Raw genomic sequence first — 115,343 nt, forward strand, 5'->3', positions numbered from 1 at the left:
CCGTATCCATCGAGGGGCATACTGATAGCACTCAATACGCCAATAAAGGAGGCTACGGTAATTGGGAACTTTCGACGGACCGCGCAAATATGGCCCGTAAAATTATGGAGGCCAATGGTTTGCACGCAAATCAGGTGGTTCAGGTCAGAGGCTTCGCCGACAACGATCTGCGGGATTCCGCGCACCCGACCGCTCCGGAAAACCGCAGGGTCACCATCCTGATCCAGTACAATCTCACGAACCAGGACCACCGACCAGGAACCCTCTTCAACGGCAAGATCGCCTCGATCGAGGCACCTGGGGTTTCTCCAACGGAAGCTCCCGAGGCCGCGGCGAAGGGCTCGCAAAAGCCCGTTGAGAAGCCGGGGTCAACGCCAGTGAAGGTCAGCACGGAACCCGCCAAGGTCGCGTCAAAGAACTAGGACATAGCGGCGTCCGGCGCAATGAAGGCTCGTACGGTGTAGCGGCACGTCAGTCTTCGTCATGGATTTGTCGCGAACGAGAGTCTGAGTGGACCGATGTTTCGCGGTTCGCGAGAAGGCCTCACGACGTGGCTGATCCAGAATCGAGAGTCCGGTGGCCAGCGACTTGCTATTCTAGAGCATTCCGGGGGCGAACTATGCGAAGCACGCCCGTCCGACGACAGCCTTGCGAGTGATCGGTTGGTGCGAGCGGGAAGGGCGAATGCCGAAGGTCAATCGATCCAGGAAAGGCCGCCCACTTCGCTGACGATGCCGCGGAGTGTCTGAATTTCCTCCTGAGTCTGCGCCCGGAAGCAGAAACCCACGTCCTCCGGCTCCAGGTTCGCCACGACGGCTTCTACCCGGTGTACCCGCCCAAAGACATGCAATTCGAGCCAGCCCTCCGCCCCGACCGCGACCTCGGCGTCCAAACGCGCGCGTAGGCCATCTGGGCTAAGATCGGTGCATTCTCCTGTGTACCTCAGACCGCACGAAAAAAAGTCGGCGCGGAAACGCGTGCGAAGGCGTGGCGAGCGATATTGGAAGGAGCGAACCATTGTCTAGTCTCTTCGATGACGGTGCGGGTGTCCCGATATGGACAAACACTCCACCAATTAGGTATCGACACATCATGCCAATTTGTTCAGTTTGGAATAGAGATGTGGGAACAGACTTCCTGTGCGACGCGAGAGAACCGACGCTGGTCCGATCCGGGACGATCGACGCGGCACCCACTGATATGGGCCCGAGGCTAGAGTAATGATGATGAGTTCGGAAGAAGAGGGAATGGCAGTCGTATTGGGAGAGCAGCAGATGCGATTGCTAATTATTGATGACGATCAAGCACTATCGCGCTTTCTGCGGCGCGAGCTGAAGATGCAACAGTACACGGCCGATAACGCCTATGATGGCGAGTCTGCCCTCGAGCTTCTTCGCCGGTCAAGCTACGACCTGATGATTCTCGATCTCAACCTTCCCGGCATGGATGGCCTGGATCTGCTGCAACAGACCCGATTGATCGATCCCGGCCTCCCTGTGCTGGTTTTGACTGCGCGCAATCGCAAGGAGGACCTGGTGCAGGCCCTCGAGCGGGGCGCCGACGACTGCTTGGTGAAGCCATTTTCCTTTCAGGAATTGCAGGCCCGCTTGCGCAGCCTCCTTCGCCGCAGGGGCACAGCGTCCGTCCCCGCAGCTATGGCCCGGCTTTCCGAATTGGTCATCCACACTGACGAGCGTCGCGTGATGCGCGGAGATCGCAAGATCGACCTGACGCCCCGCGAGTTCTCGCTGCTGGAGCACCTGATGAAGAATGCCGGGAAGCCCGTGTCACGCATGACGTTGATGCGTGAGGTCTGGAATGCTCCCTTTGATCCCTCGACCAATGTCGTCGATGTCTACATGAAATATCTGCGCGACAAGATCGATCGCAATGAAGAGCGGAAACTTATTCGCACCGTGCGGGGAGTAGGTTATGTCTTCGGTGAAGAATGAGACTCTAGGGGTTTCAGCCGCCGGAATTGCGCTGAACCCGCTGTTCCGCAGCCTGATGAGCGGTCTGCACGCCGCGGCGCAGCCGCTGACCGTGCTCCGGGTGAGGCTCGACGAGGATTACATCCAATCGTTGGAGATTGAGGATCTTCGCCGCATCGCCATTGAGGCGATTGGCCCGGTTGACCGGCTTTGCTCCCTGGTGAGCTCTATGCAGCAACTGGTGACCGCGGAGTATCTCCAGCCCCAGCCAAGCGAGATCAATGTGCTTGCCCTACTTCGGGGCACGGTGGAAGGGCTGGAACTCCTGTTCGCCGAAAAAGGCATCGATCTTGTTTCGGAGGTGCCGGCCGAGAATGTGATGATGGTCGTCGACGGCAAGCGTCTCGAAGAGGCCATCGCAACATCTCTCTTGCTGGTGCAGGGCATCTCGCATCCTGGCGATCGGATCGTAGTGTCTGGCTCGTGCCAGCAGGGTGCATTCCGGTGCGCAATTCGCAACGGTCTTCGGACCGTGGACAAGCTAAGCTCCGATCATCAGCTTATGATGGCCATTGCGGAGGCCGATGTTCGCACGCAGGCTGGAACGTTGGAACTGTCTCTTGCCCCACTCGTGGTTGAGCTTTCTCTCGGTGACTAACGAAAGGCTACATACTTTCGTTCCATTTCCGAACGTCGATGAATCAGCCCCAGCACTATGTGCTTTGCGGCTGGCTCTGTCAGAGTGAAAGTCAAACCAATGAGTGCCTTACCAATTTCCGAGCCTGCTAGCGTGCCACCCGGCGCGATCGCCACACTCCTGGTCAGTCCCAACGGACGGCTTCGACGCGAGCTTCGCGAGAAGATCCTCGCTCCCCGGTGGCAGCTCATCGAAGCTCAGAGCGGTGCAGAAGCCTTCGAATACCTCCACGACAGCGCCGTAGATATCCTTTTGCTGGATCCCATGCTCCCGGATCTCGAGTCCAACGAGTTCAGCGCCATGGTTTCGGAGCGTTTTCCTGGAACTCAGGTACTCACGCTCAACACGCATACCGGTCAACTGGTGCTGGGTTCAACCTCGCCCACACCGCTTGCCACGGAACTGACGGAGCTGCTGCATCCGCAGGCGGCTGCTGTGCCGAGCTGGCCTACGCCGGTCCCAATGTTGCAGGCTGTGGCGCGTTCGCGCGGTGCGGATCCTGGGTTGCCGAACGTCATTGGTGGTTCCGATGCCATGCGCCGTGTCAGCGAGCTCACGCGCATGGTGGCGCAGCGCGATACTACTGTGCTGATCACAGGTGAGAGTGGTACCGGCAAGGACCTCATCGCGCAGGCTGTACATCTGCTAAGCCCTCGCCAACGTCAGCCGCTAGTGGTGATCAATTGCGCGGCCATTCCCGAGGCGCTGCTGGAAGCCGAACTCTTCGGGTACACGAAGGGATCGTTCACTGGCGCGGTGCAGTCGCGCATTGGGCGCATCCATGCCGCACACGGCGGCACATTGTTTCTCGATGAAATCGGCGACATGCCCCTTTCGTTGCAGAGTAAGATCCTGCGGTTCCTCGAGCAGGGCGAGGTGCAGCGGATCGGCGGCAACGACAACCTTAAGGTGGATGTGCGCGTCGTGGCAGCAACGAATGCGAAGCTCCTGCAGATGGTTCAGCAGAAGCTCTTCCGCGAAGATCTTTACTTCCGCCTGGCCATCTTTCCGATCAGCTTGCCTCCGCTCCGTGAACGGTTTGGGGACATCCCTCGCCTGGCGGCAACGTTTCTGGCGAGGTTTGCTCCTCATGCAACTCTCACCGAGGAAGCGATGGCGATGTTGAGGTCTCATCCGTGGCCAGGCAATGTCCGGGAGCTGCGCAATGTGATCGAGCGCGCCAGCATACTGCTAGGCAATGAAAGGGAGTTGCGGGGCGAGCACGTGGTGCTTTAGGCCAGCGATTCTTGTTTTGCAGTGTTGTCCCACGTAGAAACAGCCTTCTTTTTCCTCTCTTTTCAGTTCTGATTGGATTTGGCACGATTCGTGCATGAGGAATAGGCAGATGCTGCCTACTTCTCATCTTCGGCCAACGGATCCTCCGCCAGCAGGTGTTGTGCTCGCCTCGGCCGGTGTCACCGATGCGACGCATTCGTCAGCAAATCTGCTCGCGGATGCCTTCAGCGAATTCATCGCTACCAGTTCACGCCTTGAGCTCTCTTACCGGACGCTCCAGACGGAGGTGGTGACCCTAAGTCACGAGCTCGTCGAGCGCAACGCCCAACTCGAGGCGAGTCTTGATGAGAACCGCCGCATGCGTCAGGCGCTGGAGCAGATGATGCAGGCGATGCCTTGCGGTGTGCTGGTGATCGATGCTTCTGGCAAGCCAACTTTTATCAATGCCGAATGCCGGGTCCTTTTGGGCCTCACCGACTCGCGCGATTTTGCTGTGCAGGGAGCGCGTATCGCAGAGCTGATCCCCGCAAGTATCTTCTGCTACTCGACGGCCAGTGTTACCGAGTTCGAATGCGAGATAAGCCTCATAATCGATGGCCGTGAACGTTGGATGCAAGTCCGCCGCCGCATCCTCAACACCAGCGACTCGCGCGTCTCCGCCCAGTTCATCCTCCTTCTGCGCGACATCAGCGCGAACAAGCTGGCCGAGCGCAGCCGCGATGCCGGACGCCAGGCTCTGGCGCAGGCTGAGATCAGCAGTGTGCTCGCTCATGAAATTAGGAATCCATTAGCCAGCCTTGAGCTCTTCGCCGAACTTATTGAGCAGGATGAAGACGGTCGCATCAGCTGGATCTCCAATCTCCGCGCCGGTATACGCTCCCTCTCAGGCACAGTGAACAACGTGCTCGCCTTCTACGGCCGAGCTGGCTGGCGAGAGATTCCCGTCTCGCTGCCGCGGCTCCTGCAGGAGGCTGCCGACTTCATGCGGCCTCAGGCTGAGCAGTCGCAGGTGACCATCTACGTCAGCAACGAAATCGTGGACGCGATAGTGCAGGGCAACGCGGACGCTCTCCGACAGGTGCTCCTTAACCTCCTCGCCAACGCCATCCGCCACACACCCGAAGGCGGAAGCGTGACCCTGTCCTTACGCACCATCGCAGGCAAGCCGAGCGTCAAGATCCCCTATGCTCATCGTGTCGCTGTGCTGGAGTGCTTGGACACGGGCCGTGGCATCGCTTCCGAGCACCTTACTCAGGTCTTCGAGCCCGGCTTCAGTGCCGGCGGCTTTTCTTCGGGCCTTGGCCTCGCGGTCTGCCGCCAGATTGCCGAACGCCACAGCGGATCGATCGCTGCAAAGAATGTCGCCGGCGCTGGAGCATGCTTCATGCTTGAGCTTCCCTTGATCTCCATGAAGGAGGCTGCATGAGCGAAACCTCTCCCACCGTGCTTATCGTCGACGACGATCCCGGTATCCGCATGGCGCTCAACGCCAACTTCCTCCGCCAGGGCTGGAGCTCCGAGACAGCTTCTGGAGTTCGCGAGGCTATCGGCTTGGTGGATCGCAAGACCTATGACCTTGTGATCACCGACGTTCGCATGCCAGACGGCGATGGCCTCGAAGTGTTGGAGATGGTTCGCGCGACCTCTCCGAAGAGTGCCGTCATCATTCTCACCGCGCACGGCACAGTCTCACAGGCGGTCGAGTCGATGCGCCACGGCGCGTTCGACTATTTGACCAAACCGGTCTCCTTCGATCAGCTCCGCTCCATGGCGGATCGCGTTCTCAAAGGCGCAAAGCAGCAGGACGCTCCGGCAGCTCCTGCTCAGGTGGTGGCTCCACTTCCTGTCAGCAACGGACATATCGTGGGCAACTCGCCCGCGTTGCTGGCTGCATTGGAGCGCGCTCGCGCTGCTGCTTCCACCGGTGCGGACGTGCTGGTAGAGGCCGAGAGTGGCGCTGGCAAAGAGCTGCTCGCGCGCTACATCCACGACATGAGCGACCGGGCTAACAAGCCCTTCGTCGCGGTGAACTGCGCTGCGGTTCCCGATCACCTCATCGAGAGCGAACTTTTCGGCCACACCAAGGGTGCATTCACGGGCGCGACCGGCCTACGCACCGGCAAGTTCGAGCTTGCTCACGGTGGCACACTTCTGCTGGATGAGATTGGTGAGATGCCGTTGCACCTGCAACCTAAATTGCTGCGCGTACTGCAGGAGCGCGAGTTCGAGCGCCTCGGCGACACCCGCACGCTGCACGTCGACATCCGCGTCATCGCGACGACTAATGCCGGTCTTGAGGCCATGGTCGAGCGCGGGACCTTCCGCCACGACCTCTTCTATCGCCTCAACGTGATCCCGCTATCGCTCCCGCCGTTGCGCGAACGCATGCAGGACCTTCCGCTGCTCGCCCAGCACTTTGCCCAGCGTTTTGCCACCGAGAACCGTTGCGCTGTGCCGCAGCTGGATGCGACTTTCCTCAACGCGATTGCGCGCCACACCTGGCCGGGCAATGTTCGCGAATTCGGCAACTTCATGCGCCGCGTGCTTTCACTGCATCAGGGCGTAGTCATCGACTCGGCCTGCTTCGATCGCGAGTTTCGTCCCACATTGAAGCAAGAAATTGCAGTTCCACAGGGCCCTTTGCCTGTGGCTGGCACAAAGATTGCTGATCTACAGCGTATGCACCTCGAGCGCACGCTGGCTCTCACCGGCGGCAATCGCACCCACGCAGCTGAGATGCTCGGTGTCAGCCTGCGCACGGTACGCAACAGAATCAAGGAATACGGACTCCCTCCCAGGAGGTATGCATGAACAGCACACCCTTACTCTCCCAGCTCGAGACCTACCTTCGTCTCTCCGACCAACGTCAGCAGACCATCGCTTCCAACATGGCCAATGTCGACACGCCGGGTTACCACACCCAGGACATTGACTTCCAGGGTGAGTTGAAGCGCGTGATGAAGGACGACTCGCTCGGCTTCCACACCGCTTCCACGCACGGCCCGGTGTTGCACAACGTGAGTGGATTGATGGAGCGTCCGGATGGCAACAACGTGAGTCTCGATCGTGAGAGCCTCGCGCTCTCCGAGACGCAGCTCCAGTACCAGGCCAGCATTCAACTCATCAAGCTCCAGTTCCACGAGTTGCTCGGCGCCATCAATGGCGGAGGTAACAGCTAATGAAGATGTTCGATGCCATCGCGATCAGTGGCTCCGCCCTCGCGGCCGAGCGTCAGCGTTCGGAGGTCATCGCCACCAACATGGCGAACTCCGAGACCACGCGCACCGCAGCCGGCGGCCCGTTCCATCGCCGTCAGGTAGTCTTTGCCGCGAACACGCCGCGCACCTTCGGCATGACCCTCGCGGGTATGAACAACAACGCGCCGCCGGCCGGCATGGTTCGCGTCTCCGAGGTTGTCGACGATCCGACGCCTGCGGTGATGCGCTATGAGCCCGGCCACCCGGATGCAGACAAAGATGGCTATGTCGCTTATCCCGCCATAAACCCCGCCCTGGAAATGGTGGACCTGATGGGTTCGGTCCGCGCTTACCAACTCAACGCCTCTGCGATCTCTGCTGAAAAGCAGATGATCCAGCAGAGCATCGACATTCTGAAGGCTTAGGAGTTCTTCTATGGCTAGTTTCATTCCTTCTCTCGGTTCGCTTGGTTCTCTCGGTTCGCTCGATTCGCTCTCGCAGGCGTCGGGAATAGGTTCTGGTCCCGCTGCGGGCGGAGACGGCGAGGGCTTTGGTTCGGTGCTCAAGACCGCGCTAGCGCAGGTCAACCAGCTCAGTGGCGGCGCAGAACAGCAGGTCGGTTCCATGCTTACCGGAGGTTCCGCCGACGTTAGCCAGGTGATGGTTGCCGTCGAAAAGGCCGACGTCGCCTTCCAGCTCATGATGCAGGTACGCAACAAGATTGTGAATGCGTATCAGGACATCGAGAAGATGCAGTTCTAGCCACCCTTCACCCTGAAGAGAGACCAGAATCAAGATGGCAGCCGCCGCAACACAAATCGCGAAACAGACTCCCGCCGCCAAGCAGTCGGAGCTCGCTCAGCGCCTCATGGCGTTCTGGAACGGGCGCACGACGCAGCAGCGGATCTTCCTGGGGATCGGGCTGGCCGTTACCCTCGCCGCCGCCGCGATCTTCACGCACATGGTCACGACCCCCGACATGAAGCCTCTGATGTCAGGACTCGATCCAGCCGACGCCAAGACCATCACTACGGCGCTCGACGCTAAGAAAATCCCCTACACGCTGGGCCCCGACGGCACCTCGATCAATGTCGCCTCCGAGCAACTCGCCGAGGCAAGGCTTGAGATCGCGTCGCAGGACAAGACGCACAGCGGACACGTCGGCTACGAGTTGTTCGACAAGACGAATTGGGGCGAGACCGAGTTCGACGAGAAGGTGAACTTTCAGCGCGCGTTGGAAGGCGAACTGGAGCGCACCATCAGCACGATCCGCAACGTCAAGGCATCGAACGTGCACCTGGTCATGGCCACGGAGTCGGTCTTCATGGACCGGCAGCGTAGCGCGAAGGCCTCGGTTACGCTTCGGCTCAAGGACGATGGCATTAACCGCGAAGAGGTCAAAGCGATCCAGCGGCTCGTGGCAGGAGCTGTCGATCAACTGAAGCCGCAGGATGTGGTTGTGATCGATGCCGACACCGAGCGCACGCTCTCCTCCACCGGCCCCGACGGATTAGGCGGAGACGATGAACTGGAGCAGAGCCTCACCAAACGCCTGGTTGCGACGTTGACCCCGGTGGTCGGCGCACAGAACCTGCATGCCTCGGTCAATGTCGAGTACGAGACCAACAGCAGCGAAGAGAATGACGACAAGTACGATCCCCAGAGCAGCGTAGCTCTGAATATGCAGAAGACCGAGGAGCTGAGCACCAACGGCGCCGGCGCTGGCGGGGTCCCGGGCACCTCGAGCAATGTCCCCAGCGCGAAGGCCGCGCAGACCAATGGGAGCACGCCCAGCACCGATCCCACGCAGTCCTCTAAGTCGGAGAGCGCAACCTATGGCGTGAACCGCGTGACACGCCACATCCTGGCGCCTGCCGGTGGCATCCGCCGCCTCACCGCTGCCATCGTCGTCGACGACGTAGTGCATCGCAAGCAGGACAACAAGGGCAAGTGGGTGGAGACCCGCGTCAAGCGCACGCCGGATGAACTCAAACTGATCGCCGATCTCGCGCAGGCCGCCATCGGCTACAGCCAGCCTCGCGGCGATGTTGTGAGCGTCCAGAACCTTGCGTTCGATCGTCCCGAGATTGTGGAACCCGCTCCGCTGACCTTCGCTCAGAAGGCCCAGAAGCAGGTCGATGGCAACGCTTCACTGATTCGCTACGGTGTGCTCTTCGCTATGTTTGGCCTGGTGTACATGCTCATGATCCGGCCGATCCAGAAGCGCGCCCTGAGCGGTATGACTAAGGAACTTCCTTCCCCGGATGCCGCAGCACTTCAGGCTCTCGTTACGACGGTCCCGGAGGCCCTACCTGGTCTCAGCAATACCCATATCGTCGAGCGCACCCAGGCGCTAAGGAAAGAGCTCACGGACTTCTTGGAGAAGGATCCTGACTCCGGTGCGACCGCGATCCGCGCCTGGCTCAAGGAGGGAACGGCATGAGCGCTCTCGTGGACATCAGCGGTCTGCGTGGAATAAGAAAGGCAGCGATTCTGCTCTCCATCATCGGTGAAGAGCCGGCCGCGGCCATCCTCGGCAGCCTCAACGAAGAGGAAATTCAGCAGGTGGCCGATGAGGTCGCCAACCTGGGCAGGATTCCCAGCGAGGTCTCCCTGAAGGTCTTCGAAGAATACCAGCGCATGACCCAGGCGCAGGACTTCATGCAGCAGGGAGGCCGCGAGCTCGCCAGGCGTCTGCTCATCAAGGCCATCGGCGAGGACGAGGCGGAGACTATTCTCAGCAAGCTCGACCGTGCTCGCGAGGTAACGCCGCTGGAAGCGCTGCAGAGGGCCGATCCTCAGAAGCTCGCGAAGTTCCTGGAGGGCGAGCATCCGCAGGCCGTTGCGCTCATCCTCGGCCAGATTGGCGATCGCCAGGCTTCGGCTCTGCTGATGAGTCTCTCGCCTCAGGTTCGTTCTGAAGCAATTCGGAGGCTCGCAGCGCTCAAGCGTTTCTCTCCGGAGATGGCAGCGCGTGTCTCAACCGTGCTGAGTCACCGCCTCAAGACCGTCACCGAGCAGGGACGTCGTTCTTACTCAGGCTTCCAGAGTGTCGCAGACATTATGAACTGTATCGATTCGGGTGTTGCCCAGGAAATCCTCGAGAACATCGAGGCAGAGGAGCCACAGCTTGCAATCAGCATCCGCGATCTCATGTTCACCTTCAATGACCTCCTGCAGGTCGAAGAGGGCCAGATACGTGAGCTCATGGGTGCCGTCGACAAAAAGATGCTTGCCGCCGCACTGAAGGGCTGCAGCGAGGACCTGAAGAATCACTTCTTCCGGACGATGTCCTCACGCGCGGTGGAGATGCTGAAAGAAGATATCGATTCACTAGGTCCAATGCGCAGCAAGGAAGTCGTGAAGGCGCAGTCGGATATCGTAGCGATCGCGCGGCAGCTTGAGGCTGAGGGCAAGATGGTGCTAAAGGGCGAGGGTAGCGATGAATATGTTGTCTAACGGACGTGCCGTGTGCCGCTCCATTGCCGTCAACACGCTCAGCTATCGCGATGTCTCGGATCCGGATGCGCATGCCGAGCCCATGGCGAAGAAACCGGCCGCAGCTCCCCAAATTCCGGCTCCGCCCACAGTATCCGGTCCTACGCACGAAGAAATTCAAGCGATGGTTGAAGCTGCGCGGCGCGAAGCCGTTACTCAGACCGAGGCCCGTCTCCACGCGCAGCATCAGCATGAACTTGCAGCCCAGCGAGCGAGCATCGCCGAGGCTATTACGCGCTTTGACATCGAGCGGCACGAATACTTTGCCAAGGCCGAACGCGATGTGGTGGAGCTTGCAATCTCAATCGCAGCCAAGATCCTCCACCGCGAGTCGCAGATCGATCCCATGCTGCTCTCCGCGCTGGCTCGTGTAGCCATCGAGCGCGTAAACAGCGGCTCGGGGGTCACTGTGCGGGTGCCGACCGATGATGCTCCCTCGTGGAGAGAGCGCTTCACCACCCCGATCAACGGAACTGCCGTGGAGGTCGTCGGGGACGACTCGTTGAATCCAGGCGATTGCATGATCGAAACCAGCCTCGGCTCCGCCAATGTCAGCATCGATAACCAGCTCAAGGAAGTCGAACAGGGCTTCTTCGACCTCCTCAGCCGCCGTCCGGACATGGCCGCATGAATAGCGCCAACGCCCGCCCACTTGCCGCGTATTTCGATCGCCTGGAACGCCAATCCACGTTGCAATGGCGCGGGCGCGTGCTCGAGGTCGTCGGCAATCTCATCGAGTCCGAGGGCCCGTTCTGTTCCATCGGAGAGTCCTGCGAGATCTCGAACACGCAAGGTGTACGTTACTCGGGCGAGGTCGTTGGCTTCCGCGGCTCGCACACACTGTGCATGGCGCTCGAGCCCCCACAAGGCATCCGCTACGGCGATGTCATCGTCGCCAAGGGATCGCATCCTTCTCTCCGCGTAGGCAAAGATCTCCTGGGCCGCGTCATCGACGCGACTGGAACCCCCATCGACAGCAAGGGACCGTATCGGGGCGACAAGTCGGTACCGATCGACGGCTCTGCACCGCTGCCTCTCGAACGTGTGCCAATCCGTGAGCCGCTTGGTTGCGGCATTCGCGCCCTCGATGCCTTCGTTACCTGCGGACGCGGGCAGAGGCTTGGCATCTTCGGCGGGTCGGGCGTCGGCAAGAGCACACTGCTGGGCATGATGTTGCGTGGCACCGCGGCCGACATCACCGTGCTCGCTCTCGTCGGAGAGCGTGGTCGCGAGGTTGGAGAGTTCCTCGAGGTCATCGGCGAAGAGGGATTGAAGCGCTGCGTTGTGGTGGTCTCCACCTCCGACCAGTCGCCATTGCTGCGTATCCGTGCGGCGCTATCCGCGACAGCCATCGCAGAGTACTTCGCCGAGGCCGGCAAGAACGTGCTGCTGGTCGTCGATTCGCTCACGCGGTTCGCCATGGCCCAACGGGAAATTGGTCTCTCCGCCGGCGAGCCGCCGACGGCCAAAGGCTACACGCCCTCCGTGCTCAACATGCTCGCCAAACTCGTCGAGCGTGCCGGCTGCTTCCAGAAGGGCAGCATCACGGCGTTCTATACCGTGCTGATGGAGGGCGACGATCAACAGGACCCCGTGGTGGACACCGTAAGGTCCCTGCTCGATGGACACATCATCCTCGATCGCGCGCTGGCGACGCGCAACCACTATCCGCCCATCGCTGTGCTCGATAGCCTCAGCCGATTGATGCCGAGCATCGCCACGCCGGCCCATCGTCAGAAGGCCGATGCGCTGCGCAAGCTGCTGGCTTCGTATCATCGCAGCGAAGATCTCATCCGAATCGGCGCTTACCAAAAGGGAAGCGACCCTACCCTGGATCGCGCCGTGGAAAGTCTGCCGTCGTTGCAAGCCTTCCTGCAGCAGCGTCCGGACGAGGTATACCCGTTCTCGAACATCGTAAAATCCCTGACTGAGGTCCCGAGCTGACATGGCATTCAAGTTTCCCCTGGCAACCGTCCTGCGTGTGCGCCTGATGCGCGAAGAGCGCGAGGAGCGCCTCCTTCAGCAAATCCTCTTCCAGATCCAGCAGGTCATGGCGAAGATCGCTGCCATTGACGCAGAGTCGGAGCGGGCCAACGGTCATCGCTCCGAGCACATGTTCAAGGCCGTGTCCGCCCATCATCTCCATGGCGCCTATGGTGAGATTGCCTACCTGCGCCAGAGCCGCACGGAGCAGGAGGCGCACCTCGCCAAGCTCGAGGATCTCAAGGACAAGCAGCTCGCCATCTATCAGGAGGCCCGCCGCGACCGCAAGATGCTGACGGAGATGCATGACCGTCAGCGCACCACCTTTCTCTTCGAGGTCGCCAAGCAGGAGCAGCGCGCCGTCGATGAATATTTCTCGTCGCTGCACAGCCGCAAGGCGATGTAAGAGCTATAAGCTTCACGGATTCGTCTCCGTCTTTATGCGCGCCCTCCGATGAGGGCGCGTTTCTTTTTGTTCGTGAAACGCCGGCTCCGACATGGCGGAATGATCGACTGGGCAAACTCTGCCCGGCAAGGGCTGCCATCGCTGCAGCGTTGCCCAGTAGAGCAATTTAGGTCCGCCGCGAAAAACCCAGAATTCACTGGAGATTTGGCGATTATCAGAGGCGTGCGGGTCTGGCATCGAGCGTGCAATCTACATGGTCGTGATGAATGTGGTGCACATGACGGATTCGGCGGCGGCGACGACTGCAACGGCAACGGCCACCAGGCCGGCAGCCAATGCGGATAGCCAGGACGCCCCGAGCTTCGCTCAGCAGCTGGCACAGGCTGGACAGCAGACCCAGGTTCCCGCGGCGACTCCCAAGGAGACGATCCAGAACAGCGGCCACACGTCCGATGCGGGCACGAAGAAGCAGAGCGGCGCGAAGAAGGACAACTCGACCGAGGCTTCGAGCAACTCATCGAGCGACTCCTCGAGCGCAACTGCCGACAGCCTGTCTGCCGCGCAACTTGTTCTTCCGATGCTGGTCGCCGCTCCAGTGACGATCCCCACACCGCTGCCGACCTGCGCCGCCGATGGAACCTCGCAGGTCGCCAGCCTCGGCACAAGCGATCCGGCAACGAACGTAGCTTCGGACGCGGCCAACACGTTAGCTCTTCCGGTGGTCTCGCCAATAGATGCCGGATCGGTGAGCCAGGTGTCTTCCACAAGCGGCGCGCAAGCCCAGTCCTCACTGCCCAACAATGTGCCTTCCTCCGCCGCGCTTGGGGCCATCAGCGCGCAAGCCCTGGCTGCAATGCTCAACAGCGCGGCATCTGCCGCAGGCTCAGTTGCGAGCGGTGCCGCCACCGCGGATCAGCACCTCGTTGCACAGATCAAAACCCAGCTCGACAAGGCTCTGCAGCAGGGAGGCGCGAAGCTCGGTGGTGTCCCCGCGCAGACCGCCGCCGTACCCCAGGGCCTTTCAACGGCTGTTGCCGCCCCCGATCAGAAGCAAGCCACGATGGTCGCTTCGTCAGTGGCCCTTCCCGTTCAGGCCGTACCGGTCTCGCAGCCGGTGCATGCGGGTTCGATTCAGGGTGTTGGAAAGACCTCAGCTGCGCAATCGCAGACCTCGACTTCAGCTTCGCAGGGAGGCGTGCAGGGACAGGCAGCGACCTCCAGCAGCACCGACGCCTCCAGCCAGGATGCGCAGGGTGATGGCTCCTCGAAACATGATCGCAAGGACACGACGACAGACGCGAGCACTTCGGGCGCTGTGATCAACACCGCAGTGGTCACCGGCAACGATGCCGCGGGCTTCCGGGCCGCGGTTGTAACGAACGACGTGGGACATATCGCTCCTCTTGCGGCCACTACATCCGCAACGACTCCGAGCAGTAGCCCCGAGGTGGCTCTCCAGAATGCCGCCGCCTCCGTTCACGGCCCGCAACATGACGACGGCGTGGCAGCCGCGAGCGGCAGCACGGCAGCTTCCTCGCTCCCATCCATTCAGTCGGCGAGGCTGGTACAGACGGCCTCGCAGTCGGAGATGCGGGTTGGCCTGCAGTCGCAGGAGTTCGGAAACATCACCATCCACACCGCAGCTGCAGGGCAGGCGGTCTCCGCGCAGATCTCGGTCGAGCATCCAGAGCTGGCCCGTGAGCTGGCAGCGCGGCTGCCCGAGATGCAGGCAAAGTCTGAAAGCAACCAGACCATCGAAGTCCGCATGAGTTCCGGCCAGCAGTTCTCGGCAGGAACGGGATCGGGTGGAAGTTCTGCCGGTCAGGAGCAGCAGGGCTATCGTCAGGCCTCGGCCAGCAGCGCAGCGTTTGGCTCCAACTCCGCGGACGGGCTCTTCCATGCCGCCTCCGCCAACAGGATCGCTACCCAACCCTCGGCCGCTACAGGTGGCCGACTCGACATTCGCGCCTAAGCAACTAGGCCGCAGGAGGAAGTATGGCTGTCAGCATGAACACCAACTCGATCGCAGGTTCTCCGGTTCCGGCAGCGGCAAGCACTCCCGGAAGCTCGAGCTCGTCGTCCAGTTCGGCGACGACGGACATCGGATCTACGTTCCTCAACCTCCTGGTGCAGGAGCTGCAGAACCAGGACCCCACTGCTCCGATGGATTCGACCGCGATGGTCGGCCAGATGATCTCGCTGAACCAGCTCGATCAGCTCACCAGCATCAACCAGGAGCTAGGCGGATCAACCGGCTCAACGACCAGTGGGCTGCAGCAGGGAACTCAGGCTGCTGTGCAGTCGGCGCAAGCGTCGACCGGCTCGACCTCTCCTTCCGCTGGGGGCGCGCAGGCAGCGTCGCAGGCTCTCCCATTTGACCCGACGACGATGTTGCCCGTCGGCTACGCAAATTCCAACGCGGTGACGAATGCGCTCAACACGCCTCTCATCTCGACGACCCCCACTGCGGCCCAGACAGCTGCCTCCACGTACGGCATCTACTAAGGAGATTTGAAATGGCATCGTTCTCTATTCCCCTGTCGGGCCTCGTGGCGGCCCAGAGTCAGCTCACTGCGGTCTCCAACAACCTCGCCAACCTGAACACCGACGGCTACAAGGACCAGACGGTCAGCTTCTCGGACATCTTCGCGCAGGCCAACCAGTCGAACGGCGCCGGCGATCCCATCCAGACTGGATCCGGCGTCCAGGTAGCGGCCAATAATTATGACTTCTCCGATGGCCCCACCAGCTCTACCGGCGTCTCCTCGAACATGGCACTCTCGGGTGAGGGTTTCTTCGTGACCAAGAGCACCTCCGGCCAGCTCGACTATACCCGCGCGGGCGACTTCACAACCAATAACGCAGGCTTCTTGACGTCACCCACCGGTGATCTCGTTCTGGGCTATCCGTCGGTGAATGGCGTGGTCAACACCTCTGCGGCTCTGCAGCCTCTGCAGGTCCAGGACGTCACCAGCCCTCCCATCGCCACGACCGACTTCTCGATCACAGCGAATCTGCAGGCTGGTACAGCATCGGGCACCAGTGTCACCCCAAGCACGATTACGACCTACGACTCACTCGGCCAGCAGCATGAGCTCACCGTCTCTTACACCGCCGGGGCCAATAACACGTGGAACTATAGCGTGACGCTCCCCACCTCCGATTTGAGCGGCGGCGGTACCGGCACCACGCAAGTGGCGAGTGGCACACTCAGCTTCGACAGCTCCGGCAACCTCGTCCTTCCGGGCGGCTCCAACTCCATCGCCATCAGCGTTCCGGGAACAGGCGCAACCTTTGCCGATGGTGCGGCTGGGATGAGCGTGAAGTGGAACCTGACGAACTCGAACGGCACCGGCACGATCACCCAGACGGATCTAGCGAGTTCTACCACCGCCACACCTCAGAATGGTTTCCCCGCCGGCACACTCAGCTCCTATACGGTGCAAGGGGATGGCACGATCGAGGGCACCTTCTCGAGTGGCAGCACGATCGCCTTGGGACAAGTCGCGGTTGCCTCCTTCGCCAACGACCAGGGCTTGAGCAACATCGGCAATAACTCCTTCCAGACCACTGCAGCTTCCGGATCTGCTGTCATCGGCACGGCCGAGTCCGGCGGTCGAGGAACGATCACAGGTGGGGAGGTCGAGGGGTCTAACGTAGACATCTCCACCGAGTTCGCCAAGCTGATCGTCGCGCAGCAGGCCTATAGCGCGAATGCCAAGTCGGTAACCACCTTCAACCAGGTCTCGCAGGCCACCATCGCGATGCTGCAATAGTTGTAGACCGGTACGCAACCGGAGCACGATGGAATAGAGCGCAGCTGCCGAGGTCTTCTCATGAAGACCTCGGCGACTACCTCTCCCACCTTAGAACGGCTCTCATCTTCGGCTCATCAGTCATGCCTGGCGCTTCTCATAGAGCGCGCGGCTTCTTGTACGCTGTTCACCGCTGTGCGCAAACACCGCATCCTGCGCGGGTTTGCGGGCAGTGCGCGGAGAGTTGTCCTCGTATCGAACATTTGGCAACGCGATTGCTGTTAGTGATGTCGCAGACCGAAACCAAGGAGACACACCTAAACTCCTGGCGACTGTCTGTGGTGACCGCTTCACGGAGCGCCTCACCATTTCTGGCAACGGAAGGCACACGACAGCATGAGCGCACCTGCCCAAGTGGAAGTCCCGACGCCCGAGCCGCAACCCAGGCTCACCGGCCTGCAGCTTGTTGACAAGAGCGCTGAGCGGTCAAGCTTCGATCTCATCCCCTGGTTGCCCTGCACCCTGGCACTCGATATCCCTGTGGTGCACTTCACGGTCCGCAACCTGCTGGAACTCGGCAAGGGCTCCATCGTCGAGACCCATTACCACCAGAGCAGCGATCTTCCTCTACGCGCCAACAGCCAGCTCGTCGGCTGGACCGAGTTCGAAGTTGTCGGTGATCGTCTTGCTGTTCGCCTTACGGACCTGTCATGACCCGGACGATGGCCAAAGCGTCGGGCACACGCCGCCGCACCGTTCCGTTCGACACTCCAGCGACGCTGGAGGCAGGTGATCGCGTGCCGGAGCAGCTGGCTAAGGTCACCGGTCCCGGTTTTGGAGGCCTCCTGAGCGGACTCATCAACTGGATCCGCGCGCGCCGCACCAATGCGCAGAGTTCCAGTCGGCTTCGCCTTGCCGAGACCATCTCCCTCGGCGAGAAGCGGACCGTCTCGGTGATCCACGTCGAAGGCCAGCGCTTTCTCATCGGCGGAAGCGCCTCGAGTGTCAACCTCCTCACCCCGCTTGGCACGGAGCCTGCTGCTTTCGGAGACGCTCTGCGTCGCGCCGGCGCAGCACGGAAGCCTGCAGCGGCGGTCAAGGCCAGGCGTGCAATCACCCCCACGCAACTGCCCGAAGAGATTCAGGACACGATCACACTGAGCGAGCCCGCGATGAAGGCTCAGCCAGAGGAAGCTACCTCCTCTTCAGAGTCCAGAGAGCTCATCCACCGGGTCGAGTTCATTTACAGATCGGGTCTTGAGAAACACAAGGCCCGGCAGTTCGAAGCGGCGCGCATCGACTTCGACTCCGCTGTCGAGCAGATGCTCTCGAGCGGCATGGATTTGAAGAATGATCGTCTGCTGGCCGAAGAGTTTGTCTCCCTGGTGTCGCGCATTCATGCACTCAAGGCGGCCGCTGCGAATCAGGCCTATGCCGTACCATCCAGAACCCCGAAAGCATCGCCTGTGCAGGTGACGGACGACGTTCCCGATGTCTCCATCCGGAAGCCGGTCGCACGCGTCTCCCACCACATGAAGCCGAAGATGGCCGCAAGGATTGCTACCCGAGCCAGCGTGATCATCGCGGCACTGCTCCTCACAGCCGCGGCGACCATGCACGCCGCTCCCTCCCAGTCCTCGGACATGGTGACGCTGCCCCAGAGCCAGGAGACGTCTTTACCCCCAATGCGGCCCATGCCGCCGCTGGCGCCTGGCATTCGTCGGCTCACGCCTCCGGCCGCTTCTGCGGATCCGAATCAGATCACAATCAGCGGCCTGGGTTCCAACTCTCCGCAGTGGACGATCGTCGTCCTGATGACGTTCCTCACGCTCATCCCGTCGATCCTTATCTGCATGACGCCGTTTGCGCGTCTTCTTGTCGTCTTTCACTTCCTGCGTCAGGCTCTCGGCCTGCAGACCACGCCCTCCAATCAGACTCTCGTCGGGCTCTCGCTCATCATGACCTTCTTCCTGATGCAGCCAGTAGGGAAGATCATCTACGACCAGTCGATCGTCCCGATGCAGAGCGGCCAGATCACCGCCGAAGTGGCGCTGGACCGCGGCATCGTGCCGATGCGCCAGTTCATGGCGCACTATGTGCGTGAGAAGGACGTCGCGCTCTTCCTCGACATCGCCAAGGAGCCGCACCCCGCCACCATCAATGATGTGTCGCTGCGCGTCCTGCTGCCCGCCTACGTGCTCTCAGAACTCAAGAGCGGCTTCCAGATCGGCGCCGTGCTCTTCCTTCCGTTCCTCGTGGTGGACATGATCGTCGCATCCATCACCACCTCGGTCGGCATGATGCAGCTTCCTCCCGTAGTCATCTCCACCCCGTTGAAGCTGCTGCTCTTCCTTATGGTCGATGGCTGGCACCTGCTGATTGGCTCGCTGATGAGGAGCTTCTACTAATGGGAGTCGATCCAGTAGTCGCGATGGGCCGCACGATGCTGTTGCAGGTGGTAATGCTGACTGCGCCGCTGCTGCTGGCTGCCGTGGCGATCAGTCTTGTCATCAACGTCATCCAGGTGCTCACTTCGCTCCAGGACCAGACGCTTTCCACGGTGCCGCGTCTGCTGGCCATTGGCAGCGCACTCTTCTTCCTCATGCCGTGGATGCTGCGACATCTCGCGCACTACACCGTGACCATCCTTTCGGACTTTCACGGGGTGCTGCAGTGATCCACCTGACGCTCACTGAGATCTTCGTTGCCTTCCTCACCATCACTGTCCGGCTCTCCGGCCTGATGCTCTTCGCTCCATTCTTCGGCAGCTCGGCAGTGCCGGTCCGGATCAAGACCGGCATGACGATCCTCTTTACCTTCCTGCTGTATCCGCTGGTGTCACCGCACCTTAAGGGCGTCGAGCTTAGCCAGTGGCCGCTTCTGGTCTTCAGCGAGCTGATGATCGGCGCAGGCGTGGGCATCGTCTCCAACCTTGTCTTCGATGCTGTCCAGATGGCCGGCCAGATCCTCAGTGTGCAGATCGGCTACTCGCTGGTGAACATCCTCGATCCAAACACCCAGGTGGAGTCGACAGTCGTTGCGACCTTCCACCAGACCATCGCGATGCTGGTCTTCCTTCGCCTCGGCATTCCGCTGTATCTGCTGCGCGTCATCGCTCGCAGCTTCGACTACCTTCCGCCGCAGAGCGCACACATCAGTGGCGCCTTCGTGCAGACGCTGGTGCACATGGGAGCTTCCGTCTTCCTGCTAGGCGTACAGCTTGCAGCTCCTGTTCTTTCCGCCACCCTGTTGCTGGATATCGCGCTGGGCCTGATGGGCAAAGCTGCCACGCAGCTTCCGCTTATGCTGCTCGGCCCGGCGATCAAGAGCGTCGTCGGCCTCAGTGTGCTGGCGATTTCGCTCAAGTTCTGGCCCGATCTCTTCGCTCGGCTTTTCCTTCACTCGGTGACAACCGCCGAAAACCTGCTCCATCTCGCTGTTTAGACCACAACCATGGCCGATCCGCAAAAAACAGAACAGGCAACGGAGCACCGCCGCAATAAAGCCCGCGAAAAGGGTACGGTCGCCCGTTCGCGGGAGCTGCCGAACGTGCTGGCGACGGGTGCGGTGGCAGCGACGCTCTCGTTCATGCTGCCTTCGGCGGTGCCGCACTGGACGCACCTCTACCGCGAGCTGCTCAATGTCGCTGCTACCGAGGAACTGCGGCCTACGAGCCCGATCTTCTTCTGGAGCGCCCTCGAGGTGATGCGTTGGATCGCTCCATTGCTCCTCGTGGCGCTCGCCGTCTCTGTCGGCGCGGGTTATGCGCAGGGAGGCTTTGTCTTCGCCCCTGAGGCGTTGCAACTCAAGTTCGAGCGCTTCGATCCCTCCAAGAAGCTCGGCCAGATGTTCTCGCCCCTGGGGCTCAGCGGAATCGCCAAGTCATTGCTGCCATTCGGCGTCATCGCCTGGATGACGGCCTCCGCCTTTGAGAAGGCATGGCCGCAGCTCATCACGGCTACAGATATGAGCCTGCGGGGATTCACCTCGTTCGTCGGTTCGATCGTGATGGGACTTGTCTGGAGAGCCGGCGCTGTGCTGCTGGCATGGTCGGCCGTGGACTACGTGCTTACCTGGCGCAAGACCGAGAACGACATGAAGATGAGCAAGCAGGAGATCAAGGAAGAGTCGAAGGACGTCGACGGCAATCCTCTGATCAAGCGCAGGCTCCGCCAGATGGCGCGCATGATGCGACGCAAGTGGTCGATGAAGGCCGCCGCCACCGCCACCGTCGTCATCACCAACCCAACCCACTACGCCGTGGCCCTCAAGTACGAGCAGAACATGGACGCCCCGATCATCGTGGCCAAGGGCCTCGATCTTGTGGCCCAGAAGATCAAGGAAGTCGCGCGCGACGCCGGCGTGATGCTCATTGAGAATCGCCCGCTCGCACAGGCACTCTACAAGACTGTTGAGGTCGGTGACACCATCCCCGCCAAGCTCTACCAAGGCGTCGCCGAGATCCTTGTGATGGTCTACAAGGCTCAGGCGGAGGTCCAGCGCGCCGAGGCCGCACGCCGCTCCCGCGATGCGTCGGGCCGTCCCAACACCTCGCAGCCCACAAAAAATCAGACCAACTCGCAGCAAAGACAAGGAAGCACTCGATGATCGCTCGCTTCAACTCCATCATGGGCAAAAGCGGCGACTGGATCGCGCCCATCTCCGCCGTCCTGATCGTCTTCGTCATGTTGGTGCCGCTGCCCAGCTTCATGCTGGACCTGCTGCTGACGCTCAGCATCACGGCCTCTGTCCTGGTGCTGCTTACCGCCATCAACGTGCTTCGGCCCACGCAATTCTCGGTTTTCCCGAGCCTCATCCTGCTCCTCACGCTGCTGCGCCTGGCGCTCGATCTTGCCGCGACCCGCCGCATCCTGCTGCATGGCAACGAAGGTACGAGCGCTGCCGGCAAGGTCGTCGAGAGCTTCGGACAATTCGTCGTCGGGGGCAACTTCGTCGTAGGCTTCGTGATCTTCATCGCGCTCGTTGCGATCCAGTTCCTGGTCATCAGCCACGGCGCGGTCCGCACCGCTGAGGTCACCGCTCGCTTCACCCTGGACGCCATGCCCGGCAAACAGATGGCGATCGACGCCGACCTCAACGCGGGACTCATCAATGAGGCCCAGGCCAAGGCCCGTCGCGAGCGTGTCGGCCAGGAGGCTGAGTTCTGCGGCTCCATGGACGGCGCCGCGCGCTTCAGCCAGCGCGACTCGATGGCCACCATCCTCATCCTCGCGATCAACATCATTGCCGGCATCTGCATCGGCGTCTTCCAGCAGGGCGTTCCCATCGGAGAGGCGCTGAAGACCTACACCATCCTTACTGTTGGTGATGGCCTGGTCTCGATCCTTCCGTCGCTGTTGGTCTCCGTCGCCGGCGGCATTGTGGTCACCCGTGCGGCGAGCAAGGAATCGCTGGGCGTCAACGTTGGCAAGCAGTTGTTCAACAACCCCAAGCTGCTCTGGATCGCCGCCGGCGTGCTGATCGCGCTGGGCCTGGTCCCAGGACTTCCCAAGGTTTCGTTCTTCTCCCTGGCCGGAGTTCTCATCTACGGCGCCCGCAAGATGAAGCCGAAGGTTGAGGTGGATGAGGACGCGCTGCTTGCGACCCCTAAGGCGGGCACAGCCGCACCCGGTACACCCGGCGGCCCTGCGATCGATCCCATCGACAGCATTCTCAAACTGGACGAACTCATGCTGGAGGTCGGTACCGGCCTTGTGCCGATGGTCGATGCGGCCAAGGGCGGCCAGCTATTGGCCCGCGTGAAGTCCATGCGCAAGAATCTCGCCCAGCAGCTGGGCTTCCTGGTGCCATCGATCCACATCACGGACAACCTCTCGCTAAAGGAGCGTGAGTACGTTATCTATCTCCGCGGCGTCGAGATTGCCCGCTGGGAGCTTCGCAAGGACTCGCTGCTGGCCATCAGCTCGAACCCCAACGCACCGCAGCTCCCGGGTCAGGCAACGCGTGAGCCAGCGTTCAACGTTGCCGCGGTCTGGATCACTCCGCAGACCCAGGGACAGGCCATCGCTGCGGGATACACCGTCGTGGATCCCACCTCGGTATTGTCCGCGCATCTGGCCGAGGTGATTAAGCAGAACGCTCACGAGCTTTTGTCCCGCCACGAGACAAAACGTCTCATCGACCGCTTAGCCGATTCTCATCCAAAGCTCTCAGAAGAGCTGATTCCTAAGTTGATGAGCCTCGGTGAGGTGCAAAAGGTGCTCCAGCAGCTCCTCAGGGAGCAGGTTTCTGTCCGCGACCTGGGCACCATTCTCGAGACTCTGGTCGAAACAGCGGCCTTCAACAAAAATCCCATCGCCCTGGTAGAGGCCGTCCGACACTCCCTTGGACGCGCCCTTGTGCATCCCCTGCTGGGCAAAGATGGAGAATTGAAAGTAGTTACGCTCGATTCCGCGCTCGAAGAAGAATGCAATCGTGGGTCGAATCAAACCAGCGCCGCACTCGCTGTCCCACAACACGTCGCTTTGGCACGCAGAGTGCTAGATGGATTGACAAAGAGCTTTGGTCAGGACGTCAGCGCTGCTCCACCAGTTCTGCTGTGTTCCTCTCCCGGGCGGTTTTATCTTCGTCGGCTTCTCGAGCCCTTCATCCCTCGGATCGTCGTGCTTTCGCCAGGCGAAATACCTCCGATGACGCAGGTGCTGTCCGTCGCGAACCTGCGGTAAGCACCACGCAGCACCCAGAGTTTTGAGAACTACGAGAACGCCCGATTGAGTCACGCAATAAAGGAGCACCACACCATGACCGCAGCCGAGATTGCCTACCGCTCTACCGCCGCCGGGGATGAATTTGATGAGCGCAATGAGCTCGTCATGAAGGAATTGCCGCAGGTGTATTACATCGCGGCCCGCATCCGTGAGCGCCTCCCACAGCACGTGGAAATGGAAGACCTGGTGAACGCCGGTGTGCTCGGTCTCATCGAGGCCACGCGCAACTTTGACTCGGCCAAGAATGCCGGCTTCAGCACTTTCGCGAAGTTTCGTATCCGCGGAGCGATTCTGGATAGCCTGCGCAAGCTCGACTGGGGCTCGCGCACGCTGCGCCGCAAGGGCCGCGCCATCTCCTCCTCGATCGCTACCCTGGCTTCGAAGCTCAGCCGCCAGCCAACGCATGAGGAGATCGCAGCCGACCTGCAGATGGAACTCTCCGAGCTGCAGAACACGATGACGGAGCTCGATGGACTCTACCTCGTCGGACAGCAGTCGGAGAGCGACAACGACTCGTCGCAGAGCTACGACCTCATCGAGTCCGCCCCAAGCCGCGGTGGCGACAATCCCTTCGAGCTCTGCTTAGAAGGCGAGATGAAGGAGCAGCTGGCAAAAGCCGTCTCGCAGCTCTCTGAACGCGAACAGCTCATCCTCTCGCTCTATTACGAGGGTGAGGCCACGATGAAGGAGATCGCCGAGATCGTCGGCGTGGTCGTCTCCCGTGTGTCCCAGATTCACTCCGGCGCCCTCATGAAGCTCCGTGCTGTGATGCAGCACCTGAACGAGCGCTCGGTTCCGAAGAAAGAAACCGAGCGTCCTGCCCCAATCCGCGCTTCCGAGAAGACCATGGCGCAGCGTTCGCTGAAGGCCAAGACCTCCATCCCCCCTACCTGGCCTCGCACCACTAGCACCGCCGCCCCCCGGAGGCTCGCGTGAGTACAACTCCCGCCACGATGCCTGGAACCCCGCGTCGCCCAACGATCCATCCCTGCAACTTTCGCTATGCTGGCCGCCTGTCCAACGACAACGCCCGTGCGCTGACGACGCTGCACGAGAAGTTCGCCATGCAGGCTGCGAACTCACTCGAGGTCTATCTGGGCAGCTCCCTGCAGATCCGGTTCGTCTCCCTCGAACAGACCATTAGCGGCGACTATGCCTCGCGCGCTCCGGTCGAAAACTACATCCTGCCCTGCGCTCTGGGAGTGCTCGAGAGCAGCTTTCTCATCGATATGGATGCGATCATCGTCTTCCCGGTCATCGATGTTCTCCTCGGCGGCAGCGGCACCTCCACCGAGGAGCCCCGCGAACTCACCGAGATCGATGAGGACATCATGGTGCCCGTCGGTGAGTTGATGGTGAAGGAGCTCGAGCGTGCCTGGAAGGCCCTGAGCCTGTCCCTGCGCACGGCCCGTTGCATCAAGCCCGTGGGCGTGACGCAGGTTCTCCCGCCCACAGAGAAGGTCGTGACGCTGCTCTTCGAACTGACTGTCGCCGGCGCTACCGGCAACCTCAAGATTGTGCTGCCGACCTCCTTCGTGGGCTATCTTCTACGCCACCTCAAGGCTGCGCAGTCGAAGAAGATTTCGGCTCTGCGTCATCTTCCCAATCCCACCCTGCGTGAGCGGCTGCTGGATGGCCGCTTTCTGGTCGCGACGGATCAGCGGCAAATTCGTGTGCTGGTGCGTGACCTCGTAGGACTCCGCCCTGGTTCCATCCTCCACATGCAGGCGCCGGTGAAGAATACCGGGCGGCTGACGGTGGAGAACATCGACATCTTCGAGGCCACAGTGGTCCGCAGCGGTCGCCGCAAGGCCGCCCAACTCATGATGCGCTCACTAGAGCCCATGCCTGACCGGGAGTAATGACACATGGAACAGATTTTTGCCACACTAGCCGATGCGCCGTTTCTGACCTCCCTGATGCAGCAGCTCGCCACGCGGCTGGAGTTCCTGGGGGGACGCCCGTGGATCGTCGAAGAAACCGCGTTGCCGGCGGAAGACGCCGCGGAGCCTACCAGTTTTCTCCTCCGCTTTGAAGGCGCTGTGCAGGGGACTGTAGCCCTGAGAGCCGATGAGGCTGCGCTCGAAGCGATTCGAGCAGCCGCCGCCCTCGGCGAAGATCCGGGGTTGGCGTCCACGCTGATTGAGCAGTGGATTCAGCCATCGCTGAGCGCGCTCCGCGAAACGGGCGCCACCGGCGAGTGGCAGGTTGCCGTCGAGGTGGGCAGCAGCCCCGTTGATGCCCTGCAGATCTTCAGCCTCGCAATGCAAGCCGATGACGGCATGACCCTGCGCCTCACACTTGCCATCGATGCGCAGGCCGCCGATGCAATCAAGACCCTTGCAGTCCATCCGTCCGTCGTGGCGTATCCGGATCCTGACGACCCCAAGGCGATGAACCTGGATCTGGTACTTGATGTTGAGCTCAACGTCGTCCTTCGCTTCGGCCAGCGCCAGCTCACTCTGCGCGAGGTACTGGACCTGACCTCCGGCTCGGTGATCGAGCTGGATCGCCAGGTGGAGGAGCCCGTGGAGCTTCTCCTCGAGGGCAAAGTCATCGCTCGCGGCGAGGCTGTCGTCATCGACGGCAACTACGGTCTGCGCGTCACCGAATTGCCCCAGCCCATCTCAGCCCAGATGTTGGCCTAACCCGCGGATTCTTCCGCGTGAGGAGAAAGGAGTCTCTCTGATGAGTCTTGTGGCATCACTTTCGAAATCATCCTGGATTGCCGGCTTCAAGACGGTGCCGTGCAGTCACGACAAGTGCCGGCGCTGGCTGACTAAGCGTGCGCTCGATACTCGCCGGGTAGGAATCACGGTCGAAGACAAGTGGTACTGCAGCTATCGCTGCGTAGCCTCCTCCGTCGATGAGCAGATCACCCGCCTGCTGAGTACCCCCAGCCGCCGCAGCGGGAACACGCCCCGCATGCCGCTGGGCCTGATGCTGGTCAGCCGCGGTCACATCTCCGAGATGGACCTCAAGCGCGCCAGCGAGCAACTGCGTCGCAACGGTGGAGAACTCGGCGAGATCCTTGTGAATATGGGCCTCATCTCAGAGCGACAGGTGGTAGCCACGCGCGCCTCGCAATGGGGCTGCCCGCTCTTTACCCCCACCACCGAATCGCAGCATGTCTCCGTGAAGCTCCCCCCGACGCTTCTTCGCCGCTGCAACATGGTCCCGCTGCACTACTCGGCTACCGGCAAGAAACTTCTGATGGGTTTTGTCGACTCGATCGAGTACGGCGTGCTCTATGCCATAGAGCAGGTGCTAGGCTGCAAAACCCACCCGTGCTTCATCACGCGGGCCGAATTGGACGCTCTCATGGCTATCCAGGAAGAGAGCTGCTCTACCCAGGAGATCTGCTTCGACGATGTCGCAACGACGAGTGAGATGACACGTCTGCTCTGCAACCAGGGCATTGCGATCAGCGCTGACCAGCTGTCCATCACTCGCTCGCGTGGCTATGTGTGGGGACACTTCACCGCACCCGATCGATCGCTCGATGTTCTCATTCGCGTGGGCGAATCGGCTCCGGCTCTCCTGGCGATTGCATAAGGCAGGAGTTGCCTCTCATTCGGCTCTAACCGCCACATCGGATGCGTGAGAACGAACCGCGAAAACATTGGGAATTTCAAAACTGACGCAGCGTGCAACGCGATTCAACAGAATTGGCATAGTGATTGCATATCTCCACAGCGAGGAACAAAGATGAGCAGCGGAATCTATGCAGCGGCCACAGCACTGGTCTCCCGGACGGAGGCTCTGGACGCGATTGCAAACAATCTTGCCAACCAGAGCACGCCTGGCTTTCGTGCGCGGCACAATACCTTCCGTTCCATGCTCGCGGAGCACGGCAACCCGATGCTCTCATCACTGAATCAGGACACGAACGACTATGGCGTGCTCGCAGGCACACGCCTCGATACGACCCAAGGCTCGTTGACCAAGACAGGAAATGAGCTCGATCTTTCAATCGAGGGACAAGGCTACTTCCAGGTGCAGACTAGCCAGGGAACGGTCTATACGCGGGCAGGGAACTTCTCAGTTTCGGCGCAGCGGCAGTTGGTGACGGCAAACGGCGATCCGGTCCTGGGTCAGGATGGGAACCCTGTCTCGATCCTCGGTCAGCCAGTCTCGATCAGCGCCGACGGCACCATCTCTGTGAACGGCGCAACCACCGGCAAGCTAGGCGTGGTGGACTTTCCGGCGAATGTGGATCTCCAGAGCGTGGGCGGCACCTACCTGAAGGCTCCCGCCAACACGACTCCCAGCCCCACCACCGCGACGATTCGCCAAGGCATGCTTGAAGACTCGAATGTGAATCCCGTCTCTGGCGTCGTCGAACTTATTGACGCGCAGCGCTCCGTGGAGGAGATGCGGCGCATGCTTACACTCTTCAGCAACGAGATGGATAAGACAGCCACACAGGACCTGCCACACGTTGGCTAGTCCGTCGGTTTGCAGTCGCAACAGATTCTAAGGAGACCCAATGTTTCGCGCACTCTACACAGCAGCCAGCGGCATGACGGCCCAGCAACTCAATCTCGATAACATCGCCAACAATCTCTCCAACGCATCGACGGCGGGGTTCCAGGCACGGCGCGTACAGTTCTCCGATCTGCTGTACCAGAACGAAGTGATGCCGGGCTCGGCGTCCACGCAGCAGACCACCCAGGCGTCGGGCTTGCAGATCGGCCTTGGCACCCGTCCCGGCGCGACGGAGGTTGTGCAGACGCAGGGTACGCCGACACAGACTGGCAATCAGTTTGACATCGCCATTCAGGGTGCGGGCTTCTTCCAGATCCTGCTACCTAATGGGCAGACCGGTTACACGCGCGCGGGCTCGTTCCAGCCGGACTCCACCGGAAACCTAGTCACGGCGCAGGGCTATCAACTGCAACCGACGATCACGATCCCCGCTGGCGCCACCAACGTGACCATTGGCAGCGATGGCACAGTGAGCGTGACGCAATCGGGCCAGAACCAGGCTGCGCAGGTGGGAACGATCCAGCTGGCGCTCTTTGTAAATCCGGGCGGCCTGAACTCCACAGGCAACAACATCTACCTTCCCACTACGGCATCCGGTGATCCGGTGGTGGGCACACCCAGTGGCACGGAAGGCCTCGGTTCGCTGATGCAGGGCATGGTCGAGCAGTCCAACGTGAGCACGGTCGACGAGTTCGTGAACATGATTCTTGCGCAGCGCGGCTACGAGTCGAACTCGCGTGTGATCAAGGCTGGCGACGAAATGCTGCAACAGCTTAACCAGCTGGCGCAGTAAGTCCGGAGGGAGGAGGATGACCATGAAGACCACAATGCTTGCGGTGCTGGGGGTGCTGACCATGTCAGCGTCTGCGGGGGCGCAGACGCACCGCACGCATGCATTCCCTCTCTCGGCCGACCAACTCCAGCACGTCATCGAGGCACGCCTTGCAGAGCAGGGCATTGCCATCACTGACACGCGGATCGAGTTACTCAGCCGCGTGGTCTCATCCTCCGAACAACCTGATCTTCATGTGACTTCGATTCTTCCGCTTGACCACGCACAGCCGACGCGCAAGGACCTCGCAGCAGGTACGGTTCCTCGCTTCGCTGCCCGCGTAGCCTGCACCTCGACACGCGAGTGTCTTCCTTTCTATGCAGTCGTCTCCATGCCGAGGGTGGCGTGGGTGACGCCATCTTCGCAGCCTCTGCATAGTGCGTCGACACCGCATGCCGCAGCCCAGATAGCTGCGCCAGCCGTTGTGATTAAGGCCGGCAGCCGCGCCACGATGCTCATGAACAGTGGCGATGCTCATATCCAGATGACGGTGACCTGCCTTGAGGATGGCTCTGAAGGACAGACCATTCGCGTCAGCAATCCGATGAACCACAATACGTTCCAGGCTCAGGTCGTCCGCGACGGCCTGGTGAAGGGATCATTCTGATGCGCCGCACCGTTGCTACAACACTGATGCTGTGCTGCGTGAGCCTGCTCGCGCTCAATGCCCACGCCGGCAAGGATGCCAAGAAGAAGAAGCCGACGGCCGACGATCTCCGCGCGCAATACGTCGCGCGCCTCTCCGGCAAGAACATTGCCGTGCCCGACGAGCACACGCTGGGCAGCCTATGGACTTCAGACGGCGCGCTCAACGACATCTCCACCGACTACAAGGCCAAGCGTCTCAACGACACCATCACTATCGTCGTGTCGGTGCAGACCACTGCTGCGCAGTCCGGCTCGGTGAACACTTCGCGCGCCTTCGCGCATAATTCAGCCATCACCGGCATCATGGGCCAAACCCCCTCGGTGCTCAACCCGTTACTCGCCGCCAACTCGACGACCACGCTCAAGGGCTCCGGCCAGACGGCCTCGAGTACAGCCTTTCAGACCAGCCTCACCGGCCAGGTCATCGCAGTGCTGCCCAACGGCAACCTCATCGTCGAGGCGCACCGCGAGATCTTCATGAACAACCAGCACGAGGACGTCACGGTTCGCGGCCTGTTGCGCCCCGGCGACATCGGCCCGCAGAACGCTGTCCCCTCGTCAGCTCTGGCAAATCTCGAAATCGAGATGAAGGGCAAAGGCATCATCTCCGACGGCACACGGCCGCCCAACCCGATCACGAAGGCAATCCTATGGCTCTTTGGCTTCTAACCCGGGTCGTCCACGCGACGAAGATACGCTCCACCTGTAAGCGCTTCTTGCCCTCACTGGCAATGGCTCTTGCCGGGCTCCTGATGGTCGCGGCCACAGCGCATGCGCAGCAGGAGCACCTCCTCACCGTTCGCGACATCACCAGCATCGAGGGCGTCCGCGAGAACCAATTGGTCGGCTATGGCCTCGTCAGTGGCCTGCACGGCACAGGCGATTCGCAACAAACATACTTCACCGTGCAGACGTTGGCGAACACTCTACAGCGCATGGGAGTGCAGATCGCACCAGCCGTAGTGACCGTCAAGAACGTAGCCGCGGTCTTCGTCACCGCGTCGCTACCGCCCTTCGCGCGGCCAGGCATGGACCTCGATGTCACCGTCTCTTCAGTCGGCGACGCGAAGAGCCTCAGCGGCGGTGTCCTGATGCTCACCGCTCTCCGCGCAGCTGACGGAAAGGTCTACGCCGTCGCGCAGGGATCTCTGATTCTCGGGGGCTATACCGAAGGAACACAGAAGAACGGCAAGTCGGTTAACCATCCGACCACCGGACGTATCGCCAACGGCGCATCGGTGGAGCGCGACGCTTCGATCGATCTGACCAAAATGCCGAAGCTCTCCTTCCTTTTGCTCAATCCTGACTTCACCACCGCGCACAACGTCGAGACCTCCATCAATAAGGAATTCGGCAAGCCGGTGGCTCGCGCCATCGACAGCCGCCGCGTCGATGTCAACGTCGTCGATACTGGCGATGGTTCGGTGCCCGATCTCATCTCGCGCGTCCAGTCGCTCAAGATCAATGTCGAACAGCCTGCCCAGGTCGTCGTCAACGAACGAACCGGAACGATCGTGATGGGCGGAGACGTGCGGCTGCAGCCGGTCTCGGTCATCCACGGCTCGCTCACCATCGACGTGGAGACGATTCCGATCATCTCCCAGCCTGCGCCCTTCTCCAACGGCACCACGACTTCTACCACGCAGACCAAGATCGACGTGAAGGACGCTCCGGCACAGTCCATCCAGCTCAAGGCTGGCGCCAGTGTCGAGGAGCTGATCCGCGGGCTGCATGCCATCGGAGCGACGTCGCACGACATCATTGCGATCCTGCAGGCCATCAAGGCGGCCGGAGGGCTCGACGCCAACCTGGAGGTCATCTAGTGCCGGTATCCAGCACAGGCCTTGCCGCCACGGCTTCCTCATCGCCGATGAACGGCGCTGCCGATAGTCTCGTGAAGCAGGCCAACCAGCTCACCTCCGGGAAGGGCGGTGACGATAACAAAAAAATCCACAAGGCGGGCCAGGATTTCGAGTCGCTGTTACTGGGCCAGTGGCTCCAGCAAGCTGAGGACAGCTTTGGCAAGCTCCCCGGCAGCGACGAGGATGAAGACGGCGATGCCGGTAGCTCATCCATGCAAGCTATTGCCATGCAATCACTTGGGCAGGCCATGGCGGCTTCCGGCGGCATCGGAATTTCGCGCATGATCACCCACCAGCTGGAACAGAAGGCCACGACGGAGGCTGTTGTGTCGCAAAAATCGTCATAAGTTGCTGCAAGATGGCCCCTTCGTAACGGATTCGCCTAGTTACTAAGAAGTGCCGGAAGAGTACTGAACGGCTCCCCTTCTCTGCCGATAGAACGTACCGTCAGGATAGGAGGACGAAACCAATGAAAGTTGATCTCTCCAACGGCATTTCGAACCAGAGTCCCGTTGAACTCAACAACCGGCCCGCAACAACGTCACAGTCCGCTGCAGCGCCGGTCGAGACTCAGGATCGCACCACACTCAGCACCTCGAGCTCCGCAGTTTCTTCTCTGGTGAGCCAGGCCATGGCCTCTCCCCAGGTGCGGCAGGACAAGGTGGACGCTCTGAAGCAGCAGGTCGCTTCGGGTAACTACAACATCGATCCCTCCAAGATTGCCAAGGGCATCCTGAGCGAGGGCATGTAGTCCTCCACCGACGCAGCGACCGGCCGGTGGAGAGGGAGACACTGACCCATGACCGGCCAAGCAACCGAGTCGCTCTCATGCGCCTCCAATTCCACCCCAAGGGGTGTTGATCCATCAGCTGCTCACTTTCTTGCCTGCGTCGAGGCGCTCACCGCCGAGATCCGCATCACGCTCGATGCGATTACCACGAGCGACCTCCTGACTCTTACCGACAGCATCTGCCGCCAGGAAGATATTTGCTCCCAACTGGCGGGCATGCCGCAACCGGCCGAAGTCTCTCCGACTCGCGGAAACGCAGCGAAGGCTTGGGCTCAGGTGTGGGGCGACTTCGAGTCCCGTATCGAAATGGCAGTCGATAGTCTCCGTCACGTCAGTACGGAATACGCTCTTGTTCTTCAGACTTCCAGCCGATCTATCAGCCTGTTGACCTCTCTTTGCCGCGGCTACGCGGGCGAGGTACGGTCGACTATCTCAGATCGTCCATCCAGACACCCGGGCAACCTTGTCCGGAGCACGTGGTCCTGCGAGGTATAACGTATGTCGCTCACAAGCTCACTGAACATGGCCAGCAGCGCGCTCAATGCGGCTGACGGCGCGATGCAGATCGTCAACAACAACATCTCCAATGCCAACACCCCGGGTTATACCCGCGAGACGGCAGTGCTGGAGACAGCCGGGACCAGTGTCGCTGATGGTCAGACCCTCGGCGGCGGCGTCAACTTCGATGGCTATCAGAGCGTGCGCGACGAGCTTCTGCAGGGACAGGTAGAGCAGCAGACCCAGGCTCAATCGAGCGCAGATGCGCAGTCGACCAGTCTGACCCAGATCGAGCAGGTCTTCACCACCTCAAGCAGCGACATCGGCACCCAGATGTCCACGATGTTCTCGAGCCTCTCGACCCTTTCTACCGATCCGACGAATTCCTCGGACCGGCAGGCGGTGCTGTCAGCCGCGACGAACCTGGCAACCTCGTTCAACTCCGCGTCGCAACAGCTCACCTCGATACAGACGGGGCTCACCTCCCAGGTGACACAGGATGTTGGCCAGATCAACCAGCTCACGCAGCAGATCGCCGCGCTGAATTCACAGATCGCCGCTGCCAACAATCAGGGCAAGGATGCGGGCACGCTTCAAGATCAGCAGGATCAGCTCGTGCTGCAGCTCTCCAAGGTCGCCAACGTGAGTGCGACCAAGACCTCAGACGGAACCACCCTCACGATTGGGAACGCTGTGGTCGTCGCCGGTTCGAAGAGCTATTCGCTCTCTTCCACGACCGGAGCGGACGGCAACGCCGTGGTGAGCGACTCGAACGGGACGAATGTCACCTCGACGATCACAGGTGGCGACCTCGGTGGCACGCTCATCATGCAACAGAAGACCATTCCAGCCGTTCTCAGTCAGCTGGATACACTCGCCAACGAGGTGGGACAGGCCTTCAACTCGGCACAGGCGCAGGGTACAGATCAGAATGGGGCGACCGGCACGGCGATGTTCAATCTGCCGTCGACGGTTTCGGGTTCGGCTGCGGGCATCAGCCTGGCGCTGACCAGCACCACACAGATCGCCGCCAGTTCGACTGGCGCAAGTGGAAGCAATGGCAACCTGGCCAACTTCGCCGCTATCCAGACCAAGACGCTCGCGTCCGGCTCAACGCCCGGTGACACGTACTCGAACCTGGTGTATCAGGTCGGTCAGCTTGCAGCCAACGCCACCGCGTCCTCGAACGCTGCACAGTCCAGTCTGCTTTCGCTCAACACCCAGCTTAGCTCGGTGAGCGGTGTCTCTATCGACCAGGAGACTACGTCCCTAATGCAGTTTCAGCAGCAATACGAAGCTGCAGCGAGAGTGGTATCGACGATTCAGTCCTTGTTTCAGGTCACCCTTTCGATGGGCACGTCGGCAGCAGCCTAAGCGCAGACGCCACGATTCTTGGGAGCTTTGGCTAGATCGAATCAACACAGAGCAACACGACGCAACACAGCAAGACGAAGGAGAAGAGAATGCGTGTGACGAGCATGATGCCGCAAGTGCAGTACGACATCCAGCAAAGTGAGAGCTCTCTCGCCACGGCGGAACAGCAGGTCTCCACCGGCCTCCGCGTGCAGCAACTGTCGGATGATCCGTCCGCGTCGGCGAACATGGTTCGCTCCCTGGCGGCGTCTGCGACCATCGACCAGTACACGAAGAACGTCTCCGCGCTGCAGAGTAGTATGCAAACGGCCAGCTCAGCGATGAGTCAGGTTGTCACAGCGATGACGAGCGCTATCAGCTCCGGTACCGCGGGCTCCAGCACGTCGCTGACTGCCGGCAACCTGCAGTCGATCGCAGGTAGTGTCGAAGGTCTTCTGCAGACGGTCGTCTCGCAGGCCAACTCCGCCTACGAGGGGTCCTATGTCTTCGGAGGCTCGGCGACAACCACGCCCCCGTTTGTGCAGGCTTCCACCTCCTACTCGTCCGCGAATGGCAGCGTCGGGACACCTCTCACTACGGGCACAACGCTCACGGCAGGCTCCGAGACGACCATCAGCGATGCTTCCACCGGCGAAAGCTTCACCTATACCGCGCAGAGCGGCGACACCGTGGCGACACTGCAGCAGGCGGTGGCCAGTGCTGTGTCAGCCGGCACACTTTCAGCTGGGACAACCGCTTCGATCGACAGTAATGGCCAACTCAATATCAGCCAGCCCAGTAGCGGCTCAGGAATCGTAGTCTCCAGCAACGATGCCGTACTCGGATCCATGAGCGCGGATACGGGCACGCAGGTCTCGGACTCCTATGCCTACGTCGGCAACTCGGACGTCAACAGCGTTAGTGTGGGCGACTCTCTTTCCATCGCCGCGAATGTCCCCGGAAGCACTCTGTTCGGGAACGGCAGCAACGTGATCGCCTCATTGACCAACCTGGTCAAGGCCCTCAAGGGCGGCGACGCGACCACCATCTCGACGGCCACGCATTCTGTCTCGGCCGCGCTGAACAGTTTCGATACACTCCGCGTTCCCCTGGATGAAGGTGTCAGCGAGTTGAACTCGCAGGATACCTACTTGAGCAAGGAAACGATCACTCTCACCACGCAGCAGACAGCCCTGACCGGGATTAGTACAGCCGACGCTGCGACCAACTTGGCGCAGGCCGAGCTGGACAACAATGCTGTCCTCGCCGCCGCTGCCAAGGCGCTTCCACAGACCCTTCTTCAATACCTGCAGTAGTCATATCCCTCCCATCGAGGACCTAACCGGGCGGCGGCACATTGCGGATTTCGCAATCGCCGCCGCTACCCCATTTGGGGGATGTGCGGTCCTCAGAAAAGAGATGGGTTATCGATGTATCGCGGTAAACAGTCCGATGCAGCAGCCGATAAGATCCCTGTCCAAGACGGCCTTCTCCCTCAAACTGGGGCGCGCTAAGCGGCCTCCAAACAGAAGAGTGAGGCACCGGTTGGAAATACAAGGAGACGATTCTCAATGGCACTCACAGTCCTGAACAACATCGCCTCGATGACCGCGGAGAACGCGCTCTCGAACACACAGACCAACCTCCAGAAGACCCTCACCCAGCTGTCGACCGGCCTCAAGATCAACTCAGGCGCGGACGATCCGGCTGGCCTTTCGCTCGCCAACGGCCTCAACGCCAATATTGCGGCTCTCACCCAGTCGCAGCAGAACGCCGCCAACGGTGTGGGTATGCTGCAGACTGCAGACGGCGCCCTTTCCCAGGTCACCTCGCTTCTGAACCGCGCCGTCACCCTGGCGACCGAGGCTTCCACCAGCAACGTCAACGCCAGCCAGGTCACCGCGCTCGGCACCGAGTTCACATCGATCATGAACGAGATCAACCAGATCGGTAACTCGACAAACTTCAACGGCGCGAACGTGTTCTCATCCAACACGCCCACGTCTTTTGTTTCCACCCAGGGTTCGCTGGCGACAAATACGCAGCTGACCAGTGGCAAGACGACCACGATCACCGATTCGTCGACCGGCGGTACCTTCGTCTTCACCGCGGGCGCTTCCAGCACGATCGCCGACCTGCAGGCTGCGATTACCTCCGCTGTCTCGGCCGGCACTCTCTCGGCTGGCACTGCGGCAACCTTCAACGGAAGCAACGATCTGGTCATCGGACCGAACACCGGCACGACGGGTATCACCGTAACCAGCAACGATGCGATTCTTGGACCGATGGAAGCTGCCGCCGGCACCAACAACACCAACACCGTGTATATGAGCGATGGTGTGACCACCGGTGCTTCGAACACCACGGTCACCACCACGATCAACACGCTCTCCGCTACGCAGCTGGGTCTGGGTTCCGACAGTCTGGCCACCAACGCGCTCGCCCAGACGGCGCTCACCGACCTGACGGCGGCAGTTGCCACCGTCGCCCAGCAGCGCGGTAACATCGGCGCTTCCATCAACCGTCTCACCGCCGCGACCCAGGTCATGGACGCTCAGGTGACCAACCTGCAGAGCGCTGCCAACAGCGTGCAGAACGCGGACATCGGTAAGACCGTTGCCAACATGACGCAGTACAACATTCTGCAGTCCACCGGTATGGCCGCTCTCCAGCAGTCCAACCAGGCTCAGCAGGCTGTCCTGAAGCTGGTCCAGTAACCTAACCCGAGCTCCAGGGAGGTGACGAGGTAACTCCGTCACCTCCCCGGCTCACTTAACGCTCTCCTCTTCGTGGCTCGCGCAAGCTACGTTGGGAAAGGCTTGAAGGCATGAGCTCTTCTTCGGTCAGTTCCGCTGCAAGCAACAATTCGACCTACGACTACACCTCTATCCTGCAGGCCGCCACCGGCTCCTCCTCGGCTGGCATCGATGTTACCGCCGCCGTCGCGTCGGCGGTTGCAGCTGCCCGCGCCCCGGAGACAGCCTGGAAGGCCCAGCAGGCCACCTATACCAATCAGACCAGCGAACTCACCGCAATGCAGACGGCGATGACGGCTATACAGACCGACATGCAGTCGTTGAACTCCCTGACAGGCCCCTTGGCCTCTCGCACGGTCACGTCCTCGAGTAGCTCGGAGGTGACGGCGACCGCCGCCAGCGGAACCGTAGCCGGAACCCATAGCGTGGTCGTCAATAACGTTGCCAGCACCGGCGCCTGGTATTCGGATCTCTCTGCCAGCGCAGCCACAACGCTGCCCTCGACATCCTTCACCATCACCATGGCGAATGGACAATCCGCATCCATTACCACAGGCAGCGGTGTGAACACACTCACCGAACTCGCCACTGCGATCAACGCTGCCACTGGAAGCAATGGAAGCACGCTCGGCGTGACTGCCAACGTGATCAGCGACGCCAGTGGTTCGCGTCTGGCGATTGTGAGCAACAGTTCTGGATCCGCAGCCGACTTCAGTGTCAGCTCAACGAACTTCAGCGGCGGCACCAGTTGGGCCACGCCCGAGCTTCCCACCGGCGAGACGCTCGGCGCCAATACGCTGACCGTGACGGTCGGAGGTACGGCCACAAACTTTACGACGACAGATGGCGAGAGCTACGCGACGCTTGCAACGGCGATCAATAACGCCGGAATTGGTGTGACCGCTACCGCCAACAGCACCTCGACGGGCACCACTATGACGCTCGCCAGCACGGATGGTACGACGACGTTCAGCGTGAACCAACCCACGTTCGGATTCACCCAGGCACAGGCGGGGGCCAACGCCAGTCTAGTGGTCGACGGCGTTCCCGTCTCGAGCGCTTCGAATCTCGTGACCACCGCTATCAGCGGTGTCACACTGGATCTTCTCGGCGCTACCACGGGAGGTGCGGCCACTCTCACGGTTGCGTCCGATGCTACCGCAGTCGCCACCGCCATCAACCAGTTCGTCACCGACTACAACACAGCAAGCAACCTCGTGACTGGCCAGTTTGCTCTTTCGGCCACGACTGGCAATCAGGGAGATCTCGCGTCCGATCCTACGGTGACCTCGCTGCAGAGCGCACTCCAGCAGGCGCTGAACTATACCTATAAGCCAACAAGCGGAACGACGACCGTCGGCAGCCTCTCCGATCTTGGCATCTCGATGGGGACGGACGGTACTCTCAGCGTCGATACAACGACGCTGAGTGCGGCGCTGGTAAACAATCCTGGCGATGTGCAGAATTTCTTCGAGGGGCCCGCACTCAACGGTTTCGCCGCTTCCATGAATAACGCCCTCAGTACGTTTCTCGATCCGGCGGACGGAGCGTTCACTCTGGATCTTCAGAGCATTTCTTCCAACCAGACTGACCTGACAAGCGACATCAGCAACTTCGAGACGAACACCATCACGCCGCTGCAGACCTCCCTGACCAGTGACCTCTCCTCGGCGGAATCCGCTCTGGAAGGACTGTCTAGCCAGATGGCCCAGATCAACGCCCTACTCGGTCTCACAGGAAAGAGCTCATGAGCTTCGAAAATCCAGCTTTTTCGTATCGCCAGTCCTCGATTGCGGGAGCGACGCCGATCGGCCTCGTCATCGCACTCTACGACAAACTTGCCGCCGATCTCCGCCTCGCTGTCGACGCCATGCGCAAAGACGACATCCAAGCCCGCTGTGACGCGCTCAACCATGCCACGCTGGTCCTCGGTCAGTTGCAGGACTGGGTCAACCTCGAGAGCGGGGACCCGCTGGCGAAGAGCCTTGCGGATTTCTACCAGATCATCCGCACCCGCATGCTCCAAGCCTCTGTGGCGAAGTCTGCAGAGCTGCTGGAGGCACAAATCGAGCTAGTCCTACAGGTGCGCAGCGCATGGCAACAACGCGATGCCGTCATTGCCGATGCTGTGCCTGGGCTGATGGTCGCCTCGGAGAGCATGAACGCTCTGTCGCACTCTCATCACGCATAATCGTCGGCGTTGGAGCGACTCATGGAAAACTCGGAGCATCGACTGCAAGAGAAAGCGCCGCGGCAGGGAAGCGCCTTCCTTGGGCTCGCCGTCGGCCTCTTCGGTGTAGGAGCGGGACTCGTCCTCGATGGGGGCAATCTTCGGCAGATCCTGCAGCCGACAGCGGCGCTGATTGTCTTCGGTGGCACCCTTGGCGCTGTGCTGGTGCAGTTTCCCCTCAGCATCGTTGGACGGTCCTTTCGCATGCTGCGACAGGTCTTCCTTGGCAGCAATGACAAGGCCGCCCATTTGATCGACGAACTGGGCCGCTACGCTATGCAGGCGAGAAAGCACGGCCTACTTTCGCTTGATTCGACGCTAAACTCCATTCCAGACTCCTTCTTACGCTTTTGCCTCACTCAGGCCATCGACGGCACCCGGCCGGACGAATTGCGTCACTCGATGGAAGGCCTGATGCAGGCAGAAATGGATCGTGACCACGCTCTTCCCATGGTCTTCGAGTCTGCCGGGGGGTTTGCCCCCACCATCGGGATTCTTGGCGCGGTCATTGGCCTGATTCAGGTCATGCAGCACCTCGCAAACATTGAAGAAGTAGGCCGCGGAATCGCGGCAGCCTTTGTCGCCACGCTTTACGGCGTCGGCTCGGCCAACCTCTTCTTCCTGCCTTGCGCGGGGAGGATGCGGGCTCTCATCGAGCGTCGTCAGGCAATGCGAGAGCTCGCGCTCGAGGGAGTGGTCGCCATCATCGAGAAGAACACCCAGCGGGCTGTCGAAAAGCGCCTGGCGTGCTACCTTCCCCAGACGCCGCCTGACACGGTTCCGTCTGCGGTGCTCCAGTGAGTTCCCGCTTTCAGCGTCGGCGGCAGGCGCATTCCCCTGGCCATGAGCGCTGGCTGGTCTCCTACGCAGATTTCGTGACACTTCTGTTTGCTCTCTTCATCGTTCTGTTTGCCTCGGCTTACAAGGACCAGCAGGCGGTCGCCAAAGTGTCCGCCGCAGTCAAAGACGGATTTAAGGAGATGCAGGTGAGGGTGATCACCGTGGACGGCCGACAGTCCACCCTGCATGCTCCGGCCGCAGCGCTGTTGCCTCGTCCCGGCGACCCTATCGTGGATCGCAGCGCGGGCATCGACATCTCGGAGCTCCAGCGGAAGCTGGGCGAAGCGCTGGGACAGGAGATCGCCCAGAAAGAAGTTGTTCTGCGCATGACGCCGGAGGGCTTCGTCATCAGTCTTCATGAGCTCGGGTTCTTCGCCAGCGGTCAGGCGGATCTCCTGCCCGGAGCCAAAGAGAAGATCCGGAAGCTGGCCGCTGTCCTGACGCAATACGGGCTCAACATGCGGATCGAAGGCCACACGGACAATGTGCCCATGCACAGTGCGCGCTACGATTCCAACTGGGAACTCTCCACCGCTCGCGCGACTGCGGTCGCCAGGATGCTGCTCGATAGCGGAGACTTCGATCCGGAGCGCCTCGCAATTGCGGGCTATGGCGAGTACCATCCGGCTGCCTCGAACGACACAATCGAGGGGCGGCAGCAGAATCGACGTGTGGACATCGTCCTCGTGACCGTGCCGGTGAATCCATCGCCCGCTCAGTCGCATCCACCGGTGTCGATTCCGCACTAATCCCCAAGGAATTGGCTAATTTCCCGAATCGAAACCCGACCCGCACCAAAGTGCCCAGCCGGGTGCTCTTCGCTATATGTGTGGCCGATGATGGAGTTGCTGAATTGAATTCGTACATCAACGGACGTCGTCGCGGAAGCTCACTGCGATCGGCTCCGAACGCAGTGCAGAGTCTCAAAACGTGTAGCGGGTCGGGTGGATGACGCAGGCTTACTTATTTTTGGCGATGGATCTGCTCGGGCAGTCCTTCGGGCCTTTCGCCTTCGGTTGCGGCGCGGTCGCGGCCGGCATCCTCGTACTTTGCATCGTCCGCTATCTTCTGCACCAGGAGCGCAAGATCGAAGAAGCGGAGCGTCGCTCGAAAGCCGTACTTGAGCAACTCAGTGAGGGCGTCGTCCTCATCGACCATGTCCGGAACATAGCCACCATGAATAGGGCGGCAGCAACGATACTGGGCGTGACCGGTCCCTCTACCTCTTACAGCGAACTCCGCAGCGGCTACGAGGTCCTGACTTGGGATGGCGCCACGTTGCCTGATGAGGAATGGCCCAGCAACCTCGCCGCTAAGGGCCACTATGTTCGCGGCCTCGAGTTGCAGATCGTTCGCAAGCTCCACGGCGATGTACGTTACGCAGAGGTGAGCAGCTCTCCGGTCCGCAACCATAAGGGTCTCCCGACTGCGACGCTGCTGACTTACCGCGACATTACTGACACGCGGCGCGCCATGCTCGCGAGGGAGAGGCTCGCGGCCATTGTCGACTCGTCGGAAGACGCGATCATCAGCAAGGACTGGGATGGCAACGTGACAAGCTGGAACCGCGGAGCTGAGAAGATCTTCGGTTACACCGCTGAAGAGATGCTGGGGCGCTCCATTCGGATCCTGGTTCCAGAGAGCCTCCAGGGCGAAGAGGACGACATCCTGGGCCGCATACGGCTCGGCCTGACCGTCGAACACATCGAGACCGAGCGTCGCCGCAAGGACGGTTCGGCGATCCACATCTCCGCTACGATCTCTCCGATTCGCGATGCCTTCGGCAATATCGTCGGAGCTTCGAAGATTGCGCGTGATATCACCGAGCGCTGCCGCCTGGAGCGCCAGCTGCGCCAGAGCCGGAAGCTCGAAGCCTTGGGCCAGTTGACCGGTGGCGTGGCGCATGACTTCAACAACCTCCTTGGCGTCATCCTCGGCAACCTCGAGCTGCTCGAGGAGATGCTGGAGGGCAATGAGGCCGCTCTCGCCCGCGTACGTAACGTCGAGCGCGCCGCTGGGCGTGGGGCTTCTCTGGCCCGCCGCATGCTCGCCTTTTCCAGCCGTGAAGAGCTTTCGCCAGCTCCAGCGAGGCTCAGCGATCTTGTACAAAGCACCCTTGAACTCGCAACACGCGCCCTCGGACCCGAAATCAACCTCGTTCCGCGTTTCGACAAGAGCACACCCTCAGTCTTTGTGGACGCCGCGGCGTTGCAGAATGGGCTGCTGAACCTTTTGGTCAACGCCCGGGATGCGATGCCCAAGGGCGGTTCGATTACGATCACCACCCATGTCGCCTACCTTGATGAAAGCTACCCGCCAGTGGCCGCCGGAGAGTTGAGGGCGGGCTCCTATGCTTGCCTCTCCGTCTCGGACACCGGCCATGGTATGTCTCCAGAGGTGCTGGAACACGTCTTCGAGCCTTTCTTCACCACGAAGGGGCGCGACAAGGGAACAGGCATGGGGCTGGCGATGGTCTACGGGTTCGCCCGCCAGTCCGGGGGGACCGTTCGCATTTACAGCGAGCCTGGCTACGGAACCACCGTCTCGCTTTACCTCCCGCTCTCTGGGGAGGACTCCCTCGTCCTGGCCGAGCCCGCAGATTTTGGAAGCGACCTCGTGATCGGGGATGGCTGTGCGCTCGTAGTAGACGATGAGACGGATCTGCTGGAGGTTGCTGTGACGTATCTCGAGGCGCTGGGCTACAGGGTCTTGTCAGCCTCGGGTCCCGCCCAGGCCCTCGAAATCCTTGCACGCCAGAAGGTAGATCTGGTGATCACCGACATCATCATGCCCGGTGGCATGGACGGAGTGGAACTGGTCGAAAAACTTCGTGCGGTGCAATGCGACATTCGTGTGGTCTACTGTTCCGGGTTTCCTGCCGATGCTTTAGCAGAACGCCGCTCGTCTCACCTGGACGGTCCTCTGCTACACAAGCCCTATCAGCGTCGCGAGTTTGTGGCGGCGATTCACGGCTTGCGTACGGCTCAACTTCCCTCGGTTCAATTGCTGGTCCCGCACCTATGAGCGCCCTCGCTATGTCCCAATCCGCGCCACTCCCCATGCCTCGCGTACTCATCATCGATGACGATTGCGATCTCGGCGGCTTCGTGGCTGACGTGGTGGAGCACATGGGGCTGCGCGCGACCCTCACCACGACGGCCGCCGAGTTTCTCGACGCGATGGCGCCTGACGTGGATCTCATCATCCTCGACTTGGCGCTGCCCAAGGTGGACGGCGTCGAGTTGCTACGCCATCTCAATCGGCAGGGTTGCGACGCGGGCCTCATCGTGATGAGCGGGCTCGGAACCAGGATCATGGAGAGCGCTGAAGACCTGGCCGCTGCCCTCGGGCTGAAGATCGTCGGCCACCTCGCCAAGCCCTTCCGCCGCGCCGATCTGGAGCTGATGGTCTCCCGGCACCAGGCTTCGAGCCCGCAGGTCATCCGGCCCGCCTCGAATCTCTGCACTACCGCCGAACTGGACGGCTGCCTGGACCATGAGCTGGAGCGTGCCCTCACCCAGCATGAATTCGTGCCGCACTTTCAGCCTCAGGTCGATCTCAAGTCGGGGATCATGGTGGGTCTGGAAGCCCTGGTGCGGTGGAACCACCCGCGGCTTGGCGTTCTGCCTCCCTATCGCTTCCTCCCTCGTCTTGAGGCAGCCAATCTGATCGACAGGCTCAACTGGGAGGTGGCGGCCCAGAGCCTGGCCGCACTGCAGCGCATGGCGCAGGTCTCCGATGCCACGCCGACCCTCTCCATCAACATACCGGCATCTTCGCTGCTGGATTTGAGCTTCCCAGACACACTCGCCACTCTGTTGGAGAGGTACCGCGTGTCTCCGGACCGCATCGTTCTGGAGATCACGGAGGGTGGCCGCATCGAGGAGTTATCGAGCGCCCTCGACGTGCTCACGCGCCTGCGGATGAAGGGAATTGGCCTCTCTGTGGACGACTTCGGCACCGGTTACTCGATGATGCAGCAGCTTCGACACATTCCGGCAACAGAGCTCAAGATCGACCGTTCCTTCGTCTCACGTCTCCATTTGAACTCTGGGGATCGTGTCCTGGTCCAGAAGACCATCGAGATGGGCCATGCGCTGGGCTTGCGCGTCGTGGCCGAAGGTGTGGAGACCGAGGAGCAGCTCGCTCTCTTGCGCGGTGACGGGTGCGATATCGTGCAGGGTTATCTCTTTAGCCGGCCCTTGGCCGAGTGTGACTTGATGGGCTGGATGACGCGGTACCTCGCGGCCTGACCGATCAATCCACCGGAGAGTGGTGACCCCACTCGAAGCGCCGCCCCAGAATGCCTTTCACTATCAGGTGATCCGTTGCGCTCGTTCCGCCCAGGCCTACACCAACGTTGATCTCCCACGCGGGCGACACGTTCAGATCTGTCACCACGAAGAGCTGCTGCTGCTGCTCATGCAGCACATCGAAGCTGCGCAGATCGCCATAGTCCGCGTAGTACTCAAAGCCGGCGTTGATCTTCTTCGTGAAGTCGTAGCCGATCTTCGCTCCTGGCGAGAAGGCCAGTCCCTGGTTTACGTCGGGCCCATGCCACGTGCGCTCCAGGGCAGGATTCACGGCGAAGTACCATCGCCCGATCGTCTTGTCGACGATGGGACGAATCTCCCATGTCCACGTGTCGGGCGAGTACACGGCGCGCTGGTAGCCAACCTCCGTCGATAGGCTCACGCCCACTGGCCAGTGCCAGCTGTCGGGTACGCGCACACGCGGTCGTATGTGGTCGCCGACCCACTGCACGCCGTGGCCGTCCTGCTCGCTGGTAAAGATGTAGAAGCCAACCTCGGACCAATTGGTTACGCCCTCGGTCAGCTCGATCGTCTCGTGTTCCTGGTGATTCGTCGGATAGACCCCGTCGATGAGTCTCGTCTGTCCCGTTACGGTGTAATTGGAGTGCAGTTCGACCATCAGCGTCTTAGGAGCCACCGTATCCGCCCCGTACACCTGGATCTCGTAGTTGCCCTGCGCGCGCGCGCCAGCCCACGCTCCCAATAGCAGGAACACTACTGCAACTCTTATCTGCAACGACCACATGCGCACGTCTCTCCTCAAATCTCTCTCATGCATAACGAAACACCATCATGAAGCCACGATCCATGTGGTCCTGCTGATGGCAGTGAAACAACGTTCGCCCCGGATGCCGGGCGACGAACTCGACCTCGGCGGTAGTGTGCGCAGGCACCAGCACGGTGTCCTTCGTAATCCCGCGCAGCCCCGTCGCGCCATCAATTGCCTTCACCTCAAACAGGTGCCGATGCAGATGCAGGGGATGATCGTCGTGACTCTGATTGTCGAGAATTAAACGGTAGCGTTTATCTTGCTGCAGCACCGGCTCATCGGTCTCAGGGTAGCTCTTGCCGTTGATCGTCCAGCGTTCGGGAGAGCCATGTCCCTGGAACTTTGAAGAGAAGACCAGCTTCAACGGAATGGCCACGTCTTCAGGGTTCATGGCATCCAACGCCACCGGAAGATTTCGCGCGCTGAACTGCATGTAGTCCCATTCGAGACTCTTCGGCTGAATCCACGCCGGCTTTCCGCTCGCACCCTCGTACTCGACGACGATCCCCATGCCCGCGGCCTGCACATGCTTCCTCACTTCGCCCAGCACCCACACGCCTGGGTTATTCATCGTCACGATTGCGCAGATGCGCTCTGCAGGCGCCAGCCGCACCATGGAAACCGTTCGCTGTTGTGCCGGTGCAAGAGCATTGCCGTCGAGTGCGATGACCTGGAAGCTGTGTCCAGCGAGAGCTAGCCAGTGAACCTCTGTCGGACTCGAGTTGAGCAGATGCAGCAGCACACGGTCGCCGCGCTTCACGCGGATCGGATCTCCGAAGCCCAAAGCCTTCCCGTTGATCGTCGAAACGTCATAGCTTGGCATCATCGAGCCATCATCGCTCGCGAGCATCTGCCCGCCCCAGTCGTGCAGTCCGAGGAAGACCTCGCGATCGACGTTCGGCTGCTGCGCTCCATCGATCATCAGGAAGCCATGGAGTCCACCGAACTGTCCCGCGCTCAGATCGTTCCCCGCAAAGGTATGCGTGTGATACCAGCGAAAGCCCGCAGGCTCCGGTCGAAACATGTACTGCTTCGTCTCGCCTGCAGGGATCATCGGCGTGCCTTCTTCCATGGCCCCGTCGATCTCCGACGGAAGGAAAAGACCATGCCAGTGCACTACCTCTTCACGAGGCGAACGATTGCGAATCTCAACAGTAATAGGCTGACCCAAACGCATCCGCAGCAGCGGCCCCGGCACCTGGCCGTTATAGGCCAGCGTCTTGTAATGGTGCTTCGGAGAGGGTTCGACCGTATACGGTGCAATCTCCAGCATCACGTCTGGAGTTGCGGCAAAGGCATGGAGCGGAGCGAAATTGGCACAAGTTGCAGCCAGCCCCGATCGTACGAGGCTCCGCCGTGTCAGCTCCCGCCGCCTGCCATCTGCCATGAGTCGAGTATCACCGATTCTCTCCCGCCCTACGGTGATGCGTATCATCACGCCAAAACGAGAGCGGGTTCCTATCCAGCGTCGCATCGCTGGATAGGAACCCGCCATGAACTTCCGTTCATCTCATCGCAGACTTCGGATGGGCTCCTAACGAGCCGTTTGATCCAGGGCCAGATTCAGTTCCAGGACATTGACACGAGGTTCTCCCAGTACCCCCATCTGCCGTGGCGTGACGTGTGCTTGCACCAACGCACGAACAACATCAGCAGAGAGCCCGCGTGCCTTCGCCACCCGCTCCACCTGGAACAACGCAGCCGCAGGCGTGATGTCGGGATCGAGCCCCGAGCCGGATGCCGTCACCAGGTCTACGGGAGCGTTCGCGCCCTCGGCAGCTACAGACTGGTCCACACGCGCCATCAGAGCCTTGTTGGTTGGTCCGAGGTTCGATCCCCCCGACGAACTCGCGTCGTACCCGGCACCAGCAGCCGAGGGACGGCTATGGAAGTAGCTATCACCCGCGAACGACTGCCCGATCAAATGCGACCCGATCGGTTCACCCTTCGCGTTATAGACGAGCGAGCCATCCGCCTGGTGCGGGAAAGCCACCCGTGCGATCACGGTCGTCACCAGCGGGTATACGAGCCCGAACAGCACCGCTGTGACGATCGTGTAGAGCAGGGAGGTCACAATCAACTTCTTCATTTCGTTCTTCACGTCAGCCTCCTTGCTTATGCGAGATGTGTCAGCGTAAGCACAATGTCAATGAGCTTGATCCCAAGGAATGGCACGAGAATACCGCCCAGACCGTAGACCAGCAGGTTCTTCTTCAGCAGCGTGGCGGCAGGCAACGCCTTATAAGCCACGCCGCGCAACGCCAGGGGAATCAGCGCAACGATCACCAGTGCGTTGAAGATCACGGCCGACAAAATCGCCGACTCCGGCGAATGTAGATGCATCACGTTGAGCGCATTCAGCACCGGAAACACGCCCGCGAACATCGCCGGGATAATGGCAAAGTATTTGGCCACATCATTCGAGATCGAGAACGTCGTCAGTGCGCCGCGCGTCATAAGAAGCTGCTTACCGATGGCCACGATCTCAATGAGCTTGGTTGGGTTCGAGTCCAGGTCCACCATGTTGCCGGCCTCTTTCGCCGCCTGGGTTCCCGAGTTCATCGCCACACCAACGTCGGCTTGAGCCAGCGCGGGAGCATCGTTGGTGCCATCGCCCGTCATTGCCACGAGCTTGCCTTGTGCCTGCTCGCGGCGGATGAGGTCCATTTTGTCCTTCGGCTTGGCCTCTGCGAGAAAGTCATCCACACCCGCCTCGCGCGCAATTGCAGCGGCGGTCAGTGGGTTATCCCCCGTGATCATGATGGTGCGAATGCCCATCGCGCGCAGCTGCTCGAACCGCTCGCGCATCCCACCCTTCACGATATCCTTGAGGTGAATCACTCCCAGCGCGCGATTGTTCTCCGCCACAACAAGTGGCGTGCCGCCAGTGCGCGCGACTTCCTCCACCGTGTCGCGAACCTCCTTCGGCATCGGGTTTCCGAGCTTCTCGAGGTAGTTGGCAATCGCATCGACCGCTCCCTTGCGAATGATGCGGCCATCGATATCGATACCGCTCATACGTGTGGTCGCGCTGAAGGGGATGAACTGCGCATTCAGCGAAGCCAACTCACGGCCGCGCAGGTCATACTTCTCCTTCGCCAGCACCACGATCGAGCGGCCTTCAGGAGTTTCGTCAGGTAGGGAAGAGAGCTGCGCAGCATCGGCAAGCTGCGCACTCGACACTCCTGGCGCCGGAAGGAACGCCGAGGCTTGACGATTGCCGATGGTAATCGTGCCCGTCTTATCCAGCAGCAGCGTGTCAACGTCACCGGCGGCCTCAACCGCACGGCCGGAGGTCGCCAACACATTGTGCTGTACCAGGCGATCCATACCGGCGATGCCGATGGCCGAGAGCAGCGCACCGATCGTCGTTGGGATGAGACACACGAGCAGAGAGATCAGTACGAAGATCGTCTGCGGTGCGCCGGAGTAAATCGCAAACGGCTGCAGCGTCACTACTGCCAGCAGGAAGATGATCGTGAGACCCGAGAGCAGGATATTCAGCGCGATTTCGTTTGGCGTCTTCTGTCGCTCCGCGCCCTCGACCAGCGCAATCATGCGATCGAGAAAGGTCTCACCGGGGTTGGAGCTGATGCGCACGACGATGACGTCGGAGAGCACTCGCGTGCCTCCAGTCACCGCCGAACGGTCACCGCCCGCCTCGCGGATGACCGGCGCGGACTCGCCCGTGATCGCAGATTCATCCACCGACGCGACGCCTTCGATCACCTCACCATCGCCGGGAATCATCTCCCCTGCGATGACCCGGACGATGTCACCGACTCGCAGTTGGGAGCTCGGTACCTGTTCAGTGACATCATCTTTGACAACGCGTACGGCCATCGTCTCTGACTTGGCTTTACGCAGGGCGTCGGCCTGCGCCTTGCCCCGGCCCTCAGCCATTGCCTCCGCAAAGTTCGCGAAGAGCACGGTGAACCACAGCCAAAGCGTGATCTGAAGATCGAAGCTGAAGTGGCCGACTTTGTGGATGCCATCTACGATCAACAGGATGGTCGTGAGTACACTGCCGATCTCGACAACGAACATCACCGGGTTGCGCATCATCACAACCGGGCTCAGCTTGCGGACCGCGTCCACGCTGGCGCGACGGATGATATCGCGGTCGAAGAGGCTACGCGTTTTTCTATTTTGACTTGCACTCATAGCGTTCGCTCTTCCTTAGAAGCTCCTGCCGGCATGCATCAGCAGGTGCTCGAGAATGGGGCCCAGCGAGAGGACCGGAAAGAAAGTCAACAGGCTGACGATGAGAATCACGCCCACCAGCAGTGTCGCGAACATTGGCGTCGTCACAGGGAACGTTCCCGCCGTCGCAGGCACGCTCTTCTTCGCCGCCAGGTTGCCGGCCACAGCCAGCATCGGGATCAGCATCAGAAAGCGGCCGCAGAACATCGCAAGCCCCAGCGTGGTGTTGTACCAGTGCGTGTTTGCGTTGAGTCCTGCAAAGGCCGAACCGTTGTTCGCCGTCGCCGAGGTATAGGCATAGAGGATCTCTGAAAGCCCATGCGGTCCCTGGTTCGCTAGGCTCGATAGCCCGAACTTCGGCGAGAGCACGGCAATGGCTGTAAAGCCGAGGATCACCAGCGGGAAGATGAGCAGGTACAGCATCGACATCTGGATGTCGTACGCTTCGATCTTCTTGCCGAGGTACTCCGGTGTTCGGCCAACCATCAGGCCCGCAATGAAGACCGCCATGATGACGAAGATCAGCATGCCATAAAGGCCCGCGCCAACGCCGCCAAAAACTACCTCGCCGAGCATCATGTTCAGCAGCGGCATCATGCCGCCGATCGGTGAGAAAGAATCGTGCATGCCGTTCACAGCGCCGCAGCTGGCGTCAGTCGTGATCGAAGCGAAGAGTGCCGTGTTCGCAATACCGAAGCGAACCTCCTTGCCCTCCATATTGCCTCCGCTCTGCTGCGCGCTCACCTGCTGGTCCACGCCATGCAGCAGCGGGTTGGCTTGCGATTCCGCCCAGTACGTTGTGCCGACTCCGGCGAGCCACAGCACGCTCATCGCTCCAAATACCGCCCATCCATGCTTCGGCGACTTCGTCATCTCGCCCAACACAACCGTCAGGCCTGCCGGAATGAGGAAGATCGCGAGCATCTGCAGCAGGTTCGTCAGCGGTGTTGGGTTCTCGAACGGGTGCGCGCTATTGGCGTTGAAGAAGCCGCCGCCATTGGTGCCGAGCATCTTGATGGCTTCCTGCGAAGCCACCGGGCCCTGCGCGATGCTCTGTGTGGTGACAGTCGTTGCTTTGCCATCCGTCCCGGTCACAGTCTGCTGCTGGACGAGCTTCGCAGTGTCATAGGGCTTCAGGTTCTGCACCACGCCCTGCGAGACGAGAGCAAGCGCGAAGACGAACGAGATGGGTGCGAGTACCCACAACAAAGCACGCGTGATGTCGACCCAGAAGTTGCCCAGGGTCTTCATCTCGCGGCGCGCAATGCCACGGATGAACGCCACCGCAAGTGCGATGCCCACTGCCGCGGACCAGAAGTTGTGCGTCGCCAGCCCGAGCATCTGCGTGAGATAGCTCATCGTGGTCTCAGGCGTATACGACTGCCAGTTCGTGTTCGTCGTAAAGCTGATCGCCGTATTCCATGCCAGGTCCGGGGCTACCGCTGCAAGGTGCTGCGGGTTCCATGGCAAGTGTCCCTGCAGGCGCTCGATCGCGTAGGTGAGCACCAGCGTAGCGAGGCTGAAAAGCAGCATCGCTACGAGATAGATCGTCCAGTGCATCTCCTCAGCGGGATCGATGCCTGTGACGCGATAGAGCAAGCGTTCTACTGGGATCAGCACCGGATCGAGGAAGGTCTTGCGCCGCTCAAAGACCGCGGTCATGTAGTGACCGATAGGTCTTGTGAGCAGTAGGAGGAGTGCGAAGAAGAGCGCGATCTGCGCCCAGCCATTCAACGTCATCAGAATTTCTCCGGGCGCAGCAGAGCATAAACGAGATAAACCATGACGGCTGCGGAAATCAGCAGCAGGATGATGTTCTCAACCACGGTGAGCCTTGCCTTTCAGCCGGGAACACGCCTCGATGTAGGCGTGCCCGGCTCCAAACAGAATGAGAGTGATTGCGAGGTAGAGGAGGTCCATGTCTTTCATTTCTCCTGGAACTAGAACTTCACGAGGATGGCGCCGGTAATGCGGTTCTCGCTGCGAACGAGGTCCGGCGTCCAGCCTGCTACCGCGGATCCTGCCGGGCCGGTGTTGCCTCCAGGAGGCGTTACGCCACCAGGGCCGGTGAAGTACGGTACGCTTGCTGCGCGGTGGTTGTACTCCAGACGCCATGTAATGTACTGGCTCGGCATCCAGTCCGCGGTAACGGACGTATCCCACGCCTTGAACGGATCACCGGGATTCTCTGTGAAGTACGGCGTGCCGCTGGCAGCAGTCGCTCCATTGATGGGTGGCAGCAGCACAAGGTAGCGGCCGGGGTTATTGATCTCACCACCGCCAAGAGTCAGAGCGTAGTGATTCTTGTCGAACCAGAGGCGGTTGTACGCCATGAAGCCGAGAAAGCTCTGCTTGGGACCGTTCTTGCCGTTACCAAAGCAGCTCACGCCGCCGCCGGTCTCGCACCCTGCATCGCCGGTGAGCGATGCCGCCGCCTTGCTGAGGAAGTGCGTGGGCTGGTCAAGGTACTTGTACTGCACGCTGTCATCGGTGTGATATCGAGTACGGTGCGTGACACCAAGAGCATCCTCGCCAAAACCATACTGGTTGCCGACAATCGACCAGTTGCCATTGGGGCGATACAGTATCTCGCCGCCGAGTCCTGGCCGGTTGTTGAAGCGCCCGTATGACTGCCAGCCGTTGATAAACCACGGCTCGATCTTCAGCTTCTCGGTGGGGAACCACTGCACCCGAACACCATTGAAGAACCACGGCGTGTTCGACGAGACATACGACGGCTGATACGCCCAGTTATCGAACTGGTAGTACGAGAACAGTCCGATGTAAGACATGAAGATGCCGGCATCGACGTTGATGCCATGCTGCACATTGAAGTGGTAGCCGCCATAGGCTTCAGACACGTAACGATACGCGTCGGCGAGGTCCCACTGCCCACGCGAAGGGCTCGCATCGTTGCGCGGCGTGGTGGTGGCGTACATGCCGAACTGCGTCATAAGTCTTGCGCGCACGTTGTCGAAGTGGAAGTCGCCACCGACGCCGAGCTGTGTAACCTGCACCTCACTCGAACGAAAGACCTCGCTCGATCCGCTGATGGTGTCGTCCTGCGGATGGTGGAAGTCGTAGACGTAGTCGATGTCGGCACGGATCTCCGGCGTGAAAAAGCTCGTTGCGTAGGGAGTATCCTCCGTGCGCGCGTTACCTGTCAGCCATGTGAAATCCGCGAAGGAGAACGGATCGGAATGCGGGTTGGGACCCTTCACAACACTGGCTGGTGTCGCGGGTGCGCAGCATCCGGGAGTGGATGCTGGCGCGACCGATGTAGAAGTGGTAGCCGCAACCGCGGGCGCGGCTGAAGCAGGAGCCGTTGCCGCACGTGTTGCCGATAATGGCATCGCCGAGCTATGCGTGTTGGGCGTGGGCTGGGCGCGCTCGCGTGCCTCGAGAATCTCCAACCGGTTCTGCAGCCGCTGTAACTCGTCCCGCAGCGTATTGACGGTCTTCTGCAGCTCGGTGACGGAGTCCTGATCGGGTGGAGTTGTGTTTTGCTCCTGCGAGAAGCCCCGCTCCGGAGTTGCGAACACGAGCACAAGGAACGTAAGCGCAAGAACGACTGCGCTGGCAGTACGTGGCCTCATCATGGCACAACCTCCGGACGATGCGTGATCAGCATCCGCGCGGCCATCGGCGGTAGCCGTGACCTCCATCACAGGTTGGCTCGATTGAAGAGAAAGGCGATAGAAGCAAGAGCTTACGAGTTTCATCATCTAGAGGATTTCCTACACACACCGATTTTGAGTACACATCCGGCGTCGGTAGGAAGTCCGTAGAGAGGGCGTTAAGAAGTCGTAAAGTCCGCCTGCGGATCCGCCTCAAGACGATAACCAACCCATGGTTCACTACGGATATAGCTCGGCCCCTCATCGCGGTCGATCTTCTTGCGCAGTTGCGCCACCAGCACACGCAGATACTCCGGCTGACCTTCGCCGGCGTGCCCCCAGATCGCACGAAGCAGCGTGCGATGAGTCATTACGCGACCGGAGTTTCGCAACAGGAGGAGCAGCAGGTCGAACTCCTTCGGCGTAAGGTGCAGTTCCTCACCACGAACCAGGACGCGGTGCGCTTCGACGTCGATCGAGAAATCGCCTTCGGCAATGGACAGCGCAGGCTGCTCCTGGGAACTGCGGCGTCGCAGTTGAACGCGCACACGGGCTAACAGTTCAGGCATGCTGAAGGGTTTGGTGACGTAGTCATCGGCGCCGTTGTCGAGTGCCAGTATCTTCGCTGCATCCTGTTCACGAACGCTGAGAACGATGATAGGCAGTTCGCTCACTTTGCGAACCTCTCTCGTAAGTTCCACACCATCCATCTCCGGCATTGACAGATCGGTGATGATCAGGTCTGCGGCGAAGTGCTTGAGCTTCTGTAGCGCTGCGATCCCGTTCTCCGCCACCATCACTTCATAGCCGTAGCTCTCCAGCGAAGTGCGCAGAACGCGCGCGATCTGCCGCTCGTCGTCCACCACAAGAATCTTCATCTCAGCGATGCTCCTGCGTGATGATGTGAAGATCTGCGTGCGGAGCGTCCCGCATGAAGCGACTGATCGCGAGGAAATAGAGATACTTCTTGAGGCCGGTCAACGCGGAGCGGCCAAAGAGCACCTGCGTGATGCGATTTTGCGCCGCAAACTGCGCGGTTGCCGCCGCAACGTTGCTGCCCTTGAGGTGCACGATGCTCGCCCCGAGATTGCGGGCGAAGTCGAAGTTCTCCTCGAGCGCGCGAGCGGTATCGGGGAGCGTGTCGGCCTCAGTGTCCATGTGCAGTACGAAGAACTCGGCTCCGATCGCATCGGCCAGGCGAGCGCCCCGCGCAACGAGATCGCGCGACCCCGGACTGGCGCTGACGCACACTGCAACCTTCTCCGCGACCATCCAGTGTCCGCCGAGCTGCTTGCGCTTTACATAGGTGTCCAACGTTCGGTCCACAGCCCGCGTCACACGCTGCAGCGCCATCTCACGCAGTGCGATCAGGTTGCCGCGACGGAAGAAGTTCTGTAGCGACCGCTCGACTCGATCCATCGGATAGATGTCGCCGCGGCGCATGCGCTCGGCGAGCGCCTCCGGGGTGAGGTCGTTCATCACCACCTCATCCGCTCGATCCAGCACCCAGTCCGGAACGGTCTCCCGCACAATGACGCCGGTAAGTGACTGCACCCGTGGCGTGAGGCTCTCGATGTGCTGTACGTTCAATGTCGTTAGCACATCGATGCCGGCATCCAGCAAATCGAAAACGTCCTCATAACGCTTGTGATGACGGCTGCCTTCGACGTTCGTGTGGGCCAGCTCATCGACCAGGGCGACATGAGGTTGCCGTGCCAGCACTGCGTCTACGTCCATCTCTTCGAAGAGAGTGCCTTTGTAGTCGATCTGCCTCCGCGGCACCGCCTCCAGCTTCTCGGCTTCGGCGGTCGTGCCGGAGCGGCCGTGGGTCTCGACGATGGCAATGACGACGTCTTCGCCGCGGCTTTTGCGGCGGATGCCTTCGTTGAGCATGCTGAATGTCTTACCTACCCCGGGTGCGTAGCCGAGAAAGACCTTGAACCGCCCACGAGGCCGGCCGCCAGACTCCGCCGCCTCAGCGGACTCCAGCCAATCTTCAGGGCGCTTCCGTGCAATATCTCGTTCGCTCATCGCAGTACAATCCAGCTCGTGAACTCAAAACGGCTCATTGCGGCAGCTCGATGGCTCATCATCCTGACGGGGCTAGCAGCCATCACGGCGTTCTTCCGTTCGGTGATCCATGCCAATCCCACCACGGTCGCTTTGAGCTTTCTTCTGCTCATCCTGTTCATCGCAGCCAACTGGGGGCTCCGCTATGCGATCATCTCCTCGCTGATCGCGACGGCCTGTTACAACTTCTTCTTCCTGCCGCCGGTCAACACGTTTACCGTATCAGACCCGCAGAACATCCTGGCTCTCACCGTCTTCCTCATCACGTCGGTCTTCGCCAGCCGCTCCTCAAACCGAATCCGCATGGAGTCGCACGACGCCAAGGCGCGTCAGGCTGAACTCGAGGTGCTCTACCGATTGGGTCGCGGCCTGCTCCAGACCGACGAGATCATTCCGCTGACCAATGCCATCCCCGCGGCGATCGAAGCGGCCAGCGGAGCGCACTCCGTCGTCTTCTATCTGCTTGACAGCGACAGCGTTTATCGCTCCGGTCCCGACTGGCCGGCCGCATTTTCCACCGCCCAGCTGCAGGAGCTCTCGAACTCCCCCGCGGTGACCTTCAGCCCGGCCTCTAACGAATCCGTGATCCCGTTGCGCACCGGCGTGCGCCCGCGGGGAGTCGTCATCTTGCGCGGCGTCAAGCTGTCGACGCAGACACTCGAAGCGCTCGGTGGCCTGGTCTCCATCTCGCTCGACCGCGCCCGCGCCGTCTCGGAACTCACACGAGCCGAAGCTTCGCGCGAGAGCGAACGGCTGCGTGGCTGGATGATGGATTCCATCACGCATGAGCTGCGCACGCCACTGACATCCATCAAGGCTTCGGTCACGACGATGCTGACGTCTCAGCTTCCTCCAGCCAGCTCACGCGAACTGCTGACCATCATCGATGAGGAAGCCGACCGCTTGAATCGCCTCGTGGCCGAGGCCGTCGACATGGCGCAGCTCGACAGCCAGGAGGTTCGCATGAACCTCACGCCCCAGAGCCTCGGCGACATGATGCAGAAGGCCATTGGGGAAAACGAGCCCTTGCTTGAGCGCCATCCCGTGGAGGTGCGGCTGCCGGCGTCGCTGCCACGCGTGATGGCCGATCCGGTGTGGATGGAGAAGGTTCTCGACAACCTGATCGAAAACGCGGCCAAGTACTCCAACCCGGACACACCCATCTTCATCAGCGCCGAAATTGACAGCGGACAGGTCGCTTGCAGTATCGCTGACCGGGGCTTCGGTATCGACCCCCTGGAACAGTCGCTGATCTTCGACAAGTTCTATCGCTCACCCAACCGTAGGCCCGTGAGTTCCGGAACGGGCATGGGGCTGGCGATTTGCCGGGCCATCGTGGAGGCCCACGGAGGCCGCATCTGGGTGACCAGCCAGCCCGGCCAGGGATCGGTTTTCACCTTCACGCTGGCCGTTGCTCCCCCAGAACGTGGGTGAGGCGCGTCACGGCGAAGCGCTGACGGCAGGGTAGAGTTAAAGCCTATGGCTTCGGTGCGAGCAAGTGGACAGGCAGGCGATGGGACAAGCACTCGTGCGCGCGTGATCGCTATTTATGCGTTTTTGCTGGTCTTCAATCTCGCTGCGTGGATCTGGGCCGCAATCGCCTTCCATCCCTATCCTGTATTGCTGGGCACAGCCTTCCTCGCCTACAGCCTGGGCCTCCGCCACGCGGTCGACGCCGACCACATCGCCGCTATCGACAACGTTACCCGCAAGATGATGCAGGAGGGCCGCAAGCCCGTCTCCGTCGGCTTGCTCTTCTCGCTCGGACATTCCACCGTTGTCATCGTGGGTTCAGTCGTACTCGCAGCTTCGGCGAGGGCACTTCAGCAACGTATTGCCGGGTTTCAATCCATCGGAAGTTTCATCGGAACCCTCATCTCGACACTCTTCCTCTTTGCGATCGGCCTGGTTAACCTGATTGTGTTGCGGTCGATCTACCAGACCTTCGCCCGCGTCCGTCGCGGCGAGCCCTATGTCGACGAGGACTTCGACCTCCTGCTCAACAGCCGTGGCCTGCTGGCGAAACTCTTCCGGCCTATGTTCGCCATGATCCGCGAGAGCTGGCATATGTATCCCCTCGGCCTCCTCTTCGGCCTTGGCTTCGACACCGCCACCGAGGTTGGCGTCCTGGGCATCTCCGCCACCAGCGCCTCGCACGGCCTCTCGCTATGGTCGATCCTCATCTTCCCCGTGCTCTTCGCCGCCGGTATGAGCCTGGTCGATACCACGGACAACATCCTCATGCTCGGGGCCTACGGCTGGGCCTTCGTGAAGCCGATTCGCAAGCTCTACTACAACCTCACGATCACTTCAGTCTCTGTCGTCGTAGCGCTCGCTGTTGGCGGAATCGAGGCTCTGGGGCTGATGGGCAATCGTCTACACCTCGACGGAGTCTTCTGGCAGTTCATTGGGCATCTGAATGACAACTTCGGCATGCTTGGCTATGCCATCATCGGCATCTTCGTGCTCAGCTGGGCCTTCTCGCTGGCCTTTTACAAGTGGCGCGGCTTTGACGAGCTGGAGTCCTCCGCAACCGGGGACTGATCTTCCATCTTCGCCACGTCTTCGCTTATCCTGTTCGGGTGAGTGACTCCCTCCATCCACTGCTCTCCGCCGGGTCGCTGCGTCGCGAGCTGAGCGCACGCAATCTCCAGCGTGCCGAAGTAAGCCACGCACATGAAGAAACCATCGGCCCCACGCCTAGCGTGCTATACATGGCTGACGAACAGGGTCGCCATGGTAATTTTCTACCTGCCTCCTACCGTCGAATCCTTGCAGATCCAGCATGGTCTCGACGTCTCGACAAGGCCTACACCTCCAGCAGCCGCGTTCCCCGGTCTGGCGACCGCCATCGCGCGGAGCTCGACTGCGCGTCCAGCTCCGATGCCTTGTTGATGAACCTCTTCTGCTATCCGGGAATCACGCATCGGCCCAGCCTTTGCGACCTTCTAGGCACCGACGTCGGTCTGCGTCCCGAGTTCGGTGTCCGCGTCCTGCTTCCGATGGCGCGTGGCGAGGTGGATCGGACGGAGATCGACATGCGCCTCGGGGATCTTCTCATTGAAGCCAAGCTTACCGAAGGCGGATTCGGGAGCGCCTCCCGCGATCGCCTCCTGCGCTATGAGGGCGTCGAGGAGCATCTGGATCTGGACGAGCTTCCCCGAACTTCGGTGGGCTTTGCCGGTTGGCAGCTCATCCGCGGCGCCCTCGCCGCCGCCCACCGTCATGCGAGGTTTGTGGTCCTGTGCGATGCCCGGAGGGCAGACCTGCGCGAGGCCTGGTTCCGCGTCCTGACCGCGGTTCGGTCCAGCGAGCTGCGCAGCCGGCTGGGCATCATCACCTGGCAGGAGTTGGCAATGGCCACCCCGACGACGGTCAGCGGTTTTCTTGCCGCAAAATACGGTATCCTCGGGCGGTAGCCGAAGGGAAGTTCGTGTGCCAAGGGCGCGCGCTGCCCGAGGGAACGAAGGCGCTCGCGATTGCGCAGCGCCAGGGAGCACGTACGTGTCGTCAGTTGTTCTGGAATCCGCCGCCATGACCGACGTAGGGTTGGTGCGCCGCGTGAACCAGGACGTCTACGCCTCCGACGACGCTCTCCATCTCTATATCGTCTGCGACGGCATGGGTGGTCCTGCTGGGGGCGAGATCGCCAGCGCCCTCACAGCGGACACCTTCGTCAACATCTTCCAGCAGGAACTCGGCGCCGTCCCCGGCAATGGAGCTACGACGACCGCGCTGGCCATGGAACGCGCCGCTGCCGCCGCCAACCGCACCGTCTGCTCCCGCGCTGCGTTCGACACGCGCTTTCGGGGCATGGGAACCACGCTGGTGGCAGCTCGAGTGAGTGGCAACGACCTGGCTGTGCTCAACGTGGGCGATAGCCGCGCATACCTGCTTCACAATGGCGAGCTTCGCCAGGTCTCCGTGGACCACTCGTATCTCAAGGAACAGGTAGAGTTGGGGCTCATCACACTGGAGCAGGCCAGAGACTCTCCACTTCAGTCCGTCATCACGCGCGCCATTGGCGCCGAAGCTGACGTGCACCCCGACCTCTTCCACGAAGTATTAGCGCCGGGCGACGTAGTGCTGCTGAACTCCGATGGTCTCACCCGGCACGTCTCCGATGAGGAGATCCGGTTCGTTCTGAACGAAGCCCCGAGCGCGTCTTCGGCCTGCGAGAAACTCATCTCGCTCGCTCGCGAGGGCGGCGGCTCGGACAACATTACCTGCTTCGTCATCCGGGTGACCGAGGCAGCAGCGTAGCATCGCTCGTGATGCGGGGAACTGTCCGCAGCGGCGAAAGGGAGATACCAGTCATGGTCGTAATCGATAACGAGTACGTAGACCTCGAGACCCCCACCGGCGCCATGCGGACGCATATCGTACGGCCCGCGGCAGAAGGCCGCTTCCCGGGGATTACGCTTTACAGCGAAATCTTCCAGGTCACCAGTCCGATCCACCGCACCGCGGTGCAGCTCGCCGGACACGGCTACGTGGTCGCGATCCCGGAGATCTATCACGAGTACGAGCCCCTCGGCACCGTCTTCGCCTACGACCAGGCGGGCTCCGACCGCGGCAACGCCCTGAAGACCACCAAGACCGTCCAGGCCTACGACGACGACGCCCGCGCCGTGCTGGCCCACCTGGCTTCGCGTCCGGACTGCTCCGGCAAGCTCGGCGTCATGGGCATCTGCATTGGCGGCCACCTGGCGTTCCGCGCCGCAATGAACCCCGAGGTTCGTGGCGCCGTCTGCTTCTATGCCACAGACATCCACAAGGGTGGCCTCGGCGCAGGCATGAACGACAACTCTATGGCCCGCGCCGGCGACATCAAGGGCGAGCTGCTCATGGTCTGGGGCCGCCAGGATCCGCACATTCCCACGGAGGGCCGCATGGCGGTACTGAACCGCCTCAATGAGGTCGGGGCTAAGCTCAACTGGCACGAGGTCAACGGCGCACACGCCTTCCTTCGCGATGAAGGCGTCCGCTACGACCCCGAACACGCCCGCTCCATGTTCGGCCTCGCACTTGATCTCTTCCACCGTACCCTCGCTGTAGGCGGCGGTACGCTGGAGCTCCAGCAGGACACCAACACCAAGCATTAGCCCATTCGTCCCGCAGCTTGGCCATGAGAAACTCCCTCCTTGTGGGGGAGTTTTTCTTTTCGTGGTCCGCGCCGACACGCCTCCATATTGACAGACAAACTGATAAGCCATACTGTTTAGGTAGAGACGGATCAGATGCCTGCCACTGAACAACAAATCGACGAACTCATCCAGGCCATGGGCCTCATCGTCCGTCGCGCCCGTGCTTCCGCGCTGAATGAACAGCTCTCCCTCACCGAATCCATGGTCCTGGGGCGGCTCGCGCGCAGTGGCCCGCAGACGGCTGCCGACCTCGCGCGCGCCGAAGGCATGAAGCCACAGTCGATGGGCGTCGCCGTCCAGGCGCTCGAGGATGCCAGGTTCGTGGAACGAACGCCTCACCCTACTGACGGCCGCCAAATGCTCATCGCCGTCACCCCCGAGGGCCACGCAGAACGCGCGCGGTCAAGAGCAGCTAAGCGCCTCTGGCTCGCGAACGCCATCGCGCAACTCGACGAGCAGGAGCGCAGCACGCTCTTCGCTGCGGTAGGCATCATCCGCAGATTGGCCGAGGCGTGAGCAGATGATCGCAACCGCCGACAAGCAGCAGAAGAGGGAAGAGAAGGCCACGAAGCCGCCCGGACGCTTCGACCATGCCTGGCGTGCGCTCCGGCATCGCAACTTCCGTCTGTACTTCTTCGGCCAGGGCACCTCGGTCATGGGCACTTGGATGACGCGCGTCGCCATGACCTGGCTGGTGTACCGTCTCACAAAGTCCGCCCTCATGCTCGGAGTTGTCGCTTTCCTGGGCCAGATCGTAGCCTCCGCGCTTGGACCAATCGCCGGAGTTTGGGTCGAGCGCTGGCCGCGCCGCAAGATGCTGGTGTGGACCCAGGCCGCGGCGGCAGTGCAGTCCCTCGCTCTCGCGGCATTCGCGCTCACTGGGCGCAGCAATCTCGGGGAGATCATTACGCTTGCCGTTTTCCAGGGCCTCATCAACGCCTTCGATATGCCCGGTCGCCAATCTTTCCTGGCGCAGATGGTGGACGACCGCAACGATCTGGGCAACGCCATCGCGATCAACTCTGCCGTCGTGAATGGAGCCCGTCTTATCGGGCCTGCGCTGGCTGGCTTCGTCATCGCGTGGGCCGGCGAGGGGTGGTGCTTCCTCATCGACGGCGTCAGCTACCTTGCCGTCATTGCCTCGCTGCTGGCCATGCGCCTGAAACCGCAGCCGCCTCGGGATCGTGGCGTCCGCATGCTCGCACAGATGCGTGAGGGCTGGGACTATATCAGGGGCTACCGGCCGGTGCGCGCGACCCTCCTGGTCTTCGCGCTCGTCAGCCTGATGGGCTATCCCATCATGGTGCTACTCCCTGTTTTCGCCGCCGAGGTCCTGCACGGCAATGCGACGACCCTCGGCTGGCTCTCCGGAGCCTCGGGAGCAGGTGCTCTCGTGTCCGCGCTATCGCTCGCCATACGCAAGAACGCGGCAGGGCTCATGCGCATGGTGCTGATCGCGACCGTCATGCTCGGCGGCGCACTCATCGCATTCGGCTTCTCACATGTGCTCTGGCTTTCGATGCTGCTCATGGCCATCGGAGGCTTCGGTCTCATGCAGGTCGCTGCGGCGTGCAACACGATCCTGCAGTCGCTGGTGGCGGAGAACATGCGCGCCCGCGTAATGAGCTACTACACCACAACATTCTTCGGGGCCGCTCCGTGCGGCAGCCTCATGGCAGGCGCGCTGGCGCACCGCATCGGGGCTCCGATCACGGTTGCGATTACAGGAGCTTTCTGCCTGCTGGGAGCGGTGTGGTTCGGGATTGAGCGCAGCAAGATGAACGATGCCGCGCGGCTTGCAGCCACCAAAGGGAACATGGTCACGGCCGAAGAAGAAGCAGCAAGAGAAGGGGAAGCAAGATGACTATCGGCAGCGCCGTCGCAGCGTTTTTCTCGGGGATGTTCCTCGCAAACTTCGTGCCCCATTTCGTCAAAGGCATCTGTGGCGATAAGTTCCCCACGCCCTTCGCGAAACCGAGCGGCATTGGTCTATCCTCGGCCCTGGTGAACGTAGTCTGGGGACTCGTCAACCTCGTCGCCGGCTTCTTCCTCTTCCGTACCGGCCACGTCGGCAGCGGCCCGCTCAGCCCGGTCGCCATCTTCTTTGCGGGCCTCGCGTTGTTGAGCGTCTTAATGGCCCCGCACTTCACACAGAAGCACAAAGAGTAGCGCGTCTAAGCTCATACTCCAGCCGGCTAGTCGCACGTAGCTCAACGACGTGGAAGCTCTCGCGGAACCGGCGACTTTGCCTGGTCGGCAATATTCGCACACGATCGTCGTGGCAAGAAGCCCATTACTGCAGGTACGAACGCAGCCACGGGTCAGTGCTGCCTGTAAGCTCCAGCGTCGAACCATCAAACACCACCTGGCCTTCATTCAGCACCAGGAACTTCGTTCCCTCATCCAGTCCGTGATTTGGGATTGGCTCCATCGCGTTCTTCACCGTGGACCACTGATGCGTCGCAAGCGTAAACGCATCCTGCAGCCGATGCGTGATCAACAGTGCGGTCGCGTGCGAGACATCCCGCTGCTTCACCACCAGCTCTATGATCGTCGTCGACGTAATCGGATCCAGACCGCCGGTCGGCGAGTCGTAAAGGATCAGGTCAGGCTTGGTGATGATGGCCCGCGCGATTGAGACACGCCGCCGCATGCCGCCGGAGAGTTCCGGCGGAAACTTGTCGATTGCCTTCTCGAGCTCCACGAACCGCAGCGCTTCGACCACGCGCGCATGAGTCTCCGCCACCGGCGCATGCTCCTCGTGCAGCCGATAAGCTACGTTGTCCTCTACATTCAGGGAGTCAAACAGCGCGCTCTCCTGGAAGACCATGCCGACGTGCGCGCGCATCTCGAACAGCTCTTCCTCGGTCATCTCCTGCAGGCAGCGCCCAAAGACCTTGATGCGTCCCGAGTCGGGCATCATCAGGCCATTCGTGAGCTTCATCAGCACGCTCTTGCCGCCGCCGGCCGGACCCAGCAGGATGCGGGTTTCGCCACGCTGAACCTTGAAGCTCACGTCGCGCAGCACCTCATGCTCGTTGAACCCGAGGGACACATGGTCGAACTCCACGATCGGAGTTCCGGGAGCCATGGTCTCGAAGAGATCTTTGTGCGTAGGGGAGGCAGATGCCATCAGGTCGCGTTACCTTCCGAAGAAACCGATCATCAGCTGGGTGACCAGGAAGTCCGTAAGAATGATCAGCACGGAACTGACTACGACTGCCTGTGTGGTGGCGCGGCCCACACCACGCGTGCCGCCCGTGGTCGAAAGCCCGTAGTAGCAGCCGATCGTCGCGATGATGAAGCCCGAAAACAACGGCTTCACCAGGCCCTCGACGACGTCGCCATGCTGCAGCGACATATAGCCCGTGTGGAAAAACTCGCTCGCGCTCAATCGCAGCAGCGTCACGGCAACGACCGCTCCGCCGGCGATCCCGCAGGTATCGGCGATGATCGCCAGGAAGAACATCATGAACACGCTGGCGACCAGCCGCGGAGCAACCAGCTTGCGGATCGGGTCCGTCCCCAGAGCACGCATCGCGTCAATCTGCTCGGAGACCTTCATCGAGCCCAGCTCGCTGGCCATACCCGAAGAGTTGCGCCCGGAGACCATTAGACCGGTCAGCACCGGGCCGAGCTCCTTCACCATCGAGAGCGATACGAGTCGGCCCGTCATATTGACCGCGCCAAATTCCTTGAGCGAGACCGCAGCCTGCAGCGCCAGCACGCAGCCCGTGAAAAATCCCGTCAGGACGACGATCGGCATCGACCCCACGCCGATGAGATCCATCTGCGTGAAGATATCCGCGACGTAGCGCGGCTTCGAGAACAGGTTCGCCACCGCCCGCCAGGACAGCAGCGAGTAGTCCTGCACTGAGGTGACAATCCGCTTGGCGAAGACTTCTGGCGTGGCAAAGGGCATCGTGTGGTGTTGGCTCAGGCTATCAGATGCAGCTACCCCCATTCCAAGTCGCATTCCGTTGCGGATTCGCCTAAGCTGCGGAAAGAAGGTCCAGCGGGACCGGGGAGACACGATGCGCATCGCGATCCTGAGCGATATTCACGGCAATCTGACCGCGCTGGAGGCGGCCCTCGCTGACCTGCGCGAACAAGCGCCCGACCTTATCCTGAACGGCGGGGATGTCGCCGATGGTGGCTCCAGCCCCGCCGAAGTGGTGGATCGCCTTCGCGACCTCGGCTGCGCTGGCGTGAGGGGCAACGGTGACGAGATGCTGGTTCACCCAGCTGCGCTGGAGGAATTCGCCGCCAACTCCGCGGCTCCACCTGCGATGTGGGATGCCGTCCGCGCGAGGGCTGCAGCCACCCGGGAGCGCCTGGGCGAAGATCGCCTGGCATGGCTCGCCGAGCTTCCCTCCAGCCTGCTCTTGCTTGAGCTTGCGCTGGTCCACGCCACGCCCCGGAGCTGTTGGCACGCCGCTCCCGCGACCGCGAGCGACGCCGATCTCTCGGAGATCTATGCGCCCCTTGGTCGGAACGTCATAGCCTTCGGACATACCCATGTGCCCATGATCCGGAAGTTGTCAAACTCGGGAATCACACTCATCAACACCGGCAGCGTGGGCCTGCCGTTCGATGGCGATCCCCGCGCTTCCTACCTTCTGCTCACCAACGGAGAACCTGAGATTCGGCGCGTGCCCTACGATATCGAGGTCGAGTGCGCTGTTCTCCAGTCCAGCAGTCTCCCAGCAGCGTCGTGGACGGGTGCGATGCTCCGCGCCGCAGCGCCAAGAATGCCCTGATCTCCTGCCGATCCACCGCAGCCATCAGGGGTCGCGAAGCACGGCCAGGGAGTGAGAAAATGGAGTGATGTCTGAGACGTTGCCCATGACCATGCGCGCCGCCGTCCTCCGCGGCAGGGAAGACCTCCGTGTCGAGGAGGTAGCCGTGCCGAAGGCGGGCCCGGGCGAGCTCGTCCTACGCGTGGGCGCCGCATTGACCTGCGGCACCGATCTCAAGGTCTACCGCCGCGGCTATCACGCCAAAATGCTCACCGCGAATCGTCTCTTCGGGCACGAGCTTGCGGGGACAGTGGTCGAGGTCGGCGAAGGCGTTAAGCGCTTCGCCCTTGGCGATCGCGTACTGCCGCTGAACTCCGCCCCGTGCGATGCCTGCTTCTACTGCAGGAACGACCAGCAGAACCTCTGCGACGACCTGCTCTTCAACAACGGCGCTTACGCCGAGTACATCGCCATCCCAGCACGCATCGTCGAGAAAAATACCCACCGCATCCCCGACACGATGCCCTTCGAACACGCCGCGCTGACCGAACCGCTAGCCTGCGTAGTCCGCGGCCTCGAGCAATCGAACGCCCGCGCCGGACAGACGATGATCGTGCTCGGCGCTGGCCCCATCGGCCTGCTCTTCATTCACACCGCCGCCATCGAGGGCCTCAACGTTATCGCTATCGTCAAACGTCGCGACCAGCTCGAGACCGCCAAGCGTTTCGGCGCAAAGCACGTCGTGCGCCTCGCCGACGTCGAAGACCCCATCCAGGCTGCTCGGGCGCTTACCCCAGAAGGCCGCGGCGCCGATATCGTCATCGAAGCCGTCGCCACGCCTGAGGCCTGGGAGATGGCTCTTCGTCTCGCGCGCAAAGGCGGCCTGGTCAACCTATTCGGTGGCCCTCCCGCAGGCACCACCGCAGCCTTCGACACCAACCTCATCCACTACTCGGACCTGAACATCAAGGCCAGCTTCCATCACACTCCCGCCACGGCGCAGCGAGCCTTCGCTCTGCTCTCCTCGGGCCTCTTCGAGTGTGAGGCATTCCTCACCGGCACAGCCTCGCTCGAGGATGTCCCTGAGGTGTTCCATCGCATGCTCACGCGCCCACCCGAGGGCGCCGCACCAGAGATCAAGACCGTCATCCTGCCAGCGGGCGAGACCCGGACGGTCGTAAGCGACACTCACCTCGTTGGGGAGGCTGTATGAGCACCACAGCCATGCCCATCGGCTTCAGCGGTGACCTCGCCGAGGCTCCTGCGGAGTACCGCACTCCCTCGGTGCGTCCTTCGCTCGCCGAGGCGCAGGCATGGTGCCATCGCCTCGCAACCACCCACTACGAGAACTTCCATGTCGGCACATTCCTGCTGCCGAAGTACTTGCGTCCTCACTTCGACGCGCTGTACGCCTTCTGCCGTACCTCGGATGACCTTGGCGATGAGGTCGGCTCAACCGAACTCGCGACCCGCCTCCTCGCGGAGTGGCGCGCCATGCTGCATGAGTCCTACGCTACGCCGCAGCTCTCGCGGCATCCTGTCTTCGTCGCGCTGCAACCCACGATCCAGCAGTGCAGCCTGCCTATTGATCCCTTCGACGATCTCGTCACCGCCTTCGAGCGCGATCAGGTCTATCCAAAGCACGAGTCCCTCGCCACGCTCGAAGATTACTCGCGCTACTCTGCCAATCCCGTGGGTCGGCTCGTACTCCTCGTTAGCGGCTACAAGAGCGAGGAGCTGCTGGGCCTCTCGGACGAGATCTGCACCGGCCTGCAGCTCGCGAACTTCTACCAGGACATCGTCAGCGACTGGGTTGAGCGCGATCGCCGCTATCTGCCGGGTGATGTTATGCGCCGTTTCGGGGTCACTGATGCGCAGATCGCTGAGCGTCGTTTCGATCCGAACTTCCGGGCCATGATGAAGTTCCTCATCGTTGACGCGCGCGGCCGGCTCACTCGCGGCGAGCGCATCGCGAAGCTCGTTCGCCGCGACCTCGCAGCCACGCTCTCGCTCTTCGCTGCCGGCGGACACGCGATTCTCGATGCCATCGAAGCGCAGGACTACAACACGCTCGCCACGCGCCCTGTGGTCACGAAACTGGCCAAGTTCAGACTGCTGATTAGGGCCATCAGAGGCAAGCTCACAGCGACCCTCCTTCCCGGCGGCCCGGAGGCGGACGCATCGCGATGAGCCCTACGCAACATCCAGTGCGCTCACCCGAATTGCAGCGTGCCTACGACGAGTGCCGTGCCATCGCCAAGCGCGAGGCGCGCAACTTCTACTACGCCTTCCTTGTACTGCCGCAGCACAAGTCCGACGCCATGTGCGCCATCTACGCCTTCATGCGCAAGGCCGACGATCTCTCCGACGACGAATCGCTCTCGATCGAACAGCGCCGTGTCGCCATGTCTGAGTGGACCGAGGCACTGCGCCGCGCTCGCACAGAGCCCACCACCGATGCCATCTTCCTCGCTGTGAACGACACGCAGCAGAGATTCGGCATCCCCGACACGCTCCTCGATCAGCTGGTCGAAGGCACCACCATGGATCTGCGCGAGTCACTCCCCGGCATCGCCGACGTGCGCCTCTCCACGATGACTGACAGCGGCGCCACCACGCGCGATCTACAGGTATACGAGAGCTTCGACGCCCTCTATCACTACTGCTATCTCGTCGCGTCAGTCGTCGGCCTCGTCTGCATCCGCATCTTCGGCTATACCGACCCTCGCGCCGAACAGCTCGCAGAGAAGACCGGCGTCGCCTTCCAGCTCACCAACATCCTGCGAGATGTAAAGGAAGATTCCGAGCGTGGCCGTGTCTATCTTCCACTCGATGATATGCAGGACGCTGGCGTCCTGCTTGAGGACATCCTTCTCGCTACGTCAGGCGCGAATCCTACGTCGAACACCATGGGTCTTCTCGCCCGCGAGATCACCCGCGCGCAGGAATATTATCGCGCCTCCGACGAGCTCATTCCGCTGCTCGATGCCGACGCGCGCGAAGCCATGCGCGTCCTCGCGGCGATCTACCACCGCCTTCTCGAACGCATTGCGTCGGATCCCTCTGCGATCTTCCGCGAGCGCGTCTCCGTGCCTACGCTGCAAAAGCTTTCGATGCTGGGCCGCGGCATGCTCGCTGCGTTCTTCGCACGAGGGCGGGCATGAGCGAGAGCACATACGACGTAGTCATCGTGGGTGCAGGAGTCGCTGGTCTAGCCGCAGCCGAAGCTCTCTCGCGTGCCGGTGCTCATGTCGCCGTGTTGGATCGCCGCCCCTATGTAGGCGGCCGCGCCTACTCGTACGTACACCCCACGCTCGGTGAGGTCGTCGACTCACAGCACGTCCTCGTCGAGTGCTGCACCAACCTGGTTGATCTCGCTAAGCGCTCCGGTGCGGACCAGCACCTGCGTTGGTTCGACCGCATACCCTTCCTTGAGCCGGCACACAATGGAGTCCCTCCGCGTCTCAGCTATATCGGCTCCGGTGCCATGCCCGCACCCGCACATGCGTCGTGGAGTTTCCTCTCCGCGAAGATGTTGTCGCTGGGAGACAAGCTCGCCATCGCGCAATCGCTGCTGAAGTTCCTGCGCGGCTATCCGCAGACCGATGAGGAGCCATTCTCAGCATGGATCGGCCGAGAGAACCCCTCTGAGCGCGCCATACGCCACTTTTGGGAACCGCTCGTCGTGGCAACGCTGAACGACTCCTTTCAGCGCACCTCGACTCGCTATGCCGGGCAGGTCTTCCATGAGCTCTTCCTCAAGAGCTCCACGGGCAGCCGCCAGGGCGTATCCACGATTCCGCTTTCAGATTTCTACGGCTTCTTCGCGCGACTTTCCGAGCAGCAGGGAAGCGAGCTCCACCTTCGCGCCAGCGTTGACCGCATCGCTCAACTTCCCGATGCTTCCTGGCAGGTCACGACCGCGTCCGGAGAGAGCTTCACCGCACCAAACCTCGTGCTCGCGATTCCCTTCGAGCAGACTGCCAAGCTGCTGCGCACGCTACCCGACGCCGCACCGCAGCGTGAGCTCATCCTGCCTCACCTCGACCACTTCGTCTACGCACCGTACACGACGATTCACCTCTGGTACGACCGGCCCATCACCGAGCTGGATCAGGCAGCGATGCTCGACTCCAGCGTGGATTGGATGTTCAACAAGGCCAGCATCCGCAGCGGCGAGCCCAGCCACAGCAACGCCAGCGGCCACTATTACGAGCTCTCCATCGCTGCATCCTTCGCAGAGCTCAACCAGTCGCGCGAGGAGATTCTCGCAAGCACGTTGGCAGAGTTACCCCGCTTCTTCCCGGCGGTGCGGAACGCGAAGCTGCTCAAGGGTGGCGTGCTGAAGGAGGCCCGGGCGACCTTCTCAGTTCTCCCGAACCTTGATGCGCACCGCCCCTTGGCCGCGGATCCCGGCGGTGGCATGTTCCTCGCCGGCGACTGGACCCGAACCGGATGGCCCTCGACGATGGAAGGTGCCGCCCGCAGTGGCCGGCTCGCAGCGGAGGCGGTTGCCGCAGCCTGTGGTCAGCCACAAACGTTCCTTGCGCCGGAACTCCCACCCTCCGGACTGATGCGTTGGCTATTGCGTTAGTCTCCTCCCGACGCGATTCCCGCATGACACTTCGGTTACACAAATAGCCCGAAGTCTTCGCGACATTTCGCCTTGGAGTGGTTTGACCTCCTTTGACACTACCGTTCGGCACGCTCACGCGCATGTCCGCGTGGCCGACGGTGTGGAGGCCCCGCATCATGCCGCACATTCTGCTCGCCCAAGGACCTGTCCGGCGCAAGCTGCGCACCACCCTCCTTCTCGCCGCCGCCGTCGCAGCTGGAGTCCTCACCGGTTGCTCGAACTCCATCACCACCGGCGGCTCAAACAACGGCACCTCCACCATCCAGATAGTCGTGTCCGGTCCATCTGCGGTCCGCCTCGGGACGACCTCGCAATATACCGCCGCGGTTACAGGCAGTAGCAACAGCTCCGTCATCTGGCAGGTCAACGGTCTCACCGGGGGCAATGCGACGTCCGGCACCATCTCGACATCAGGCCTCTACACGCCGCCCACATCGCTCCCCTCCAGCACCAGCCTCACAGTCACGGCTGTCAGCCAGGCGAATGCCACAGCCTCGGGAACGGAGACGGTAGCCCTCGAGAACCCCACGCCTGGCATCAGCAGTGCTACAGCAACGCAAGTGGGGAGCACGCTGAGCTACGCCATCGATGTGCACGGAGTCGGCTTTGTCCAGGGATCAACTGTCAACGATGGCTCGACGACGCAGGCCACGACCTTTGTCTCAGCCACGGAACTGCAGGCGACCATAACGGTACCTTCTGGTACCACCAGCATCTCGCTGAGCGTTAGCGACCCCAATCCCGGGGCCAGCAACTCGTCCGCGATCACCGTCCCTATCACGTTCCTCGCGACGACGGCCACGGCTGCGGCGCGCCTGCTGGACCAGGCCACCTTTGGTCCCACAACTGCGGCGATTGCGCAGGTGCAGCAGGTTGGAATCTCAGCATGGATTCAGAGCCAGTTCAATCAGCCCACCACCACGCTCGCGCCTATTCCAACGAACCCTCTGCCCGCAGTGTGTCTCGCCGCGAACACGGCATACCCCTGTGCGGAAAGCGAATGGTGGCAGACCGTGATTACCGCCCCGGATCAGCTGCGCCAGCGTGTGGCCTTCGCGCTCTCCGAGATGTTCGTCATCTCCACGCAGACGGTGCCCGGGCAGACGATCCCGGCGTTTCACAACATGCTCGCCAACGATGCCTTCACCAACTTCGCGACCATCATGCACGACGTCTCGGTCTCACCGGGAATGGGCGCCTACCTGAACATGCTCAACAGTGCCAAGCCGGGTACTGGCCAGATCGCCAACGAGAACTATGCCCGAGAGAACATGCAGCTGTTCACCATCGGTCTCTATCTGCTCAATCAGGACGGCACCCAGCAGCTCGATGGCTCAGGTAATCCTGTTCCCGCATATACGCAGGCTCAGGTGCAGGCATTCGCGCGAGCCTACACAGGCTGGACCTACGGCAATGCAACGGCCACGGTAACCAAGTTCCCGAACTCCACGCAGGACTGGGTCGATCCCATGCAGCCCGTCGACAGCTCACATGACACGACCTCCAAGACGCTGCTGAACAGCATCGTGCTCCCGGGTGGTCAGACCGCGACGCAGGACCTCGCAGGTGCTCTGGGGAACCTGTTCAATCATCCCAACGCTGGACCGTTCGTTTGTAAGCAGCTCATCCAACACTTGGTCACCAGCACCCCCAGCCCCGCCTATGTCTCGCGCGTGGCCGCGGTCTTTGCCAACAACGGCAACGGTGTTCGAGGAGACATGCAGGCCGTCATCACTGCCATCCTTACGGATGAAGAGGCGCGGGCCGGCGATACCAACCCCGGCTTCGACGGTGGTCACTTCCGAGAGCCCACCCTCTTTCTCACCGCGATGATGCGCGCCTTCAACTTCACGAATACAAGCGATACCAGCGCCTGGAACTCGCTCTCGAGCTATTCGAATACCTTGGGCGAGACGCCCTATCGCTACAACTCAGTCTTTAGCTTCTTCCCGCCGAGCTATGTGATCCCCGGTACTACGATCAACGCCCCGGAGTTTGCCATCGAGAACACCGCGACAGCAACCCTGCAGGAATCGTTGGCGAACAACATCGTCAATAACAAGATCACGAGCTTCACGGTCGATCTTTCCAACACCAGTTCCTGGGGAACGCTCGCCGCGACTCCGGCGAACTTGGTCAATTCGCTCAACGCGCTGCTGATGCACTCCCAGATGTCCTCCGCGATGCAGACCACCATCGTCAATGCCATCACGCCGCTTACCTCGAACGCGCAGCGCGTCCGTATCGCCATCTACCTGATCATCACCAGTCCGCAGTACAAAATCATCCATTAGCACCAAGGGGCCCAATCAACATGCATGTCCGCCGTCGTGGATTCATCAAGTACGCCTCATTAGCCGCTGCCGGAAGCATCGCCGGCCTGCGCCCCTTCGGTGCGCTCAACGCGTTGGCTCAATCCACCGGCGACTACAAGGCGCTGGTGTGTGTCTTCCTCTTCGGCGGCAACGACGCCAACAACATGATCATCCCGTTCGACACCTCGGGGTACGCGAGCTACTCAACCATCCGCGCCAACCTTGCTCTCGCACAGAACACGCTGCTGCCGCTGACGCCTCTTCCCAATTTCGCTCTGCATCCGAGTCTTCCTGATGTGCAATCTCTCTTCAACTCCGGCAACGTGGCACTGGTCGCGAATGTCGGCACACTGGTGCAGCCGCTGACCCGCTCGCAGTACCTCGCTGCCGGAAGCACCGTGCCACAGAATCTCTTCTCCCATCCCGATCAGCAGGAGGAGTGGCAAAACGCCTCGCAGAACAGCTCCGCCTCCACGGGTTGGGCCGGACGCATCTCTGATGTTCTGACCGGGAGCTACAACGCTTCCGCCTCGCTGCCCATGATTACCTCCGTCGATGGGGACACGCTCTTCTGCAATGGCATCTCGACGACCCCGGTCTCGGTATCTCCCGGCAACCTCGGCAACGCCAGTTGCTCGGAGGGCTCAGCCTGCGCGGCACGCCTTTCCACCGCACAGGCACTGATCACGATGAACACCGGCGTCTCCCTCGTCACCCAGGACGAGGGTATCGCCTCCAACGCCTACAAATATTCGTCCATTCTGACGGCTGCCACGGCATCCGTGACTCCGCTGAAGACAACCTTCCCGGCCGGCAATCCGCTCGCCTCGCAATTGCAGCAGATCGCGCAGATCATCCAGGTGCGGGCGGCGATGGGCGTGCAACGGCAGATTTTCTTCGCGGGTGTCGGCAACTTCGACACCCATTCCAACCAGCTCGCGCTACAGGGGACTCTACTCTCCCAGATCAGCGCTGCATTCCATGCGTTCAATGCCGCGACGGTCGAGATGGGCGTGCAAAGCAACGTCACTACCTTCACCATGAGCGACTTCGCCCGAACCTTCCAACCCAACTCCAACACCGGTACCGACCACGCCTGGGGATCGCACCACATCGTGATGGGCGGAGCGGTGAAGGGTGGCAAGATGTACGGTACATGGCCTACCCTCGCGCTCGGCGGACCGGATGACTCGGGCTCCAATGGCCGCTGGGTCCCGTCCACGGCCAGCACGCAATACGCCGCCACACTCGCAGAATGGTTCGGAGTGCCGCAGTCCGCTCTCGCAACAGTCTTCCCGAACATCTCGAACTTCCAGACAACAAACCTGGGCTTCGTCTAGACCGAAAACTCTGCAAAGCTAACGCGACAGCAGGAAAACTCCGAGCGCTACAAACGCTGTCGCCAGCCAGCGCCGCTTGTCCACGCGTTCTCGCAGAAAGAACTTTGCTGCCACGGCGTTGCCAATGTATGTGAGCGCTGCGATCGCCGGCCCAGCCAGGGACAGGTTTGCCAGGCTCAACGCCGCCAGCATCGTGAAGAAGTTCAGCGCCATGCACAGCGCGCCGGCTACGAAGCGAACATTCGTCAGCACAGCGAGGATCGTGCCGCCAAGCCCCTTCACTGCGCGGATGTCGTCAAGATCGCCCAGCTGCTGCATACCGGCTGCGATCATCACCTCGCCCACCACTGCCAGCGCGGCCACAATCAGGATCGCGGTCCACGCCTGCACGGAACCGGAAGGCGCAAGCTGCACAAGAAGAGGCCTCATCGACCCGCCCCCGCATCCATCTGGTCAAGCTCAGGATGCTCGGTCCGCGAAGGCCCACCGGCGACGAACCCCACTGCACACACAATGAGCGCAATCCCTGCCCAGCGCGACCACGAGAGCTGTTCATGCAGCCAGTACTTGCCCATCAGCGCAATCACAACATAGCCGAATGCCGTCGCCGGCATCACGAACGTAAGGTCAGCCCAGCTCAGCGCCGTCGTATAGCTCGCAAAGAAACCGATCAGCAGCACGATACCTGCATCGACGTAGGGGTTGAACAACGCATGCCACAGCAGGCCGAGATGATGCAGATCGACCGGACCCACCTGCGCCATACCGCGCGCAAGTAGGGAATCCCCCACGGAGGCCGTGAGCATGATGGCAATCAGGATGGCGTATTGAGAAGGTTTTAGAGCGTGCTTCATTCCTTGTACTAGGTTAGATGAACCCAACCGCGAGTGGTCGCGCCGGAAAGAGAAAGGCGGCCATTGCTGGCCGCCTTTTTGATTGCAATCCACGCGAGAGCTTACGCGTTCATGCTCACCGATTCCTGCTGCTTGAGTGCCTTCTCTTCCGCCTTCGCGCGCGCATCGCGGTTACGCTTGGCGCGGAGCTTCATAAAGCTCTTCGCTTCGGTGTAGAGACGCGGCACATCACGATTGACGATCGCCTTCCAGACCACGCGGAACGCTGCCTTGGGGCGGAAGTAGTACTCGTCGTAGAAGCGGTGCACCTGCTCCATTACGTACTCGGTCGGAAGCCCCGGGTACTCGATGTGCGCCATCTGGTGGCCGCCGCCGTCCTGCATGTTCTCGTTGGTGATGAAGCCACCCTTCTTCGCGAAGTCGTAAAACTCCGTGCCGGGGTAGGCATGCGCCACGGAGACCTGAATGGTCTCGCAGTCCAGGCTCTTGGCGAAGTCGATGGTGTTGCGGATCGACTCCTTGGTCTCGCCCGGAAGACCGAGAATAAAGTCAGCGTGGATGACCAGACCCAGGTCATGGCAGTCCTTGACGAACTGACGTGCCTTCTCGACCGTGGCGCCCTTCTTGATGTTCTTCAGGATCTGCGGGTCACCCGATTCGAAGCCCACAATCAGCAGGCGGCAGCCCGCATCCTTCATGGCCTTCAGGGTGTCGCGCTCGGTGGTCACGCGGCTCGTGCAGCTCCACGTGATGTTCAGCGGCTTCAGCTTCTCGCACAGCTCGATCGTGCGAGCGCGCTGGATGTTGAAGGTGTCGTCATCGAAGAAGAACTCCTTCACATGCGGGAAGTTCTCCTTCGCCCACTTCAACTCGGCCGCGACGTCATCGGTGGAGCGCTTGCGCCACGCATGACCCGAAAGCGTCTGCGGCCACAGGCAGAACGTGCACTGTGCCGGGCAGCCGCGCGTCGAGTACAGCGAGATGTACGGGTGCAGCAGGAACGGCACGTTGTAGCGCGTCACGTCCATATCGCGCTTATAGATCTTGGTCGCCCAGGGCATCGCGTCCAGGTCCTCGACCTGAGGACGGTCGGGGTTGTGCTGGATGACGCCATTGGCATCCTTGTAGCTGATGCCGAGGATCTCGTTTAGCGGTTTTCCGTTCGCGTATTCCACCACGGAGAAGTCGAACTCGCGGCGGCAAACGAAGTCGATGACCTCGCACTCATTCAGCGCACGGTCCGGATCGGTGGTTACCGGAGGTCCGACGAAGCAGATCTTGATTGTCGGGTTCGCGGTCTTGATCGCGCGCGCCAGGCCATGATCGCCCGTCCAGCCCACCGTCGAGGTGAACAGCACCAGGAACTCAAAGTCCTTGGCGATCTGGATCGTCTCTTCAGCCGAAACGTGGTGCGGGGGAGCGTCCAGTAGCTTGGACCCCTCCAGCATGCCCGCGGGGTAGGCAAGCCACACCGGGTACCAGTAGGACTCGATCTCGCGGGTAGCGGGCCAGCGGGAGCTGGCGCCGCCGTCGAAGTTCTCAAAGGACGGAGGGTTCAGGAGCAGGGTTTTCAGCGGCATATCAATCTCCGATTTTAGCACTTGGCAGCCGTCCGGGCCGTTCACTGTCTACCTCGGTCAGCATCCGTTTTGGTGCGCAAAACATGTCGACGTTCGAATTGGGATATTCAGGATTACGGCTGGTGCGGAACTGTAGCCGCCTGAATCCCGGCGCCTAACGCGGCGCTCCCCTGGAGCCAGTTGTCCAGCTGCCGGGTCTGGCGCATGAGGTTAACCTTGGACTGGTCCAGCGATCCCTTAGCCGAAAGATAGTCCAGCCGCCGCTGCTGCAGGTCGATCCGCGCCGTCTGCTCGTCCTTGGGATTGAGCAGGGGAGCCTGCGGGTTGCTGGTATCGGGTGGGCTGTTGAGCTGGATCAATGTCGCCTTCAGCTGCTCCTCCGCCAGTTCCTGCGAGTCCTCTGAGACCTGGGCGGATGCCTCGAGCTCCGTGAGAGAGTGCTGCAGCTTGGCGCGGCCTTCGAGAAACTGGTTGCGCTGGTCCTCCGCCTGGAATCGCGCACTGGCAGCGTCCGCGGCGGCCTCACGCGCTCGGGCCTCATGGCCGCGATCGTAGAGTGGGATCGTAATCTCGATTCCTACCGACGCCGCATTGTCCGAGTGCGGTTTCTTGAACTCCGGATAGTAGTCGGCGTAGCTGGTGTGCGTGGTGCTGATGCGGCTATAGTTCGCTCCAAAGCCGACCTGCGGCCGGAACCGATAGCGCGAGTCGCCGAAGGCCTTCTCCTGCTTCGAGAGCGCGTTGGCAAACGCTGAGCGCACACCGTAACTGTCAGGCTGAGTATTGAGCGGGCCCGCGAGCTGCTGCACATTGGGCATCGTAGGAATTGAGTCCGCAACTGTGACCAGCTTGTTCCCAGGCATGCCCATCAGCCGTCCCAGATGGTCGACCTGCGCCGCAATATCGTCTTCGATCTGCAGTTCGGCGAAGCGCGTTTGGTCAAGCTTCAGGCGAGCCTTCAGCAACTCCACCCGAGCGTCCTGCCCTGCGTCCAGACGCTGCTGCACGATGATGACGAGCCGCCCCGACGCGGCATGTTCGTCCCGCAGGGCCTCTGCCTTCTGCTCGTCATTGTGCAGCGTGAGGTACGTCACCACAACATCCTCGATAATCCTCTCTCGCGTCTCCTGCAGCGAGAGCCGCGCTGACTCCAGAGCTGCCGCCGCAGCGCGTACATAGTCCTTCTGCGAGAAATTAAACAGCAGTGACGAACTGGAAAGCTGGAACACGGTTGGAACACTCAGCGGCACGCCAGTCGAAGTTCCATAGCCTCCCTTGGCTGCCACCGTCGGCACATACGCGTCGTGGGCTTCCTGGAATGCGGCCTGCGCGCGATTTACATCGGCCTGCGCTGACAGTACCTTGGGCTCATTGCGAAGGGCAAGGTCGACAGCAGAGCTCAGCGAGATCTGCGCGCGCGACTGCGCGGCAGCGCACATGATCGCCATTCCCACCATCGCCCATCGCGCTGCCAACTGCATCCGTCCGTTCATCCTTCGTCCCAGGGCTCGTTTCAATCTACAGCCCCTGCATAGCTTTTTGGGCCGGCTCATAGTTGGACGCCAGCGCGAGCGCCTTTGTGATTTCGATCTTAGCGCCCTCGCGGTCGCCATCCTTCTTCAGCATCAGCGCCAGGCACGTGTGCACATGGAACGCCGGGGCGGAGTCACTCTTCGCCGAACCTGCGAGATACTGCCGCAGCCAGCGCTCCGGACGATCCAGCCCCCAATGGTTTTCCTGCAGCAATGTCGCTGCATCAACCGTCGGCGGACCGTGTCGCGCATCCAGCGACACCGCCTGCTCCAGGGCACTCACTGCCTGCTTGCCGTCGCTGCGGCGAAAGTAATACGCCCCAAGATCTACCCACGCTTCCGGACGATTGGCCACTGTGGTGGCGGCGCGGAACTCGCGCTCTGCGGCCGCGTAGTCGTGCTGCTTCTCCGCGATCATGGCCCGGATGCGATGTCCCGCCTCAGGAAGAGGGCCGCTCATCTTGTCCGCAAGATCCGACGCGAGATCCAGCCCGCCACCAACCATCGACGGCGCTCCCACGTAGAACTCGCCAAGATCGTTCGCCGCCGCGGCACTGTGCGGGTCGGCCTGATACGCCGCCTCGAAGGCCGTCTTCACCTTGCGAGCCAGCTTCATCGCAGCGAAGGGACCCGAGTTGCGGGCCTTCAGACCGTAGGCTCGTCCCATCCACATTTGCGCCTGGGTGTCGCCCCGCAGCGTCTTCACCGCCGCCTCGCACGCCTGCACTGCGAGGTCTGCAAGCTCCTCGGAGTAGTACGCGCGGCAGAGCAAAAGCTGCGCTTGACCGTCCTGCGCCGGGACGCTCCCAAGCAGGCGCACCATGTCATCCACGCGTCCTTCCATCAAGGCCCGTTCCGCAACACCGCGGTCCGCACCCCAGGCACTCATTCCACAAGCCAGCACCAAAGCCGCGACGAAGCTGGAAGCGACGAATGCCCGCCACGCACGAAACACGCGCAGGGGAGGGAAGGGACGCTCGACTTGGTGACTGACCCGGCTGGACAAGGGAATACTCAACGCTGGACGTTCACCGGCAGACCGTCGGACAATTCGGCCTCGGTGGTGGAACGCAGCACAACAACGTCGCCCTCATGCAGACCACTGACGATCTCGAACTGCGCGAGGTTGACCATGCCGACAGTGATAGGTGTGCGCACCAGCTTGCCACCGGCAACACGGAAGACAAAGTCATTGGTGCCCTGGGTGTGCAGCGCCTCCCGCGGAAGGGAGAGCACATTGTGGCGCTGCTTCGTCGTCACATGGACCGTGACGTTGGTGTTCGGGAGCAGGTCCCCGTTCGCGTCATCGACCGTGATAATGCTCTCCCCGACGTTGCGAGTGCCATAGATCGTAACGGTGGTAGGCGCTTTCAGCACGTGTCCGTGCCACAACCGGCCGGGTTTGGCAGCCCATTCGATCGTGACCGGCTGACCCGCTGCGAGATCGCCGATTTGAGGCTCGTCGAAGTACGCCCGCACCTGGAGCTTGTTCAACTCCGCCAGGTTCAGCAGCAGGGCCCCGGTTTGGACGTAGTCGTATTGATTCACAGCTACCGCATAGACCGTCCCGGAAATTGGTGACCGGATGTCCGATGCTGCGTAATCGCTCTCGGCGGCGCTGAGCGCGCTGCTGGCCTGGGTCACGAGTGCACGCTGAGACGAGACGTCCCCATTGGAGTAACGGCCGGTCTGGCGCGAAAGCAACTGATCGAGGTGCGCACGGTCGGCGTTCAGCTTGTCCTGAGCCTGCTGAACTTCGTTGGGAGATGCCGCACCGGAGGCCAGAAGCTGCTTGCGAGTCGCGACCGTCTGCTCGTCCTGCGACACCGCAGTACGAGCAGAGGCAATTTCCGCCTTCTCGCTCAGGACTTCATCCTGCGTGCCGCCCTGTTGCAGGTTGTGCAGTCCCTGCTGTGCCGCAGTGAGGCTCGCCTGGGCCGTCGCAATCCGGCTCGCCGCATCAGACGTATCCATCTCCACCAGGTTCTGACCTACGTGAACGAAGTCGCCAATCTTAACGAACAGCTTCTTGATCTGGCCTGGGACGCTGGCGTGTGCCTGGAAATCGACCGTTGGCTGGACGATGCCGTTACTGGTCACGATGCTCGTGATGTCACGGCGTGAAGCCACCACTGTATCGACCGTGACGCTGGGACGCGAGGCGTGCCAGGTGAGGTAAGCCACCAGACCCACGACCGCGATCCCAGCGGCAATCCACATCCAAGAGCGGTTTGGAACTGGTTCTTTGGAAGCCATATCTACAACGCGCAGTATATAAGACGCTTCGACATGCGCCTCGATCCGAAGAATTACGAGGCCAGTCAAAAGGCACTTCGGGTGCTCTGAACGTTACGACCGCCGCGCTCCGGCGATCTCCATCTCCCAGCCCGCGAACTCAGGCTTCCAGTTCCGCCGCAGCCGATACAGCAGGTCCATGCGGTCTCCCTGCTGCCAATCCTCTGCCGTGGCAAGCTCCGCCCAGTTGGAGCGCCGAGTCCACGCCACTCCGGAAAACGATGCACCGGTCTTGGGATCCTCGACACGCAGCCGAAGATGCTTCTGCGCGATCACTCGAGGCGGCGCAGTCAACCGAACTCCCGCGCTCCTCCACAGCGGCTCTTCATTCCCATTTCCAAAGGGAGCGAGTCGCTCCAGCGCGGTGAGGAACCCCGGCGTAATCTCAGCGAGCCCAAGGTCGGCGTCGTACTCGAGGATCTCCGCGGCCGACGGGTCGGATGCATGTAGAGCAGCGTAGGCCTGCATCCCTTCACGCAGCCTCTCAACCCGCTGCGACCCCAGGCTGAAGCCGACCGCATGAGCATGTCCCCCAAAGCGCGCAAACAAGCCGCCGTCTGCCTCTCCATGGATCGCCGTCAGCGCATCGAGCAGATGAAACCCTGCGATGGATCGGCCCGATCCATACGCTAGCCCATCCGCCTCGTGCGCCAGCACCAGCGCCGGCCGCCCCGTGCGATCGACCACCCGCGATGCCAGGATGCCAATCACCCCGCGATGCCACCGCGCCGCCTCATTCGGTCCATCCTGCGCCACCCAGCCATCGTCCAGGACCAGGCAGCCCGGCCATTCGCCGGCAGCCTCCAGCAGCCCATCAAGATGCTCATCGATCGCCCGCAGCGCCTCCGCCTCGCTGGCCCGGCGGTCATCGTTCAGCCTGTGCAGCTTCGCCGCCAGGGTCCGTGCCAGCTCCGGATCGCGCGTCAGAAACATCTCCACTACTTCCGTAGCCGCATCCATCCGTCCCGCGGCATTGATCCGAGGAGCCAGCCGGAAACCCACATCCATCGCGCTGATCGGCCGCTCGACACCCGCCCCAAACTCAATCTCTGCCAACTCCATCAACGCCCGCAGCCCCAGCTGGTTCGGCTGCTTCAGTTCCCGCAGTCCCAGCGCAGCGATGACGCGGTTCTCTCCAGTAAGCGGCACTGCATCCGCAATCGTCGCGATCGCCAGCAACTTCAGGAATGAAGGAATCACCTTCTCCCGCAGCTTCGCCCGCTCTGCATCGTCCTTTGCCACCGACTCCAGCAACGCCTGCGCCAGCTTGAACGAGACCGCCGCCCCACACAATTCCTTGTACGGGTACGGACATCCCGGCTGATTGGGATTGACCACCGCGAGCGCATCGGGAAGCCCACCGATCTCGTCCGGTAGATGATGATCCGTCACGATGAGGTCCAACCCCACCCGTCGCGCCTCTTCAGCAGCCGCAAAGCCTCGAATGCCCGTGTCCACGCTGATCACCAGCCGCACACCCTCAGCCGCAGCCTCGGCGATCCGCGAGCCCTGCATCCCATAGCCTTCGCGGATGCGGTGGGGGATGTGAAACCGCACATCGGCACGCTGGCCCAAGCTCGCTGCCACCCGCTCGGCAGCCGTCTTCAGCAGAACCGTCGCAATGGTGCCGTCCACGTCATAGTCGCCGTAGATCAGGATCGGCTCGCCGGCTGCCAGAGCCGAGCGCAGGCGCACCACCGCCTTATCCATCCCCAGCATCAGCGCAGGGTCATGCAATGCATCAAGTGTTGGATGTAGGAAGAGCCGTGCCGCGCTGATTTCAGAGATGCCCCGGCCTGCAAGGATGCGCGCCAGAGGCTCCGGGATCGGCAGCTCCGCAGCGAGCATCCGACTCGCCTCTGACTCGAGGGCGCGCGCCCGCCACTCAGCGTCGATCACGCGGCCGTCCTTACTCGTCGTCGTGGTCGTCGACGATGATGCTGCCTAGTTCCTGCACGCTCTCCATCAACTCCTGGAAGAGGTCGTACCATTCTGTCGCCGTCTCGTAGAGGAAGATCACGCCGCCGTGGCTGAAGCCCAGTTGCAGGTAGCCGATCTTGCCCACGTGCTGTAGCAGCTCGCGCGCTTCCTCGAACTCCACTGCCTCACCATCAGGAAAGGCCTGGTCCTTGAGCTGAGCCAACAGGGTCGAAACGTCCTCCGGCTCGAGCAGCACCTCGCTCATCGTCACGAAGGGAACAGCGGCGGCTTTGGCGTCTTCGACAAAGTCCTTCCAACTGTCCACATCATCTTCTTCAAAGATGACGGTGGGCACATCTTCCGGGACGTACGCTTTCATGCGGCGGAGCCCGTGGCCGGCGATGAACGCGACCATGTCGTCGCGCAAGGTCGAAAGATCATCGAACTTCATATCCCTTCCATTCTCGCAGATCCCAACCCCCTTCCGCACTGGATTTCCCTTCGGGACAGCGGTTTGCCCGGTCACGTGGCCATCGCATCCCGCTGCCCGGAAGCGGTAACGGGTGCCACGTTTGGAAGCTTGCGCGGGCGTGCTACCTTTAAGCCTGACCATGATCTTCTCCAAGGATTACGTAGGCTATCTCGCCAAGCAGACCATCAAGCACCTGGTCGCGGCGAAGATGATCAAGACCAGCAAGCCCGAGTTGGTGAATGCACGCATCTCCGCCGCTTTGGTCGAGGAACTCTCGCTCGAGGACCGCATCAACGACGAAGTCCGCGTCATCCTCGAAGCCATCCAGGATGACATGCACAAGACCGGCGTCAGCTACCCGGAGATGTTCAAGAAGGTGAAGCAGAAGCTCGTCAATCAGTACAAGGTGGTGCTCTAATGCGCATCTCCCGCGACAAGCTCAACAAGCTCGCCCACACCGTCGCTGACACCCTGGCCGAGATCGACGAGGTCGAGTTCCTCGACGAACGCAACACCATCCGTCAGGAGGCCCGTAAAGCGCTTGAGAAGCTGCTGATGGAGGAGACCAAGCTAGACGCCGCCGCCCGCCTCAAGATCGCCTCCCAGCGCCGCATCATCCCTGAAGGCTCCCAGGAATGGGACATCCTCTACCGCAAGTACTACAACGACGAGGTCAAGAAGCTCGGCCTCTAGGGCCGCAGCCGAGGTTGGATTTCCACCCCCAAACTTTGCTATACTTTGCAAGTCGCAGAGGGTGAGAAGCCCGACCGTGGCGATATGGTGTAACTGGTTAACACGTCGCCCTCTCAAGGCGAAGAGTTCGGGTTCGAGCCCCGATATCGCTACCAAAACCTCAATAAAATCAATGATTTATTGGCAGACAGGGAAGACCCCTTGTTTGCCATTTTCCGTTCTGGGGGCAATTAGTGGCGGCCTGCCGACGAGGTGCCGGCTGTTGATGCCGCTGCTGGTCAAGTACGTCCCCGTGGCGCATCGTGTGACCGATGGCACGCGGCCAGTTCGCAGCCCCATGGCGTCGCGCTCCGTTCATTCGTGAGAAGCAAGGGGACGCTCGGGCCATATATCGCGAGAACGCACGAAGGCGTTCTATGAGTTTTCTTAGCCACACCCGGACGCGACGCATCGACAAGATCGTGGATGTCATCGTGAACTCCGTTCACATGATCGAGCAGCACTACGGACATGTGGACATCGTCAAGCACGCCGACCACGTGTTGCAGGGCACGGCGGGATGAGAACCGCCGCAACTGGACGACTCCAAGGTCAAGCCATCGAAAGCAGCAGCGACCCCGCGATGAATCTCCAAAGGGGTTGGGGAAACAAGCCGCGCTGACCTGAACTTTATTGGGCACATGTCCTATGGAGAGGCCTTGAGATATTTCCGCGCAAGGGTTTGCTCCGCGCTCCGACCGTGCGCGTTCTCCGCCTCCACTTCTGCGGTCCGTTCCCGCCCGCAACGCCCACCCTATAGTTCCTGTACGTTCAAGCGCACGAATGCGGAACCATACCTTCGCTGAGGGCTCTGCCCTGGGAGTTCCCGCAGTCTTCAGCGCTTGCCACCCCATCGGGCAAAGAACGCCCGCGGGGGTCCCCGTCTGCGCTTGTGCAGACCTTCGCTACGCTCGCCCTCCGCCCTACTCCGGGTGGGGCGAAGCAGGTCCAGAGACACATGTTTGAGAGGATTGAGATGGAGGCGATGGATTTGCGTCGTACCAAAATGGCACCGTTCATACCAATCTGCTACAGCGTATAGTCAGCGAAATGAGAGAGTTCGGTCGGCACGCGGTGATCGTGGGGGCGGGTCCAGGGGGCTTGGCAGCCGCCATGCTGCTGGCCAAGTCGGGCATCAAAGTCACGATCGTGGAGAAGCATGGCCAGGTGGGTGGCCGTACCTCGACGTTGGAGTTAGACGGCTTCAAGTTTGATGTGGGGCCAACGTTTTTCCTCTATCCGACTGTTCTTCGTGAGATATTCTCGGCCGTCGGAAGCGACCTCGATGAAGAGGTTCCTATGACGCGGTTGGACCCGCAGTATCGTCTGGTGTTTGGGGCGGGCGGCGAGTTGTTGGCCACGCCGAATGTGGAACAGATGAAGCGCGCGATCGCGGCAATCTCGCCTGCAGATGCTTTGCAGTTCAGGCATTTTCTTACCCATAACCGGACGAAGTTAGAAAAGTTCATGCCGTTTTTGCAGGCGCCGTTCGAAAGCTGGAGAGACCTTGCCAAGCCAGAGATGATGAAGTTACTGCCGCTACTGGCTCCGTGGCGGTCGCTGGATCGAGACCTCCAGGCTCACTTCAAGGATGAGCGCATCCGGCTGGGCTTCAGCTTTCAATCGAAGTATCTGGGCATGTCGCCCTTTCAGTGTCCGAGTTTGTTCTCGATTCTTTCCTTTCTCGAGTATGAACATGGGGTATTTCATCCTACGGGCGGGTGCGGCGCCGTGACCCGCGCGATGGCGCGTGTGGCGCGCGACCTGGGTGTGGAGATCCTGTTGGATGAGCCGGTCGAGCGAGTGTTGATTGAGAGCGGCCGCGCGGTCGGGGTGAAGACGACGAGGCGGACCCTGCGCGGAGATGCGGTCGTGGTGAACGCTGACTTTGCTGGTGCGATGCAGCGGATGGTGCCGGATCGGTTTCGGAAAAAATGGAGCAACGCGCGGCTGGAGAAGAAGACATACTCCTGCTCGACGTTCATGATGTATCTCGGCATTGATGGCTGCTACGACAATGTGTCGCACCACACCATCTACCTGGCGGAGAACTATCGAGACAATCTGCGGGATATCGAGGAGAGGCATCGGCTCTCTGAGAACCCGTCGTTTTACGTGCAGAACGCTGGGGTAACCGATAAGACTCTGGCTCCAGACGGGCGGAGCACGCTCTACGTGCTTCTTCCGGTCACACATGCCACGCGCCATGTGGACTGGGTGAAGGAGACGCCACGCTATCGGGCACTCGCGCTGCGGCAACTGGAAAAGATTGGCATCACGGACGTGGAGTCGCGTATACGGACCGAGAAGGTTGTGACGCCGTTGGATTGGGCGAGCGAGTTCGATCTCTATAAGGGTGCGACGTTCAGCATGGCTCACTCGTTGCGGCAGATGCTCCATCTACGTCCACACAATCGGTCTGAGGATATTGGGCGGATGTATCTGGTGGGTGGCGGCACGCATCCGGGCAGCGGATTGCCGGTCATTTTCGAATCGGCACGGATCACGTCGCGACTGTTGCTGGAGGATTTGCAGATGGAGCCGCAGTGGGATGGCGCGCGAGAGACGATCTCCCCCGACCGACTTGTCGGTGTGGAGTCGTAGCGACGCTCGAAGTAGCGGCTGACCAGCAGAGCGCCATCTCGCTCTGGCATTTTTGCAGTTGTGAGCGTTATGCCGGATGGACTGCAGCGAGTGACGGACGAGACCGTGGCGGCGGCTGAACGGAAGTTGAGATGAGGGTGTGATGCAGCAGGTTAAGAGCGTAGGTGTGATCGGATCGGGACTGGCTGGACTCGCTGCAGCATGCACTCTGGCGGCACGGGGATATCGGGTTGAGGTCTTTGAGAAGAATGCCTGGTTGGGAGGGAAGGCCGCGCAGTTGAGGGAGCAAGGCTTCCGATTCGACATGGGGCCGACGATCCTGATTCAACCGTCAGTGTTGCGCAAGATCTTCGACGAGGCGGGACGGCGCCTGGAGGAGTATCTGACCATGGTGCGGCTCGATCCGCAGTGGCGATGCTTCTTTGAGGATGGCAGCCGGCTGGATCTGATGGACGATACGAACGCGATGGTGGCACAGCTCGATGCCGTGCGGCCGCGGATGGGAGACGGATATCGCCGGTTCCTGGAGATGTCGGAGCAACTGCATTCGATCAGCGACCGGTTCTTCTTCTGGCGATCGATTGGCGGGATCGGAGACACGATGGATGTGGGCGGCGCTTTCGATCTGAAGGTGCTTCGCGACGTCATGCGGATGCGGATGGGAAAGAGCGTGGCGGGGACGATCCGTGAGTTTATTCCGGACCCGAATACAGCCCAGATGCTGGATCATTTTGTGCAGTATGTGGGAAGCTCGCCAGACGCTTCGCCGGCGATTCTATGCTCCATCGGGCACATGCAAATGGAAGAAGGCATCTGGTATCCACTGGGAGGCACGCGGGCTGTTCCAGAGGCGCTGGTAAAGCTGGCGACCGAACTTGGCGTCGTCTTCCACACGGAAACGGACGTTGCGAGGATATTGAAAGAGGGCGAATCGCGTGGCCGAGCTGGCGGCAGAGCGATCGGTCTGATGACCGCGGACGGGGTTGAGCATCGGTTCGACGCGGTGGTGTCAAACTGCGATGCGGTTCGGACACACCGGGAACTGGTTGGCGGCACCGCGGCGGGCAAGTTTGAGCAGAAGCGCAAGTATGAGCCGGCCTGCAGCGGCCTGGTCCTGTATCTCGGGCTGAAGAAGCGATACGAGCATCTCGCACATCATGACTTCGTTTTCTCGCGCGATCCGCATGAGGAGTTTCATCACATCTACGATCTTGGCGAGCCGGCGCCGGATCCGACCTGCTACCTGGCGGCGACCGCGGCAACCGATCCCGAGAGCGCTCCGGAGGGTGGCGAGGCGCTTTATGTGCTGGTTCATACTCCGTACCTGAGGGCTCACCACGACTGGAAGAAGATGCTGCCGGGATACCGGCAGGTAATCCTGGATAAGCTGAAGCGGACGGCCGGCCTGACGGATATCGAGGACAGGATTATCTTCGAGGCCGCGCTGACTCCGCAGGATATCCACGATCGCTACCGTGTATTGAACGGCGCAATCTATGGGATCTCGAGTCATGGTGTCTGGACCGGCGCCTTCAAGCCAGCGAACCGCAGCAAGGAGTTAGAGGGGATGTACCTGGCGGGAGGCGCCGCTCATCCTGGGCCGGGGATGCCGATGGTGATGATGTCGGGATGGATCGCGGCGGACTCGCTGGATCGAGATCGTAGGAGTTGAGGTTGGCTGGGCAGGCGAATTGTATGGACATTCCGAACATATCGAGGCCGGTGCTTACCTTCTTTCGACGCATTGTTCGAGGCTATTTCCGCCGCCACTTCCATGCAGTGCGCATCAGCGGAGCGGTACAGTTCTCGAGTTTGCAAGATGCTGCAGAGCCGCTGATTGTGTATGCGAATCATGGGTCATGGTGGGACCCGATGGTTGCGTTCTTTCTGGCAGGCAACCTGATGCCCGGGCGCAAGCATTATGGTCCGATGGACGCAGCGGCACTGGAGCGTTATAAGATCCTGCAGCGAATCGGCATCTTTCCCGTTGAGATGAAGACCGTGCGCGGCGGTGTGCAGTTCCTGCGTACGAGCGAGGCCATTGCTCGAAGCGGTGGAGTGTTGTGGATCACGCCACAGGGAAAGTTTGTGGATAGCCGAGTTCGGCCGCTTGAGTTCAAGCCCGGCCTGGCTGCCCTGGCGGTACGCTTGGCCGAGCACACGGGCTTGTGCCGAGTGCTTCCGCTGGCCATGGAGTACACCTACTGGGATGAGCGCCTGCCCGAGTGCCTCCTGCGCATGGAAGAAGCGGTATTGGTGAGGCCGGGCGATACCACAGACGAAGTTGAATCGCGTCTGATTGCGGCGCTGGAAAAGGCTATGAACCAGCTAAAGGAGATGGCGATCACGCGAGATCCATCGACATTTCGAACGATGGCGCGGGGGACGGCGGGGGTTGGAGGGTTCTATGCGATGGGTCAGAGGATAAGAGCTGTGTTGTTGCGGAAGCCATACCGCGCGGAACACACGATTGCGCCGGAGTCGCGTGAGGCTTCGGAGAAGTGTTGACGGCGCTCGCATTCCTTGCGATGGCCTGTGCCGCGCTGCCAGCGGCGATGTTCTGCGCGAATCTGCGGCTGTATCGCGAGCCGCCAGGGGCCCGCGAAGAAAACAGTCAAGTCTCTGTGCTCATCCCGGCCCGGAATGAAGAGGCTGGTATTGGAGCCGCGGTGGATGCGATTCTGCGGAGCGTTGGTGTGGAGTTCGAAGTCGTGGTGATGGATGACGGATCGACAGACCGAACGGCGGAGATTGTTGCGGCTGTAGCGAAGCTAGATGAACGAGTGCGGTTGGTGGAGGCTCCTGGGTTGCCGGAAGGCTGGAATGGGAAGCAGCATGCTTGCTGGGCACTCGCGCATCAAGCTCGATTTGAGACCCTCTGTTTCGTCGACGCGGACGTAAGGCTTGAGGCCGAAGCACTGACCCGGATGACTGCTTTCATGGAGGGAGCAGATGCGGCACTGGTGAGCGGATTCCCGCGGCAGGTTACCGGGACATGGATGGAATGGCTGCTGCTGCCGCTAATCCATTTTGTGCTGCTTGGGTTTCTCCCGCTGGCGCGAATGCGTGCTGGAAACGATCCGTCCTTCGCGGCGGGATGCGGCCAGTTTCTGATGGTGCGGCGCGAAGCCTACTTCGTAGCCGGCGGCCATTCCGCCATCCGCAGAACGATGCACGACGGTCTATTGCTTCCCAGGTTGTTACGGCAGGCGGGTTTTCGAACGGATCTCGCCGATATGACCCGCGTGGCTACATGCAGGATGTACACCAACGCGGCGCAGGTGTGGAACGGCCTGGCGAAGAATGCCACCGAAGGCCTGGGAGCGCCGTCGCGGATCGTGCCTGTAAGTCTTCTGCTAATTCTCGGTCAGATGATGCCGGTGATATTGGTGATCTGGCTGATGGTGCGGGGCGGAGGTTCGATCCCGGTCACGGCGTTTGCAGTCCTGGGGATGGTGTGTGCTTGGCTGCCGGGGATCCTGGGCGTTGGGAGATTTATGCAGGATTGGCGGGGTGCTGCGCTGCATCCACTGGGAATATTGATACTGCTAACGTTGCAATGGGTTGCACTGGTGCGGAAGACTCTTGGACTTCCGGCGGTTTGGAAGGAACGATCCTGCGAGGTTGGTTGATGGCATGCCGCGAGACCACGATTTCTTCATGGGAGTGATGATGTTGCCATTTCAGAAAATGGACGGCTAGAACACCCATAGACGAACCGTTGTGCGATGTTGACTGCGTGCCTGGGATCCGATTGGCTGTCTTCCCAGTCCAGAGCCACCTTTCGCCATCGAACGCCGCCGTGCTGCTGATGTCTTCCAGCTCGAGCTCGAATCCCTGGCGCCAGAGACGCGCATACTCTGCGTTATCACCCGTGACCGGACCGGAAACTCCGAAGTAAACGGTGTCGTCTTGATGGCGAGTGCGGCGGCCGACCAGACCGATGGTCGTGCCAATGAGAGCAGCGATCAGACGCAGAATCGAACGCCTGTCTTCCATTCCGTTGCCGGTGAAGTCATCGGTCTGCTTTGGGTCCTGCCCATCTACAGAGAAGCGAAAGCGGCCCGCCGGTTAGCAGGCCGTTGTCTCCCTAGCGAACTATTACTTCGCCAGGCTCACGGCCTTTTCCTTCTCTTCTGAGTAGGGGCCACGGACGATCGTCCCCTTGATCGGCTGCCCATCCTTGACCATGTTGTAAATCGGGCAGGTTGACTCGACCGCCCGCTGCAATTCCTCGATCTTCTCCTTCGTCTCAGGGGAGGAGATGTAGACGCCATAGGCGATGTCTCTGTAGGTGGGTGGATGATCGATATTGCCGAGCCGACTTGTCAGTGTGCCTTCAACCCGCAATTCCAGGCCGTCCAATTTGATCTGCCGACTGGAGGCCTGGATCTCGTAGATGTGCGTCAGGCACGTGATCATGCGGCCAAGGATGTCTTCCTCGGGCACCGGGCCGAGATTGTGGCCGCCAAGATAGCGCGGGTAGTCGTGAATGATCTGGAAGTTTCCAATGTCGGTCCGAACATTCCGAATTCCGGTGCCCCCTTCGACCTTGATATCAGCCCGCAGCGGTTGTCTCCAATCGTCATCGGCCTGCTTCGGGCTGGACCCTTCGATCGGGGTCGCACCTTGCGTCGCGGCATATTTGTCGGCCAGAAATTCGCGCAAGCCGTCGAGCGTCTTGCCCTCGCGCTTCAGCGGAGTCTGCGTATAGTGCAGCGTGCCATGGTCAATCTTCTGACCGTCGGTCACCAGGTGGAATACCGGTGAGACGCGCTCAACCGTCTTCCGCAAATCCTCGAGCTGTGCATCGCTGGCCGGAGAGGTGATGAACACGATGTAGTTGAGGTTGCGAGGATAGGTGACCTGCGTGCCGGTCGTTTTCGATGGCGCCCTGCCGGGCTTGCTGGTGAAGATCAGCTCAATGTCGTCGATGGGAATGCCTTTGACGGCGGCTTGAACGAGATAGTCGCCAACGAGCGCACTGCCAATCGCTCCGGTCACGCTTGGCCATGAGCCAGCACCGAGATTGAACTCGCCGGCTTCGCGTCCGCCATCGCTCAGCAGCTGAAAGTTGCGGATGCGGAGACGCCGGATGCCGGTCCTGCTGATCGCCGTGACCGTGCCCGTGAGCTTCAGCGGCTCGTTCATCTCGGGCTGTCCCTGGAGCAGGAAGAGCGAGGAACGCAGGCGCGCTTCAAAATCGCGCAACGAGTCACCGTTGTCGACAGCCGGCGGCGTCTGCGCCCAGTCCTGGGAGATGTGCGTGGCCTGCGCACGCAGCTGCGGAGACGTGGTCGCCAACATTCCCGTCAGCAGCAACCCGGCAGCAAGCGCATTGAGAGTCTTTCTTTGCGTTCTCGTTCCTAAAGTCATTCGTTCCAACTCCTCTGTATCAGTCGCGGAATGCTGTTCGTGAATCTCCACGACTGAATTGTTCCTTTTGAACATATGAAGCGAGCTGCTGCTTCGAAAGCGGAAGCGTACGCTTCCGCAGCGGAAAACCTGGCCTTTGGGGGACTGTGGCATCTCGCAACGGAAATAAGTTGCAGTTGGTTGAGCGGGTGCTCAAAGCTGAGCGAAGTTAGTAACGGATCCTAGTGTGGGGACAACAGGAAAGGGTACTAAGAACAAGCAAAGGGACAGCGCGCCTGAAAGCACGCTACTACCGCGAGAGTGGAAGGACCAGTGATCATCACTTTGCTTTGGCAGAGCATATACCTGCTGAGATGACGCGTCAACTTTGGTGCTGAAGCTTCAGCGGCGATGCGATGCTCTCTCGAAAACTCAACAATGCCAGTTCGCAATCGCGGTCGCGATGTTATGTCCGAGCAGTTGAACGGTACACAGCTTCTGTAGACACGCGACTACCCATATCTGTACTCCTTCTCTTTACCCCCGTGTGTTGTAGTTGGCGATCTTTGCCGAGAGGCTAGCACGTATCTCGGCGTATGCCGGATGCTCCGCAAGGTTGACGAGTTCGAGAGGATCGGCTGCTTCATCGAAGAGCATGGCGCCATGCTTTGCGCCCTCTCCTGCAGCGCCGAACTCTACATAGCGATAACGCCCGGTACGAATCGCTGTGCCGTGGATCGTCTTGCCGTCTTCGCTCCAGATGCTGAAGGCAGGACGATCCCACGAGGTGTCGGGCTGCTGCAGAAGAGGAGCGAGACTGGCGCCTTCGAGGCCGTCCGGTCGCGGAAGGCCGCATAGTTCCAGCAGCGTGGGATACAGATCCAGCGACTCGACCGTCCGGTAGCAGGGGCGCCCATTTCCACCCACGCCGGGTGCTCGGATGAGCAACGGCACGCGGGTTCCGAGTTCGAAGAGTGATCCGGCCTTCGACCATTTGCCACGCTCGCCGAGCTGGTAGCCATGATCCGCGACGTAGACGACGATCGTGTTGTCCTTGAGTTCGGAGCGATCCAGTTCCTCGAGGACGCGACCCATGTTCCAGTCGGACCATGAGGCTGAAGCGAGATACGCACGTGTCACTTCGCGAGCTTCGTGCTCACTGGCGCCGCGGCGAATGAACAGGTCTGCGTTCTGCTTGCGAATCGCTGCCGCTGGAAGGTCAGCAGGAACTGTCGGCCACGGAGCGAAGTTGATGGGTAATTCCAACTCAGCCACGTTATAGAGATCGAAGAACTTCTGCGGAGCAGTCGGAGGGCTGTGAGGCTTGGAGAAGCCTACCGCGAGGAAGAACGGTTTTTTTCCATACCTGTGTTTGCGGAGGTACTCGACTGCCAGATCGGCGACGTGATTTTCCGGATGCCCCGTGCCATCGTTGTCCACGACGATAATGCGATCGGAGCTGGCGGCATGATCGGGATCGGCTGCGGGGGCGAGCTTTGGCGCACCGGGAGGTGGGGGGCCCGGTATCCCCGGCGGCGGAGGGGGGACAGACTCCGCGGGAACCTGCAGCACATGCTCGGTGGTGAAGGGATGAGGCTGTGGCTTCGATTCGTCGAAGCCAACTTCGTCCCACGCCTTCGGATCATCGATGCCTCCGTGGAAGATCTTGCCCGCTCGGTAGGTGTTATAGCCGTGCTCACGAAAGAACTGAGGCAGGCTCACCCAATCCGGATGCTCGGTGCGGAAGTCCGTGCGATTGCCTAGCACGCCGGTGGTGGTGGGTTTGCGGCCATTGAAGAGCGAGGCTCGTGATGGATTGCAGAGAGGGAACTGGCAGTAATTGCGATCGAACCGCACACCCTCGCTCGCCAGACGATCGAGGTGAGGGGTCTTCGCACGAGCGAGCGCGCCGTAGCAGCTTAGCTCCGCAGCCATGTCATCTGACATAAGCCACAGGATGTTTGGCTGCTTCTTTCTTTCGATAGGTGCAGCGCCTGCCGCAGCTGTGGGCAGGCCGCCCGCCGCTGCGGCCCCTGCAAGCCCTGCGAGAAATTGACGGCGCGAGGCCTTCAGGTTTCCCGTCGTGTTGAAACGCGGTGTCCTGGACATAGATGAGCTCCTTAAAGTGTTCCTCAGAAACGGATGCGACCGGAGAACTGGAAGTCGCGACTGCCGGAGTTGCTGGTGGCGCTGCTGACCTGGCCGAACGATGTGCTGTTGATGTTTGTATTGATACCGCTGAAGGTAACCTTGTTGGTCACATTCTGGCAGTCCACGGCGAAGATGAACTTGAAGCGCTCGGTGACATCGAAGGTCCGGCGGACGCCCATGTTGAGGTTGTACACTCCAGGGCCACGCAGTCCGAAGGCGGATGTGCGAGGCGCATCGCCGATCATGAGTGCACCAGAGTTGCAGAAGGGGCCGATGCTGGTCGAGCAGGTGGCGCCGGACGCGCCGATGCCTGGTGTTGAGCCACTGACCGCACCCTTGATGTAGGAGTACGCTCCCAGATTCGCTCCAGTCGCTCCATGCCCCCAGCTGCCGTTCTGGCGAATGTCTCCGGAGAAACTCGGGTTGACATCGGGCATGCACTGGCCTGCTCCCGGCTCTGTGGAGGAGGTGCAAGCTGTGGAAGTGATTGCGAGCGGAGCTCCGGCAACATACGTGAAGACGCCCGAGAGATTCCAGCCGCTGAGCAAAGCGCGTGTCACGAGATAGTCTCCGCCGAAGTGACCTTTGCCCGCAGGGATCTGGTAGACGCCATAGATAGAGAGATTTTGCGGTATGTCTGTGAGACTTGGCGAGCGGTCGATGCGGTCCGGCTTCCAGGCTTTGCCGTTGAGTGTTCGATCCGCAGGAATGGCGTATCCGCTGCGAATCGTTCCCGTGTCATCGAGTTGCTTGGAGTAGGTGTAGTTCAGATTGAGCGTGAGACCATGCGACGCACGTTTTGCCACAGAGAGCTGCAGCGAATGGTAGGCCGCATTCGCGGTCTGGCTTCCCCAGGTATCGGTGACACTGGAATACTGCGGCATCCAGGTGAGCATCTGGCCGATGGTCGCCAGGCCGGAGCCCGCGCTGGTGTTGGCTGCTGCGGTGAAGCCTGCGTAGGGTGCGGAGATGCCGGGGATGATGGCATTGGCCTTGGCGAGGTTCGCGGCTGTGGCCGGCGCGGAGAGAAGTCCCGCGCCATAGCTGCCGACACCGAGAGCGTAGTACTTCGGATCGATCTGGCCGGACTGGAGGCCACGGATGTTGCTGGCGCCTGCGAGGAAGTGACTTTGCGAGCCGGCGTAGTTCACGGTGATGGTGAGGTCGTTGAGCAACTCGCGCTGAATACCGAAGTTCCAGAAATCGAACTCAGGTGCACGCCCGGAGACATAGGGGTCGAGGTAGCTGATCGAACCGGGTGTGACATAAGCTCCGGCACCGTTCACGTAATTTCCCGTGTTCAGACTCTGGCTGGCCGCGCTCGGCGCGGTGACGGCTGGAACCGTGTATCCGGGACCGCCGAAATTTGTGTTGGCGAGCCCGAGAGCCTGGAACCCCGTGCTGTTGTTGAGATAGAAGGCTGGGCGGGCACCGGGGCCCGCTCCACCGTCGATAAAGGAGGGCGTGGAGGTGAAGCCGAGCGAGCCCGTTCCCTGGTAGGCTCCGCCCGCGCCACCTGTGCCTCCGCCATGGGAGTAGACAAGCGCGTAAGCTCCGCGGATCACGGTCTTGTTATTCAGGGAGTAAGCGAACCCGACGCGCGGTCCCCAGTTTTTCATGTAGTTGCTGGCCGGAGAGCTGCATTCGCAGCTGACGCCGGGGCCACCGTAGTTGCCTGCAAACTGCAGCGCGCCGAGGCTTCCCGTAGCCGAGTTGGTGATGTTGGGGTTCAGGAACGAGAAGCGATTGAGCACCTCATTGTAGGTGGGGAGATAATCCCAACGCAGGCCAAGATTGAGCGTGAGCTTCGATGTGACTTTGTAGTTGTCCTGGAAGTACGGGGCGAAGGGGTGATACCGGCCACCTAGTACAGAGAAGGGAAGCACGCTGACGCTGGTGTTGGCTACGGCGCCGAGAAGATAGCTGGCATAGGAGTAGCCAGTTCCACTGGCATAGGAGGTTCCACCGACCTTTGCGGTCTCGTTCACTCCCCATGCGAGTGTGATACCCGAGGTGGGGCCGTCCTGCGCCGATTGGTTGAGCTCCAACCGCTGCAACTCGAAGCCAAAGACCATCGAGTGATTGCCTTTGACCCAGCTGAGGTTGTCGAGGACGGTGTAGGTTTCGTCGACCGTTGTCTTGCCGGTGCCCGGCGTTCCGTCGCCCCACTGCGCCACCGCGTTACTTCCTGAGAACGTGGAGGTGGGAAACTGGTTCACCGCCTGTGAGTCAGGCCCGCCCGGGACACCACTGAAGGTGATGCCAAGCGTCGTAGCTTTATATTGGTCGACTCCCTGGGTGATGTTCTTTGACGGCGGACCGCCGAAGTTGCTGAAGCCGAACTTGATCTGGTTCACGAGGTTCGGCCGGATCGTGTACACATCCTGAGCGTCGGCCCAGTGGCCACCGGTCTGGGTATAGTTCGACGCAAGATACGGCACCGGCAGGACGGAGCTGTTCGATGTAAACGGAATGGGATGAGTGTTACCCCCAGTGACGACGAATGAGAGCCGGTGTTTCGACGAGATGTCGTAGTCAATGCGGCCCGAGTAAAGCCAGTTATCTGTTCCCTGCGGGTATCCACCGAGGTAGTTGTTCTGGATGCCGCTCGTGGTGGGCGATGGCAGGAACGATTGCATCTGCTGCGCGATCGGCGAAATGAGGTTTGACGGGATAACGTTCTGCGTGGGGACGCCGTTCTTCAAGCCCATAAAGGGCTGGCGGGTGCAGGTCGTTGGCGTGGGGCAGCTGAGGCTGGTGGGGTCGTAGAGCGTGTAGCCGGGGCCACCGTTCGCTGCAAGCAGCTCGGTGAAGTCGCCCGTCCGCATAAGTGTTGTGGGGACCGTCGTCGTCGCGTATGTCGGCGCGGTGTCGCCATGGGTGCGGTCATAGGCTGCGAAGAAGAAGAGCTTATCGCGGCCGTTGAAGAGATGCGGGATGCTGATAGGCCCGCCGATGGAAGCGGTGAACTCGTTCTGATGGTCCGCAGGTTTTCCGGCAGGAACGGCGACGAGCTTTCCGTTGACGACGCGCTGCACGGTGGCTGCCGGAGCGGTGAAGCCCCAGGTATCGAACAACGTGTTCCGGATGAAGTCAGCGACTGAGCCGTGGTATTGATTGCCTCCCGATGCCATGGTGTAGCTGACCGCGCCCGCGCCCTGCATGTCGACCGATTGTCCGCTGGTCGTGGCGCCGATCTGATCGATCGCTTCCGAAGGAACGATATTGAAGATGGGGCGATTGTCACCAATCTGACTGATGGTCGTGATGGGAATGCCATCGAGGTAGATCTCCTGCACGCGGTTTCCTGTGCCGGAGAAGAGCGAAGAGCGTGTTCCGGCCTGCGCACCAGGCAGGAGATTCGAGAACTGCGTGATGTCTCGCTGCTGATTCCCGGAAACGAGCAAGGGAAGATCCATGTACTCCTTGCTTGAGATGGTGCCGCCGAGCGTAGCACTGGTGGTATCCAACGCCGGTGGTGCGGTGCCGATAGTGACGGACTGCGTGTCGCTGCCAATCTGCAATGTGAGGTTGAGGCCGAACGTCTGCGAGGCATTGAGGACAATCCCTTGTTGCTTGACCCCGGTGAATCCGTTGGCTGCGACCGTGACGGTGTAGGTGCCGACAGACAATGGGCCGAGTCGATAGAGACCGCTCGAGGAGGATGGCCGCGTGACGGACGCCCCAGTGGCATCATTGACAGCTGTCACTGCTGCGTCTGGAATGAACGCCCCGCTGGCATCGGAGATCGTGCCGGTGATGACCCCATCACCCGCGCTCTGTGCCACTACCGGGCGAATCGCCAGAAAGCCAGGTAGAAGGATTGCAAGCATCGCGAAGAGGATTCGCTTACGAAAACGTGCAGCGTTTGCGGTCACAGCCAGTCTCCAAGAAGTTTGGTGGCGGTTCAGTCCGTCCGGCGAGCAGGCAGGGACGCGGCGTCGGCTCGGCTGGTGGCTGATGAGCGCGGCCTTATGAGACAGCGGCTCGTGGCACCGAAAGAATTGTCAGGGAAAACGAAATGAAACGATCCCGAAGAAGAAAGCCCACCGTGAAGGTGGGCATTTCAGCTGCTCTCCGCGAGGAGCCGGACTAGATCCGGCTACAACAGGCAAGCTGGCGTGCGCCACCGATTCGTTGCGAAGTACAACAGCGGGTCGCGTCGGCGAGCTTGGAGAAAATCGTCATGCGGTAAGACAATATTCTTATAGATAAACAATTTCGTCAACGGACGAAAAGCGGATGCGAATGATCGCTATCCCAGGATCCCCCCGCTGCAATCTTCTCGCATACTAGGGTCTTACCCACATCGCGGGCCTCTTTCAGGTCAAATCGTGATCGCCTCATCGGTGGAGGCTCCCTGCTCTGGTGCGGCGCATCGAAATCCTATGTTGGACGCGCTGCTATCGATGCTGTTTGCGGTACGCGCTCCCACTCGATAGCGATTGCAGTAGGAAGCATGACAGAGGAACGATCCCCCTTTCATGACCTTGACCTCTCCAGCCTGCGGCCCAGAAGGGTCTTGCAGGGCATGCATGGAATGCGTGATCGTAAACCAATCGCCGCACCACTCCCAGACGTTTCCAGCGACGGAATAGAGACCGTAACCGTTTGCGGGAAACGCGTCCACCGGGCAGATCCCTGCGTAGCCGTCGTGTGCGGTATCTTCGCGCGGAAACTGCCCCTGCCAGATATTGCACAGGTGCCTGCCATCCGGAGTGAGCTCGTCGCCCCACGGGTAAAGCTTCTGCTCCAACCCGCCTCGTGCGGCATACTCCCACTGCGCTTCGGTGGGGAGAGCCTTGCCGGCCCAGGCTGCATAAGCAGCAGCGTCTCGCCAGGAAACATGGACAACTGGGTGGTTGTCACGCCGTCGTATGTCTGAGCCTGGCCCTTCGGGGGCGTCCCAGCGAGCTCCGGGGACCTTGCACCACCATGGCATCGCCACAACCGTGTCTTCCACTACATCTTCGAACCTGGACGCTGGGATGTGGGACCAAAAGACGAAGGACCAGCCGAATCGATCGGCATCGGTGGCGTAGCCGGTACTCTCAACAAACCTCGCGAACTCTGTGTTCGTCACGGGATAGCGATCGATGCGAAAGGGAGATAGCCTGACGGGACGCACCGGACCCTCACCGTCGGCGGGAAAGCCCTGGGGATAGTCCGTGCCCATGAGAAAGGTACCGCCAGGCAAGGAGATCATCTCGGAGACCGAGGCCGCAGCCCTCAGAGCGGGGCGAGGCGCGAGTTCGGATGCCGCGGCGACGCCGCGGTCTACCCGTGGAGCGCAGCATGCCTTTTTCGTTTGCACCCGACCGGTGTCCTCCTGGTTGTTTCCGTTCATGGCCGTTTCCTATGGGTAGAGCTTCGTCAGCTGGACGTGCGATTCGGCTTCTCCTGCATTGACGCTGGCGTCTTCAACCGCTCACGCCACTCATCTGCTTTGACGCGATAACCTTTGCGGTCGACCTCATTGACCAATTCGTTCGGGTCGACACGCTGATCGTACATCTGGTACTCGGTATACGTCTTCGCGGCTGGCTTTGACCTGTCGTCCGAAGTATCGGCAACGCAGTACGTCCAGTCCGGCTGCAGATCCTACGGCCCGTCATGGATTCGCTTATCGGAATGAGTTGTGCGTTGGGACAGTGGTGCGGCGCTTTCGCGTCGTTTGGCAGAGGAAGCACACTGAGTCCTTTCCAAGTTGATAGCACTGGCGGTCCCGCCGCATTGATAAGCTCGGGAGCGATATCGATGAGGCCCACCAGTTTCGCGATCTGGTGCGCTCCGCGGGAGCTGTTGTGAGGGCTCCGCTTGTCTTCCTGGTTACGCGTGCCGAAGTGGCAACCGTGATCGCTGATGAAGACGAAGATCGTGTTCTCAGTGAGATGTTCCTTCTCAAGAATCTTCCAAATGTGACCAACGGAGTTGTCGAGGGATTCGATACAGCCACATGAGGGAATGTGAGCGTTGCACAACTCGTTCTCAGCTATGCGGTCCTTCTAGAAGCGAAGACCTCGCGCGAGCACGAAGCACATCACCGTTCTGTGGACGATGCCGCAGAAGAGTATGCCTGCGTGCCACGATATGACCCGCAAGCTGATGGCGAAGCCGCGCCTCAAGCAACCACGGCTTTCAGCAGGTAGCCGATTTCGTGCTGACTGCCGGCTTTTCCAGCATCGCCATTGGACCGCCAATGCATGGGAGGGTGAAGAGGCATTGTTTCAGGGGCATCAATTGCCTCGGTGCTCCGAGCGCTCCCTTGAAAAGTCCTGGCGCGAGTGGTACACCTTATGTGCTCCGACAATCAGGATGTAACGACGCTGGCAGGGACTGACGTTTCTGCGCTCAGTTGTGTCGGGCGGGGATCGTCCAAAATGTGCACGTCATCTGTTTTGCCCTTCCGTCGTTCGTCTTCGTTTTGTTCCCGGCTAAAGAGAATGTTGACCTGGGAGACCTGTCTGGCATCCGCGGTTGTGCTTTCTTCGCTGTCAGCGCATGCGCAGGTGGCTGCACACCTAAGCGCGGTGCAGGCTGCGGGAAGCAGTTCCAGCGCGCCGGTGGCTGCGGGAACGGCGGGGAGTGCGAGCTTCTTGTCTATGCCGGTGGGAAGCACGAGCGCCGCGCAGACGCTCACCTTCATTTTTGACACGGGCGGCAAGATCGGCGATTCGCTGGTGGAGACCCAGGGAATCATTGGCGAGGATTTTGCGGATTCCTTGACCGGCACCTGCTACACGAACGGCGCGAGCCATGTTTATCAGCCAGGCGATGCCTGCACGGTGACGGTGACGTTCACACCGAAATTCGCGGGGGCACGGAATGGCGCGGTCGTCCTGAGGGACCCGGCTTACAAGGTGGCGGCCATAGCCTACATCTATGGGGTCGGAACCGGGGGGACGACGGCAATCGCGACCGGGTCGCAGGATGTTGCTGCCACTACCGCTCCCGCTGGAATTGCTGTGGATGCTATTGGAACGCTGTTTGTGGCGGATGCTGCTACCGGAGCGGTGCATCTCTATTCCGAACGCGGCTCTCACTATGTCACGTCACAGGACGTGGTGGGCCCGCGAGGGTTGCAGCAGCCCTATGGCGTGGCGATTGATGGCAGCGGCGCCGTCTATGTCACGGATACCGCGCTGAATGTCGTTCGCAAATTTGTGCGCAATGGTCCTGTGTTTCTGCAGCAAACAGATGTGGCCAGTGGGTTGAAAGTTCCGCAAGGCGTAGCTGTCGACGGCAGCGGCAATGTGTATGTGGCAGAAGCGGGCAGCGGTGTAGTACGCAAATATAGTCCCAACGCCGATGGTAGCTATACCCGCTTGCAGGATGTGGCCAACAGCGGCCTGCAGCAACCCAATGCGCTGGCGATCGACAGCAATGGGAATGTCTATGTTTCCGATGCCGGAGCCTATGCGGTGCACCTGTATGCACCCAACGGCGATGGCAGCTATGCCCAACTCGCCGATGTGGCGAACAGCAGTACGCTAAAGCAGCCCAGCGGTGTGGTGGTCGATGGGAAAGGAGATGTTTTTGTCTCGGATCTTTCGAGCAATGCGGTGCATGAGTATGCTCCGAACGGCAACAGCGGCTATACCCAGCTCCACGATGTTGGAACCAATCTAAGTTTGCCGCAGGCGCTGGCGATGGATGGCAATGGGAATCTGTATGCTTCCAATATCGGCAGCGGTCAGGTTCTCAAGGTGGACTTCACAGCCAGCCTCCTGACGGCGCAGGGCATTTTTCATCCCGATACTGGCTACAACTGGAATGAATGTTTCACGCCCAACCCTGTGTCATTTAGTAGCCCGACTGACAGCCCAACCGTCGTCCTGGTTGGAGGGGGCATCAACACTGACGGCGACGGTAATACCTGCGATCCCTATGACCTCGGTGTTTACCCAGCCAGTGGCGTTGAGAGTCCCCAATTTGCCGATTTCACCACGACAACGGCCAATGGCAAGTCCATCACATTCGTCTTTTCGGCATGCAACTTCGACCTCAACCCCGCCCCGGGGACGGGTGGATGCCTGCCCAATGGCGGAGGTAGCCTAAATACGTACTACGCCCTTAACCTGAGCCCCGGAACCGAGACTACCGATAGTGTGAATACCTATCTGGATCCCACCAGTTCGGGTTCACCGACTCAATTGATCACCCTGTCGTTGACAATCAACCAGACGACCTCCACCACGACCACTGTTTCTTCGTCTCTCAATCCGGCTACGTTCGGTCAGACAGAGACCCTGACTGCTACGGTCACCAGCAGCAGCACGGTGAACGAAAGCACTGTCAGCTTTTCGAACAACAGCAGCACTATCTCGGGATGCGGCGCGCAGCCTGTATCGAGCGGCGTAGCCACGTGTACCGTCGCCCTTGCGGCTGGATCGCATTCCATCGTTGCTACCTACAATGGCGACTCGACTTTTGGGACGAGCACCTCAGCCACACTCACCCAGACAGTGAATCCAGCGGTGACGGCCACGCAGTCGATTGCTTCCAAAGCCCTGACGCAGAGCCATTCCGCGGGATCCTTTACTCCGATCACTGGCGGCGGCGGAACGCCGACGCTCGTCTACAGCATCGCACCACCGCTTCCCACAGGCTTGAGCCTAAGTTCTGCGACGGGCGCAATCAGTGGAACTCCGTCGACGACGCTTGCGGCAACCACCTATACGGTGACGGTAACCGATGCAAACGGCCAGCCTGCGACCAACACCTTCAGCCTGACGGTAAACAGTGCAGTGACCGCGACGCAGGCCATTTCTGCAGCAACGTTGACGCAGAATCATGCCGTTACCCCGTTTACTCCTGTGGCAGGTGGTGGCGGTACAGGAACCCTGGCCTACTCCATCTCACCTGCTCTGCCTACGGGATTGAGCTTAAATACAACTACCGGAGCCGTTAGTGGAACGCCCTCCATCCCGCTTGTTGCAACCACCTTTACGGTGACCGTGACGGATCAAAACACCGCGACGGCGACGAACACCTTCACGCTGACGGTCAATGGCCCGTTGACAGCGACACAATCCATTGCGGCCAGGACCTTGACGCTGAATCATGCCGCGACAGCCTTTGCGCCGGTAACGGGCGTCGGCGGCACGGGCACACTGGCGTACAGCATCTCACCTGCTCTGCCCTCGGCATTGATCTTCAACACCAGCAATGGCGCCATCAGCGGAACACCTGGGACAACCCTTGTCTCGACCACCTACACCATCACCGTCACAGACCAGAACAGCGCAACTGCGTCCAACACCTTCACCCTGGCGGTCAACAGCGCGGTGACGGCGACGCAATCCATTGCGTCCAAGGTCCTGACGCAAAACCAAGCGGCCAGCAGCTTCACACCGGTAACGGGCGGCGGTGGTGTCAGTTCGCTTACATATTCGATCTCGCCCTCTCTGCCGACGGGATTGAGTATCAATTCCTCTAGCGGAGCCCTCACTGGAACTCCCAGCACTACCGTCACCGCGACTACCTTCACGGTGACGGTGACAGACCAGAACGGTGCGACAGCTAGCAATACCTTCATCCTCACGGTGAATAGTGCGGTGACGGCTGCACAGTCCGTTGCTTCCGCCTTGCTGACGCAGAGTCATCCCACTACCGGTTTCACTCCAGTGACGGGTAGCGGCGGTACAGGAACGCTAACCTACTCAATCTCACCTTCGCTGCCGGCAGGCTTGAGTCTCAGCAACGCGGGCGTAATCACAGGCACGCCGAGTGTGACCCTTACGGCAACGACCTTTACGGTGACGGTGACAGACCAGAACAATGCGACGGCTAGCAATACCTTCATCCTCACGGTGAACAGCGCGGTGACGGCTGCACAGTCCGTTGCTTCCGCCTTGCTGACGCAGAGTCATGCAACTACCGGTTTCACTCCGGTGACGGGTGGCGGCGGTACAGGAACACTGACCTACTCGATCTCACCTTCGCTACCGGCAGGCTTGAGTCTCAGCAGCGCGGGCGCAATCACAGGCACACCCAGTGGAACGCTCGCGGCATCGACCTTCACGGTGACGGTGACCGACCTGAATAATGCGGCGGCCAGCAACACCTTTAGCCTTACCATCAACGGCGCGGTGACAGCAACGAAGTCTGTTGCTTCGACGTCCCTGACACAGAACACCACAGCGGCGAGCTTTACGCCGGTGACGGGCGGCGGCGGTACAGGCGCGTTGAGCTACAGCATCTCGCCGTCTTTGCCGACCGGCCTGAATCTAAACTCCAGCACTGGCGCAATCACGGGCACGCCGAGCACCACGCTCACGGCAACCACCTTCACGGTGACGGTGACCGATCAGAATAGTGCGACGGCGAGCAATACTTTTACCCTTACAATCAACGCCGCTGTGACAGCAACGAAGTCCGTTGCTTCGACAACCCTGACACAGAACACCGCAGCGACGAGCTTTACGCCGGTGACGGGCGGCGGCGGTACAGGTACCTTGAGCTACGGCATCTCGCCGACGCTGCCGGCGGGTCTGAACTTCAGTTCTACGACGGGCGCCATCACCGGCACGGCTACCGCAACGACTAGCGCGACCACGTATACCGTAACGGTGACCGATGCGAACAATGCGACCGCGGCCAATACCTTCTCGTTGGCAGTAGCGGCTCCGCCGACAGCGACGCAGGCCATCGCTTCGAAGTCTCTAACCCAGAACCACGTTGTGACGAGCTTTACTCCTATTACGGGTAGCGGCGGCGCTGGAACCCTGACCTATAGCATCTCGCCGGCCTTGCCCACTGGGTTGAACTTCAGCTCCGCCACAGGCGCTATCTCGAATACGCCGACGGCGACGCTGTCCGCTGCAACTTTCACGGTGACGGTAACAGATAGCAACGGCGCGACCGCAAGCAGCACCTTTTCGCTCACCGTAAACGCCGCAGTGACGGCTGCCCAGGCGGTCACGTCCACGATACTGACCCAAGGTCATGCAGCGACGCCATTTACTCCGGTCACCGGGGCAAATGGCACGGGCACTTTGAGCTACAGTGTGTCTCCCAGCCTGCCGACGGGGCTGAACCTCAACTCCGCCACGGGCGCAGTCACGGGTACCGCGACGGCTACGAATAGTGCTACTACGTATACGGTGACGGTGACGGATGCAAACAACGCAACCGCCACCGCGACGTTCTCGCTGACGGTCGACGGTTCCGTAACGGCGAATCTTGCGGTAAGCCAGGCCTTTCTGACCAAGAACTTTGCAGTCACCGCGTTCACGCCGGTCATGGGCGGTGGCGGAGCGCCCCCGCTGAGCTATAGCATCTCGCCTTCGCTGCCTACGGGCCTGAGCCTCAACACAACAACTGGCGCTGTTGGCGGCACTCCTTCCGTGACGAGCACCACAACGACCTATACGGTTACGGTGACGGACGCGAACGGATCGACGGCGTCGCAAACCTTTACCCTCACGGTCAATGGTCCGGTGTCAGCGACGACGGTGATCTCGTCGATCGGAGAGACACTCAATTTTCCGATCTCTCAGGTAATGCCAGTGCAGGGTAGTGGTGGAACAGGCACGCTTCACTACAGCGTCTCGCCGACCTTGCCCCCCGGCATAGCGCTGAGTCCCACCACGGGCCAGATCAGTGGCCTACCGACGAACCCTGTCGGTGCAACCACGTACACGGTGACGGTGACAGATGCCAATAACGCAACTGCGACGGCGACGTTCCAGCTAGCCATCAACATCCAGGTGACGGCCAGTACGGCGATCGCTTCCAAGACACTGACCCGGAACCAACCATCATCCTCATTTACACCGGTGACCGGCGGCGGTGGAACTACGCCGTTGAGCTATAGCATCTCTCCGACGTTGCCTGCAGGACTGTCGATCAACTCTGCCACGGGCGCGGTGACTGGTTCGCCGTCTTCCATCAGCACACCGACTTCTTACACGGTTACTGTCACCGATGCCCACGGCTCGACGGCGACTGCGGGCTTTAACCTTGCTGTGAACTCTGCTGTAGGGGTTACGGTTGCGGTCGCCTCCAAATCGTTGACGCAGAACCTTGCGGTTAGTTTCACCCCGGTGACGGGTACCGGCGGTACCGGCACGTTGGTCTATACCGTTTCGCCTGGCCTGCCGGGTGGGCTGAATTTCAGCTCGAGCACGGGGACAGTGTCGGGCACGGCGACGGGCACCAGCACCGCCACGAGCTATTCGGTCACAGTGACAGACACCAACGGCGCCACAGCGACGGGGGCGTTCTCTCTTACGGTGAATGCTAGCGTATCGGCTACGGTCGCGGTGGCTTCTAAATCTCTGACCCAGAGCTTCGCTACCAGTTTCACACCGGTAACGGGCTCAGGCGGTACCGGCACGTTGACTTATAGCGTCTCGCCATCGTTGCCGAGCGGGTTGAACTTCAGCTCGGTTACCGGTGCGGTTACGGGAACTCCAAGCGTGATCAGCGCCGCGAGCAGTTATACGGTAACAGTGACCGATTCCAATGGTGAGACAGCAAGTGATAGCTTCTCGCTTACGGTCAATGCGGCGGTAGCCTCGACGGTCGTCGTCTCGTCGAAGATGCTGACGCAAAGCTTCGCAGCCAGCTTTACCCCGGTAACAGCCAGCGGTGGTACCGGCGCGTTGACGTACAGTGTTTCCCCGAGCTTACCGAGCGGACTGACTCTCAGCTCAACTACGGGAGCGATCACCGGAACACCTTCAGGAGCCAGCGTTGCGACCAGTTATACCGTCACGGCGACGGACTCCAACGGAGCCACGGCAACCGGTTCCTTCTCCCTTACAGTGAACTCGGCCGTAGCGACAACAATCGCAATCTCCACAAAGATGCTGACGCAGAATTTCGCTGCCAGCTTTATTCCAGTTACCGCCAGCGGCGGTACGGGCACGCTGACCTATAGCGTCTCGCCAGCTTTGCAGGCCGGCCTGAACTTCAACACGAACACGGGGGCGATCACCGGAGCGCCTTTGGGGACGAGTGCGGCAAGCAGCTACACCGTCACAGCGACTGACTCCAACGGAGCTACGGCAACCGGCTCGTTCTCCCTGACCGTGAATACTGCGGTGGCCGTTACGGTTGCGGTTTCTTCTGAAGCTGCGACACAAAATTTCGCGGTCAATTTTGCTCCGGTGACCGGAACCGGCGGCACGGGTGCATTGACCTATAGCGTTTCGCCTGCACTTCCTGCGGGGCTCAACTTCGGTGCGTCCAACGGAGCGGTGAGCGGAACTCCGACGGCCTCAAGTGCTGCTGCTGCCTACACTGTGACCGTTACTGACACCAACGGGGAGAGCGCAACCGCAAACTTCTCGCTCACGGTAAACGCCGCAGTAACGGCTACGACCGCGGCCGCATCGACCTTGTTGACGCAGAATCGCTTGGCGGTCACGTTCGCGCCCGTCACTGGAGCAGGCGGCACCGGCACCCTGACTTACGCTGTCTCGCCGGCGCTTCCCACGGGGCTTAGCTTCAACACATCCACCGGAATGATCAGCGGAACGCCGACAGCAACCAGCTCGGCAACCAGCTACACGGTGACGGTCAGCGACACAAATGGCGAAACCGCGCGGGCAAATTTCTCGATCACGGTGAACACCGCAGTGACGGCGACGGTGGCTATTGCCTCCCAGGCGATGATCTATAACACTCCAGCGACCTTCATACCCGTCGTGGGAGGTAGCGGCACAGGCACGTTAGCATACTCCGTTTCGCCGGCGCTTCCGACAGGGCTTAGCTTCAACTCGTCGACCGGGGCCATCTCCGGTTCCACGAGCGTGATCAGTGCCTCGGCGAATTACATCGTGACGGTCACCGATGCGAACGGCGCAACGGCGTCGGACACATTCTCCCTGTCCGTGAACAAAGCAGCATCGGCGGTGGCTCTGTCGGCGAGTGCTGCCAGCATCACTCCGATACAGCAGGTAACATTTACCGCCTCGGTAAGCGATGTCACGCCGGGCAGCACAGGTGCTCCGACGGGGACGATTATCTTTCTCGACAACGGTGTGCAGCTGGCGTCTGTACCCATGACGAATGGAACAGCAAGCGTCGCTACGAGTCTGTCCCCAGGCATTACGCACAGCATCACTGCTGTCTACTCCGGAGATGCGAACTTCCAGATCGGTTCCTCCACGACGGGCGAGACCGTTGCGGTCGCGCCGCTTGACTTTACGCTGGCCGCCGTGGATGCCAACACCAACATTCCGCTGTATGTGGTGCCGGGGCATTCCGCAAGCTTTGTCTTCAGTCTGACGACGCTCTACGGTTCTTTCCCGGCGACGGTGAACTTCACCCTGTCGGGATTGCCAAGTGGCGCAACGTATAGCTGCAACCCTGCTTCGCTTCCTGCGTCGAGCCCTAGCGGCCAGGTTACCTGCACCATCACTGTGCCGCAGACGTTAGCCGCAATCCGAACAAGTAGTGGAAGGTATGCTCCACTCGCAGCCGGTCTGCTGCTGCTTCCTCTGGCGGGGCTGAAGCGCTCCCGTAAGCGGCTGGGGAAGATGTACCTGCTGGCATTGTTCTTGCTGGCAGGTGCTGCGACCTCTGCACTGACAGGATGCGGCGCGACGGATGGAATCCTGTCCCAGGCCCAGAGGGACAGTCAGGTCACGCTGACGGTGACCAGCGGCAATCTCTCGCACAGCGTGCCGTTCACTCTGATTGTGGAATAGAAGGGAAGATCTGCGTGATGATGGGTATGAAGAAGAACGATTTCGTTGCTTTCGTGCTGTATGTCAGCGCAGCAACGTTTGGCTGTAGCCAGAATGTGGCGGCAGGCCAGAGTGCAGGCGCACATGAATCACAACCGGTCGATGCGGCAGTCATGTTTAGCACGGAACGGGTGCGTTACACCTCCGGAAGCAGCTTCTGGGCTCCTGGAGGTTCCGGTGAGCTTGCGTTCCACCTGAAGTACAACCTCAGCCTGGTTGCGAATGCGACCGGTGAGACGTCGCAGGGCTCGGGCGGTGGTCAGTCATTCAGCAAGGTGATGGTAACCAGTGGACCTCGTTACACTCTGCCGCTCGGTCACGCCATGGCAACTCACTCAAGGCTCTTTGTCGAGGGATTGTTCGGTGGCGTTCATGGTTTCGCCAGCACCTTTCCCGGATCGCCGGGGCCTGTGGCGTCAGCGAATGCCCTCGCGATGCAGTTTGGCGGTGGCTGGGATTGGAATATCCGGCGCACCTGGGCAATTCGTGTGGTGGACGCGCACTACGTGCGAACTGACCTGCCCAATGGGTTTTCGAATAGGCAGCAGGACTTTCAGATCGGTGCGGGAGTTGTTTGGCGTCCAGTAGATAGTGGCGCAAGATAGCAGGAGACCAAGAGCGCAGAGTTGCCATGCTGGCGTCCGCCATTTCGCAGATTGATACCAAAGCTCCCAAATAAGCCAAGTCGAAGTTGAAGATTTGGTCAGTAACCCGACCCGCCTCTAGGCCAGAAAGGGAAAAGAAATTCCTGCTTGCGTAGTTGGGGTAAGCCCGTATCGGCTGCAGGTTTTCTGATTATCCCCATCACACCGTTGTGGGATTTGTCCTATGCCCACGCACATCGATCATGGACTGCGTCCCTGGCACGTGACCTTTTCAGGAGAGTCCATGATCCCCAAAGCGCTGCTTATCTGCATCACCGTAGTCCTGGCCCTGCTGGGACCGCGCATCTACCAGCACTACCGGCACGCGTTAGGCTACGACGACAGCACAGTTATCCATCAGGTAAATGGCAGCTCCTATTCCGTTCCGCAAGAGATTCCGACGACGCCTCAATAGGCGAGGACGAGATAACTCGCTGGCGGCGCGGCCGTCGTGCCTTGGCCGTCGGCTGGCTGTTTGAGGCATACTCGGTGGGATGATCTCCCGACACCACAACAGCAGGCGCAGTTTTCTCCAGGCGGCCAGCGCCATCGCGCTCGCGGCGCCGCACCTCGGCTGGGGCGCGACGTTTCCCGACGCGGCCACACCCGCATCGAAGCGCCCTGTGCCCTCTGACCGCAAGTTCTCCAGCCCCGCGGTTGAGGCCTTCCTGGATCGCATCTCCGCGCGTATCCCCGATCCCGAACTGGCCTGGATCTTTCGCAACTGCTACCCCAACACCCTCGATACAACCGTCCAGCCCGGTACGTTCGAGGGCGAGCCCGATACCGCAGTCCTCACCGGCGACATCGCCGCGATGTGGCTTCGCGACTCCTCTGCGCAGGTATGGCCGTACCTCCCGCTGCTGAAGGAAGACCCTCACCTCCGAGCCCTCATCGAGGGCGTCATCCGCCGCCAGGCCCGGTGCCTGCTCATCGACACCTATGCCAACGCCTTCATGGCCGACCTCACCGCGCCGCCGCTGGAGTGGAGCATCAAGGACCGCACCGAGATGCGGCAGGGCGTCGGCGAGCGCAAGTATGAGCTCGACTCCCTCTGTTATCCCATCCGCCTCGCCCACGGCTACTGGCGGGCGACAGGCGATACCAGCCCCTTCGACGCCCATTGGAAGCAGGCCATGCAGGCGGTGCTGTCCACCATGCGCGTCCAGCAGCGCAAGCACGGCGAAGGCCCGTACCGCTTCCAGCGCACTGCCGATAACCCCACCGACACCCTCATCAACGGCATTGGCTCTCCCGCGAATCCTGTCGGCCTCATCGCCTCCTGCTTCCGGCCGTCGGACGACGCCTGCCTTCTGCCGTTCCTCGTCCCCTCCAACCTCTTCGCGGTGACCAGCCTCCGCCAGCTCGCCGCCATGCTCAACGCCATCTACCACGATGCCGCCTTAGCCAACGAAGCCGAATCCCTTGCGGCCGAAGTCGAGCAAGCTCTCCGGCAGTATGCCGTCGTCAACACAGCGCAGGGAACCGTCTGGGCCTACGAGGTCGACGGCTTCGGCGGTCATGTCTTGATGGACGATGCTAATGTCCCGAGTCTTCTCGGCCTGCCCTACATCGACAGCTCTCCCGACCCTGCTCTCTACGCCCGCACCCGCGCTCTCGTGTGGAGCGAGCGCAATCCATGGTTCTTCCGAGGCAAAGCAGGTGAGGGAATCGGAGGTCCGCACATCGGCCGCAACAGCATCTGGCCCATGTCGCAAATCATCTATGCGCTCACCAGCAGTTCGGACACTGAGATTGTTCACGCCGTGCGAATGCTTAAGGCCTCCACTGCCGGTACCGGTTTCATGCATGAGAGCTACAACCGCGACGACTCCGCTAAGTTCACGCGTTCGTGGTTCGCCTGGGCCAATACGCTCTTCGGCGAACTCATCGCAAAGCTCGCGCTGTCAAAGCCCGATCTACTGCGCAGCTGAACATCGCGCGGACGATCAAACGTTTCCCTTCGCGTCGCATCGTCCCGTTTAGCACGGCTGCGATGCCACAAAGCATCATGTACTGAGCTCGATTCAGGATAAGCTCCCGCACGCGCAGCGCTCGCACCCACGGCGGCAGCTTTCCACCCGGCTTTCTCTGGGGACAGTGACAGCCTCGCATCAGGTCGAAGGCGCGGTGAAAGAGGACGGAAGAGGGCGGTCCATCTGGGATACCGTCTCAACTTCTCTCGCGCACTTCTACAAGAACGTCGTCGCGCAGAACCGCATCGTGTAGCCACCTAAGCGCGCGTTCGACCGATACGTCGCGCAGGCGAGCGTCGCGCGGGCTGAACCGCGGGTGGCTCGATGACACGCCACGGCACCGGCGAAGCCAGCACCATCGCTGTGTTGGTCGCTACATACGGCATCATCGAGTCGATGACCTCCTGGATATGCAGCATGTCGCGCGCCGCCACCTGCACCAGGAACGACTCTGCTCCTGTCACGCGATGGCACTCCAGCACCTCGGGAATCTTCGCCGCCATCCGCGCGAAGCGGTCCAGCTTGTCGCCTGCCACCGTCACCTTCACAAACGCGCGGACGGGCAGCCCAATCTTCGCCACATCGACCATCGCGCGATAGCCAAGGATGACCCCACGGTCCTCGAGTTTACGGATGCGCTCGATCACCGCCGGTGTGGACAATCCCACGCGCCGCGCCAGCTCCGCATACGGTGTGCGTGCGTTCTCCTGCAGCGCGAGCAGCAGCGCGCGGTCACAGGCATCAAGATCGGTATCGGAGGGATGCGAAGCGGGCATGGCACGGCCTTTCTGCAGCTTTGTATGAGATTGCAACGTCAACAATCATTTTCACCTTATATCCTAAGGCTATTCAGTATCTACGCCTCATGTCGCTGCTGTGCGCGGTTGAACGAATCTCTTACCCTTAAGGTATGTCCGCCCAGGCCGTGTCTCAGATACCCGCCAACTGTTCTTCCATCGCCGAGGCCTTCCAGCCTCTCCGCCACCTGATCGGCAACACGCCGTTGCTGGCCGTTCGCTTCCGGCTCGACGGCAAGGTGCGCACGATCTACGCGAAGGCCGAGCACCTGAACCTGACCGGCTCCATCAAGGACCGCATGGCGCTGCATCTCCTCGAGACCGCCTACCGCGATGGCTCGCTCAAGCCCGGCGACCGCCTCGTCGAAGCCACCAGTGGCAACACCGGCATCTCGCTCGCTGCCATCGGCCGCGCGCTCGGGCATCCCACCACCATCTACATGCCCAACTGGCTCAGCCAGGAGCGCGTCAAGCTTATCCAGAGCTTCGGCGCGGAGATCGTCCTCGTCTCGAAGGAAGAGGGCGGCTTCCTTGGCAGCATCCGCATGACGCAGGAACTCGCCGAGCGCGAGCCTAACGTCTTCCTTCCGCGTCAGTTCGCCAACTGTGCCAACCTCGAGGCCCACCGCTGCACCACCGGGCCGGAGATCCTCGAGCAGATGCTCGGCATCGGCGTTACGCCTGCGGCCTTTGTCGCGGGCGTGGGTACCGGTGGAACCATCATGGGCGTCGGCAGCTACCTCAAGGATCAGCTGCCCGGCATCTCGATCCATCCGGTCGAGCCTGCGGAATCTCCCACGCTCTCAACAGGCCACAAGGTTGGCTCGCATCGCATCCAGGGCATCTCGGACGAGTTCATTCCGCCCATCCTGGAACTCACCCAACTCGACGATGTGCTCGCGATCTCCGATTGCGACTCGATCCTGATGGCCCAGAAGCTCGCCCGCAAGCTCGGTCTCGGAGTCGGCATCTCCTCAGGCTGCAACTTCCTCGCGGCCCTGATGGCCCAGGACCGCCTCGGCATCGACGCCCCTGTCGTCACCATCTTCTCCGATGACAACAAAAAGTACCTGAGCACCGCGCTCTTCGCTGAGGAGCCGGTGCGAGATACCCATGTGGCTCCGCAGGTCGAGTTGCTGGACTATCGCGTCATCGCCCGCACCACAGCCGCAGCGTAGCTGTCCCTTGGGGCAGTTATGCGCGCCGCTTCTTGGCTGCAGGCTTCGGAGCGTAGCAGCATAGAAAAAGGTCCACCGCATGCTCGATGTGGCGCTTTGCTGTAGCTGAGCTCTCAGCGATGCCCAGCGCGGAGGCGGTCATCGTTCGCGCTCCGAGAACGAGATCGAGGAAGACATCGGCTGTCTTCAACGGATCATCCTCGCGAAGCACACCTGCCTTCATCTGCAGCGCTAGGTAGCGGCTCGTGTCCACTCGTCCTCCGTTTGGCCCGAGCTTGTAAAACTGCTTCGCCATCGCCGTATCGTGGAAAGACTCCGCCGCAACGATGCGGAACAGTTGCCGAAAGCGCTTCGATGTGATGTGGCGATGGATCGTCGCTCCGGCATGCAGCAGCACGGTACGCACATCTCCTTCAAGAGACCACCCCGCATCCATCTCGGTCGCAATCTCCTTTTGCAATCGTGCGATGACCGCATGCAGAACCGCACGCTTATCTCCAAAGTGCGCGTAAAGCTCCCGCTTGGAGACCTTGGCGCGGCTGGTGATGCTCGATGTGCTGGTGCTCTCGAAACCCGCCTCGAGGAATAGCTCGGTTGCGACGTCCAGAATGCGTTCGACGGCCTCGGGCTTGCTGGTTACTTCCTTCTTCGGTATGGCGGACATTCAGTTTCCGTTTCTTAACGATCCCGGTAATCGTTGGGGGCTGTCCGGGATTATCGCTCAAACCCCAACGATTGCAAGACTTTCGTCCACCTCTAACCGCCCACTTAACACCTTCGTTGTAGGCCGAAGCTGAGGGGTTGCGTTAGCGCTTATGCCGGACGCCAACGGCTGTCAGGCAGGTCAGCTCTCCAGGAACTCGCGGAGCAGTTTGTTGAACGCTCCCGCCTGCTCGATGTTCAGCAGGTGCGCCGCATCCACCTCCGCCACTTCTGCCCCCGCGATATGCTCCGCCATAAAGCCCGCGTCCATCCCCGTGGTCGTCGCGTCCTGGGTTCCGAAGACGATCAGCGTCGGCGTCACGATGCTTTCCATGCCCGATCGAAGATCCGTATCGCGCAACGCCGCGCAGCAACCGGCATACCCCACCGGATCACAAAGCTCAAAGCGCTGCCGGATCGCAGCGACTGCCGCGGGATCTCTCCATCGGTAGGCCTCCGTGAACCAGCGCTCCATCGTCGCGCTGGCGATCGACGCCATCCCGTGCTCCATCACGGTCGCGATGCGCTCGTTCCACCCGTCCGCCTTTCCAATCTTCGGCGCCGTGCTCGCGAGCACGAGCTTGTTCAGTCGATCGCCCGCGTGAGCCCCCATCCACTGCCCGACGCAGCCACCCATCGAAAGCCCGCAAAGGTGCACGCGCTCCAGCCCCAGATGATTCAGCAGGGCAAGCAGGTCGCCGCCCAGCTGGTCGATGTTGTATGGACCGTCCGGCACAGAAGACTCACCATGGCCGCGGGTGTCATAACGCAGGATGCTGAAGTGTGGCGCGAGTTCCGCAACCTGTGCGTCCCACATACTCAGCGTTGCGCCGAGCGAGTTCGAGAAGACCAGCGCGAGCTGGCCAGGGTTGTCGGAGAGTTCAAAGTGCGTCCGAAGGCCATTGTGTTCAAAGAAGGGCATGTGTGTGGTGCTTTCGTTTGAAGTCTCTCTACGATCGGGCGTGGTGCGGAAGCATCTCGAGCACCAGCAGGTTCCAGTCCATGAAACCAGCATGGCTCAGCGGTTCACCGCTATCAGGATGGTAGTACTCGTTGAGTGAGCCGGAGCGCCGAAGATCGCGCGCAAGCATGCTGATCGTAACCGCGGCGATTGCTTCTGCCTGCTCGCGCAAGCCCGCCCGCGCCAGCCCGCTCCACGTCAGATAGTTGGCGATGATCCACACCGGCCCAAGCCAGTTGCTGGGATTGCTGCTCGCCGCCAGCGAATACATCGGCTCTATCGCCGAGAGCGTACGCACACCATAGCGTGCTCCGATGCCATGCTCGTCGCGCAGGTGCCCGGCCAGCGCCCGGCTCTGGTCCTCTGTCGCAATCCCGGCCCACATCGGAAGGAAGCCCGTGAAGGTCTGCAGCCGCAGCGGCAGCGATTCCCAGCTCATCGGCATGCCAAGAGGAATGCCGTGGATCAGCTCAGCACGGCGATCGAAGCACTGCACGTCGGCCGTGTAGAAAAAGCGGTCCCGCGGATCCCAGCAATGCTTCTGGATGGCTCGCGCGAGCGTTGTGGCGTCGCGTTCATATTGCTCCGCGTCAGAGGTGTGCTCCGTGCGCCGTGAGAGCTCCGCAGCAGCCTTCAGGTCCTGGTAGTAGAGACAATTCAGCAGCAGGTTCGCCGACGAAAAGAATGGCCGCCCGAACGTGGTTGGATCATTGTCATTGCCGATCGCCACGTCGTCACCCCACACCAGCAGCCCCGTGTGGCTGAGGTTATCCACGCGCCATGACTCATAAAAGCGCCGCAGCTTTGCGAGCGAAGGCTCGAACCAGCGCGAATTGCGCAGTTCGGCAGGCCCACGGTCAGCGGTCAGCAATGCCAGCTGCGCGAGCACTGGCTTGGCCTGGTTCTCCTGATGCGGACGCGATCCCTTAAGGCACCCCAACGGGTCGGCATCGCGCATTGTGATGAGCATCGGAATGCGCCCATCGTTGTTCCCGTCGCGGCCCTGGTGGTCGAAGAAGTTCGCAAGGCTGCCGCGAGCATGCTCGGCGACATCAGCGCCTAACCCCGCATCCTTCGTCCGGTCGGCAAGCTCAAAGAGCCCACGCGCCGTCCACAACGTGTCCCAGTCCCACAGGTCGGCCGAGTACGTCGCGCCCGGCAGTGTGGGAGAGATGCTGGGAAAGCGGAGCACGCCCGCAGGCTTGCGCAACAAGTCACGCGCATGCGTCGCGAAGTACCGCAAGAGCAACGCGGCGTCATCGGAGTTGACATCCTCGAAACCAAGAGCAAAACTCTTCGCCGCCGCGGAGACGCCGGCCAGCGAGAAGCTACGGAGCAGGTCGCGTCGATTCATGCCTTGCCTTGGATCCTCTCTGCTACTTCGTAGTCAGCCACTCCGCTACCGCAGTAGCTCCTTGACCTTCGCTTCCATCGCATTGAGTTCCGTTTCCCCATCGAAGCGCGCACGAACGATCCCCTTGCGGTCGATCAGCAGCGTCACCGGCACACCCAGCACGCCGCCGTACAGCGTCCCCAGCTTCGCATCGCCCATCATCACGGGGTAGTTCAACTTCGCCTTGCGCACGTAAGCATCCACAGGCGGCTCATCGTCGTCGATCGACACACCCAGCACCTGCAGACCCAGCGGACCGTAGTGCTGCTGCCACTCCATGAAGCGCGGAATCTCCACCTTGCAAGGCCCGCACCACGTCGCCCAGAAGTTCAGCAGCACCACATGGCCGCGATACCCCGTGAGGCTGATCGGCCGATGATCGAGACCGGACCGCGTGAACGCAGGCGCAGGACGATTCAGCAGAGGATTCTGCTCAGTGGGGGCAGCAGGACGCGCCGAGGCACAGGACACCACCATCGCAATGCAGGTAAGAAGACGGGCCGCAACTCGCATCGCTACTTGCTCGCCTCGGAGGGATAGCCCTTGGCCACCCAGTTCGCGCCGAAGTTATCGGCCAGGTACAGCACGCGCACATGGGTGAATCCCATGTCCTGAAGCAGC

103 protein-coding genes and 1 tRNA gene (2 of these 104 running past the window's edge) are annotated in these 115,343 nt (G+C 61.0%); 72 read left to right on the plus strand and 32 right to left on the minus strand.

Annotated features, from left to right (window positions below):
- A protein-coding gene (locus AC5E6W_RS10965; RefSeq protein WP_491752332.1) for a flagellar motor protein MotB crosses the window boundary here: on the plus strand, window positions 1–422 show its 3' end. Its footprint begins 487 nt before the window's first position; the window shows 422 of its 909 coding nt (coding positions 488–909); its start codon lies beyond the left edge, outside the window; it ends in the stop codon at window positions 420–422.
- A gap of 272 nt (window positions 423–694) precedes the next feature.
- Here AC5E6W_RS10965 and AC5E6W_RS10970 read toward each other — a convergent pair whose 3' ends face one another.
- Entirely contained in the window at window positions 695–1,018 is a 324-nt protein-coding gene (locus tag AC5E6W_RS10970) for a PilZ domain-containing protein (RefSeq protein WP_491752333.1), read from the minus strand.
- Window positions 1,019–1,220: 202 nt separating this feature from the next.
- Here AC5E6W_RS10970 and AC5E6W_RS10975 point away from each other — a divergent pair, with 202 nt between their 5' ends.
- From AC5E6W_RS10975 to AC5E6W_RS11170, 40 genes are all read left to right on the plus strand, one after another.
- Window positions 1,221–1,952, plus strand: coding sequence for a response regulator transcription factor (locus tag AC5E6W_RS10975; protein ID WP_491752334.1), 732 nt, complete (start codon window positions 1,221–1,223; stop codon window positions 1,950–1,952).
- Window positions 1,933–2,589, plus strand: coding sequence for an ATP-binding protein (locus tag AC5E6W_RS10980; RefSeq protein ID WP_491752335.1), 657 nt, complete (start codon window positions 1,933–1,935; stop codon window positions 2,587–2,589). The genes AC5E6W_RS10975 and AC5E6W_RS10980 overlap by 20 nt, the downstream gene beginning before the upstream one ends.
- Before the next feature lie 99 nt (window positions 2,590–2,688).
- Window positions 2,689–3,864, plus strand: coding sequence for a sigma-54 interaction domain-containing protein (locus tag AC5E6W_RS10985; RefSeq protein WP_491752336.1), 1,176 nt, complete (start codon window positions 2,689–2,691; stop codon window positions 3,862–3,864).
- A 109-nt stretch (window positions 3,865–3,973) separates the two neighbouring features.
- Entirely contained in the window at window positions 3,974–5,290 is a 1,317-nt protein-coding gene (locus AC5E6W_RS10990; RefSeq protein WP_491752337.1) for a sensor histidine kinase, read from the plus strand.
- Entirely contained in the window at window positions 5,287–6,675 is a 1,389-nt protein-coding gene (locus tag AC5E6W_RS10995; RefSeq protein WP_491752338.1) for a sigma-54-dependent transcriptional regulator, read from the plus strand. Before AC5E6W_RS10990 ends, AC5E6W_RS10995 begins: the two co-directional genes overlap by 4 nt.
- Window positions 6,672–7,043, plus strand: a complete 372-nt coding sequence (gene flgB, locus AC5E6W_RS11000) for a flagellar basal body rod protein FlgB (RefSeq protein WP_491752339.1) — start codon at window positions 6,672–6,674, stop codon at window positions 7,041–7,043. Before AC5E6W_RS10995 ends, flgB begins: the two co-directional genes overlap by 4 nt.
- Entirely contained in the window at window positions 7,043–7,486 is a 444-nt protein-coding gene (flgC, locus tag AC5E6W_RS11005) for a flagellar basal body rod protein FlgC (protein ID WP_491752340.1), read from the plus strand. The genes flgB and flgC overlap by 1 nt, the downstream gene beginning before the upstream one ends.
- 10 nt (window positions 7,487–7,496) lie before the next feature.
- Window positions 7,497–7,823: a flagellar hook-basal body complex protein FliE gene (fliE, locus tag AC5E6W_RS11010; protein ID WP_491752341.1), complete on the plus strand. Its 327-nt coding sequence runs from the start codon at window positions 7,497–7,499 to the stop codon at window positions 7,821–7,823.
- A gap of 34 nt (window positions 7,824–7,857) precedes the next feature.
- A complete protein-coding gene (gene fliF / locus AC5E6W_RS11015) occupies window positions 7,858–9,504 on the plus strand; it encodes a flagellar basal-body MS-ring/collar protein FliF (protein WP_491752342.1) in 1,647 nt (548 codons plus the stop codon).
- Window positions 9,501–10,520, plus strand: a complete 1,020-nt coding sequence (gene fliG, locus AC5E6W_RS11020) for a flagellar motor switch protein FliG (protein ID WP_491752343.1) — start codon at window positions 9,501–9,503, stop codon at window positions 10,518–10,520. The genes fliF and fliG overlap by 4 nt, the downstream gene beginning before the upstream one ends.
- Window positions 10,504–11,190: a FliH/SctL family protein gene (locus AC5E6W_RS11025; protein ID WP_491752344.1), complete on the plus strand. Its 687-nt coding sequence runs from the start codon at window positions 10,504–10,506 to the stop codon at window positions 11,188–11,190. The genes fliG and AC5E6W_RS11025 overlap by 17 nt, the downstream gene beginning before the upstream one ends.
- Window positions 11,187–12,503 carry a FliI/YscN family ATPase gene (locus AC5E6W_RS11030; RefSeq protein ID WP_491752345.1) on the plus strand — a complete coding sequence of 439 codons (1,317 nt, stop codon included), beginning with the start codon at window positions 11,187–11,189 and terminating at the stop codon, window positions 12,501–12,503. Before AC5E6W_RS11025 ends, AC5E6W_RS11030 begins: the two co-directional genes overlap by 4 nt.
- Window position 12,504: 1 nt before the next feature.
- A complete protein-coding gene (fliJ, locus tag AC5E6W_RS11035; protein WP_491752346.1) occupies window positions 12,505–12,948 on the plus strand; it encodes a flagellar export protein FliJ in 444 nt (147 codons plus the stop codon).
- A 253-nt stretch (window positions 12,949–13,201) separates the two neighbouring features.
- A complete protein-coding gene (locus tag AC5E6W_RS11040) occupies window positions 13,202–14,920 on the plus strand; it encodes a hypothetical protein (RefSeq protein WP_491752347.1) in 1,719 nt (572 codons plus the stop codon).
- Between the two features lie 23 nt (window positions 14,921–14,943).
- Window positions 14,944–15,453, plus strand: coding sequence for a flagellar hook capping FlgD N-terminal domain-containing protein (locus AC5E6W_RS11045; protein ID WP_491752348.1), 510 nt, complete (start codon window positions 14,944–14,946; stop codon window positions 15,451–15,453).
- 11 nt (window positions 15,454–15,464) lie between these two features.
- On the plus strand, window positions 15,465–16,724 hold the full coding sequence (locus AC5E6W_RS11050) for a flagellar hook protein FlgE (RefSeq protein ID WP_491752349.1): 1,260 nt from the start codon (window positions 15,465–15,467) through the stop codon (window positions 16,722–16,724).
- A gap of 375 nt (window positions 16,725–17,099) precedes the next feature.
- Window positions 17,100–17,417, plus strand: coding sequence for a FliM/FliN family flagellar motor switch protein (locus AC5E6W_RS11055; RefSeq protein ID WP_491752350.1), 318 nt, complete (start codon window positions 17,100–17,102; stop codon window positions 17,415–17,417).
- Complete coding sequence (fliP, locus tag AC5E6W_RS11060) at window positions 17,414–19,111, plus strand: flagellar type III secretion system pore protein FliP (protein WP_491752351.1); 1,698 nt, start codon at window positions 17,414–17,416, stop codon at window positions 19,109–19,111. Before AC5E6W_RS11055 ends, fliP begins: the two co-directional genes overlap by 4 nt.
- Window positions 19,111–19,380: a flagellar biosynthetic protein FliQ gene (locus tag AC5E6W_RS11065; RefSeq protein WP_491752352.1), complete on the plus strand. Its 270-nt coding sequence runs from the start codon at window positions 19,111–19,113 to the stop codon at window positions 19,378–19,380. The genes fliP and AC5E6W_RS11065 overlap by 1 nt, the downstream gene beginning before the upstream one ends.
- Complete coding sequence (fliR, locus tag AC5E6W_RS11070) at window positions 19,377–20,147, plus strand: flagellar biosynthetic protein FliR (RefSeq protein ID WP_491752353.1); 771 nt, start codon at window positions 19,377–19,379, stop codon at window positions 20,145–20,147. The genes AC5E6W_RS11065 and fliR overlap by 4 nt, the downstream gene beginning before the upstream one ends.
- 9 nt (window positions 20,148–20,156) lie before the next feature.
- On the plus strand, window positions 20,157–21,311 hold the full coding sequence (locus tag AC5E6W_RS11075; protein WP_491752354.1) for an EscU/YscU/HrcU family type III secretion system export apparatus switch protein: 1,155 nt from the start codon (window positions 20,157–20,159) through the stop codon (window positions 21,309–21,311).
- A complete protein-coding gene (flhA, locus tag AC5E6W_RS11080) occupies window positions 21,308–23,389 on the plus strand; it encodes a flagellar biosynthesis protein FlhA (RefSeq protein WP_491752355.1) in 2,082 nt (693 codons plus the stop codon). The genes AC5E6W_RS11075 and flhA overlap by 4 nt, the downstream gene beginning before the upstream one ends.
- Window positions 23,390–23,434: 45 nt before the next feature.
- Window positions 23,435–24,367 carry a sigma-70 family RNA polymerase sigma factor gene (locus AC5E6W_RS11085; RefSeq protein ID WP_491752356.1) on the plus strand — a complete coding sequence of 311 codons (933 nt, stop codon included), beginning with the start codon at window positions 23,435–23,437 and terminating at the stop codon, window positions 24,365–24,367.
- Window positions 24,364–25,293, plus strand: a complete 930-nt coding sequence (locus tag AC5E6W_RS11090) for a FliM/FliN family flagellar motor switch protein (protein WP_491752357.1) — start codon at window positions 24,364–24,366, stop codon at window positions 25,291–25,293. Before AC5E6W_RS11085 ends, AC5E6W_RS11090 begins: the two co-directional genes overlap by 4 nt.
- Before the next feature lie 6 nt (window positions 25,294–25,299).
- The gene (locus AC5E6W_RS11095) at window positions 25,300–26,079 is read left to right on the plus strand and encodes a FliM/FliN family flagellar motor switch protein (protein WP_491752358.1); all 780 of its coding nucleotides are present in this window, start codon (window positions 25,300–25,302) and stop codon (window positions 26,077–26,079) included.
- A gap of 40 nt (window positions 26,080–26,119) precedes the next feature.
- A complete protein-coding gene (locus tag AC5E6W_RS11100; protein WP_491752359.1) occupies window positions 26,120–26,986 on the plus strand; it encodes a cyclic di-GMP-binding domain-containing protein, MshE-related in 867 nt (288 codons plus the stop codon).
- A 153-nt stretch (window positions 26,987–27,139) separates the two neighbouring features.
- Entirely contained in the window at window positions 27,140–27,880 is a 741-nt protein-coding gene (flgF, locus tag AC5E6W_RS11105; RefSeq protein ID WP_491752360.1) for a flagellar basal-body rod protein FlgF, read from the plus strand.
- A gap of 40 nt (window positions 27,881–27,920) precedes the next feature.
- Window positions 27,921–28,712 (plus strand): flagellar basal-body rod protein FlgG, encoded by a 792-nt coding sequence (gene flgG / locus AC5E6W_RS11110; protein ID WP_491752361.1) that lies wholly within the window; start codon window positions 27,921–27,923, stop codon window positions 28,710–28,712.
- A 22-nt stretch (window positions 28,713–28,734) separates the two neighbouring features.
- Window positions 28,735–29,358: a flagella basal body P-ring formation protein FlgA gene (locus tag AC5E6W_RS11115; protein WP_491752362.1), complete on the plus strand. Its 624-nt coding sequence runs from the start codon at window positions 28,735–28,737 to the stop codon at window positions 29,356–29,358.
- Window positions 29,358–30,068, plus strand: coding sequence for a flagellar basal body L-ring protein FlgH (locus AC5E6W_RS11120; protein WP_491752363.1), 711 nt, complete (start codon window positions 29,358–29,360; stop codon window positions 30,066–30,068). Before AC5E6W_RS11115 ends, AC5E6W_RS11120 begins: the two co-directional genes overlap by 1 nt.
- A 47-nt stretch (window positions 30,069–30,115) precedes the next feature.
- Window positions 30,116–31,222, plus strand: a complete 1,107-nt coding sequence (locus AC5E6W_RS11125; RefSeq protein WP_491752364.1) for a flagellar basal body P-ring protein FlgI — start codon at window positions 30,116–30,118, stop codon at window positions 31,220–31,222.
- A complete protein-coding gene (locus AC5E6W_RS11130) occupies window positions 31,222–31,608 on the plus strand; it encodes a hypothetical protein (RefSeq protein WP_491752365.1) in 387 nt (128 codons plus the stop codon). The genes AC5E6W_RS11125 and AC5E6W_RS11130 overlap by 1 nt, the downstream gene beginning before the upstream one ends.
- A gap of 122 nt (window positions 31,609–31,730) precedes the next feature.
- Window positions 31,731–32,012, plus strand: a complete 282-nt coding sequence (gene flgM / locus AC5E6W_RS11135) for a flagellar biosynthesis anti-sigma factor FlgM (RefSeq protein WP_491752366.1) — start codon at window positions 31,731–31,733, stop codon at window positions 32,010–32,012.
- Window positions 32,013–32,549: 537 nt separating this feature from the next.
- Window positions 32,550–33,923, plus strand: coding sequence for a flagellar hook-associated protein FlgK (flgK, locus tag AC5E6W_RS11140; RefSeq protein ID WP_491752367.1), 1,374 nt, complete (start codon window positions 32,550–32,552; stop codon window positions 33,921–33,923).
- A gap of 89 nt (window positions 33,924–34,012) precedes the next feature.
- Complete coding sequence (gene flgL / locus AC5E6W_RS11145) at window positions 34,013–35,218, plus strand: flagellar hook-associated protein FlgL (protein WP_491752368.1); 1,206 nt, start codon at window positions 34,013–34,015, stop codon at window positions 35,216–35,218.
- 255 nt (window positions 35,219–35,473) lie between these two features.
- Window positions 35,474–36,619, plus strand: a complete 1,146-nt coding sequence (locus tag AC5E6W_RS11150; RefSeq protein WP_491752369.1) for a flagellin N-terminal helical domain-containing protein — start codon at window positions 35,474–35,476, stop codon at window positions 36,617–36,619.
- 110 nt (window positions 36,620–36,729) lie between these two features.
- Complete coding sequence (gene fliD / locus AC5E6W_RS11155) at window positions 36,730–38,409, plus strand: flagellar filament capping protein FliD (RefSeq protein WP_491752370.1); 1,680 nt, start codon at window positions 36,730–36,732, stop codon at window positions 38,407–38,409.
- On the plus strand, window positions 38,406–38,849 hold the full coding sequence (gene fliS / locus AC5E6W_RS11160) for a flagellar export chaperone FliS (protein WP_491752371.1): 444 nt from the start codon (window positions 38,406–38,408) through the stop codon (window positions 38,847–38,849). Before fliD ends, fliS begins: the two co-directional genes overlap by 4 nt.
- A 21-nt stretch (window positions 38,850–38,870) precedes the next feature.
- Window positions 38,871–39,689, plus strand: coding sequence for a flagellar motor protein (locus AC5E6W_RS11165; RefSeq protein ID WP_491752372.1), 819 nt, complete (start codon window positions 38,871–38,873; stop codon window positions 39,687–39,689).
- A gap of 74 nt (window positions 39,690–39,763) precedes the next feature.
- Window positions 39,764–40,477 carry an OmpA family protein gene (locus AC5E6W_RS11170; protein WP_491752373.1) on the plus strand — a complete coding sequence of 238 codons (714 nt, stop codon included), beginning with the start codon at window positions 39,764–39,766 and terminating at the stop codon, window positions 40,475–40,477.
- Between the two features lie 214 nt (window positions 40,478–40,691).
- Here the strand turns inward: AC5E6W_RS11170 and AC5E6W_RS11175 are convergent, their stop codons facing one another.
- Complete coding sequence (locus AC5E6W_RS11175; protein WP_491752505.1) at window positions 40,692–40,886, minus strand: hypothetical protein; 195 nt, start codon at window positions 40,884–40,886, stop codon at window positions 40,692–40,694.
- On the opposite strand from AC5E6W_RS11175, the gene AC5E6W_RS11180 reads away from it, so the two are divergent.
- Complete coding sequence (locus AC5E6W_RS11180) at window positions 40,878–42,752, plus strand: hybrid sensor histidine kinase/response regulator (RefSeq protein WP_491752495.1); 1,875 nt, start codon at window positions 40,878–40,880, stop codon at window positions 42,750–42,752. The genes AC5E6W_RS11175 and AC5E6W_RS11180 overlap by 9 nt on opposite strands.
- Before the next feature lie 11 nt (window positions 42,753–42,763).
- Entirely contained in the window at window positions 42,764–43,981 is a 1,218-nt protein-coding gene (locus AC5E6W_RS11185) for an EAL domain-containing response regulator (protein WP_491752374.1), read from the plus strand.
- Window positions 43,982–43,985: 4 nt separating this feature from the next.
- Here AC5E6W_RS11185 and AC5E6W_RS11190 read toward each other — a convergent pair whose 3' ends face one another.
- The 9 genes from AC5E6W_RS11190 to AC5E6W_RS11230 all read right to left on the minus strand — a co-directional run bounded on the left by AC5E6W_RS11190 (window position 43,986) and on the right by AC5E6W_RS11230 (window position 54,661).
- Entirely contained in the window at window positions 43,986–44,786 is an 801-nt protein-coding gene (locus AC5E6W_RS11190; protein WP_491752375.1) for a hypothetical protein, read from the minus strand.
- A gap of 25 nt (window positions 44,787–44,811) precedes the next feature.
- Window positions 44,812–46,083, minus strand: coding sequence for a multicopper oxidase family protein (locus AC5E6W_RS11195; RefSeq protein ID WP_491752376.1), 1,272 nt, complete (start codon window positions 46,081–46,083; stop codon window positions 44,812–44,814).
- A 261-nt stretch (window positions 46,084–46,344) separates the two neighbouring features.
- Window positions 46,345–46,899, minus strand: a complete 555-nt coding sequence (kdpC, locus tag AC5E6W_RS11200) for a potassium-transporting ATPase subunit KdpC (protein ID WP_491752496.1) — start codon at window positions 46,897–46,899, stop codon at window positions 46,345–46,347.
- A gap of 26 nt (window positions 46,900–46,925) precedes the next feature.
- A complete protein-coding gene (gene kdpB / locus AC5E6W_RS11205; protein WP_491752377.1) occupies window positions 46,926–48,974 on the minus strand; it encodes a potassium-transporting ATPase subunit KdpB in 2,049 nt (682 codons plus the stop codon).
- A gap of 15 nt (window positions 48,975–48,989) precedes the next feature.
- The gene (kdpA, locus tag AC5E6W_RS11210) at window positions 48,990–50,753 is read right to left on the minus strand and encodes a potassium-transporting ATPase subunit KdpA (RefSeq protein WP_491752378.1); all 1,764 of its coding nucleotides are present in this window, start codon (window positions 50,751–50,753) and stop codon (window positions 48,990–48,992) included.
- Window positions 50,753–50,839 (minus strand): K(+)-transporting ATPase subunit F, encoded by an 87-nt coding sequence (gene kdpF / locus AC5E6W_RS11215; protein WP_491752497.1) that lies wholly within the window; start codon window positions 50,837–50,839, stop codon window positions 50,753–50,755. Before kdpF ends, kdpA begins: the two co-directional genes overlap by 1 nt.
- 114 nt (window positions 50,840–50,953) lie before the next feature.
- Entirely contained in the window at window positions 50,954–52,612 is a 1,659-nt protein-coding gene (locus AC5E6W_RS11220; RefSeq protein WP_491752379.1) for an outer membrane beta-barrel protein, read from the minus strand.
- 197 nt (window positions 52,613–52,809) lie between these two features.
- Window positions 52,810–53,493, minus strand: coding sequence for a response regulator transcription factor (locus AC5E6W_RS11225; protein ID WP_491752380.1), 684 nt, complete (start codon window positions 53,491–53,493; stop codon window positions 52,810–52,812).
- A 16-nt stretch (window positions 53,494–53,509) separates the two neighbouring features.
- The gene (locus AC5E6W_RS11230) at window positions 53,510–54,661 is read right to left on the minus strand and encodes a histidine kinase (RefSeq protein ID WP_491752381.1); all 1,152 of its coding nucleotides are present in this window, start codon (window positions 54,659–54,661) and stop codon (window positions 53,510–53,512) included.
- An 18-nt stretch (window positions 54,662–54,679) separates the two neighbouring features.
- Here AC5E6W_RS11230 and AC5E6W_RS11235 point away from each other — a divergent pair, with 18 nt between their 5' ends.
- The 8 genes from AC5E6W_RS11235 to AC5E6W_RS11270 all read left to right on the plus strand — a co-directional run bounded on the left by AC5E6W_RS11235 (window position 54,680) and on the right by AC5E6W_RS11270 (window position 62,016).
- Window positions 54,680–56,134, plus strand: a complete 1,455-nt coding sequence (locus tag AC5E6W_RS11235; RefSeq protein WP_491752382.1) for a sensor histidine kinase — start codon at window positions 54,680–54,682, stop codon at window positions 56,132–56,134.
- A gap of 45 nt (window positions 56,135–56,179) precedes the next feature.
- Window positions 56,180–57,244 (plus strand): HoxN/HupN/NixA family nickel/cobalt transporter, encoded by a 1,065-nt coding sequence (locus AC5E6W_RS11240; protein WP_491752383.1) that lies wholly within the window; start codon window positions 56,180–56,182, stop codon window positions 57,242–57,244.
- Window positions 57,245–57,282: 38 nt separating this feature from the next.
- A complete protein-coding gene (locus AC5E6W_RS11245) occupies window positions 57,283–58,119 on the plus strand; it encodes a PGN_0703 family putative restriction endonuclease (protein WP_491752384.1) in 837 nt (278 codons plus the stop codon).
- A gap of 85 nt (window positions 58,120–58,204) precedes the next feature.
- Entirely contained in the window at window positions 58,205–58,963 is a 759-nt protein-coding gene (locus tag AC5E6W_RS11250; protein ID WP_491752385.1) for a Stp1/IreP family PP2C-type Ser/Thr phosphatase, read from the plus strand.
- A 53-nt stretch (window positions 58,964–59,016) separates the two neighbouring features.
- On the plus strand, window positions 59,017–59,805 hold the full coding sequence (locus AC5E6W_RS11255) for a dienelactone hydrolase family protein (protein WP_491752386.1): 789 nt from the start codon (window positions 59,017–59,019) through the stop codon (window positions 59,803–59,805).
- Between the two features lie 135 nt (window positions 59,806–59,940).
- Complete coding sequence (locus AC5E6W_RS11260) at window positions 59,941–60,363, plus strand: MarR family winged helix-turn-helix transcriptional regulator (protein WP_491752387.1); 423 nt, start codon at window positions 59,941–59,943, stop codon at window positions 60,361–60,363.
- Window positions 60,364–60,367: 4 nt separating this feature from the next.
- The gene (locus tag AC5E6W_RS11265; RefSeq protein WP_491752388.1) at window positions 60,368–61,711 is read left to right on the plus strand and encodes an MFS transporter; all 1,344 of its coding nucleotides are present in this window, start codon (window positions 60,368–60,370) and stop codon (window positions 61,709–61,711) included.
- Window positions 61,708–62,016: a hypothetical protein gene (locus AC5E6W_RS11270; RefSeq protein ID WP_491752389.1), complete on the plus strand. Its 309-nt coding sequence runs from the start codon at window positions 61,708–61,710 to the stop codon at window positions 62,014–62,016. Before AC5E6W_RS11265 ends, AC5E6W_RS11270 begins: the two co-directional genes overlap by 4 nt.
- A gap of 124 nt (window positions 62,017–62,140) precedes the next feature.
- On the opposite strand, the gene AC5E6W_RS11275 is transcribed toward AC5E6W_RS11270, so the two are convergent.
- Window positions 62,141–62,980 (minus strand): ABC transporter ATP-binding protein, encoded by an 840-nt coding sequence (locus AC5E6W_RS11275; protein ID WP_491752390.1) that lies wholly within the window; start codon window positions 62,978–62,980, stop codon window positions 62,141–62,143.
- A 9-nt stretch (window positions 62,981–62,989) separates the two neighbouring features.
- Window positions 62,990–63,769, minus strand: a complete 780-nt coding sequence (locus AC5E6W_RS11280; RefSeq protein ID WP_491752391.1) for an MlaE family ABC transporter permease — start codon at window positions 63,767–63,769, stop codon at window positions 62,990–62,992.
- Between the two features lie 112 nt (window positions 63,770–63,881).
- Here AC5E6W_RS11280 and AC5E6W_RS11285 point away from each other — a divergent pair, with 112 nt between their 5' ends.
- From AC5E6W_RS11285 to AC5E6W_RS11315, 7 genes are all read left to right on the plus strand, one after another.
- Window positions 63,882–64,607, plus strand: coding sequence for a metallophosphoesterase family protein (locus AC5E6W_RS11285; protein WP_491752392.1), 726 nt, complete (start codon window positions 63,882–63,884; stop codon window positions 64,605–64,607).
- Between the two features lie 67 nt (window positions 64,608–64,674).
- The gene (locus tag AC5E6W_RS11290; protein ID WP_491752393.1) at window positions 64,675–65,799 is read left to right on the plus strand and encodes an alcohol dehydrogenase catalytic domain-containing protein; all 1,125 of its coding nucleotides are present in this window, start codon (window positions 64,675–64,677) and stop codon (window positions 65,797–65,799) included.
- Window positions 65,796–66,776, plus strand: a complete 981-nt coding sequence (gene hpnC / locus AC5E6W_RS11295) for a squalene synthase HpnC (protein ID WP_491752394.1) — start codon at window positions 65,796–65,798, stop codon at window positions 66,774–66,776. Before AC5E6W_RS11290 ends, hpnC begins: the two co-directional genes overlap by 4 nt.
- Window positions 66,773–67,750: a phytoene/squalene synthase family protein gene (locus tag AC5E6W_RS11300; RefSeq protein WP_491752395.1), complete on the plus strand. Its 978-nt coding sequence runs from the start codon at window positions 66,773–66,775 to the stop codon at window positions 67,748–67,750. Before hpnC ends, AC5E6W_RS11300 begins: the two co-directional genes overlap by 4 nt.
- Window positions 67,747–69,180, plus strand: coding sequence for a hydroxysqualene dehydroxylase HpnE (hpnE, locus tag AC5E6W_RS11305; RefSeq protein WP_491752396.1), 1,434 nt, complete (start codon window positions 67,747–67,749; stop codon window positions 69,178–69,180). The genes AC5E6W_RS11300 and hpnE overlap by 4 nt, the downstream gene beginning before the upstream one ends.
- Before the next feature lie 158 nt (window positions 69,181–69,338).
- The gene (locus tag AC5E6W_RS11310; protein ID WP_491752397.1) at window positions 69,339–71,516 is read left to right on the plus strand and encodes a DUF1800 family protein; all 2,178 of its coding nucleotides are present in this window, start codon (window positions 69,339–69,341) and stop codon (window positions 71,514–71,516) included.
- A gap of 20 nt (window positions 71,517–71,536) precedes the next feature.
- Entirely contained in the window at window positions 71,537–72,877 is a 1,341-nt protein-coding gene (locus AC5E6W_RS11315) for a DUF1501 domain-containing protein (RefSeq protein WP_491752398.1), read from the plus strand.
- 18 nt (window positions 72,878–72,895) lie between these two features.
- Here AC5E6W_RS11315 and AC5E6W_RS11320 read toward each other — a convergent pair whose 3' ends face one another.
- The 8 genes from AC5E6W_RS11320 to AC5E6W_RS11355 all read right to left on the minus strand — a co-directional run bounded on the left by AC5E6W_RS11320 (window position 72,896) and on the right by AC5E6W_RS11355 (window position 81,509).
- Window positions 72,896–73,306, minus strand: a complete 411-nt coding sequence (locus AC5E6W_RS11320) for an EamA family transporter (protein WP_491752399.1) — start codon at window positions 73,304–73,306, stop codon at window positions 72,896–72,898.
- Window positions 73,303–73,731 carry an EamA family transporter gene (locus AC5E6W_RS11325; protein ID WP_491752400.1) on the minus strand — a complete coding sequence of 143 codons (429 nt, stop codon included), beginning with the start codon at window positions 73,729–73,731 and terminating at the stop codon, window positions 73,303–73,305. Before AC5E6W_RS11325 ends, AC5E6W_RS11320 begins: the two co-directional genes overlap by 4 nt.
- 101 nt (window positions 73,732–73,832) lie before the next feature.
- Window positions 73,833–75,311, minus strand: coding sequence for a hopanoid biosynthesis associated radical SAM protein HpnJ (gene hpnJ / locus AC5E6W_RS11330; RefSeq protein WP_491752401.1), 1,479 nt, complete (start codon window positions 75,309–75,311; stop codon window positions 73,833–73,835).
- Between the two features lie 113 nt (window positions 75,312–75,424).
- Complete coding sequence (locus tag AC5E6W_RS11335; protein ID WP_491752402.1) at window positions 75,425–76,792, minus strand: TolC family protein; 1,368 nt, start codon at window positions 76,790–76,792, stop codon at window positions 75,425–75,427.
- 37 nt (window positions 76,793–76,829) lie between these two features.
- On the minus strand, window positions 76,830–77,687 hold the full coding sequence (locus AC5E6W_RS11340; protein ID WP_491752498.1) for a tetratricopeptide repeat protein: 858 nt from the start codon (window positions 77,685–77,687) through the stop codon (window positions 76,830–76,832).
- A gap of 170 nt (window positions 77,688–77,857) precedes the next feature.
- Window positions 77,858–79,036, minus strand: coding sequence for an efflux RND transporter periplasmic adaptor subunit (locus AC5E6W_RS11345; RefSeq protein WP_491752403.1), 1,179 nt, complete (start codon window positions 79,034–79,036; stop codon window positions 77,858–77,860).
- Window positions 79,037–79,192: 156 nt separating this feature from the next.
- Complete coding sequence (recJ, locus tag AC5E6W_RS11350; RefSeq protein ID WP_491752404.1) at window positions 79,193–81,037, minus strand: single-stranded-DNA-specific exonuclease RecJ; 1,845 nt, start codon at window positions 81,035–81,037, stop codon at window positions 79,193–79,195.
- Window positions 81,038–81,047: 10 nt separating this feature from the next.
- Window positions 81,048–81,509: a hypothetical protein gene (locus tag AC5E6W_RS11355; protein WP_491752405.1), complete on the minus strand. Its 462-nt coding sequence runs from the start codon at window positions 81,507–81,509 to the stop codon at window positions 81,048–81,050.
- A 139-nt stretch (window positions 81,510–81,648) separates the two neighbouring features.
- Between AC5E6W_RS11355 and AC5E6W_RS11360 the strand changes: the two genes are divergently transcribed.
- From AC5E6W_RS11360 to AC5E6W_RS11395, 8 genes are all read left to right on the plus strand, one after another.
- Window positions 81,649–81,948 (plus strand): DUF507 family protein, encoded by a 300-nt coding sequence (locus AC5E6W_RS11360; protein WP_491752406.1) that lies wholly within the window; start codon window positions 81,649–81,651, stop codon window positions 81,946–81,948.
- A complete protein-coding gene (locus AC5E6W_RS11365) occupies window positions 81,948–82,223 on the plus strand; it encodes a DUF507 family protein (protein WP_491752407.1) in 276 nt (91 codons plus the stop codon). The genes AC5E6W_RS11360 and AC5E6W_RS11365 overlap by 1 nt, the downstream gene beginning before the upstream one ends.
- 78 nt (window positions 82,224–82,301) lie before the next feature.
- Window positions 82,302–82,378 (plus strand) — tRNA-Glu (locus AC5E6W_RS11370).
- A gap of 261 nt (window positions 82,379–82,639) precedes the next feature.
- The gene (locus tag AC5E6W_RS11375) at window positions 82,640–82,786 is read left to right on the plus strand and encodes a hypothetical protein (RefSeq protein ID WP_491752408.1); all 147 of its coding nucleotides are present in this window, start codon (window positions 82,640–82,642) and stop codon (window positions 82,784–82,786) included.
- Window positions 82,787–83,300: 514 nt separating this feature from the next.
- Window positions 83,301–84,866 (plus strand): phytoene desaturase family protein, encoded by a 1,566-nt coding sequence (crtI, locus tag AC5E6W_RS11380; protein ID WP_491752499.1) that lies wholly within the window; start codon window positions 83,301–83,303, stop codon window positions 84,864–84,866.
- Between the two features lie 142 nt (window positions 84,867–85,008).
- Window positions 85,009–86,538 (plus strand): phytoene desaturase family protein, encoded by a 1,530-nt coding sequence (locus tag AC5E6W_RS11385; RefSeq protein WP_491752409.1) that lies wholly within the window; start codon window positions 85,009–85,011, stop codon window positions 86,536–86,538.
- Between the two features lie 23 nt (window positions 86,539–86,561).
- Window positions 86,562–87,374 (plus strand): lysophospholipid acyltransferase family protein, encoded by an 813-nt coding sequence (locus tag AC5E6W_RS11390; RefSeq protein ID WP_491752410.1) that lies wholly within the window; start codon window positions 86,562–86,564, stop codon window positions 87,372–87,374.
- A complete protein-coding gene (locus AC5E6W_RS11395; protein ID WP_491752411.1) occupies window positions 87,368–88,498 on the plus strand; it encodes a glycosyltransferase in 1,131 nt (376 codons plus the stop codon). Before AC5E6W_RS11390 ends, AC5E6W_RS11395 begins: the two co-directional genes overlap by 7 nt.
- Before the next feature lie 469 nt (window positions 88,499–88,967).
- On the opposite strand, the gene AC5E6W_RS11400 is transcribed toward AC5E6W_RS11395, so the two are convergent.
- The 5 genes from AC5E6W_RS11400 to AC5E6W_RS11420 form a co-directional block, all read right to left on the minus strand.
- Complete coding sequence (locus tag AC5E6W_RS11400; protein WP_491752412.1) at window positions 88,968–90,242, minus strand: OsmC family protein; 1,275 nt, start codon at window positions 90,240–90,242, stop codon at window positions 88,968–88,970.
- A 516-nt stretch (window positions 90,243–90,758) separates the two neighbouring features.
- Window positions 90,759–92,330: a sulfatase gene (locus AC5E6W_RS11405; RefSeq protein ID WP_491752413.1), complete on the minus strand. Its 1,572-nt coding sequence runs from the start codon at window positions 92,328–92,330 to the stop codon at window positions 90,759–90,761.
- Between the two features lie 23 nt (window positions 92,331–92,353).
- Window positions 92,354–96,250, minus strand: a complete 3,897-nt coding sequence (locus tag AC5E6W_RS11410; RefSeq protein WP_491752414.1) for a carboxypeptidase-like regulatory domain-containing protein — start codon at window positions 96,248–96,250, stop codon at window positions 92,354–92,356.
- A gap of 449 nt (window positions 96,251–96,699) precedes the next feature.
- Complete coding sequence (locus tag AC5E6W_RS11415; protein WP_491752415.1) at window positions 96,700–97,719, minus strand: formylglycine-generating enzyme family protein; 1,020 nt, start codon at window positions 97,717–97,719, stop codon at window positions 96,700–96,702.
- 73 nt (window positions 97,720–97,792) lie between these two features.
- A complete protein-coding gene (locus AC5E6W_RS11420; RefSeq protein ID WP_491752416.1) occupies window positions 97,793–98,353 on the minus strand; it encodes a sulfatase-like hydrolase/transferase in 561 nt (186 codons plus the stop codon).
- Window positions 98,354–98,881: 528 nt separating this feature from the next.
- Between AC5E6W_RS11420 and AC5E6W_RS11425 the strand changes: the two genes are divergently transcribed.
- From AC5E6W_RS11425 to AC5E6W_RS11445, 5 genes are all read left to right on the plus strand, one after another.
- Window positions 98,882–107,032, plus strand: a complete 8,151-nt coding sequence (locus AC5E6W_RS11425) for a putative Ig domain-containing protein (protein WP_491752417.1) — start codon at window positions 98,882–98,884, stop codon at window positions 107,030–107,032.
- A gap of 26 nt (window positions 107,033–107,058) precedes the next feature.
- Window positions 107,059–107,676, plus strand: coding sequence for a hypothetical protein (locus AC5E6W_RS11430; RefSeq protein ID WP_491752418.1), 618 nt, complete (start codon window positions 107,059–107,061; stop codon window positions 107,674–107,676).
- A 283-nt stretch (window positions 107,677–107,959) separates the two neighbouring features.
- Window positions 107,960–108,130, plus strand: a complete 171-nt coding sequence (locus AC5E6W_RS11435; protein ID WP_491752419.1) for a hypothetical protein — start codon at window positions 107,960–107,962, stop codon at window positions 108,128–108,130.
- Between the two features lie 79 nt (window positions 108,131–108,209).
- Window positions 108,210–109,649: a glycoside hydrolase family 125 protein gene (locus AC5E6W_RS11440; RefSeq protein ID WP_491752420.1), complete on the plus strand. Its 1,440-nt coding sequence runs from the start codon at window positions 108,210–108,212 to the stop codon at window positions 109,647–109,649.
- 166 nt (window positions 109,650–109,815) lie between these two features.
- On the plus strand, window positions 109,816–109,944 hold the full coding sequence (locus tag AC5E6W_RS11445; protein WP_491752421.1) for a family 1 glycosylhydrolase: 129 nt from the start codon (window positions 109,816–109,818) through the stop codon (window positions 109,942–109,944).
- Between the two features lie 4 nt (window positions 109,945–109,948).
- Here the strand turns inward: AC5E6W_RS11445 and AC5E6W_RS11450 are convergent, their stop codons facing one another.
- Entirely contained in the window at window positions 109,949–110,467 is a 519-nt protein-coding gene (locus tag AC5E6W_RS11450; RefSeq protein WP_491752422.1) for an Lrp/AsnC family transcriptional regulator, read from the minus strand.
- 134 nt (window positions 110,468–110,601) lie between these two features.
- Between AC5E6W_RS11450 and AC5E6W_RS11455 the strand changes: the two genes are divergently transcribed.
- Window positions 110,602–111,666: a PLP-dependent cysteine synthase family protein gene (locus AC5E6W_RS11455; protein ID WP_491752423.1), complete on the plus strand. Its 1,065-nt coding sequence runs from the start codon at window positions 110,602–110,604 to the stop codon at window positions 111,664–111,666.
- Between the two features lie 16 nt (window positions 111,667–111,682).
- Here the strand turns inward: AC5E6W_RS11455 and AC5E6W_RS11460 are convergent, their stop codons facing one another.
- The 5 genes from AC5E6W_RS11460 to AC5E6W_RS11480 all read right to left on the minus strand — a co-directional run.
- Entirely contained in the window at window positions 111,683–112,330 is a 648-nt protein-coding gene (locus tag AC5E6W_RS11460) for a TetR/AcrR family transcriptional regulator (protein ID WP_491752424.1), read from the minus strand.
- A 180-nt stretch (window positions 112,331–112,510) separates the two neighbouring features.
- Window positions 112,511–113,290 (minus strand): 3-oxoadipate enol-lactonase, encoded by a 780-nt coding sequence (gene pcaD / locus AC5E6W_RS11465; protein WP_491752425.1) that lies wholly within the window; start codon window positions 113,288–113,290, stop codon window positions 112,511–112,513.
- Between the two features lie 28 nt (window positions 113,291–113,318).
- Window positions 113,319–114,683: an MGH1-like glycoside hydrolase domain-containing protein gene (locus AC5E6W_RS11470; protein ID WP_491752426.1), complete on the minus strand. Its 1,365-nt coding sequence runs from the start codon at window positions 114,681–114,683 to the stop codon at window positions 113,319–113,321.
- Between the two features lie 45 nt (window positions 114,684–114,728).
- Window positions 114,729–115,235 carry a TlpA family protein disulfide reductase gene (locus tag AC5E6W_RS11475; RefSeq protein ID WP_491752427.1) on the minus strand — a complete coding sequence of 169 codons (507 nt, stop codon included), beginning with the start codon at window positions 115,233–115,235 and terminating at the stop codon, window positions 114,729–114,731.
- Window positions 115,236–115,237: 2 nt separating this feature from the next.
- Window positions 115,238–115,343, minus strand: partial view of a rhodanese-like domain-containing protein gene (locus AC5E6W_RS11480; RefSeq protein WP_491752428.1) — the final stretch only. It continues 425 nt past the right edge of the window; 106 of the gene's 531 nt are visible here — the last part of the coding sequence; its start codon lies beyond the right edge, outside the window; it ends in the stop codon at window positions 115,238–115,240.

Source organism: Bryocella sp. (assembly GCF_058498515.1).

What these genes read in the sequence shown, in the direction of transcription:
- AC5E6W_RS11050 (WP_491752349.1), top strand. Translation starts at nt 15,465, where the DNA reads ATGGCATCGTTCTCTATTCCCCTGTCGGGCCTCGTGGCGGCCCAGAGT.
- AC5E6W_RS11165 (WP_491752372.1), top strand. Translation starts at nt 38,871, where the DNA reads ATGGAAAACTCGGAGCATCGACTGCAAGAGAAAGCGCCGCGGCAGGGA.
- flgF (WP_491752360.1), top strand. Translation starts at nt 27,140, where the DNA reads ATGAGCAGCGGAATCTATGCAGCGGCCACAGCACTGGTCTCCCGGACG.
- AC5E6W_RS11025 (WP_491752344.1), top strand. Translation starts at nt 10,504, where the DNA reads ATGAATATGTTGTCTAACGGACGTGCCGTGTGCCGCTCCATTGCCGTC.
- AC5E6W_RS11040 (WP_491752347.1), top strand. Translation starts at nt 13,202, where the DNA reads ATGGTCGTGATGAATGTGGTGCACATGACGGATTCGGCGGCGGCGACG.
- AC5E6W_RS11320 (WP_491752399.1), bottom strand. Translation starts at nt 73,306, where the DNA reads ATGAGGCCTCTTCTTGTGCAGCTTGCGCCTTCCGGTTCCGTGCAGGCG.
- AC5E6W_RS11220 (WP_491752379.1), bottom strand. Translation starts at nt 52,612, where the DNA reads ATGATGAGGCCACGTACTGCCAGCGCAGTCGTTCTTGCGCTTACGTTC.
- AC5E6W_RS10995 (WP_491752338.1), top strand. Translation starts at nt 5,287, where the DNA reads ATGAGCGAAACCTCTCCCACCGTGCTTATCGTCGACGACGATCCCGGT.
- AC5E6W_RS11270 (WP_491752389.1), top strand. Translation starts at nt 61,708, where the DNA reads ATGACTATCGGCAGCGCCGTCGCAGCGTTTTTCTCGGGGATGTTCCTC.
- AC5E6W_RS11470 (WP_491752426.1), bottom strand. Translation starts at nt 114,683, where the DNA reads ATGAATCGACGCGACCTGCTCCGTAGCTTCTCGCTGGCCGGCGTCTCC.
- AC5E6W_RS11190 (WP_491752375.1), bottom strand. Translation starts at nt 44,786, where the DNA reads ATGTGGTCGTTGCAGATAAGAGTTGCAGTAGTGTTCCTGCTATTGGGA.
- AC5E6W_RS11315 (WP_491752398.1), top strand. Translation starts at nt 71,537, where the DNA reads ATGCATGTCCGCCGTCGTGGATTCATCAAGTACGCCTCATTAGCCGCT.
- AC5E6W_RS11115 (WP_491752362.1), top strand. Translation starts at nt 28,735, where the DNA reads ATGAAGACCACAATGCTTGCGGTGCTGGGGGTGCTGACCATGTCAGCG.
- hpnJ (WP_491752401.1), bottom strand. Translation starts at nt 75,311, where the DNA reads ATGCCGCTGAAAACCCTGCTCCTGAACCCTCCGTCCTTTGAGAACTTC.
- flgB (WP_491752339.1), top strand. Translation starts at nt 6,672, where the DNA reads ATGAACAGCACACCCTTACTCTCCCAGCTCGAGACCTACCTTCGTCTC.
- AC5E6W_RS11055 (WP_491752350.1), top strand. Translation starts at nt 17,100, where the DNA reads ATGAGCGCACCTGCCCAAGTGGAAGTCCCGACGCCCGAGCCGCAACCC.
- kdpB (WP_491752377.1), bottom strand. Translation starts at nt 48,974, where the DNA reads ATGAGTGCAAGTCAAAATAGAAAAACGCGTAGCCTCTTCGACCGCGAT.
- AC5E6W_RS11260 (WP_491752387.1), top strand. Translation starts at nt 59,941, where the DNA reads ATGCCTGCCACTGAACAACAAATCGACGAACTCATCCAGGCCATGGGC.
- AC5E6W_RS11460 (WP_491752424.1), bottom strand. Translation starts at nt 112,330, where the DNA reads ATGTCCGCCATACCGAAGAAGGAAGTAACCAGCAAGCCCGAGGCCGTC.
- hpnC (WP_491752394.1), top strand. Translation starts at nt 65,796, where the DNA reads ATGAGCACCACAGCCATGCCCATCGGCTTCAGCGGTGACCTCGCCGAG.
- AC5E6W_RS10975 (WP_491752334.1), top strand. Translation starts at nt 1,221, where the DNA reads ATGATGATGAGTTCGGAAGAAGAGGGAATGGCAGTCGTATTGGGAGAG.
- AC5E6W_RS11045 (WP_491752348.1), top strand. Translation starts at nt 14,944, where the DNA reads ATGGCTGTCAGCATGAACACCAACTCGATCGCAGGTTCTCCGGTTCCG.
- flgL (WP_491752368.1), top strand. Translation starts at nt 34,013, where the DNA reads ATGCGTGTGACGAGCATGATGCCGCAAGTGCAGTACGACATCCAGCAA.
- AC5E6W_RS11120 (WP_491752363.1), top strand. Translation starts at nt 29,358, where the DNA reads ATGCGCCGCACCGTTGCTACAACACTGATGCTGTGCTGCGTGAGCCTG.
- AC5E6W_RS11340 (WP_491752498.1), bottom strand. Translation starts at nt 77,687, where the DNA reads ATGGAAGGACGCGTGGATGACATGGTGCGCCTGCTTGGGAGCGTCCCG.
- AC5E6W_RS11285 (WP_491752392.1), top strand. Translation starts at nt 63,882, where the DNA reads ATGCGCATCGCGATCCTGAGCGATATTCACGGCAATCTGACCGCGCTG.
- AC5E6W_RS11075 (WP_491752354.1), top strand. Translation starts at nt 20,157, where the DNA reads ATGGCCGATCCGCAAAAAACAGAACAGGCAACGGAGCACCGCCGCAAT.
- AC5E6W_RS11335 (WP_491752402.1), bottom strand. Translation starts at nt 76,792, where the DNA reads ATGCAGTTGGCAGCGCGATGGGCGATGGTGGGAATGGCGATCATGTGC.
- flhA (WP_491752355.1), top strand. Translation starts at nt 21,308, where the DNA reads ATGATCGCTCGCTTCAACTCCATCATGGGCAAAAGCGGCGACTGGATC.
- AC5E6W_RS11030 (WP_491752345.1), top strand. Translation starts at nt 11,187, where the DNA reads ATGAATAGCGCCAACGCCCGCCCACTTGCCGCGTATTTCGATCGCCTG.
- AC5E6W_RS10990 (WP_491752337.1), top strand. Translation starts at nt 3,974, where the DNA reads ATGCTGCCTACTTCTCATCTTCGGCCAACGGATCCTCCGCCAGCAGGT.
- AC5E6W_RS11430 (WP_491752418.1), top strand. Translation starts at nt 107,059, where the DNA reads ATGAAGAAGAACGATTTCGTTGCTTTCGTGCTGTATGTCAGCGCAGCA.
- AC5E6W_RS11450 (WP_491752422.1), bottom strand. Translation starts at nt 110,467, where the DNA reads ATGCCCGCTTCGCATCCCTCCGATACCGATCTTGATGCCTGTGACCGC.
- AC5E6W_RS11065 (WP_491752352.1), top strand. Translation starts at nt 19,111, where the DNA reads ATGGGAGTCGATCCAGTAGTCGCGATGGGCCGCACGATGCTGTTGCAG.
- AC5E6W_RS11230 (WP_491752381.1), bottom strand. Translation starts at nt 54,661, where the DNA reads ATGAGCGAACGAGATATTGCACGGAAGCGCCCTGAAGATTGGCTGGAG.
- AC5E6W_RS11195 (WP_491752376.1), bottom strand. Translation starts at nt 46,083, where the DNA reads ATGCTGGAGATTGCACCGTATACGGTCGAACCCTCTCCGAAGCACCAT.
- AC5E6W_RS11385 (WP_491752409.1), top strand. Translation starts at nt 85,009, where the DNA reads ATGCAGCAGGTTAAGAGCGTAGGTGTGATCGGATCGGGACTGGCTGGA.
- AC5E6W_RS11150 (WP_491752369.1), top strand. Translation starts at nt 35,474, where the DNA reads ATGGCACTCACAGTCCTGAACAACATCGCCTCGATGACCGCGGAGAAC.
- kdpA (WP_491752378.1), bottom strand. Translation starts at nt 50,753, where the DNA reads ATGACGTTGAATGGCTGGGCGCAGATCGCGCTCTTCTTCGCACTCCTC.
- AC5E6W_RS11355 (WP_491752405.1), bottom strand. Translation starts at nt 81,509, where the DNA reads ATGAAGTTCGATGATCTTTCGACCTTGCGCGACGACATGGTCGCGTTC.
- fliP (WP_491752351.1), top strand. Translation starts at nt 17,414, where the DNA reads ATGACCCGGACGATGGCCAAAGCGTCGGGCACACGCCGCCGCACCGTT.
- AC5E6W_RS10980 (WP_491752335.1), top strand. Translation starts at nt 1,933, where the DNA reads ATGTCTTCGGTGAAGAATGAGACTCTAGGGGTTTCAGCCGCCGGAATT.
- fliD (WP_491752370.1), top strand. Translation starts at nt 36,730, where the DNA reads ATGAGCTCTTCTTCGGTCAGTTCCGCTGCAAGCAACAATTCGACCTAC.
- AC5E6W_RS11100 (WP_491752359.1), top strand. Translation starts at nt 26,120, where the DNA reads ATGAGTCTTGTGGCATCACTTTCGAAATCATCCTGGATTGCCGGCTTC.
- fliJ (WP_491752346.1), top strand. Translation starts at nt 12,505, where the DNA reads ATGGCATTCAAGTTTCCCCTGGCAACCGTCCTGCGTGTGCGCCTGATG.
- AC5E6W_RS10985 (WP_491752336.1), top strand. Translation starts at nt 2,689, where the DNA reads ATGAGTGCCTTACCAATTTCCGAGCCTGCTAGCGTGCCACCCGGCGCG.
- kdpC (WP_491752496.1), bottom strand. Translation starts at nt 46,899, where the DNA reads ATGAAGAAGTTGATTGTGACCTCCCTGCTCTACACGATCGTCACAGCG.
- AC5E6W_RS11175 (WP_491752505.1), bottom strand. Translation starts at nt 40,886, where the DNA reads ATGGTCGATGAGGACGACGCCCTCACTGAGTTGCTCAAGTACGGCTTT.
- AC5E6W_RS11435 (WP_491752419.1), top strand. Translation starts at nt 107,960, where the DNA reads ATGATCCCCAAAGCGCTGCTTATCTGCATCACCGTAGTCCTGGCCCTG.
- AC5E6W_RS11310 (WP_491752397.1), top strand. Translation starts at nt 69,339, where the DNA reads ATGCCGCACATTCTGCTCGCCCAAGGACCTGTCCGGCGCAAGCTGCGC.
- hpnE (WP_491752396.1), top strand. Translation starts at nt 67,747, where the DNA reads ATGAGCGAGAGCACATACGACGTAGTCATCGTGGGTGCAGGAGTCGCT.
- AC5E6W_RS11475 (WP_491752427.1), bottom strand. Translation starts at nt 115,235, where the DNA reads ATGCGAGTTGCGGCCCGTCTTCTTACCTGCATTGCGATGGTGGTGTCC.
- AC5E6W_RS11265 (WP_491752388.1), top strand. Translation starts at nt 60,368, where the DNA reads ATGATCGCAACCGCCGACAAGCAGCAGAAGAGGGAAGAGAAGGCCACG.
- pcaD (WP_491752425.1), bottom strand. Translation starts at nt 113,290, where the DNA reads ATGCCCTTCTTTGAACACAATGGCCTTCGGACGCACTTTGAACTCTCC.
- fliE (WP_491752341.1), top strand. Translation starts at nt 7,497, where the DNA reads ATGGCTAGTTTCATTCCTTCTCTCGGTTCGCTTGGTTCTCTCGGTTCG.
- flgK (WP_491752367.1), top strand. Translation starts at nt 32,550, where the DNA reads ATGTCGCTCACAAGCTCACTGAACATGGCCAGCAGCGCGCTCAATGCG.
- fliG (WP_491752343.1), top strand. Translation starts at nt 9,501, where the DNA reads ATGAGCGCTCTCGTGGACATCAGCGGTCTGCGTGGAATAAGAAAGGCA.
- AC5E6W_RS11325 (WP_491752400.1), bottom strand. Translation starts at nt 73,731, where the DNA reads ATGAAGCACGCTCTAAAACCTTCTCAATACGCCATCCTGATTGCCATC.
- AC5E6W_RS11185 (WP_491752374.1), top strand. Translation starts at nt 42,764, where the DNA reads ATGTCCCAATCCGCGCCACTCCCCATGCCTCGCGTACTCATCATCGAT.
- fliF (WP_491752342.1), top strand. Translation starts at nt 7,858, where the DNA reads ATGGCAGCCGCCGCAACACAAATCGCGAAACAGACTCCCGCCGCCAAG.
- AC5E6W_RS11095 (WP_491752358.1), top strand. Translation starts at nt 25,300, where the DNA reads ATGGAACAGATTTTTGCCACACTAGCCGATGCGCCGTTTCTGACCTCC.
- AC5E6W_RS11440 (WP_491752420.1), top strand. Translation starts at nt 108,210, where the DNA reads ATGATCTCCCGACACCACAACAGCAGGCGCAGTTTTCTCCAGGCGGCC.
- AC5E6W_RS11280 (WP_491752391.1), bottom strand. Translation starts at nt 63,769, where the DNA reads ATGCCCTTTGCCACGCCAGAAGTCTTCGCCAAGCGGATTGTCACCTCA.
- AC5E6W_RS11255 (WP_491752386.1), top strand. Translation starts at nt 59,017, where the DNA reads ATGGTCGTAATCGATAACGAGTACGTAGACCTCGAGACCCCCACCGGC.
- AC5E6W_RS11455 (WP_491752423.1), top strand. Translation starts at nt 110,602, where the DNA reads ATGTCCGCCCAGGCCGTGTCTCAGATACCCGCCAACTGTTCTTCCATC.
- fliS (WP_491752371.1), top strand. Translation starts at nt 38,406, where the DNA reads ATGAGCTTCGAAAATCCAGCTTTTTCGTATCGCCAGTCCTCGATTGCG.
- flgM (WP_491752366.1), top strand. Translation starts at nt 31,731, where the DNA reads ATGAAAGTTGATCTCTCCAACGGCATTTCGAACCAGAGTCCCGTTGAA.
- AC5E6W_RS11400 (WP_491752412.1), bottom strand. Translation starts at nt 90,242, where the DNA reads ATGACTTTAGGAACGAGAACGCAAAGAAAGACTCTCAATGCGCTTGCT.
- flgC (WP_491752340.1), top strand. Translation starts at nt 7,043, where the DNA reads ATGAAGATGTTCGATGCCATCGCGATCAGTGGCTCCGCCCTCGCGGCC.
- AC5E6W_RS11300 (WP_491752395.1), top strand. Translation starts at nt 66,773, where the DNA reads ATGAGCCCTACGCAACATCCAGTGCGCTCACCCGAATTGCAGCGTGCC.
- AC5E6W_RS11375 (WP_491752408.1), top strand. Translation starts at nt 82,640, where the DNA reads ATGAGTTTTCTTAGCCACACCCGGACGCGACGCATCGACAAGATCGTG.
- AC5E6W_RS11240 (WP_491752383.1), top strand. Translation starts at nt 56,180, where the DNA reads ATGGCTTCGGTGCGAGCAAGTGGACAGGCAGGCGATGGGACAAGCACT.
- AC5E6W_RS11290 (WP_491752393.1), top strand. Translation starts at nt 64,675, where the DNA reads ATGTCTGAGACGTTGCCCATGACCATGCGCGCCGCCGTCCTCCGCGGC.
- AC5E6W_RS11415 (WP_491752415.1), bottom strand. Translation starts at nt 97,719, where the DNA reads ATGAACGGAAACAACCAGGAGGACACCGGTCGGGTGCAAACGAAAAAG.
- flgG (WP_491752361.1), top strand. Translation starts at nt 27,921, where the DNA reads ATGTTTCGCGCACTCTACACAGCAGCCAGCGGCATGACGGCCCAGCAA.
- AC5E6W_RS10970 (WP_491752333.1), bottom strand. Translation starts at nt 1,018, where the DNA reads ATGGTTCGCTCCTTCCAATATCGCTCGCCACGCCTTCGCACGCGTTTC.
- AC5E6W_RS11390 (WP_491752410.1), top strand. Translation starts at nt 86,562, where the DNA reads ATGGACATTCCGAACATATCGAGGCCGGTGCTTACCTTCTTTCGACGC.
- AC5E6W_RS11365 (WP_491752407.1), top strand. Translation starts at nt 81,948, where the DNA reads ATGCGCATCTCCCGCGACAAGCTCAACAAGCTCGCCCACACCGTCGCT.
- AC5E6W_RS11275 (WP_491752390.1), bottom strand. Translation starts at nt 62,980, where the DNA reads ATGGCATCTGCCTCCCCTACGCACAAAGATCTCTTCGAGACCATGGCT.
- AC5E6W_RS11405 (WP_491752413.1), bottom strand. Translation starts at nt 92,330, where the DNA reads ATGTCCAGGACACCGCGTTTCAACACGACGGGAAACCTGAAGGCCTCG.